Source organism: Bradyrhizobium cytisi (assembly GCF_008123515.1).
In the GTDB taxonomy this organism is placed as follows: Bacteria; Pseudomonadota; Alphaproteobacteria; order Rhizobiales; family Xanthobacteraceae; genus Bradyrhizobium; species Bradyrhizobium cytisi.
In genome coordinates, this window is record NZ_VSSR01000078.1 from 1 (window position 1) to 113316 (window position 113316).

Sequence of the window (113316 nt, forward strand, 5' to 3'; positions counted from 1 at the left end):
CTTTAGATTCACGTGACTAGGGTACCGGCTACTCCGGCACCGGCACGTCGAACGTATTCAGCGTGACCGAGACCATGCAATAGACCCCGACGAGATAGGACAGCTCGGCCGCGCCGTGCTCGCCGAATTCCTTCACCGCAGCCCGATAGGTCAGCTCGGGCAACACGCCGCCGCTGACCAGCGCAGACGCCATGTCGTAGGCAACCGCTTCCTGCTTGGTCAGATCGACCGGCCGCTGTCCCGCGACGATGGTCGCAAGCTTCTCGTCGGAGAGGCCGCGCTGCTCGGCGACCAGCACATGGGCATAGAGCTCGTAGCCGGAGCGGAAATGCGAACCGGTGACGAGGATCGCGACCTCGCGCACCGGCGCCGGCAGCAGCGGGTTCGACGCGATCGCCTTGACCAGCTCCCACACCGGCTTGCCGAAGCGCGGCTCGCGGACCCAGGGATTCCAGGGGCCGAGCAGCGCGCCGTCGTCGCGCATGTTCACAAAGCCCTTGAAGTGGTCCTTGATGCCGGCTTGCATGTCGGCATAAAGCGGCTTCTGTTCGTCGCTCAGCTCTTTCGGATCGAGAATGGGAAGGCGCACGGCAGGATCTCCTCGTTGAGAAGATGGAAAGCTCGCCCGCATGCGCGCGCAAGGCAAGTGAAGTTGCCGTGACGACCGTGCAATTTCGCAAATGGCAGAGAGGCGCCGATCTGAAGCCTTCGGGGCGTCATGGGCTCTGCGGATTGACGATATCGTCGACCACGAGCGCCAGTGGCTGCGCGGTGTCGAGGAACGACGACAAGGCCGCCTCGAACGGCGCCGGATCGAGACCGCGCGCGGCGAGCCAGGCGGGCTCATAATAGGTCTGCCGATAACGCTCGCCGGAATCGCAGATCAGCGTCACCAGCGATCCCGTCTGGCCTGCCTTGCGCATCTCCGAGGCGAGCCGGCACAGCGCCAGGAAATTGGTGCCGGTAGAGCCGCCGACCGCACGCCGCAGCCGGCGCGACAAAACGTTCATCGCGGCAATCGTGACCGCATCCGGAATCTTCATCATGCGGTCGACCACGCCCGGCACGAACGACGGCTCGCACCGGGGACGGCCGACGCCTTCGATCAGCGAGGGACGTTCGCAGAGATGGGAGCGGTCCTGCGAGCGGAAGCAGTCGAAGAACGCGGAATGCTGGACATCGGCGACGCACAGCCGCGTCGGATATTGGCGATAGCGCAAATAGCGGCCGATCGTGGCCGAGGTGCCGCCGGTGCCCGCCCCCATCACGATCCAGTCCGGCAGCGGGTGCGGCTCGCCCTTCAGCTGGGTGAAGATCGATTCGGCGATGTTGTTGTTGCCGCGCCAGTCGGTGGCGCGCTCGGCGAAGGTGAACTGGTCCATGTAATGGCCGCTCAGCCGGGTCGCGAGCGCGGCAGCCTCCGCATAGAGCGCGCGGCCGTCGTCGATCAGATGGCAATTGCCGCCATAATGCTCAATCGCGGCGATCTTTTCCGCCGAGGTCGTGCGCGGCATCACGGCGTAAAAGGGCACGCCGATCATCTGCGCGAAATACGCCTCCGACACCGCGGTCGAGCCCGATGACGCCTCCACAACGGGCGTACCTTCGTGGATATGGCCGTTGCAGAGGGCATAGAGGAACAGCGAGCGCGCCAGCCGGTGCTTCAGGCTGCCGGTCGGATGCGTGGACTCGTCTTTCAGATAGAGGTCGATGCCCGCCAGCGCCGGCACGATCAGCCGGATCAGGTGGGTGTCGGCCGTGCGGCACTGGTCGGCTTCGATCGCAGCTATGGCCTCGTCGACCCAGCCGCGCCGGTAGGCCGGGGCGACAGGTTCATGCGGGCGAAAGGGAAGCGGCTGCATCGGACGAATCTCTCACGATGCGTATCGCGCATCAATAGCCCTGCATTATTGTTTGACGCGTTTTCATGCCGCGAACCGGTTTCCACTTCGCTGGAAAACGCTCTGGCTCAAAACTCCAGTGGCGCGTTGTCGACGACCTCCTTCATCACGAAGAAAGTGCGGGTCTGGCGAACGCCGGGAAGCGCGATGAGCTGCTCGCCATGGATGCGGTTGAAGTCCTCCATGTCGCCGACACGGATTTTCAGGAAGTAGTCGAAGTCGCCGGCGACGAGGTGGCAGTCGAGCACGAATTTCAGCCTCGCGATCGCCTGCTCGAAGGTCGCAAAGCTCTCCGGGGTCGAGCGGTCGAGCACGACGCCAACCATCACCAGCGTGCCCTTGGCCACCTTCTTCGGCGCCACCATGGCGCGGACCGCGGCAATAAAGCCGTCCTCGAACAGGCGCTGGGTGCGACGGTGGCAGGTGGCGGGGCTGATCGCGACGGTTTCGGCCAGCTCGGCGTTGCTTAGCCGGCCATTATTCTGCAGCAATCTCAACATCTTGAGGTCGATACGGTCGAGACGGGCGGACATGGAAGAAGCTTCCGTAAATTGATGCCAGTACGGAAGGAATATTAGCTCTCGAGATAATATTTGCAAGATTATGTGCAACATGGGCGCAATATTCGAGAGCACCTTCTTGCTGTGCAATGCTAGCCACATCCCAGACACCAACGCCAATCGGGATGATCCAATGAGACTGGACAAATTCGCGCGCTATCCGCTGACCTTCGGCCCGACGCCCATCGAGAAGCTGGAACGGCTCTCGAAGCACCTCGGCGGCAATGTCGAGATCTACGCCAAGCGTGAGGACTGCAATTCCGGTCTCGCCTATGGCGGCAACAAGCTGCGCAAGCTCGAATACATCATCCCCGACGCGATCGCGTCGAACGCCGACACGCTGGTCTCGATCGGCGGCGTGCAGTCGAACCACACCCGCATGATCGCGGCGGTCGCCGCCAAGATCGGCATGAAGTGCCGCCTGGTGCAGGAAGCCTGGGTGCCGCACGAGGACGCCGTCTATGACCGCGTCGGCAACATCATGCTCTCGCGCATCATGGGCGCTGACGTGCGCCTGGTCGACGATGGTTTCGACATCGGCATCCGCAAGAGCTGGGAGCAGGCGATCGAGGACGTGAAAGCCGCGGGCGGCAAGCCCTACGCGATCCCGGCCGGCGCCTCCGTGCATAAATTTGGCGGGCTCGGCTATGTCGGCTTCGCCGAGGAAGTGCGCAACCAGGAGAAAGAGCTCGGCTTCAAGTTCGACTACATCATCGTCTGCACCGTGACCGGTTCGACCCATGCCGGCATGCTGGTCGGCTTTGCCGCCGACGGCCGCGCGCGAAAAGTGATCGGCATCGATGGGTCGTTCACGCCGGCGCAGACCAAGGCACAGGTGCTCGAGATCGCGCAGAACACGGCAAAGCTCGTCGAGCTTGGCAAGGACATCGTGGCAGACGACGTCGTGCTGATCGAGGACTACGCCTATCCCGCTTATGGCGTGCCGTCGGAGGAGACCAAGGAGGCAATCCGCCTCACCGCGCGGTTAGAGGCGATGATCACCGACCCCGTCTATGAAGGCAAATCGATGCAGGGCCTGATCGACCTGACCCGGAAGGGCCATTTCGAGAAGGGCGCAAAGATACTCTACGCCCATCTCGGCGGCGCGCCGGCGCTGAACGGCTATGGGTATGCGTTCCGGAACGGGTGAGGTAGGCAGCACCTCGCGCCTCCACTCCGATGTCGTCCCGGGCAAGCGTAAGCGCAGACCCGGGACCCATAACCCCAGGGACATGTTTGGCGAAGAGCCTCTCCGCGCGTGCCCCAAGATAGATCACGCGGTATGGATCCCGGATCTGCGCTCCGCTTCGCTGCGCTTGTCCGGGATGACGTATGGAGGGAGTTGAGCGCGCCGACAACCGCTGCGCTACTTCCTACCGCGTCCTGACGATCTGCAGAAGCTCGTCGCCGTAGTGCTCGAGCTTCTTGTCGCCGATCCCCGGCACATTGCGCAGCTCGTCCAGCGTGGTCGGCCAGGCCCGGACGATGCCGTCGATGGTGGCATCGTGCAGCACGACATAGGCCGGCACGCCGCGTTCGCGCGCGATATCCGAGCGCCAGGAGCGCAGCCGCGCGCGCAATTCGGGATCGACGTCGCCCTTCGGTGCGCTGGCCGCCGGCGCGAGGTCGCCGCGGCGGGATTTTGCGCGGCTTGACCGGACCCGGGTGCCCGGCGCCTCCTCGCGCAGCCAGACTTCTGTCTCCCCGCGCAGCACGCCGCGCGCGGTCTCCGTCAGCTTCAGCGCGCCAAAGGCTTCGCTGTCGCTCTGCAAATGGCCCATGGCCACCAGCTGCCGCAGCACGGTGCGCCATTGCTTCTCGTTGAGCTCGCGCCCAATGCCGAACACCGACAGTTTGTCGTGGCCGAACTGCGTCACCTTCTCGGTCAGACGTCCGATCAGCACGTCGATCAGATGCATCGCACCGAAACGTTGTCCGGTGCGATAGGCGCAGGATAGCAGCTTCTGCGCCAACACCTTGCCGTCGCGCATTTGCGGCGGGGTCAGGCAATTGTCGCAATTGCCGCAAGTCTCGCCATGCGAGGTCTCGCCGAAATAGGCGAGCAGCCGCCGGCGCCGGCACTGCGCGGTCTCGGCGAGCCCGACCAGCGCATCGAGCTTGCCAATCGACACGCGCTTGAAGTCATCGGACCCACTGGACTCGTCGATCATGCGGCGCTGCTGCACGATGTCGGATAGGCCGTAGGCCATCCACGCCGCCGACGGCTTGCCGTCGCGCCCCGCCCGCCCGGTTTCCTGGTAATAGGCCTCGATGCTCTTGGGCAGATCGAGATGGGCGACGAAGCGCACGTCGGGCTTGTCGATACCCATGCCGAAGGCGATGGTCGCGACGATGACGATGCCGTCCTCATTGAGGAAGCGATCTTGATTGCGCGAGCGCACCTGGCCATCGAGCCCGGCGTGATAGGGCAGCGCCGCAATGCCGGCCTCGGCGAGTGCGGCAGCAACCTCCTCGACGCGGTTGCGGGACAGGCAATAGACCACGCCGGCGTCTCCGGCATGGCGTTCCCGGATGAACTCCTTCAGCTGCGACACCGCATTGCGCTTGTCGACGATCTCGTAGCGGATGTTGGGCCGGTCGAAGCTCGATACGAATTGCGGGCTGTCTGTCAGCTGGAGTCGCTGGACGATCTCCTTCCGCGTCAGGTCGTCGGCGGTCGCGGTCAGCGCGATGCGCGGCACGTCGGGGAAGCGCTCGGCGATGATGGACAGGCCGACATATTCGGGCCGGAAGTCATGCCCCCATTGCGAGACGCAATGCGCTTCGTCGATCGCGAACAGCGCCACCTTGGCCTGCGCCAGCATCGACAGGCAGCGTGGCGTCACCAGGCGTTCCGGCGCGACATAGAGCAGATCGAGATCACCTGCGATCAGGCGCCGCTCGATGTCGGAGGCCTCCTGCGATGTCAGCGACGAGTTGAGCGCGGCAGCATTGACGCCGGCCTCGATCAAACCTGCGACCTGGTCGCGCATCAGCGCGATCAGCGGCGAGACAACGATACCGCAGCCCTCACGCAACAGCGACGGCAATTGATAGCACAACGACTTGCCGCCGCCGGTCGGCATCAGCACCAGACAATTGCCGCCGTCGGTCACGTGCCGGATGATTTCGCCTTGCGCGCCTCGGAACCCCGGCAGGCCGAACACCGAATGCAGCACCGACAGCGCACCGCGGCCATCGGCCGGCGCTGGCAGCGGAGCGGTGGAAGGGGCGGACATGAGCGTGGCGTGTCGGGGGTTTGCGAGATTCGTCATAACGCCAGTCGCATGACGGCGCGGGCGTTGCAAGACTGTTTGCGCGGCGGGCGCGGCTCTTTCCCTCTCCCCTTGTGGGTCCTTGTGGGAGAGGGTGGCTCGCGAAGCGGCGAGACGGGTGAGGGGTATCTAGCCCCGGTTCCTGTTCGGCATTGGAGTTCGCGGAGAGATACCCCTCATCCGGCGCTTCGCGCCACCTTCTCCCACAAGGGGAGAAGGGAAGAGTCTGCTACGCCCCGATCCGGCGCAGGGCCTCGGCGACCGTCACGATCGGCATGTTGCGCTTTTCCGCAGCCTTCAGCGCGTGGCGCAACAAGGCCGGGGTGCAGCCATAGGGGCTCGGCGCGTCGACGACATCGTGGCCATAGAAGATCAGCCAGCCGCCGCTTGCGACCGCCTCGTCGAAATAACGGTCCACGCCCGCCATATCGATCTCGTAATTGACCAACGGCGAAGCGCGCAGGAACTGGAGATCGATGACATCGCTGTTGACACCCGGAAGGATGCCTCGCGCAGAGCGGAAGTTCTGGGCGAGCTGCGGTTTGCGCCAGACCGAGGCAAGACCATACGGATAGGCGAAATTCTCGAGCCGGATCGAGGAATCGATGCCGAGAAAATAACTGCGGTTCCGTTCGATCTCGCGCGCCATCGCGCTCTCGTCGAGATCGACCGCGCGCGAATGCGAGAAAGTGTGGCAGCCGATCTCGTGGCCGCCGCGATGCAGCCGGACGATCGCATCGTTCGACAGGCCATGCCAATGATCCGAGGGCCGATCGATCAGGCTGCCGGCGAGATAGAACGTACCGCGCCCGCCATGCGCTTCCAGCAGCGAGGCCCCCTCGCCTGCGGCGCTATCGGGGGCGTCATCGAAGGTGAAGCTCACCATCGGCGCGTGCGCCGGCAAGCGATGCGGCGCGGCGCGGAAATGCCGGGCCAGCCGATTGCTCAAGCGTCCGTTGAGGGTCGACAGCACGGGTGCATTCCCTGTGATTCTATATGTCTCGACTGAAACATTTGCGCGCGGCCTGAGGCAAGCTTAACGCCTGGGTAATCCTAACGCGTGACCTACAGCCTTGGGTTAACGCGCCAGCAGCGGAGCTTCCGCGTCCGTGTCGAGATATTGCAGCCAATTGCGGAAAAGCGCGGCCGCGGCGCTGCCGGCCGCAATATCGGCGCGCAAAGTCAGCGCCGGCAATTCATTGGTCAGTGCCGGATGCCGCTGGTGCCTCGCCCGCTTTTCGAAGCGCGCAAGTTTTTCCTCCGTCGCTGCGTCAAAATAACTCACGGGGAACGCCGGATAGGCCTCCCGCTCGCGCGCGAGGAAGCGGCCGACGTCGCGCAAATATTCGCGCTGCAGCGACAGCGCGTCATATTCGGGATGACCCTGGAAGAACACGAATCGGCTGTCATACTGCCGGACGAAGACGTCGACGCCGGCCTGCGCCGACCGGGTCAGCACCTGATAGCCGGCCTGAGTGAGATCTCCCTCAGTGACTTCGTTGAGACGGGAATGCGAGACCTTGAGCGGCGCCGGCGCATCACGCGTCAGCGGATCGCCGGTCACAGTCGCGCAGTCGAAGATGCCATGACATTTGGCCGGCAGCCGCTGCCGTTCGATGCGATCGAGATGCAGCACCGCCGCATGTGCGGCAAGGCATGACCAGATCGTCGAGCGGGTATTGGTCCTGGCCCAGTCGACCAGCTCGGTGAGATCGCGCCAGTACGGCTCCTGATCGAGCTCGGGCGCGGCCGGCTCGGCACCGGTCACGATCAGCCCGTCGAACCTCTCGCGCTTGAGATCGGAGAGATCGGAATATTCGCTCTCGACATGCCACTTCGCTTCCGGCGAGCGCGTCACCGACGGCAGCGAGAAGCAATGGAAGCGGATGCGGCGTGGTCCTGCGGCGGCCTGGAGCAGCTTCATGAACTGCCGCTCGGTCGCCTTCAGCGCCGTATCCGGCATGTTGTTGATCAGCCCGATGTTGAGCTCGGCACCGGCATGATCGCGCGCGAGATCGCCGTCGGCCGGCACCAGTGCCGGGCTTGCGATACCTTGATCCCTGTCGATCAAGACGCTCATCGGCCGGATTGCCTACTCCGCGGCCTGAAGACGCGCGGCCGGACAGGCCTTCTCCAGCGCCTGGTCGACGTCCTCGATGATATCAGCGGCATGCTCGATACCGATCGAGAGGCGGATCGTCTCCGGCAGCACACCGGCTGTGCGCTGCTGCTCCGGCGACATTTGCCGGTGCGTGGTCGAGGCCGGATGGCAGGCCAGCGACTTGGCATCGCCGATATTGACGAGGCGGGTGATCAGCTTCAGCGCATCATAGAAGTTCTTGCCGGCTTCCATGCCGCCCTTGATGCCGAAGGTGAACAGCGAGGAGGCGTTGCCGTCGAGATACTTCTGGACCAGCGGATAATAGGGGCTATCCGGGAAGCCGGTGTAGTTGACCCAGGCGACGCGCGGATCGTTGCGCAGGAATTCAGCGACCTTGCGGGCGTTCTCGCAATGGCGCTCCATGCGCAGCGCCACCGTCTCGATGCCCTGGAGCAGCAGGAAGGCGTTGAACGGCGACAGCACCGAACCCATGGTGCGCTGATAGACGCTGCGCGCGCGCTCGATATAGGCGGTCTTGCCGAAGCGCTCGGCATAGACGAGGCCATGGTAGGAGGCGTCCGGCTTGTTGTAGGCCGGGAAGCGATCGGCGTGCCTGGCCCAGGGGAAATTTCCGGAATCGACGATGGCGCCGCCGAGCGTGGTGCCATGACCGCCCAGGAATTTGGTCAGCGAATGCACGGCGATGTCGGCGCCGTAGTCGAACGGCTTGAGCAGGATGGGCGTGGCGACGGTGTTGTCGACGATCAGTGGCACGCCGTGGGCATGCGCGATCCTGGCCAGCGCCTCGATGTCGCAGACATTGCCGGCGGGATTGCCGATGGTCTCGGCGAACACCGCCCGGGTGTTCTCGTCGATCAGCTTCTCGATTGCATCAAGCTTGTCGCTCTCGGCGAAGCGGCCGGTGATGCCCTGCCGCGGCAGGATGTGCGAGAGCAGCGTGTGGGTGGTGCCGTAGAGCTGCGGCACGGACACGATGTTGCCGCCATGGTCGGCGACGTTGACGAAGGCGAAATGCAACGCAGCCTGGCCGGTCGCGACCGCGAGCGCGCCGACGCCACCTTCGAGCTGGGCGATGCGCTTCTCCAGCACCGCGCTGGTCGGATTGGCGATGCGGCTGTAACGGAAACCTTCGGCCTCGAGATTGAAGAGGGCCGCGCCATGATCGGCGCTGTCGAAGGCGTACGCCGCGGTCTGGTAGATCGGCACGGCAACCGCGTGCGTGGTGGCTTCGGGCTCGTAGCCGGCGTGAATAGCAATCGTCTCGTTGCGCATCGTACCACCTCCGCGTGGAGCGGGCTGCACTTATTGGCCTGTATGAGGCATGTGCGTTGTCCGCCGTCCCTCTGTTAGAGGCGGGTGGTAAAGCGGACAATAATTCGCCTAGAGATAGAGGAAGTAACCCTAATATTTGTTGGTGAATTGGCTAAAATTTGAATGATGCCCTCTCGCGGGGCTTCGCACGTACCGCGCGAAGCCCCGCGAGCAAGTTCAGGCCATCGTCTCCCAGAGCCGGTGGGTCAGCACGCCGGCGCGCTTCTCGATCGCGGCGGCAGCGTCCAGCGCGAGATCCTCGCGGTAGCGGCCCGCGATGAGCTGCACGCCGATCGGTCTGCCATCGTGCACGGCCACCGGCACCACGGCGCCGGGCAGCCCCAGCACGTTGATCGCGGAGATGAAGCGGATCTCGCCCCAAAAGATTTCTTGCACGCGTTCGGCACTGACGGTGTCGTCGCGCGGACCCGGCGTCGGCTTCACCGTGGTCGGCGCCAGCACCACCGGATACTCCTCGAAGAACAATTGCCAGGCACGAATATGGCCGTTGCGGGCGGCTGTCGCCTGCATCCAGGCCTTGAGATCGAGCGCGTTGGCTTTGGTCTTCATGCCGCCCCACGCCTTGTGGAAGTCCTCCGACGTAACCTTCAGCATGCCGGCCTCCTGCATCACCACCGTCTCGTTGGTGATGATGTCGCACCAGGTCTGCCAGACGCCGTTGATGTCGGGCACCTCGACCTCGCTGACGCGATAGCCGGAGCGCTCCAGGTGATCGGCGGCCTGGCGCAGCGCCGCGCTGACCGCCGGATCGACCGCCATGTCTTCCGGGATCTTGGCCAGCGCGACCTTGATCGGGCCCTTCGGCTTCGGTCCGGTCAGCGGCGCCGGCACCCACCAGGGATCGCGCGGATCGCGCTGGCTCATCACCTCCAGCGCGAGACGGACGTCGCCGACGTGGCGGGCGAGCGGCCCCTGTGCCGACATCAGATGTGCCAGCATCGGCCGCTCCGCCGTCGCGCTTGCGTTGAAGGCGGGAATGCGGCCCTGCGTCGGCTTGATGGTAGCAACACCGTTGCAATGCGCCGGCCAGCGCAGCGAGCCGCCGATGTCGTTGCCATGCGCGATGGTGCCGATGCCGGCGGCAACCGCCGACCGCGCGCCGCCCGAGGAGCCGCCGCAGGTGATGTTCGGGTCCCAGGGATTGAGGGTCAATCCGTGCAGCGGATTGTCGGTGAAGCCGCGGAACGAGAATTCCGGCGTATTGGTGAGGCCGATGACGATTGCCCCGGCCTTCTTCAGGTTACGCACCACAGGCGAATCCGATGGCGCAACGAGATCCTTGTTGGCGGGGACGCCGTTGAAATTGGGTCGGCCTTCGTAGTCGACGTTTTCCTTGATGGTGATGGGCACGCCGTGCAGGAGGCCGAGCTCGCCGCCCTTGGCGCGCCGCCTGTCGGCCGCATGCCCGGCCCTCAGCGCGTCCTCGCCGAGATCGACGACGACCGCGTTCAGCCGCGGATTGACCGCATGCATCCGCTCCAGATGCGCCTCGACGGTTTCCACCGCGGAGATTGCGCCGGCGCGGATCGCCGCCGCGGTCTCTACCGCCGACCATTGCCAGGCTGGCCCCTTGGGGGGGCGCGCAGTGGCCGATTTGCGCGCCGGCGCCACGGTCCTCTTTGTCGTCTTCTTTATCGTCTTGGCGACGGCCCCTTTGCGGACCGGACTCTTCTTGCCAGAGGTTTTCGCTGCCTTCTTGGAAGCGTTTTTCTTCATCGCCGTCTTCTTCGCCACGCCGCATCTCCTGAAATTGCGCGGCGAACGCTACGGACGGCATGCGCGGCTGTACAGGTGCGATTCTGCATGGCGCGCTGGCGCGACGCACCTTCGCGTGCCCGGCGAAGGCCCCTTAGGTCCGCGCTCATGGCCTACAAAGTGGTTGAACGGCGCGGTGAACTAGCGTTAAGATTGCCGGGTTGCGACCGAGTTATTTTGACGCAGTTCTTTTGCATCGACAGATTGGAGCATTGCCATGCTCGTTGACTTCGACAGCGGATACGGCCAGCAGCCATTTCACGATCTATGCGCCGACTACCCCGGCCCTGAGGCCTATGATCCACACGATTTCCGGGTCGAATGGGGTCCGATCTTTCACCGCGGCCGGCTCGACGGATCAGCGCGCGTGCTCGTAATCGGTCAGGATCCCGCCCAGCACGAAACGATCGTGCGCCGGATCCTGATTGGCACTGCGGGCCGGCGGACCCAGGGCTTTCTGGCGAAGCTCGGCATCACGCAGAGCTATGTGATGGTGAACACCTTCCTGTACAGCGTCTACGGACAGAGCGGCGGCAACAAGCACAAGAACGAGCCGGGCATCGTCCTCTATCGCAACAAATGGTTCAAGGCCGTCCTGGGGCTCGGCAGCATCGAAGCCGTTGTCTCGCTTGGCAGTCTTGCGGACGACGCCTGGCACGCCTGGCTCATGACCGCCGATGGCGCCGCCTACAAGGCCCTTGCATATCAGCACATTCCTCATCCGACCTGGCCGGAGAGCTCCGCACCCGATGCCGCGACGCAGGCGGCGAATACCAAGGTCATGCTGACCAAGTGGAATGCCGCGCTGACAGCTCTCGGACCGCAGATCAAGCATCCCGACGCAGCAGCCGCACTTGTGCCGTATGGCGACGCCTTCAAGCTTTCCGAGCTGGTCGACATCATCGCAAAGGATATTCCGGCGGGCCTGCCGGTCTGGATGCGCGGAGACGCACCATGGGCGACACGCCAGGGCGCTGACGCGGCGGCCAAGCGGCGCACGATCGCGATCACCGTCCCCGATGGAGTGATCCCATGAGCCCGGCCCCAATCGCGCCGAAACGATGGGCCCTGTCCGGGCGGATCGTGACCATGGCCGCCGAAGGCGACATCATCGACAGCGGAACGATCTTCATTGAGGATCACCGAATCGCTGCCGTGACGCCGAAGGGACAGTCCGCGCCGGCAGGCTTCGAGACCGTCGATCCGATCGACACCGGCGGCACCATCTACCCTGGCCTGATCGAGCTGCATAATCACCTGAGCTACAACATCCTGCCGCTCTGGCACGTGCCGCAGCTGTACCAGAACCGCGACCAGTGGCAGAACGCGGCATCGTACAAGACCTCGGTGACCGGCCCGATGAGCGCGATTGCGCTTGCCGACGACGGCTCGCTGCTGCCGGCGTTGGTTCGCTACGTCGAAGCCAAATGTCTGGTCGCCGGCACGACGACGAGCCAGGGGATCACGCTGTCGAACTGGAGCGGGACGATCCACAAATACTACAAGGGAGCGCTGCGCGCCGTCGAGATCGGCAGCCCTCCCGATCTGCCGCGGGCACACTCGAAGATCCCCGATGTGGACGCCCAGGATTGGGCGAAGTTCGACAACGAGCTCAAGTCGTCGGCATGCTTTCTGCTTCATCTCAGCGAGGGCATCGATGCCAAGGCGCATAGTCATTTTCTTGCGCTGAAGAATGCCGCGGGAACGTGGGCGATCGAGCCGTCGCTGGCCGGCATCCATTGCACGGCGCTCGACGCGACCGACTTCTCCACGATGGCCGAGCACAAGGCCAAGGTCGTGTGGTCTCCCCTGAGCAATCTGCTGCTGTACGGGAAGACGACGGATGTCGTCGCCGCACGTGCGGCCGGCCTCACCATCGCGCTCGGCTCGGACTGGTCGCCGTCGGGCAGCAAGAATCTGCTGGGCGAGCTGAAGGCTGCGAAGGTCGTATCAGCGCATTTCGGGCTCGGATTCAGCGCCTACGACATCGTCTCGATGGCGACGCGCAATCCGGCTGAGATCCTGAAATGGGATGGAAAGCTGGGAACGATCGCGAATGGCAAGTTTGCCGATCTCCTCGTCGTCAACGGCCGGGATGGCGATCCTTATGATCATCTGATCAACTCGCGCGAGCAGGATATCGCTTTGGTGACGATCGGTGGGCAACCGCATTACGGATCGAAGAAGGCCATGCAACAGGCCGGAGGGAGCGGCGAGGACCTCGTGATCGGAGGGACGGCGCGGCTGATCGACTTCACCTCGCCCGATCAGGATCCCGGCATCGAGAAAATCACGCTGGCGGAGGCGACCAGCCGGTTGGGCGCCGCGCTCGGCAATCTCGGCACGCTGCAGCACCATAGCCTCGCCATGAGTGCGGCGATCGCCAGCGGAAAGGTGTCGCGTCATGGTTGGCGCCTCGCGCTCGACGAGCAGTTCGGCAACAATGTCCAGTTGCGACCGCGGCTCGAATATAACGGCATTCGGACCGGTCCCGATTTGCATGCCGTCACCGCCGCGGCGGCGCCGCTGCATCCGATCAAGCTGGACGGTCTCGCTGTGGTCGATGATCCCGTCTTCATCACCACGTTGACGGGCGAGACCAATCTTCCAGCGGGGATCAGCGCCGCGATCGCTGCTTTCTATTAGTTATAGCAGACCATTAAACCTCAGAATCTCTGCTTGCAGGGCCGTGCCATTTCAAGCCGACACACGAGGCCAAAAATCCCGACCTCAAGCGATTGCACTCCATACAACCATAGATTACAGTGACTCATGTTAATTGATTTTTATTCTTCGCATTGAAACCTCTTCAAACCGTTAGGTTAAGGGCCTTGTTCTTATGGCTTTAAAAAAGATTTATTTGCCGCACCTCAATCGAACCGTAAAAATGGGGCGACGCAGACCGGTCGCCCGGGGGCCCCGGCTCTTCCTCAAGAACTACCTGCTGCCGAAGCTTCCCAAGCCACCTCCCGCCGTCGATTACAGTGCGCCGGCTAAGCCGGTTCTCGATAACGACTATCTCAATTCCCAGTTGGGTGACTGCGTTATAGCGAGCGGCTATCACGTGGTCGGCGTGGAGACAGGCAACGCCAATGACCTGTTTACGGCTTCCTCGCAGCAGATTATCGCAGACTACAGCGCGATCGGCGGATATGTTCCGGGGGACGACAGCACCGACAATGGTTGCGATGAGTCGACAGCCCTCAACTACTGGTTCGAACACGGCTTCGCTAACGGGACCAAGCTTCTCGGATCACTAGCGGTGGATCCGACGAACAGGAACGAGTTGGCCGCGGCGCTTTATCTGTTCGAGAACCTGTTTCTCGGGCTGGAGCTTCCTAACAAATGGATAAGTCCGGCACCTTCTGCGCCTAATTTTGTCTGGGACGCAGCTGGGCCGCCCGTCGAGAAAAATGGGCATTGCGTTGCTGGCGTCGGATACACCGCGGATGGTGTGATCATCGACAGCTGGGGTCTTCTCGGCACCATGACGTGGAAGGCGATCAAGAAGTACTGCTCCGCCGCGAACCATGGTGATGCTTACGTATTGTTCACGCCCGATCAGCTCGAAAAGGGGAAGGACAAAGCTCCGAACGGCGTCGATTGGGCTCAGCTGATCAAGGATTTCAACTCGCTGGGCGGCAAGATTCCTGTTCCCCCGCCGAAGCCACCCAAGCCCCCTAAACCGCCCAAGCCTCCAAAGCCACCCAAGCCTCCCCCAAAGCCTCCTAAACCTCCGAAACCACCCAAGCCGCCAAGTCCACCGCCCAATGGTAGCGGCACCACGGGCATTGCAAGATCGGCGTGGGTGCCGCCGGCGTCACCAGCCTATCCGGCATACGCGACTCCCCCGGATGCGCCGTCCCCTCCGCCGCCCCCGTTGTCCGACTTCGGTCAGCGTGCAGTCAGCAAGTTGATCCGATCGTCCGCCCTCGGTGTGGTGGGTGTTGTTGGACTGGTCGTCGTCGGCGTGGTTGCAGTCGTCGCGCTCGGCGATGGCGTGATGCGCGAGTCGAAGGAGGAATAAGGTTCGCGTCACGGTCGAACCGCTTGAAGGCGCTCCTCGATAGCGGAATGCTCGTCGTTACAAAGACCGGAATGAGCAGCCAAAACATGCGAATCACGCCGGTGAGTGTCATTATTCCAGTCAGGAATGAGGGCGACCGGATCGTACAAACGGTGGAGTCGATTCTGTCGGGACGATCGCGCTCGTTTCCGGTGGAGATCGTCGTCGTTGACGACGGATCAACGGACAATTCATGTGACGGCCTAATGCCGGTCGCGGATTGCTACGGCGAGGCCAGCCTCGTCGTGATACGTCTCGAAAGCTGGTCGGGAATCCCCTTCGCCCGCAATCGCGGAGCGCGCGTGGCGCGCTATCCCATCTATGTCATCACCGATGGCAATACCCGTTTCCCCCCGAACTGGGACTTGCCCATCTGGCAGAACCTCGCGAGCCGACGAATCCTCGCTGCAACCGTCGGCGACATGGCGTCCTCGTTCCGCGGCTATGGTTGTCAGCTGCTGCTACCGTCGATGGGCGTCACCTGGATACCCAAAGCCGACGGATATGGCGGCTTCGCACCGATAGCCGCGTGTACCGGCACGGTGATCGAACAATCGACATTTTGGCGGCTCGGCGGTTATGACGAGTCATTGCCGCTCTACGGCGCGGCCGAGCCCGAATTCAGCCTCCGCGCGTGGTTGAGCGGCTGTGAGATCAGAACTGTTCCGGAGCTACTGATAAGTCATCGCTTCCGGCCGCGGTCCGATGTTGGCTCGTTCCTTCAAGACAACAGCGCGGTGCTTCACCGCAACTATCTACGCTTTGCCTGCTGCTATCTGCCGAAAGAACTGCTCGTTCAGACATACGACTATTATGCGACGCTTGCACCTGCTGCTCTCGCGAGCTGGCTGGCCGAAGTCGCCAGCAATGGAATTTGGAATCACCGTGCTCGATTGCACCAGTCCTTCTCGCGGGATTTCCGCTGGTTTGCCGACAAATTTTCCCTGCTCAAGGAGCGATGCGATGGCGACTAGCCCAGCCGAACAAGCGTGTCCCTGCCGAACCCGCATCAGCGCGGACGCAAAACGTCCGCCTCCGGATGCCGGCAGCTTTCAGATGATCCAGCGATGACGGATCGCGCCATTCGCGACCTCTGGATAACTGCCTGCATCCCGACTTACCGGTGCAACTCGTATCTCTATCACTCGGTCACGAGCCTCCTTGAACAATCGCACCGGAAAATCCGGGTGATCGTCGTTAGCGATGGCGATCCCACCAACCCGTGGCCTATTTTGTCCCAGATCGACGATCCAAGGCTGATTCGATTTGACCTGGGAGAAAACCGGGGGCCCTACTTCTGTCGGGCTGTAGCCGCCGCAGCAACGGAGGATCCGTTCCTGCTAGTGCAGGATGCCGACGATTGGAGCGTTCCCACCCGCGTCGAGACCTTGTTGAATAAGCTCTGCACAAACCGATCCGATTATGCTTTTTCGACGTTGCGCCGGTTTCACGATCGTCATGACCGAATTGAAGCCGGCGAACGAATTTTTTCGGCCGGACCGCAAGGATTGCTAGACCAACGGCTGCAGTATCGAGCGCCTCATCATGGATTGTTTCGGCGGTCGTCGCTCGCCGCTCTCGGAGGGTTCTATGGTGGCTTCAAATTCGGCTACGATGTTCTCCTGACCAATCTCTTTCTGCTTGCCGGATCGGTGTCCTGGACGAGCGAGGTCCTGTATTGGCGCAGGATGAGACCAGACTCCCTGACTTCGGCGGCGACTACGGGCCTTGGGTCGCATGCCAGACTGCGCGTCAATGCCGACCTGAAGGAGATGTACCGGCATTGTCACGACGCTTACGCCAATTATCTGCACGGAAAGATCGACGGCAAAACCCTCCTTCGGTTCATCCGCGCGAGGATAGAGGCCAAGCGGGGTGCTTCGTGCGAACACCAGATAAGATACCATGCCGCACGTCTGCGTAGCATCATGCACGATCAGCGCTACAGCAATTCTCGGATCAGGACGGTTTGACTGCTCCCATGCCATATACCGTCGTGACAGTTTCACATGCGCTGGATCAACCGCTCCTAGAGCTCCAGGCTTGTTCGCTGCACCGGTTTCTCGATGATCGTGACGGCTTCGTTAGCAGCATCGTCGTCATCGACAACTCCGATGAGGGAGAGCTCGATCGGACCCGGCTCTTCAACTGCTACGGCCGGCTGGCGCCGCGGGTGCGCTTCATGCAAGCCTGTGCATTTGGTGCATTTCCGCATACGGCGGGCTGGTATCGCCAGCAGGCTCTGAAGCTGATGGTTGCCCGCACGATCGAGACGCCTCGCTACATTGTGCTGGATGCGAAGAACCATTTGGTCAATCCGTTGTCGCGAGCCTATCTCGAGACGGTCGACGGGCAATTCATGCGTTCATATGTCCGGAATTTCCAGCAGCATCCTTTGCGCGCCTACTTCGAGAGCACGTGCCGGTATTTTCGGATCGACGAGGCCGCAATTAGGAAATTCATGCCACCCATCACTCCGTTTGTTCTCTCGGCCTCCGTCGTCCGTGAGTTGATCGAATACGTTGAAGCTCGCGAGAAGACGATATTCTCATATGCGTTTCTCGAGCGCGCGAGAAGCAAGCAGATGACTGAGTTTGCGCTGTATGCCGGCTACCTGCTGCATACTTATGGCGACTTTTCGGATTTATACAGATTCGATGGCCAGGAATGTCCCGTCATTTGGCAGTTCAGCGACAAGTCGGAAGCAGCGAGAAGGCTGGCCGAAGCGCGGGAATCGCCGTTTCTGGCCGTTCATAGAAATGCTTTCGCGACCTTCGACAGAGATACTACACACGCAGTTGCGCGGCTTTGGCAGACCCGTGGACTGTTCCAATCGAAAGAGCAGGCCTGCTCGTTCATAGAGGCGTGCGCCCAGCGATTTGGCTGACATCCTTCGAACCAAGCTTTTCCATGCTCGATGATGCCGCTATTCCGCCGGGCACGCCGCAACTGCGGCCTGCCTGCGGTCGAGCTGAAGGCTCCACAGCGCCAGCACGAGTCCAATTGCGGTGATCCCGGCCGCAACCAGCGGCAGCGCGGAAAGGCCGAACCCGCGATCGATGGTGATGCCGCCGGCCCAGGCGCCGAGCGCGTTGCCGAGATTGAACGCGGCGATGTTGAGGCTCGATGCGAGCGTGCGGCCGCTCGAGCCGGCCGCCTCCAGCACGCGCAACTGCAACGGCGCGACGGTCGCAAACGACGCGATGCCAAGCAACAGGATCAGCGCAATGGTGGGGATCTTGACCGACAGCACGGCGGAGAGGCCAAGCAACACGATGGCGAGCGCGGCCAGCGTGCCGGTCAGCGCACGCGCGAGACCACGATCGGCGAGCTTGCCGCCGGCGACGTTGCCGATCGCAAGCCCGACACCGAACACCAGCAGGATCGGCGAAACCGAGGCTTCCGAAAAGCCGGTGAAGCGCGTCAGGATCGGCTGGATATAGGTGAAGACGACGAACAGGCCGGCAAAGCCGAACACGGTCATGGCGAGGCCGAGCAGCACCTGTCCTCGCCCGAGCACGGCAATCTCCTCGGCCAGCGAGATCGGCTTGTCGCCGTTACCGACGTGACCTGGCACCAGCGCCGCCACCACCGCAAAGACGATCACGCCGATCACGGTCACCGCCCAGAATGCCGCGCGCCAGCCGAGCATCAGGCCGAACCAGGCGCCGAAGGGCACGCCGAGCAGTGTCGCGACCGTGAGGCCGATGAACATGGTCGAGATCGCGGAGGCGCGCTTGTCCTCGGCGACGAGGCTGGTCGCCACCACCGAGCCGACGCCGAAGAAGGTACCGTGGGCCAGCGAGGTCAGCACCCGCGCGGCCATCAACAATCCGTAGTTCGGCGCGAGCGCACAGGCTGCATTGCCGAGCGTAAAGATCGCCATCAGCGCCAGCAGCACGGTCTTTCGCGGCAGCCGCCGGGTCGCTAGCGTCAGCACAGGAGCGCCGACGAACACGCCGAGCGCATAGCCGGAGATGAGCAGGCCCGCGACCGGCACCGACACATGCATGTCGGCTGCGACCTGGAGCAGCAGGCCCATGATGATGAATTCGGTGGTGCCGATGCCGAAGGCACCGGCGGTGAGCGCGAGAACGGCGGGAGGCATGCGTGACTCCGATGGGTGAAGACGAGCCACGCAGATAGCCGCGCCGCAGCAAAACCATTAGAATGTCCACAATCCAATCATTTGTGACGTGAATTCAATATGGCCCGTTTCGACACCAACCGCTCCGCCGAGATGGAGGTTTTCGTCCGCGTTATCGACCTCGGCGGCTTCACCCAGGCCGCGCGAAAACTGCGGCTGACTCCATCAGGTGTCAGCAAGCTGATCTCTCGGCTTGAGGCGCGGCTCGGCTCGCGGCTGATCAACCGAACCACGCGCAAGCTCACGCTGACGGAGGAAGGCCAGGCCTTCTACCAACGCGCCGTGCGCATCCTCGGCGAGATGGAGGAAGCCGAACGTGAAGCCGCATCCGGCGCCACGCCCCGCGGCCGCCTCACGGTCAACAGCAACATCCCCTTCGGCATGCTGCACGTGATGCCGCTGATTCCGCGCTTTCTCGCCAAACATCCCGACGTCACGCTCGACCTCGTGCTGACCGACACCCTGATCGACCTGATGCAGGAGCGCGCCGATGTCGCCATCCGCGCAGGTCCCCTGCGCACGTCACGTCTCGTCGCGCGAAAACTTGGCTCCAGCCGCATGGTCGTGGTCGGCGCCCCGGATTACCTTGCCCGCGCGGGCATACCGAAGTCGCCGGCGGATCTCGCCGAGCACCGTGGCATCGGCTGGACCTTTCCGCGCTCGATCCGCGGCTGGCCGTTCAAGCGCGGCGAGCACACCGAGGAAGCCGTGCCGCCGCCGGCCGCCCGCGCCAGCGATGGCGAGATAGCCCGCCGCCTTGCGCTCGGCGGCGTCGGGCTTGCCCGCCTTGCCCTCTTCCACATTGGCCCCGACATCGAAGCCGGCCGCCTCGTGCCGGTGCTGCAAAACTATAATCCCGGCGACCGCGAAGACATCCACGCCGTCTATGTCGGCCATACGGCGCCGCTGCCGGCGCGGGTGCGCGCATTCATCGATTTCCTCGCGGAGCATGTGCGGGTGAGCGATCCCGCGCTGAAGCGCGCAGGGGACGGGCGGTGGAAGTTGGCGTGATAAGTCCGGTTGGCGGAGAGAGGGGAACCGGGCTCGGACCTTCGCGGGGCCACGACACGACGATGGAACTTTCCATACCCCACCATGTGCCGCAAAAGTTTCGCGCAGACACTCGAGAACGGGTGGCCGCCGCAATTTTCGTCATGCTGTCGATAAACTGATCCAGCAATATGCACGCATATGCAGGTCACGATTTCGGCAGCAGAAATCGTGCGAGCATCCGTTCAACATTTCGTTCAGAGACAGCAACCGCTTGACAGACATTTTCAGCCATCGCAGTTTTAGGTTGAATAGCCCTCGCATGATTTTGCTTTGCTCGTTTGATTTTCCAAGCACCGAACGTGGAGCATTCATATGACGGTTATTCCTCCCGCCAGTGGCATTACCATCCACAATGGCGACACGATGGATGTCAGTGGCGGCGCTTCCGTCGATAACACGACGATCCAAACTGGCGGCTTGCAGACGGTCGGCGGATCTTTCTCAACGAGCACGGCAACCCACACTGTCATCGATGGCGGAGAACAGGACGTTATCTTCGACGGCGTCGCCAGCTACACGACCATCAACCAGGGCGGAATCCAGCGCGTCACTGGCGAATTTGTCCATGAAGGTCCAACTCCCGGCGAGGTTGATCACACCACGATCAATGACGGCGGCGAGCAGGACATCGACACGGGCAGCGCAACCGCGACGAGCGTCAATTCCGGCGGCGTCCAGAACGTGACGAACGGCGGCAGCGCCAGCGGCACGATCGTCAATTCCGGCGGCGTTCTCAAAGTTTCAGGTGAAACCGTGGAAACGGCGCCGGTGTATCCGCCGCCGGTTATCCAAAGCGTGGCGACCGCGGCAACCATCAACTATCAGGGTGAATTCGACGTCACTGGCGGCGGGACTGCAGTGAACACCATCGTCAACGGCGGCGCCATGACCGTCTCGGGATCGATACCGGATCCGTTCGCCAACGTCCCGGGCCAGCCCGCCGTCGACGCTAGCATGGCGACCGGCACCACCGTCGAAAGTTTTGGAATCCTGACGGTATCGAACGGAGCGTTGGTATCCGGGACCACCCTCCAAAACTTCGGCAGGCTGAATGTGGATGCTGGTGGCACAGCGACCGGCACGATAATCAATTACGGAACGATGCAACTGTCCGCTGGCGCAACCGCGACCAACACGACCGTCAATCAGTACGGCGCTTTAATCGTGCTTGGTAACGCCAATTTTTCGGGGACAGTCTTCAACGCCGGCAGCACTCTCGAGATCGGCGACGGCACGATCGAGAACGGATTTACGGTCGCGAAGAGCGTGACGCTAGCGGTTTTGGACGGCGGTGTCCTCAATAACAGTAGTATCTCCGCAGGCGGAACGCTTATCGCTGAAGCCGGCGCGACGCTGTCCAATACCACCTTCCAGAGTGGCGCAACGTTTATTATCGACTATGGCTACACGGAAAACGGCTTCACCGTGTCGAACGGCATACTCTTTGAGGTGTTCGGCACAGCCACGAACACGACGATATCAGCGGGCGGCGAGGAAATCTTAGGTAACTACGGCGAAGGAGGCACCGCCAGCAACACCGTTATCAATGGCGGCGAACAGGATGTTGGACTTATCTCCACCGCGAGTTACACCACGATCAACATGGGCGGCATTCAGCGTGTAACCGGCCTCTATATACACGATGAGCCGGGTCCAGGGCGGGCCGATCATACGACCGTCAACAATGGCGGCGCGCAAGATGTCGATACTGGCATCGTTACGTCAACGACCGTCAATGCCGGCGGCGTCCAGAATCTCACCAATGGGGGCATTGCCAGCGGCACAATTGTCAAATCAGGCGGCATCGTCAATGCTTCGGGAGAAACCGTCTATCATTCTCCCGGGGGCCAATACGCCTTCGTCATCAGAAGTGAAGTCGATTCAGCTGTCGTCGGCAGCGGCGGCCAATTGCACCTGTCCGGGGCGGGGATCGCCAAGAACGCCACTATCAATGGCGGTGTGATGACGGTTTCGGGGTCGATTGCAGACCCCACGAGCGACCCAAGCGCACCGGCGGTCGACGCCAGCACAGCGAGCGGAACGATGCTCAATTCAGGAAGCATCTCCGTCTCGGACGGCGGCATCGTCACTTCCACGACTTTGAACGGCGGCATGCTTGATGTGCTGGATCAAGGCACTGCGAACGCGTCGACAATTTATCGTGGCGCCGCGGAACTCGTCGAATCGGGTGGCGTTGTCGGCGCGACCACGATCGCCGGCGGCACGCTCGATCTCAAGGCGGGCGCGATGTCGGACGACGCGATCACCTTCTCCGGCCAAGGCACATTCAAGATTGAGCAGAAGCTGGTTTCGGGCCCATCGACCTTTGCAAGCCAGATCAAGGGCATCTCGCTTGGTGACCAGATCGATCTTTCTGGGCTGTCCTATGCCAGCGTCGCGACGGCGACTGTATCTGGCTCGAAGCTCACGGTCAGCAACGGTGCGGCCAGCGAGACCTTCTCACTGGCGGATACGTCGGTTACGCGTTTCGGCATCACGAAAGACGGCTCCGGCGGCATTCTGCTGACGGCCGCAGCGCTGCCCTCCATCGCTGGAGTCGTATCGGGACAAGCGACCAGCAACGAAGCTGCGATCAATCCATTCGCGACCGTAACGATCACAGATCCAAACGCGGGAGCAACGGATAGCCTCCTCATCACCCTCGCGGGCGCGGCCGGCATTCTGTCCGGGACAGGATTGACCTCGCTTGGAAATGGAATCTACGAGCTTGCAGCGACCAGCGCTGACAAGCTGACCGCCGAACTGCACGCGCTCACCTTTGTGTCCTCGCCGCACGGAGACGGCAGCGCAACGACCATATTCACGCTGAGCGACACAAGCAGCGTGGGCTTGACCGTCAGCGACGCCCACACCTCTGTCATAGACACACATCAAGCCGGTCCCACGACGATCGACGGCCCCGCATCCGGTTATGCGACCATTCAGGGCACGACGGGCAACGACATCATCCACGCCTATGGTATGTTCAATATTATCCACGGCAATGGCGGGAACGACACGATCTACGCCGGACTATACGGCACGGTTGACGTGCCGAGCGGCGACAGCACCGTCCACCTGGAGGGGTTCGGCAACCGCGTAACCGGTGGCGACGGCAATATCACGGTGACGGGATCGACAGGCGCCACCATGATTACGCTCGGTCATGGCAACGACACCATCGACGCCAGCGGCTACGGGAACATCATCGCGCTGGGCAACGGCGATAATCTTGTCCATCCCGGTGACGGCACCAGCCTAACGACGGCTGGCAACGGCAACGACCAAGTGACGCTCTCCGGATTTGGCAACACGGTCATGCTTGGAAATGGCAACGATCTCGTCACGGGCGGAGGCGGCGCCAACAGCGTCACGCTCGGTGATGGCGACAACACCGTGAATCTCGGCGGGATGGTCAACCAGATCACCGTCGGTTCCGGAACGAACACGATCATAGCCGGCAACGGAGCGGATAACGTCGTTGCTGGCGCGGGCCACGATACAATCGAACTTGGCGGAGTCGCCAATCACGTGGCGCTCAACGGGTCCACGGCAAGTGTGACAAACCAGATTGGCCTGGACGTCATTACCGTCAATGGCGGATCAGACCAGTTCAACTTTGTCGGGTTCGGCAATCAGGCGATCATCAATGGCCCGGCCCATGTCAACATCAACGATCACGGCACGGGTCTGACCGTCTCTGTCAACTCCAGCAGCCAAATCGATACGATGTCCGGATTCGGTAATGACCCGCTCGGCGTCATCGACCTTGGAAACGGCGCAGGCAATTACCACTCCGTCGCCGACATCATGAGCGCGCTAAAGAGCGACGGACATGGCGGGACCCAGCTTGCCCTGGGCAGTGCTCCTAACGCAGGGTCTCTCGATTTCATCGACACCGCGATCAGCCAGTTGCACGCATCGAACTTTGTGATCGTGTAAAGAGAGTGGCAGTCGATCCGCGTCGATGTACGGGCTGTTTGTTATCTCGGCGCGTGGGCACCTACGGTCCTCGCTACCACTAACCAGCTGCCCGCTGCACCTCAGGCCTCGGTGTAGGCTGGAAATAGGAAACTGGCTAACCGGTCTTGCCGAGAGCTTTCAGGATAAAGCGTATCTGGTCGCGCAGACGTGCTTCGGTTCCGTCGTGCTGAACGCAGTGCTCGATCAGAATTGGATGAAAGAATGGCGTGAACGCGGATCTAACCGCCCGCGCCGCTTGCACGGCATCCTCGACGTCGAACTCGCCCGCTTCGGTGCCTTCGCGTATGATCGCCTCAGAAATCGTCAGCATCCGCTCGATATGCGCCTTGATGATCGGCCAGTTTCCCTGCGTGGCAGCGACGATCAACTCGTGCATGGGCCGTGCCCCGACCAGCATCATCTTGTTGTGGTGGTGAACGGCGGTCAGAAGCTGGTCGAGTTTCTCCCCGGCCGGCGCGTTGGTGCGTGCGATCGCGAAAGCGATGTCGGCAACCTCGTTCATGAGACGCCCGCAGACGGACTCGTTGATTGCATTCCTGGAAGGAAAGAAACGGTAGATATTGGCCGGGCTCATGCCGAGTTCAGCGGCGATGTCGGCCACCGACGTCCTGTGATGACCGACGCGGCGAAAGCGCTCCTCCGCCGCTCCCAGTATCCGCGCGCGGGCCTCGTCGGACTCTTTTCCCGTTCGGACCGGACGATCCATTGGAGTAACGGAGCCTTATTCGGCAGCCATTGCTGGTCGCAATTCCGGCTCCTCGCGCGAGACCTCGTGCATATCATCTGCGGTGGGCTTGATCCGAAACCAGGCAGCGTAAAGCGCGGGGAGGAACAGCAGGATCAACACCGTTCCGACTGCGGTGCCGCCGATCAGCGTATAGGCCATCGACCCCCAGAAAACGGAATGCGTGAGGGGGATGAACGCTAGCACGGCAGCAAGTGCGGTCAGGATCACAGGCCTCGTGCGCTGCACCGTTGCCTCGATAACGGCGTGATAGTCATCAAGTCCGGCGGCAAGGTTCTCCTTGATCTGTTCGGTCAAGATCAGGGTGTTGCGCATCAGGATGCCCGCCAGTCCAATCAGGCCCAGAATCGCATTGAATCCGAAGGGCTGGTGAAAGGTCAGCAGCATCGGCACGACACCAACGAGGCCAAGCGGTCCCGTCAGCACGACCATGGCCATCGTCGAGAAGGATCGCACCTGCAGCATGATGACGATCAGCATGGCAGCGATCATGGCGGGAAAGATCGTCGCCAGCGCGTCGTTGGCCTTGGTTGCCTCCTCGATCGATCCGCCCAACTCGATACGATAGCCGGCCGGCAGGGATGCGATCAGCGGCTGAAGGGCGATCTTGATCTCCTTAGAGACCTCCGGAGGTTGGGTCGCCTCATTGATGTCCGAGCGTATCGTGACGACAGGGATGCGATCGCGGCGCTTCAGAATCGGCTCTTCAAATCGGACTTCCGAATGGCCGACCTGATCGAGCGGAATTGATCGGCCGTCCCGGCTCGTCAACGAAAAATCCGCCAGGCGCGCCGGATCCAGTCGCTCACCGCCGGCGCTGCGCGCCACGATGGGGACATTGCGGATGTCCTCGCGGACCTGCGTAACCGTGATGCCGGTGAGGAGGAACTGGAGCTGCCGGCCCACTTCGGCTGGCGAAAGGCCGATGAGGTTCAATCGATCCTGATCCGGGATGAAACGGAGCACGGGCGTACGATCACCCCAGTCGCGATTCGCCTGCCGCACGTCGGGAACGCCGCGCATGACCTCGAGGGCCCTTTGAGAAACCGCGTATAATTGGGCGGGGTCGGGACCCATGACCCGAAACTCCACAGGGAAAGGCGTATAGGGTCCGAACACGAGCTGGGTGACGCGTACATTGGCCTCAGGTGCAAGGCCCTGTGACACCGCCTGTCGGAGCCGATGCTTCAAAGCCTCGCGCGCCTCCGCGTCCGGCGTCAGCACGACGATCTTGGCGAAGGCCGGATCAGGCAGCTCCGGCGCCATCGCGAAGAAGAAGCGGGGAGCGCCCTGACCGACATAGCTCGTGACGATCTTGGCCGCCGGTTGGTCCTGCAGCCAGTGTTCGACTTTCTCGACCGTGGCGGTTGTCGTCTCGATGCTGGTGCCTTCCGGCAGGCGAACCTCCACCAGCACTTCGGGGCGGTCGGACGTCGGGAAGAACTGCTGCTTGACTCCACCCATGCCGACGACGGAAAGCGCGAAAGCGATGGCGACGATGCCGCAGGTAACGAACTTGTGGCGCACGGCGAAGGTAATGAGCGCGCGCAGGCGCCGATAGTTCGGCGTACCGTAGATCGCGTGGTGACCACCTTCGATCGGTTTGATCGCGGGCAACATCTTGACGCCCAGATAGGGCGTGAAGACCACCGCGACGATCCAGGAGACGACGAGAGCGAACCCCACGACCCAGAAGATGTTGCCGGCGTATTCGCCGGCCGTCGAGCGGGCGAAGCCCACGGGCAGGAAGCCGGCGATCGTCACGAGTGTGCCCGACAGCATCGGCGCCGCAGTGTGGCTCCACGCATAGGCCGCCGCCGAGATGCGGTCCATGCCCTCTTCCATTTTCACCACCATCACCTCGATTGCGATGATGGCATCGTCGACGAGAAGACCAAGCGCCAGGATCAGGGCGCCGAGCGTGATGCGGTCGAAGAACCGGCCGGTCTCCAGCATGATGAGGAACACGACGGCGAGCGTCAGGGGGACGGCAGCCGCGACAACGATGCCGACGCGCCAGCCGAGGCTGAGCAGGCTGACCAGCAGCACCACGCCGAGTGCCATCGCGAACTTCATCATGAACTCGTCAACCGCCGAGGTGATGTTGACGGCCTGATCGCTGACCTTGGCCAGGCTCATCCCGAGTGGCAGTGTCCGAGCGATAGCTGCGGACCGCTCCTCTAGTGCCGTGCCGAGCGCGAGACCATTCCAGCCCTCCTGCATAACGGCCGCGAGCATGATTGTGGGCTCACCCTGGTGTCGGATGATGTAGGTGGGTGGATCCTCGTAGCCGCGGCGGACCTCGGCAATGTCGGAAAGCTTCAGCGTTCGCCCGGCAGCGACGATCGGCGTGTCGGCGATCGCCTGAACGCTGTCGTAAGCACCATCGACCCGGATGAAGACCTGCGGCCCCTTGGTGTCGATCGAGCCTGCCGGTGTGACCGTGTTCTGCCGCTGCAAGGCGGCAACAATGTCCGGTGCCGATACGCCGAGGGTTGTCAGTTTGGCATAGGAAAACTCGATGAATATCTGCTCGGGGCGTTCCCCGAGGATGTTGATCTTCTTGACGCCGGGTACATGCAGGAGATCCTGGCGAATGGTCTCGGCTTGCCTGGCGAGTTCGCGCATCGGCATGCCGTTGGCCTTGAGGGCATAGAGGGCGAAGCTCACGTCCGAATATTCGTCGTTGACGAAGGGGCCGAGCACGCCAGGGGGCAGCTTGCGCGCTTCGTCCCCAAGCTTCTTGCGGGCCTGGTAGAATTCCTCCTGCACGCTCGATGGCGGCGTGCTGTCCTTCAGCGTAACCGTCATGTACGCATAGCCGGGCCGCGTCGTCGTCTCCACCCGGTCGTACCAGGTCAGTTCCTGAATCCGCTTCTCCAAGGGTTCGGCGACCTGGTCCTGCATCTCGCGTGCTGTCGCGCCCGGCCACACGGTGGTGACCGTCAGGGTCTTGATGGTGAAGGAGGGGTCCTCCGCCCGCCCGAGCATGAAGAAGGCGTAGGCGCCCGCGGCCGCCAGCAGGAGGATGAAGAACAGGGTGACGGCCCGTTCGCGAACAGCGATCGCGGAAAGATTGAGGTTCATCTGCTAACTCACAATTGGTTCGGCGACAGCCTCTGTGAGGCCAGCTGCCGCTTGGACGCCAAGCCCACGAGCGGCTTGCTGTGAATCTTGAAATTCCTCGAGTGCATGGACTCTGCCCCACCGCAGAGTGAATACGTGGAGACCGCGGTTGACGTACGAGGCGTCGCCGTCGAGCAGCGTTGCGGTGCCGTCCCACTCGACAAAGACAGTGGTGTTCCAGGGCCAGCCCTTCACCCAGACATTGTTGACCGTGAGATGGAGAGTGGGCAGGACGCGTCCGAGCCGCTCAAACCAGCGGCGCACAGCCTGTTTGTCGTGGCGCTCGCCGCCAAGGGCGTGGGCGCCGGAAACGCGGTGATGGACATGCGGCGCGACTGCTTTCACCGCTTCATCCCAGCGATGGTTGTTGACGTGGTCGAAGGTCTTTCGGATTTCTTGCTCGACGATGTAGCTGTACAGCATGTGGCTTCTCCAACGGCCAGCGCGGAAAGATTGAGACGCTTCAGTTGCTCCGGCTTTCAGAGGCAGTCCTGACGTGAGCGCCGTCCTGCAGGAGATGAGCGCCCAGCGAAACAATGGGATCACCAGAGCTCAGCCCGGAGATCACGGCGGCTTCGCTGGTCACACGCACAAGCTTGATGGACCGAAAGTGAACGGTCGAGGTAGCGTTGTCGAAGACCCAGACGCCGGTCTTTCTGCCGTCATCGAGCAGGGCTCCCAGCGGCACCTGGACTTCCGGCTGACTCTCCTGGCTTGCGAGCCGAATGGTGACCGTCGCGCCAAGCGGTGCCGCCGCGGCCTCACCATCAAGCACGTAGCGGGCCTCATAGGTGCGGGTCTGGGGATCGGCGGAATCCGACAACTGCCGGAGATGCGCGGTATAGCGGCGTCCATCGCTCCCATACAGGCTCGCCTCGGCGAGCGAGCCGATCGCGGGTCGGATCGTTTCGGGAAGCGCCACCACAGCTTCGCGAGGACCGGACTGTGCCAGCCGAACGACCGCTTGGCCGGCGGAGACCACTTGTCCCGGCTCGCCAAGCGTTTGGGTAACCGTTCCGTCCGCATCGGCCAGCAGGACGGAATAGGTCGCCTGGTTCTCGGCGACGCGAGCGTCGGCTTCGGCCGCGGCGAGTTGCGCACTGGCAGTATCCGACGCGGCCTTCGCCTGCTCATAGCGCTGTTTGGAAGTCCATCCGTCGTTCACCAGGTTGGCGTATCGCCGCTCATCGGCTTCGGTCTGAACGACACTTGCACGCGCGGCGGCGACGGCGTTGCGCTTCGCTGCGACCGCGAGGCGCAGGTCGGTTTCGTCGATCCGCATCAGCGACTGCCCGGCTTTGACCTGCTCACCGACATTCACCAGCCGCTCGACGATCTTGCCTGCGACGCGAAAGCCGAGATTGCTTTCCACTCTCGCGCCGATAGTGCCCGTAAACCCGCGCTCGGATCCGCTCACCCGTGCGGCCGTGACCAAGCTGACCATCGGCGGTTCCTGCCTCGGGTCGCCCACGGCGGAGGCTTCTGGGGCGAAAATGCCAAGACTAACGAACGTGGCCACCCCCGCCGGGATCAAAATACCGGCCAAGACCGCAAAACCCCGCATCTTCATCTCAGTCTCCCAAATTTAGATTTCGGTTGAACTCTATATCTCGCTTAGAGTTCGAATGCAATCTAAAAGAAGAAGGGGGAGATGATTCTTGTTAGATTGCGTTCGGCCGCTATTTAGCCTATTAGAGTTCGAGCGCAATCTAACTTCGGAGGATGCCGATGCGAGTAAGTCGCGTTCAGGCCGCGGAGAACCGCCAAACCGTGATCAATGTGGCAAGTCGCCTCTTCAGGGAGCGCGGATTCGATGGCATCGGGCTCAAGGATCTGATGGAGGGGGCCGGGCTGACCCAAGGCGCCTTCTACAAGCAGTTCGCGTCGAAAGAGGATCTGGCGGTCGAGGCGTCCAGGCGGGCATTGGAGAGCGCGACCGGCCGATGGTCGGACGCAGCCGCCCAAAATCCTGATGATCCGCTTAGCGCAGTGATCGGGTTTTACCTCAGTGGCGACCATCGCGAAGAAAAGATGGACGGCTGCCCGATCGTGGCACTCGGCTCAGATGCCGCCCGACAGGGCCCCGACGTCAAGGCGGCATTCGAGGCCGGGATCAAGGCCCATCTCGACGTGCTCAGCCGTTTCGTCGCCGGGACCGGCGACGAGACCTCCCGCGGCAAAGCGATGGCCATTCTCGCGACGATGGTTGGCGCGGTGACGCTCTCGCGCGTCGTCAACGACCCTGATCTGGCTCAGGCGCTTCTGGATGCCGCGGCCGAACAGGTTCGCGACGCCGCTGCCGCCTGAAAGCACGCTCCTCGAAACACGGAGAGATCGAATGCTCAGCCCGACCGAAGCCAAGCCAAGCTTGCTGAAGATATCGGACAAGCTAAGCGTACGTTTCCAAAAGACCGGCAGCGGGCCTCCGCTGCTTCTCATACATACGGTGTACTCTATTGACCTCCCGGGCCACGGCCACTCACCAAATTGATCCGAGCGCGAGCTTCGACGCGGGATACAAGCGGGTCGCACGCAAGGTGCTGGCGGGTTGGCGCTCCTGGAGCAAGGCCCGCGACTACTATCGGCACATCTCGGCACCCGTGACGCTCGTTTATGGCGATAGCGATTGGTCTCGGCCCAATGAACGCCAACGCACCCGGTCGCCGATTCCAGCCTCGCAGATGGTGACGCCCAAGAACACCGGCCATTTCTCCGCGGTCGAGAATCCGTCGGAGCTGGCTCGCGCTGTATTGGCGACAGAATGAGCGCATGATCGAAAGCAACCATGTGAGCGCCACCAAATCGGCAACCGGTCATCTGCTCGGCGCGGCCGGAAGAGCGGAAGCGATCCCGGCGATGCCAGGCGCATGACGATGGAGCATGCGGTCTCCAACGGATTCGGCTTCGGGGGCATCAACGCCAGCGTGATCTTTCCGCGCTGGCAATGAGGGGTTCGACCGCACCCGTTAGCAGCCACAGGAAGCCTATCGCGGGGGGAGCGATCCAGGAGATCGCCGACACGGCCTGATAGGCGCTCAACCGCGCTGTTAGGATCGTAGAAGATCGTAGCTTGGCTTACAGAATCGTGGAATGGCGGAGGGAGAGAATCTACAAAAAAACTTGCTCTACCGGTGTACGCTAGAACCTCTCGGCTGGCAAAAAGGACCCTCCTCCAAGATGCTCCTGGTGGTAGCGCAACCGGGCCGGTAACAAGGGACAAGCGCAGGAAGCCCGTCCAGTGGCGGGCCGAAATTTGGGCAGAAACGCTTATGGATGGCTTGGAGCAAACGAACGGTCGAGCTGGTTCCGACACCTCCGTCGCGCACTTTCCTGAAGAAGCGAGGATACCCGCTTGGGCGGCTAAAGAGGCGCAAACCTGAATTGCTGCGTGGCCCGCTCGTTCGGATCGGGCCCTCGATCGGCGACCCTGTAGCCTTCATGAGCCTGGATGAACGCTTGCCCGGATAGCCAATTCCGCTCGTATCTCACAAGCTTTTCCTTAGACGCAGGTGACGAACCTGGTCCGTTGTCGCTCAGATAGGATGTCTGAATCTCTCGCTTAGGCTCGCCCTCGCTGATTGGGACGCGGTGCCAAGCCAACTTTGCCGGTCGGATGGAGCAAAGAGCTTTAATGGTCTCTATCGCGTCGGGTACGTACTGGATGGCCCCATTTGAGTGGACCAGATCGACGCTTCCGAGCCAACCTGCGGCGTGCTCAATGCGCTCGAAGAACATAAGTCGGTCCGTCGCAAGCTCCTTGGCGCGCCGCACCATCGCCGGCGTTTCAACCACAGCCCAGCGAATGTCCGGAGACTGCTGGCACGCAGTCTTGTAATGTAACCCGGCTCCGCCCCCGAAATCGAGAACCGTGCGTACACCCACGACCAGCGGCCAGTTGCCGCCAGGCTTGTAGTTGATTGTTTTGAGGAAAATCGTTTCGACCAACTCAGGGTTCTCGTACCCCTCAAGGACTTCCCGTGGTTGGAATACCTTACGCTTTACTCTTTGAACCAAATTCATAACGGGTGAGCCCGGCACACTTTTTGATATGTGCAACTCCCCTAACACAATCAGCAACATTTGGAAACGATTCATGGCTGGCCAGCGGGCGCACTTGCTGTGAGATCGATGGCGGCGCTTTATCGCAGGTGGGGCGTGGTCTTAGGAGATGGCCAATGGGCAATGACCTCATTGTGCGCAAGTCTCTCGTCCCGACAGCGCAAAAGACATGTCGGGCGGCCCAATACGTTCGCATGTCAACGGACCGACAGCAGTACTCTATACAGAATCAGGCTGCCGTAATCGCGGCGCACGCGCACGCCCACAATCTAACGATTGTTCGCACCTACCGAGACGAGGGAGAAAGCGGCCTCCTCATAAAGAACCGAGCCGGCCTCATTCAACTCCTCGACGATGTTCAGACGGGAGAAGCGGATTTTGGCCACGTCCTAGTTTATGACGTGAGCCGCTGGGGTCGTTTTCAGGACGTGGACGAAAGCGCGCATTACGAATTTGTCTGCAAGCGCGCTGGCATCAAAGTGGTCTACTGCGCCGAGCAATTTGACAACGATGGCAGCATGCTGGCCAGCATCGTCAAGAACATCAAGAGAGTGATGGCGGCCGAGTACAGTCGAGAGCTTTCAGCGAAGGTCTACGCCGGTCAATGCCGGTTTGCTCGCCTCGGCTACAAGCCCTGCGGCAAAGTCGGTTACGGCTTGGTTCGAGAGCTTGTTGACGAAAAGGAGCTGTCAAAGGGTGTGCTAAAAACGGGAGAACGCAAGTATCTCACCACCGACCACATTCGGGTACGGCCCGGCGACAGATGATGTCGCGCGGCCGCGATCTTGCGCGGGCACCTTGCCTTGAGGCGGAGCGGCCTACGATATTCCATAACGCCTCAATGCACGTAGCAACGTTGCGTCGAGCTTCCCGATCACATGGTTAGGGTTCGGTCGTTGGCTGAGTGGTTCCATAACAACGCATACGCGAGCGACTAGAATTTGACTCAAAAGGTCGAAGCGTCCAACTCTTTGTATCGGCTATCCTGCTGCAATCTCGATATCGCCGTCGTTCAGGTTCAAAACGATAGTCCGCGCGCCAGCCTCGATATACGCTTTTAGGTCGTGGGCCCACGGCAAAACGAGACTAAGATCGTCGTCTCCAACCAATTCGCGCGATATGCGGCGCCAGTCACTATCCTGGAATGGATTGCAGCCTTGGGCATAGGCCGCGAATGAGAGTTCGTCGCGGACGATATCGCGAGGCAGCCCATTCGACATCAGATAGAGACCGTAATCGCGCGCAAGGATGATCGCAGGACGGGAGACCCCCTTGGTCTCAAACGCACCAGTTTGTGCGTTCCGAACCGTCATTGAATTCTGTGTTGCTGCAGTAATCGAATGATCGACGACGCGACGAACGCTGGTGGCGTCAAAGATCAGACTTTGCATGGGGGCAACCTCTGCTGCCATTCGCAACTGCGAACTCAGATCGATCAACCAGACGATCTTAACCCGGGTTGCGGTTCCAGGGAAGCGGTCCGGCGCCTGCCGTTTAACATTGTGCCGACCAGCCAGTTCACGCCGCCACGTTCTCACTCTCGCTGATTTTCTGAAATTCGAACAGCAGCTCCTGGAAATGCTTGACGAGATAACCGACCACCTTGCCGTTGCGTAACAGCTTGGAGAGGTAACCGACAGCCAGCACCAGGTCGAGATGATCAGTGCCATAGGTTTGCTCGGCAACCTTGAACTCGCGTGCGAGCGAGGCTGATTCCCGTTCCATCAGCGCGAGCTGTTCGTCAGATAGCCCCTTTGGCGCGCGCGGCGTGTACTCGTGTGTATAAGCACGAGTCCCACCTGGAATTTCTTCAAAAGCTAGATAGCTGGTTCCGGCCTTCAACTTCAAAAACGCTTTAGCTTCGTCCGTCAGGGCCCGCGCCAAGACGGTGATTGGAACATTCGTCTGACGGCAACGTTCGACGAGCTTGGGTTCGATATGGGTATCTCGAAACCCAAAGCCGACGCAGACATATCCTTCTGCATGCTCCAAAGCACGGTCGGCGCCCTGGATTGCCGATCGGAACGGCTCATCGTGTGTGCGCTGGAATTTGCTCACTCCGGGTGAGACAATCAGTGGAGTCAGCGAAGCAGGAGGCACTTCAAACAAGGGCGCGCAGACTGTTGTCCCGTCTTCCCTTTCAAACCAATCCAACGATCCGTGCACTTTCCAGATGCGAACAGTCCGAGCCAGCTTTGCGCCCCGAAAGAGCGCTACACGGTCACCACCTTCCCTCATCTGGATATATCCCGGCACGAATCCGGTGGAGTGAACCAAGCCGACATTGTTGCTCGCGTATTCGGCGACACGATCATAGTTGGTCGTGACGATGTTGATCGTTGTGTTGCTGCTTTGAAATAATTTCTGGAAGAGCTTGCTAACTGGAAAAGTTTCAGTGCCCGCCAATGCGCGAAGATAAACATCTCGATCCTTTAGATTGATGCATCTCCATGTCGCCTGGATAATCTTGATAACGAGAGAGGTGGGCAGGTTTGTATTTGTCAGCGCCTTTTCGAGGTGATCGCCGTGGTTAAGAGCATCCTGAACCGCCCGCCAAGCGCTTCCCTCTTCCAAGTTGTCAGTATGAATGTTGGCGACAAGGGCCGCCTGAAGTTCGGACATGCCCGGCAGGCCATGAAGGAGCGACGCGCCGCTTCCCAGAATAACGACCGGATTGCGGGCAAAACACTTTTGCGCAAGTCTGGCTACCATTTCCGCTGCAGTTATATCTTCCACCGCTCACCGCTCAACTTAAGGGTTGTATCAATCGTTACCGCACGCACGATGATTCGGGCAATGGAATGCGCACGTCGGAGGCTCACGACCTAAGTGGATGGTTAGCTGGCTGCGATGCGCTAAAATGTCATCGCGCTGGCGCGCGGTGGCGTGGCGATTCTCGAAGAGAAAAAAGCTACCCAGAAAGGCGACTTCTAGAATCTATAATCAACGTCAGTAGCTTAACTTGGTCGTGGCGAGGACTTTGAACCTGTGCCCTCAGCTTATGAGCCTGAACGAGGCGCTGCGCCGTTTCATCTCGGTTGAGCGAGAGAGATCCAAACCGCTTCCCCCATAAACGCTTGGTCTGCGGGAAAATGCCGTACCAGACCGGGTCCGGGGGTACTAAGATTTGGAGAAAATTCGGTTCTCCGGGCATATCGAGCGCCCAATTGGGTCGACGATCGGAATTCTCTAGCGGGAAAAATGCAGGAAAACGGCCGGATTTTCAGCCTGTCTCCAAATCGAAGTACGATGTGACTTTGGCCGGCTGGCGGAGAGAGTGGGATTCGAACCCACGGTACGGTTTCCCGCACACACGCTTTCCAAGCGTGCGCCTTAAGCCACTCGGCCATCTCTCCGAAGCGCCCTCTCTTGAAGGGACGCCGGTGATTTTGCAAGGGATCGCAGGTAAAACGGGCGGATTTTCCGCAACATATTGTATTTACAGCGGAATATCTCGCGCCACGAGACCGCCGGAACTTGCCTATGGCTGAACCAGTCGCGGGTTTGGCGCGACGATTCATTCAACGACGCCAAACACGACCGGGGACGCCATGACCATCTGCAAAACCATCACCGCGCCAAGCCTGATTTTGGCCCTTGTTTTGGCCCTTGGCGCCGCCTTTACCGCGTCAGCCAACGCGCAGGCCTGCATCCGGCAGGGCGTCGATGTGACCTGCGACGATGGGCGGCGCGGGGTGCTTTCGGGCGATGCCATCCTCTGGCCGGACGGGACCCGCTCCAGCTCGACCCCGCACCAGAGCGTGATCATCGGCAACAAAAGCTCGGTGCATGTCGGACCCGGCGTGTTCGTCGGCCAGGGCAAGGGCGTGGTGCCAATGGACGATCCGAACGCGCCGAACAAGCGGCAGTGTGCGATTCTGGATGGCGTGTCGTATTGCTATTGACGCTCGCCTCTCCCCATAAGAATGGGGCGCGAGTTAGATCAACCGCACACCCGATATCGCCGACTTCAACCAGCGAAGCGCCTGCGGCGGTTGCGCGGCGAGCGGGGCGGCCGCGACCTTCTCGGTACGGCACTTCTCCAGCTCGGCGACGAAATCCGACGACCATTGCTGGATGGTGTGGCCGCGCAACGTCTTCATCATCGCGTCCCAGCGCATCTTGCGCTCGGTGAGCGGCATCGCGGCAGCGACCGCGATGGCACGGGCCATGCCGTCGATGTCGTGCGGGTTGACCAGCAGCGCCGTCTCCAGCTCGTTGGCAGCACCGGCGAACTTTGACAGCACCAGCACGCCGGGATCGGCCGGGTTTTGCGCGGCGACATATTCCTTGGCGACAAGGTTCATGCCGTCATGCAGCGGCGTCACCACGCCAACCTGCGCAGTGCGATAAAGGCCTGCCAGCACGGTCTGGCTAAAACCCTTGTTGAGATAGCGGATCGGCGTCCAGTCGACCTCGCCATGGCGGCCGTTGACGTCGGTGACGAGGCGCGCGACGTCGTTCTGCAGATTGCCATACGCTTCGATCGCGCCCCGCGACGGGTTGGCGATCTGCAGCAGCGAAATGCTGCGCGCGAACTGCGGATGCTCGGTCCAGAGCCGGTCGAACGCGGTGATGCGATTGACGAGGCCCTTGGAGTAATCGAGCCGGTCGACGCCGATCGCGAGCCGCTCGCCATTGAGGCTGCGGCGCAGCCGCGACACATCCGGATGAGACACCGACTTCGCGGCGTATTGCGCGAATTTTTCCGCATCGATGCCGATCGGAAACACTTCACAGCGCGTGCGACCGTGCTGGGAAATGACGACGCCATCATCGACCGTGAGGCCGAGCTCGCCGCCGACATAACCGAGAAAATTCTGACAATCCTCGTCGGTCTGGAAACCGAGCAGATCGTAAGCCAGCATCGCCGTGATCAGCTCGCGATGATTCGGCACGCCCTGCATCACCGCAGCCACCGGCCAGGGAGTGTGCAGGAAGAAGCCGATGGGGTCATCGACGCCGAGATCGCGCAGCTCCGCGCCGAGCGCGAGGAAATGATAATCCTGCACCCAGAACGCAGTCTGTGCCTTGCGGAAGCGCATCAAGGCACGCGCCATGAACGCGTTGACCTCGCGATAGCTGACATAGTCCTCGCGCGAGACGCGGATCAAATCGCTGCGCGAATGCAGCGCCGGCCACAGCGCCGAGTTGGCGAAGCCTTCATAGTAGCCGCCATAATGCGCTGCCGGCAGATCCAGCGTCGCAATCGCGCCAGAGCCCAGCGCCTCGATCTCGGCGAAAGGCTCCTTCTGATGGCCGTCACGTACGCGACCGGAGGAACCCACCCAGATGGCACCCGAATGCTCCACGACCGGAAGCAATGCCGCAGCGAGGCCGCCCGTCATGGGCTCGTTGGGTTTCCCGCGCGCAACTCGATTCGAAATGACGACTAAATTCACAGGTCGTCCCCTCCTGTTCATTCCACCCCGTTTAACTGCCGTTCATCAATATGGTTCCTGTCATCATTTCTGCGAAATGAAACCAAAGTCAGGCGCGCGCGTTGGAACCAGTTTCCTTGAGGGAACCCGGGGATTTCGTTCGGGAAAGAGAGCCTTGGCGTGAAATTCACGCAACATAAGTTAGGCGCGCGAAGGAACTGCGCGTTACAATGTGGCTCTGCGATGACCGTGCCTTATTCCAACCTTGTGTCGTCGAGCAGGTGCGCGAGGAACGCACGCACATCGTTCGGCGCATCGAAGTGACCGTTGACGCCGATGGCGCGGCGGCCGACCGAGAAGGAGAGCCCGTTCATGTCGGGCATGATCGCGAACACGGTTTCATCGGTGACGTCGTCGCCGATGAAGATCGGGCGGCGTCCGTTGAAGGGCTCGTGCTTCATCAGCTCGCGCACGCCGGTTGCCTTGGTGAAACCGGGATGCTTGATCTCGCAAACGAACTTGCCGGGCAGCACCTCGATCGGCGCATTGGGCAGATCGGCCCGGATCAGCGAGACGGCTTCATAGATCGCCTTCTCGGCATGCGGCGCAAGCCGGTAATGCAGCGCCAGCGAATAGCCCTTGTCCTCGAGCAGAATGCCGGGACTGAGCTTTGCGATCGCGGCCAGCCGCCGCTTCAGCTCCTTGTCCATCGGGGGCGCGTGCACGTCGTCGGCTTCATTGTCCACCGACAGCCGCATCTCCGCACCGTGACCGGCGACGGCGCGAAACACATCGGGCGCAAAGATCAGGTCGATGTCGTTGAGCGAGCGGCCGCTCACCATGGCCAGCGCGCCCGAGGTGCGCTCCGTCAGCCGGTTCAGCGTCTCCGAGAGGCCCGGCGGCACCCACACCTCGCGCGGCGTCGGCATCAAATCGAGCAGCGTGCCGTCGATGTCGAGCAGGATCGCGGTCTCGTTGAGATGCGGGACGAGTGCATGCGGCACCGGGACGGCGTCGGGCGCTTCTTCGTCGGGCATGGCGTGCTTCTGATCCAATTCAGCAAGTTCCGATGTCATAAGTCTACTCCATAAAGGCAAGCGGCCGCGCGATTTGTTCGAGCGATTTGCGCTCCGCGGAGACGGCGTAGCGCCATGCCACGATCGCAGCCGCGATCATCAGGGCAGCCCCCAGCAAATAGCCGGCGAACACGCTGTTGCGTGATCCCGTGTCGATCAGGGCGCCGAACAGCGCCGGGCCTACGACGCCGCCGATGCCCGTGCCCACCGCATAGAACACTGCAATCGCCAGCGCGCGAACTTCGAGCGGAAAAGTCTCGCTCACAGTGAGATAGGCGGCGCTCGCCGCAGGCGAGGCAAAGAAGAAGATCACCATCCAGGCAATGGTCTGCCCCTGCGCGCTCAGCGCACCGATCGAGAACAGATAACCTGACACCGCCAGCAGCAGGCCCGAGACGCCATAGGTGAACATGATCATGGTGCGGCGGCCTAGCGTATCGAACAGGCGGCCGAGCATCAGCGGACCAAGGAAGTTTCCGGCCGCGAACGGCAGCAGGTACCAGCCGACATGATCGGCGCTGATGCCGTAGAAATCGGTCAGCACCAGCGCAAAGGTGAAGAAGATCGCGTTGTAGAAGAAAGCCTGCGCGACCATCAGCACGAGGCCGACCAACGCGCGCTGGCGATAGACAGAGAACAGCGTGTGCACGACTTCCCTGATCGGGGTGTGATCGCGCATCTTCAGGCGCACCTTGGCGAAGCGTCGACCGCTTGGATCCTGATCATGCCCGGTCACCGAACGCTCGATGCCGTCGACGATCTTGTGGGCCTGATCCGGGCGGCCATGGATCATCAGCCAGCGCGGGCTTTCCGGGATCCACATCCGCATCAACAGCACGACGAGACCGATGGTCGCGCCGATGAGATAGGCAAGACGCCAGCCGAGATCGGGCCCGACCAGCGCGGGGTCGAGCAGCACGATGGCTGCAACCGCGCCCATCGCCGCGCCGATCCAGAAGCTGCCGTTGATGACCAAATCAGTCCAGCCGCGGTAGCGCGCCGGCACCAGCTCCTGGATGGTCGAGTTGATCGCCGTATATTCGCCGCCGATGCCGGCGCCGGTCAGGAAGCGGAATAGCGCATAGCTCGCGATATCCCACGACAGCGCGGTCGCGGCCGTCGCGGAGAGGTAGAGCGCAAGCGTGATGAAGAACAGTTTTTTACGGCCGATGCGGTCGGTCAGCCAGCCGAAGCCGATCGCACCGAGCACAGCGCCTGCAAGATAAGCCGAGTTGGCAAAACCAAGATCGAGGTTGGAGAAGTGCAGCGTCGGGCTCTGCTTCAGCGCACCTGAGAGCGCGCCGGCCAACGTCACCTCGAGCCCGTCTAGAATCCAGGTGATCCCGAGCGCCAGCACCACACGGGTGTGAAAGCCGCTCCAGGGCAGCGCATCGAGCCGCGCGGGAATGCTGGTCTCGACAATGCGATCGGTAACGGCCGCCGTCGAGACTGCAGGTCCATCATTCGGCGCTGGGCTCTGCTGCAATTCCATCGGGTTGCTGGGTCACGGGAGGTGCGGCATTCCGCCTGCCACCTGCGACAACGTCTGCGGCAAGAGCAGGTTCCCTTAGGAACGTCGCCCGATGCCGGCCGTTTCTGCTGGAGCCGCAAGGAGTTGACGCATGGCTCATGTCAGAAAGACGACACATTCGCGCAAAACTGCAGCACACAGGAAGACCAGCGCGAGGCGCAACACCGCACGCAAGGGCACAAAGCGTGCCGCGCCAAAACGCTGGTCGCAGCGCGTCACAAGGGAGAGCGACGCACTCGACCTCAAGCGCGGCGTGTTCACGCTCACGAGCCCGAAGCGGATCGCGGCCTCACTGAAGCGCTCTGCCGAACACAGCGCCCGTCGCAAGACCGGTGCCTATCGCTCTGCGCTGTCGATGCTGACGTTCTATATCAACCGCGCCGGCAAGACGTTGCCAAAGACGCAGCGCGAGCGGTTGGAGAAAGCGAAGGTGGAGCTGAAGCGGGCGTTTGGGAAGGAGTGATCCTTACGCCGCCCGGATATTCGCCATGAACCGGTCGAGCTCGGCGCGCAGCCGGGTGCTTTCGCTCGACAGCGTCTTGGCCGAGTTCAGCACCTCTTCCGAGGCCGAGCCGGTTTCGGCGGCGCCGCGATTGACCTGGCCGATATCGGTCGCGGCGGTCTGGGTGCCCTGGGCGACGGTCTGGACACTGCGGGCGATCTCCTGGGTCGCGGCGCCCTGCTCTTCCACGGCGCTGGCAATCGAGGTCGAGATCGACGAGATCTTGCCGATGGTCGCGCCGATCTCCTTGATCGCGGCAACCGATTCGGCGGTGGCGCCCTGCATGCCCGTGATGTGCGAGGAAATCTCGTCGGTAGCCTTGGCGGTTTGACTCGCCAAGGACTTTACTTCGCTTGCGACCACCGCGAAGCCGCGGCCGGCTTCACCGGCGCGGGCCGCCTCGATGGTGGCGTTGAGCGCGAGAAGATTGGTCTGTTCGGCAATCGCCGTGATGAGCTTGACGACCTCGCCGATCTGCTGGGCCGCATGCGAGAGTTTTCCGATGCGGCCGTCGGTCTCCTTGGCCTGCACCACGGCGGCCTCGGCAATCCGGCTGGAGTCGCGGACCTGGCGGCCGATCTCCTCGACCGAGGCCGAGAGTTCTTCCGTCGCGGTCGCGACCGACTGCATGTTGCTCGAGGCCTGCTCGGAGACACCGGCGACCTGGCTCGACAGCGTCTGCGTGGTCTCGGCCGTGCGGGTCAGCGTGGAAGCCGAAGATTCGAGCTGCACGGCGGAGGCCGAGACGTTCGACACGATGGCGCCGACGGCGCTCTCGAAATCATCGGCAAAGCGGATCAGCTCGCCGCGGCGGCTTGCTGCCTGCTCCCTGTTCTGGGCTTCGCTGGCGGCGGCATCGCGCTCGGCCTTGGCGACCGCCTGAACCTTGAACTCTTCGACGGCGCCGGCCATCTCGCCGATCTCGTCCTTGCGGCCGAGGCCCGGCAGCACGACGTCGAAATTGCCAGAAGCAAGCTCGCGCATCGCCTTGCACATCGCAATCATCGGCCGCGAGATGCCATTGCCGAGCATCAGGGCCAGCACAGCACCGATGGCAAGACCACCCAGCGCCAGCATCAGCATCAGCCGCTCGGTTTCCCCGATCGTCAGATTGGCGCTCGCCTCGATGCGCTGCTGATCGGCCGACAGGTCCGACCGCAACTCGCCCGAGAGCTTGAGGATGGACGCGGCCGTCTTGGTCATCTCGCCGTTCGACTTGACGATGATTTTCACGTTGTCGGAAAGCTTTGCAAACGACGCGCGGTACTGCTTCAGCAGGCCACCGATCTCGGTGACTCGGTCGGTGATCTTCTGGTCGTTGGCGTAGATCGAGACCAGCAGCGTCTCCAGAAACTTGATCCGGGCGACCACGCCGTCGGCGGCCTTCGGCTCTGGCTTGGCGACAAAGGCGCTGACCGAGGTGGAGACCGCTAGATATTGCGAGGTGATGTCCTTGGCCGTGGTCTGGACCGATGCGAGCCCGGCAAGCGCCGCAGTGTCGGCGAGGTCGTCGAACTTGAAGCGGATCTTGTTGCCGACGCTGTTCAACTCGTCGGTCGCAATCTTGTTGTTCTCACGCGTCAGCGTGATGATCTCGCCGAATATCTTTGCGAAGCGCTGGAACTCGGCCTCGAGCTTGCCGACTTGCTCGCGACGTGCTGCACCCGTTGTGGCCGACATCGACCTGGCGATCGCCGCCTTCAGACTCTCTTCGGCCGCCTTGGCCGCCGTTTCGTCGTCCGGGGCACCGGTCAGCGTGTAGGCCCGGGTCAGTCCCTGATAGCTGATTAATTCGCGATCGATGGTCCGCGCCAGGTCCGCTTCCGCCACGCTGGTCCGGTAGGACGCGACGGCACCCGCGATCCGCTCGAAGCCGAAATAGGCAAATGCCATGCTGACGGCGAGGATGGCCAGCACCGCCACGAAGCCGAGAATGATTTTTGCACGAAAACGCAAGGTGAAGAGCTTCGATGAGCTCGGCTTCGACTTCACGGACATTCCCCCACCCCATTCCATTCGCGGAAAACCAGGCGCAGCCCGGGAGCAGCCCGCTCCCCGACTCAAATGCACGGTAAATGGCAAAGGATAAGCCGCGGTAAACTTGGCGCGTCGCAACCCGCGGTTAGGTGACGCGGGGACGGACCGTCGCCACGGGAAAGACCGAGGCGAAATCGGAGCAAGTGCCCTACGCCGCCCGGATATTGGCCATGAACCGGTCGAGCTCGGCGCGCAGCCTGGTGCTTTCGCTCGACAGCGTCTTGGCCGAGTTCAGCACCTCTTCCGAGGCCGAGCCGGTTTCGGCGGCGCCGCGATTGACCTGGCCGATATCGATCGCGGCGGTCTGGGTGCCCTGGGCGACGGTCTGGACGCTGCGGGCGATCTCCTGGGTCGCGGCGCCCTGCTCTTCCACGGCGCTGGCAATCGAGGTCGAGATCGACGAGATCTTGCCGATGGTCGCGCCGATCTCCTTGATCGCGGCAACCGATTCGGCGGTCGCGCCCTGCATGCCCGTGATGTGCGAGGAAATCTCGTCGGTAGCCTTGGCGGTTTGACTCGCCAAGGACTTCACTTCGCTTGCGACCACCGCGAAGCCGCGACCGGCTTCACCGGCGCGGGCCGCCTCGATGGTGGCGTTGAGCGCGAGAAGATTGGTCTGTTCGGCAATCGCCGTGATGAGCTTGACGACCTCGCCGATCTGCTGGGCCGCATGCGAGAGTTTTCCGATGCGGCTATCGGTCTCCTTGGCCTGCACCACGGCGGCCTCGGCAATCCGGCTGGAGTCGCGGACCTGGCGGCCGATCTCCTCGACCGAGGCCGAGAGTTCTTCCGTCGCGGTCGCGACCGACTGCATGTTGCTCGAGGCCTGCTCGGAGACACCGGCGACCTGGCTCGACAGCGTCTGCGTGGTCTCAGCCGTGCGGGTCAGCGTGGAGGCCGAGGATTCGAGCTGCACGGCGGAGGCCGAGACGTTCGACACGATGGCGCCGACGGCGCTCTCGAAATCATCGGCAAAGCGGATCAGCTCGCCGCGGCGGCTTGCTGCCTGCTCCCTGTTCTGGGCTTCGCTGGCGGCGGCATCGCGCTCGGCCTTGGCGACCGCCTGAACCTTGAACTCTTCGACCGCGCCGGCCATCTCGCCGATCTCGTCCTTGCGGCCGAGGCCCGGCAGCACGACGTCGAAATTGCCAGAAGCAAGCTCGCGCATCGCCTTGCACATCGCGATCATCGGCCGCGAGATGCCGGTGCCGAGCAGGAAGGCGAGGACCGCGCCGAGCAGCGTGCCGCCGACGGCCAGCATCAGCACCAGTTGCTCGGTCTTCCCGATGGTCGCTTCCGATTCCGAATCCAGCCGCTGCTGTTCGGCGACCAGATCCGCCTTCATGGCAGAGGCGCCCCGAAGGATCGCGCCCGCCGAGCCGCTCATCTCGGTGACGAGCTCGTCGACCATCCTGGCGTTGGCGATCAGCTTCTCAAGCGCTTCGCGATAGGCGACAAGAATGGTCTTGGCGTCCTTCAGGCCGGCGACGATCTTGTCGTCCATGGAATAGACCGCGCCGAGCGAGTTCTCGACGAATTTCAAGCGGGCCAGCGCACTGGTCGCGATCGCCTGGTCGGACGTCAGCACGAAATTGGTCGCCGCCGCGCTTGCGGTCTGAAACTGGGCGTTGACCTGCTTGGTGCCGAACTCGATCGCCTGCGCCTCGGAATCGGAGGCATTGTTGCCGATATCGTCGAGCTTGTACTTCAGCAGATTGGCTTGGCGCGAGAGCTGGTTCTGCACCAGCAGCGTGCTGTCGCGCTTGGCCTGGAGGACCTTGGCGAAGGTGGCGGAGAAATTCGAGAACTCCTTGGCGAGCTTGTCGAGACTGTCCTGCCGCGCCGGCGTCTTGGCGCTCTTGACGGCCTGGTCGATGGCACTCCTCAGGCTGGCCTCGGCGTCGAGCGCCGCCTTGGCATCATCCTCCTTGCCGGTGACGACGAAATATTTGACGGCCGAACGGTAGCCGAGCAGCTCGCGGTCGATATTGCGGGCGAGATCGGCCTCCGAGACGCTGCTGCGATAGGACCCGACGCCGGACGAGACCCGTTCGAAGCCGAAATAGGCAAAGGCCATGCTGCCGGCGGAGATCACCAGCACCGCGGCAAAGCCGAGGATGATCTTGGCGCGGAACCGGAGGGTCGGAAATATGCTGCGCTTGGATGGCGACGCGGTACGCCCGGACATTCCCAACCCCCATTTTCTATTCAGCCATCGTCCGGAGGCGCCCCGCCCCCAAGACCCGGATGCGCAAAACTAGGGCAGAATCGATAAAGGCCGGTAAATTCGTCACGTTGGCGCAATCAAAGGCCCTATCGGCCAAAGGCCGACCGGACGGACCGGGGCGATCAAAATCCTAGTTGCCAAGCCTGGGGGCCGCGGTCTCTAATTAGAAACAATCAAAATCAATCCCGGGAGGTATGTTCCGTGTCTACAGTCAAACTGACGGTGAACGGCAAGGCCGTTGCTGTCGACGTCGAGGACCGCACGCTGCTGGTCCAGCTCCTGCGCGACCATCTCAACCTCACCGGAACCCATGTCGGCTGCGACACCAGCCAGTGCGGCGCCTGCGTCGTGCACATGGACGGCAAGGCGGTGAAGTCCTGCACCATGCTGGCGGGCCAGGCCGACGGCGCCAATGTCACCACCATCGAAGGCATCGCCAAGGGCGACGAGCTGCACCCGATGCAGGCCGCCTTCCGCGACAACCACGGCCTGCAGTGCGGCTATTGCACCCCGGGCATGATCATGTCGGCGATCGACATCGTGCACCGCCATGGTGGCCAGCTCGACGAGCCCACCGTCCGCCAAGAGCTCGAAGGCAATATCTGCCGCTGCACCGGTTACCACAACATCGTCAAAGCCGTGCTGGATGCAGCCGGGCGCATGAAGGTCTCGCAGGCGGCCGAGTAGAGCGGCCCGCCTCGAAAAAAGAACCACCGCTGCGGCTTTCGAGGGAAAGCGCAGTCAAGATAATTCCGGTCGGGAGGACCAGACATGGGTGTTGAAGGCATCGGCGCGCGCGTCGTGCGCAAGGAAGACAAGCGTTTCATTACCGGCAAGGGCCGGTACGTCGACGACATCAAATTGCTGGGCATGACCCATGCCCATTTCATCCGCAGCCCGCACGCACACGCCAAGGTGAAGAACATCGACTCTTCCGCCGCGCTGAAGATGCCGGGCGTGGTCGCGGTCCTCACCGGACAGGAGCTGGTCGACGACAAGGTCGGCAACCTCATCTGCGGCTGGGCCATCACCTCCAAGGACGGCAGCCCGATGAAGATGGGGGCATGGCCGGCGATGGCGCCGGAGACGGTGCGCTTCGTCGGACAGGCCGTGGCGGTCGTCATCGCCGACACGAAGAATCTGGCGCGCGACGCGGCCGAGGCCGTGGTCGTGGATTATGAAGAGCTGCCGGCCGTCGCCGACATCCAGGCCGCGATCAAGTCCGGCGCACCGCAGCTTCACCCTGAGGCTCCCGGCAACCAGGTCTATGACTGGGTGATCGGCGACGAGGGCGCGACGGATGCCGCCTTCGCCAAGGCCGCCAACGTCGTCAAGCTCGACGTCACCAACAACCGCCTCGCCCCGAACGCGATGGAGCCGCGCGCGGCGATCGCCGATTACGATGCGGCGGAAGAGCACTTCACTCTCTATACGACCTCGCAGAACCCGCACGTCGCTCGCCTCGTGCTGTCGGCGTTCTACAACATTGCCCCCGAGCACAAGCTGCGCGTGATCGCCCCCGACGTCGGCGGCGGCTTCGGCTCGAAAATCTTCATCTACCCGGAAGAGATGGTGGCGTTGTGGGCCTCGAAGAAGGTCGGCCGTCCCGTGAAATGGACCGGCGACCGCACCGAAGCCTTCCTCACCGACGCGCATGGCCGCGACCATATCACCCATGCCGAGATGGCGCTCGACGCCAACAACAAGATCATCGGCTTGAAGGTGAAGACCTACGCCAATTTCGGCGCGTATATGTCGCTGTTCTCGTCGTCGGTGCCGACCTATCTCTACGCGACGCTGCTGTCGGGCCAGTACAACATCCCGGCGATCCATGCCGAGGTGGTCGGGGTCTACACCAACACCACGCCGGTCGATGCCTATCGCGGCGCGGGCCGCCCCGAGGCGAGCTACCTGATCGAACGTCTCATGGAGACGGCGGCGCGGCAGCTCAAGGTCGATCCGGCCCAGTTGCGCCGCACCAACTTCATCACCCAGTTCCCGCACCAGACGCCTGTGATCATGGCCTATGACACCGGCGACTTTAATGCCTCGCTCGACGCCGCGATGAAGGCGATCGACTATGCCGGCTTCGCCGCCCGCAAGGCGCAAGCCAAGTCGCAAGGCAAGCTGCGCGGCATCGGCGTCTCCTGCTACATCGAGGCCTGCGGCATTGCACCGTCGAAGGCTGTCGGCAGCCTGGGCGCCGGCGTCGGTCTCTGGGAATCGGCCGAAGTGCGCGTCAACCCGGTCGGCACCATCGAGATCCTCACGGGCTCGCATAGCCACGGACAGGGGCACGAAACCACGTTCTGCCAGCTCGTCGCAGAGCGCTTGGGTGTTCCCATCAGCCAGGTCTCGATCGTCCATGGCGACACCGACAAGGTGCAGTTCGGCATGGGCACCTACGGCTCGCGGTCGGCGGCTGTCGGTCTCACTGCGATCCTGAAGGCGATGGAGAAGATGGAATCCAAGGCCAAGAAGATCGCAGCGCATGCGCTCGAAGCGTCGGAAGCCGACATCGTCATCGAGAACGGCGAGTTCAAGGTGACCGGTACCGACAAGGCGATTGCGCTGCCGATGGTTGCGCTCGCGGCCTACACCGCACACAATCTGCCTGACGGGATGGAGCCGGGCCTGAAGGAAAGCGCCTTCTACGACCCGACCAACTTCACCTTCCCGGCCGGCGCTTACATCTGCGAGCTCGAGGTCGATCCCGGCACGGGCAAGACCTCCTTCGTCAACTTCGTCGCGGCCGACGATTTCGGCCGGCTGATCAACCCGATGATCGTCGAGGGCCAGGTCCATGGCGGCCTTGCCCAGGGCATCGGACAAGCGCTGCTCGAGCACGCCATCTACGATGCCAACGGCCAGCCGGTCACGGCCTCGTTCATGGATTATTCCATGCCGCGCGCCGACGATCTGCCCTCGTTCAATCTCTCCCACACCACGACGCTGTGCCCGGGCAATCCGCTCGGCATCAAGGGTTGCGGTGAAGCCGGCGCGATCGGCGCCTCTGCGGCCGTGATCAATGCGATCACGGATGCGATCGGCAAGAACAACCTGGAAATGCCCGCAACCCCGGACCGGGTGTGGCGCACGATCCACGCGGCTTAAGAGGGAGCATCAAAGATGTATCAGACCACTTATCATCGCGCCTCCTCGGTCGACGAGGCCGCCGCTCTCTTCGCCAAGGGCAGTGAGGCGAAATTTCTCGCAGGCGGCCAGACGCTGCTGCCGGTGATGAAGCAGCGGCTCGCCAGCCCCTCCGACGTGATCGATCTCGGCAGGATCAAGGAGCTGATCGGCATCGAGGCCTCCGGCGACACGCTGAGCGTCAAGGCCGCCACGCCGCATTACGAGGTCGCGACCAGCGATGCTGTGAAGAAAGCGATACCCGCGCTCGCCTATCTCGCCTCGCTGATCGGCGACCCCGCCGTGCGCTACCGCGGCACGATCGGTGGCTCGCTCGCCAACAACGATCCGGCCGCGGATTATCCGGCCGCGACGCTGGCACTCGGCGCAACGATCAAGACCAACAAGCGCTCGATTGCGGCGGACGACTATTTCAAGGGCCTGTTCACGACAGCCCTTGAAGACGGCGAGATTATCACCGCCGTCTCGTTCCCGGTTCCTGCGAAAGCCGGTTATGCGAAATTCCCGCATCCAGCCTCGCGCTTTGCGCTGACCGCAGTCTTCGTCGCGCAAATGAAGTCGGGCGAGATCCGCGCCGCCGCGACCGGCGCTTCGCAGAGCGGCGTGATGCGGGTGCCTGCAATCGAGGCAGCGCTGAAGGCGAACTGGTCGCCGACAGCAATCGATGGCGTGAACATTTCGGCGAGCAATCTGCTGGCCGACATTCACGGCAGTGCAGAGTACCGCGCCAACCTCATCAAAGTGATGGCGCAGCGCGCCGTAACTGCCGCTGGCTGATAGCGCCTCAACACAAATCTTCTGCGGCGCGCAGCAATGCGCGCCGCTTTTATGATGCGCCCATGCGTGAAAAGCGCTTGCCTCGTTGGCGTGAAGGCGAGAAAAGTTAATCAGCCAATTAACTCGCCCCAGAGAGGAACGTCCGGCGCGGCTGCCGACCAATCGGCATCCGCCGCCCGCGACCCAAGGAAAACAAAACCCGTGCTCGACAAACCCGCCAAGAACACATCCGTCGGCACTTCAGGCCCGCTCGCGGGCTTCCGCGTCGTCGAATTCGCCGGCATCGGACCCGGCCCGTTCGCCTGCATGATGCTGGCCGACATGGGCGCCGATGTCGTCACGCTCGACCGCGTCGGCGCCAAGAAGAGCCTGAAGTCGGTGGCGGGCCGCGGTCGCACGGTGATCGAGCTCGACCTCAAGGACAAGGAGTCCATCGCACAGGTGCTCGACCTGCTCGCCAGCGCCGACGCGCTGGTCGAAGGTTTTCGCCCCGGCGTGATGGAACGGCTCGGCCTTGGCCCCGATATCGTGCTCGCGCGCAATCCAAAGCTCGTCTACGGCCGCATGACCGGTTGGGGCCAGGAAGGCCCGCTTGCGAATGCAGCCGGCCATGACATCAACTACATCTCGATCACCGGTGCGCTCGCCGCGATCGGACCTGAGGAAGCGCCGGTGCCGCCGCTCAACCTGGTTGGCGATTTCGGCGGCGGGGCGCTCTATCTGGTCGTCGGCGTGCTCGCCGCACTGCTGGAAGCCTCGAGGTCCGGCAAGGGCCAGGTGGTCGACGCCGCGATGTGCGACGGCGCGGCATCGCTGATGTCGTTCTTCTTCGACATGAAAACGCTCGGCCGCTGGACCGAAGGTCGCAACCGGAACTTCCTCGACGGCGGCGCCCACTTTTACGGCGTCTATGAATGCGCCTGCGGCCATTTCGTTTCGATCGGCTCGATCGAGCCGCAGTTCTACGCGCTGCTGCGCGAGCACGCAGGCCTGCTAGATGCCGATTTCGACGCGCAGATGGATCCCAAGGCCTGGCCCGCGCTGAAGGAGAAGCTGAAGGCCGTGTTCAAGAGCAAGACGCGCGAGGACTGGTGCAAGATCATGGAAGGCAGCGACATCTGCTTCGCGCCGGTGCTGACCATGTCGGAAGCGACGCAGCATCCACACATGGTCGCGCGAAACGTGTTCGTCGAACGCCACGGCGTGAAGCAGCCCGCACCGGCGCCGCGCTTCTCGCGCACGCCGTCCGTGGTGCGCGAGCCGGAGGGCGCTGAGATCGCGGCGGTGATGCAGGCGTGGAAAGCGGCGAAGTAACCCCCGTCGCACGATCCTGTAGGGTGGGCAAAGGCGCTCTTGCGCCGTGCCCACCATCTCTCCACGAATCCGGTAGAGGTGGTGGGCACGCTCACGCTTTGCCCACCCTACAGCAGCGCGGCTGACGGCCTAAGCCGCATCCTCCACCTTCAACACCCCGCGCCGGATCTGATCCTCCTCGATCGACTCGAACAGGGCTTTGAAATTGCCCTCGCCAAAGCCGTCGTCGCCCTTGCGCTCGATGAACTCGAAGAAGATCGGGCCGATCGCATTGGCCGAGAATATCTGCAGCAGCACCTTGGTCTGGCCACCGTCGACCACGCCCTCGCCGTCGATGAGAATGCCGTTCTTCTGCAAGCGTGCGACGTCCTCGCCATGCTTGGGCAGGCGCGCATCGATGCGTTCGAAATAGGTCTCGGGCGGCGCCGGCATGAACGGCAGGCCTGCTTCGCGCAGGCCTTCGATGGCGCGGTAGATGTCGCGGCAGCCGCAGGCGATGTGCTGGATGCCTTCGCCGCGATAGATTTTCAGATACTCCTCGATCTGGCCGGAGTCGCCGGCGTCCTCGTTGATCGGAATCCGGATCTTGCCGTCCGGGCTGGTCAGCGCGCGCGAGAACAGGCCCGAGGCGCGGCCCTCGATGTCGAAGAAGCGGATCTGACGGAAGTTGAACAACTTTTCATAGAAGCCGGTCCAGACGTCCATACGGCCGCGATGGACGTTGTGGGTGAGGTGATCGAGATAGAACAGGCCCGCACCGACCGGCCGCGGATCGCGTGCGCCTAGCCACTCGAACTCGGCATCATAGGCCGAGCCGTTGGCACCGTAGCGGTCGACGAAATAGAGCAGGCTGCCGCCGATGCCCTTGATCGCGGGCACGTTGAGCGTCTTCTGCGCGGACGGCACATCGGCTGGCTCCGCACCGAGCGCAATCGCCCGGTCATACGCGACCTTCGCATCGACCACGCGGAACGCCATCGACGGCGCGCAGGGGCCGTGTGCGGCGACGAACTCGTAACCGTGGGTGCCGGGCTCCTCGTTGACGAGATAGTTGATGTCGCCCTGGCGATAGACCGTGATTGTCTTGGTCTTGTGCCGCGCGACGGGCGCATAGCCCATCAGCTTGAACAGGTCATGCAGCTCTTGCGGATTGGGATGCGCATATTCGACGAACTCGAAGCCGTCGGTGCCCATCGGATTGTCGGCTGTGATCGTGGCCGGCGGTGCATCGTGCGGAAACGGACCCATGCTGCTCTCCCAATCTGCTGCTGGGATGAACTATCCTTCACGGGACGCGCAATGAGCGTGCAAATGGACCGCGTTTTGGCTATCGTACGCACGATCCGTGCACAAAATGGACAAATGACGCATGATTCCGCTGGATGCCTTCGACCTCAAGATCCTGGGCGCACTCCAGGATGACGGCCGCCTCACCAACCAGGAGCTTGCCGAGCAAGCCGGCCTCTCGGCTTCGCAATGCTCGCGCCGGCGAATGCGGCTGGAGGAAGAGAAGATTATCGCTGGCTATCACGCCGACCTCTCCAGCGAGGCGCTAGGCTTCGGCGTGATCGCCTTCATCCAGGTGGGACTTGCGACCCACTCGCCGGACAATTCAAAACGCTTCCGGGCGCTGGTCAACCGCATCGACGAGATCCAGGAGGCCTATTCGCTCACGGGCGACGCCGACTATGTGCTGAAAGCCGTGCTGCGCGATCTCAAAGGGCTCTCCAACCTCGTCAACGACGTGCTGATGCCGCACCAGAGCGTGGCGCATGTGCGCTCCTCGATCGTGCTGGACCGGCTGAAGGAAAGCTCCAAGCTGCCGCTGAAAGATTTGAAGGCTGGCTGAAATCGAGGGAACTACGCCATTCGCGCCGCGCGCGCGATCTGCGATGATCCCGGCCAGCTCTCGGAGATTGACCCATGGCGCTCCAGCTTCGACCGAACTGCGAATATTGCGATCGCGACCTGCCGCCTGATGCAACGGATGCGCGGATCTGCTCCTATGAATGCACGTTCTGTGCGGATTGCGTGGAGACAAAGCTCTCCAACGTCTGCCCGAACTGCGGCGGCGGCTTTGCCCCGCGCCCGATCAGGCCGACGCAGGAGTGGCGCCCGGGCGTATGCACGAGCAAGCAGGCGCCGTCCGACAAGCGGGTGCATTTGAAGTACAGCCTCGACGACGTCGCAGCACACTGCGCGAGGGTCAAGGGCGTGCCGCCGGAGAAGCGCTGAGCTCTCTCCACGTCATTGCGAGGAGCTCGCGACAAAATTGCGAAGCAATTTTGCGCTGATGCGACGAAGCAATCCAGACTGCCGCTGCGGAGAGATTCTGGATTGCTTCGCTGCGCTCGCAATGACGGAGTTTGTCGCGATAACGGAATTCACTCCGCCGGCACAATCGTCCCCTCGACCTCGCCGAACCCGACGCGATAACCATTCCCCTGGCACCAGCCGCGCATGACAATGCTGTCGCCGTCTTCCAGGAACGAGCGTTTGACGCCGCCGGGCAATTCCACTGGCTCAGTGCCGTTCCAGCTGATCTCCAGCAAGCTGCCGCGCTGGTTCTTCTCAGGGCCGGAAATGGTGCCGCTGCCGAGGAGATCGCCGACATTCATCGCGCAGCCAGAGGAGGCGTGATGCATCAGCTGCTGCACCGAGGACCAGTACATATACTTGAAGTTTGTCCGGCTGATGCCGGCAGGCGCATTGGCGCCGGCGCCATGCAAGGAGACGTCGAGCTCCAGATCGTAATTCTGCGGCTTTGCCTGCTTGAGATAATCGAGCGGCTCCGGCTCCTGCGTCGGCCCCTTCAGGCGGAACGGCTCCAGTGCTTCGCGCGTCACCACCCACGGGCTGATCGAGGTCGCGAACGCTTTCGCCAGGAACGGGCCGAGCGGCACATATTCCCATTGCTGGATGTCGCGCGCGCTCCAGTCGTTGAGCAGCACGAAGCCGAAGATCATCTCTTCGGCCTGTTGCTCGGTGAGCATACCGCCCATGGCTGAGGGCTGGCCGACCACGACGCCCATCTCCAGCTCGAAATCGAGCCGCTTGCACGGGCCAAAACTCGGCACTTCCGCATTCGGCGGCTTCAACTGCCCGCGCGGCCGCTTCACCTTGGTGCCCGAGACCACGACGGTGGACGCGCGGCCGTTATAGCCGATCGGCATGTGCAGCCAGTTCGGCTGCAGCGCATTATCCTTGCCGCGGAACATCACGCCGACATTGGTGGCGTGCTCTTTCGACGAATAGAAGTCGGTATAGCCGGAGACCGCGAACGGCAGATGCAGTATCACCTCGCGCATCGGCACCAGCGCCTGCTTGCGCAGCTCCTCATTGTCGCGCAGCTCCGGATGATCGTGGCGCAGCAGCTCGCTGATGCGCGCCCGCGTCCCGGTCCAGACTTTTGGCCCGAGCGCCATGAAGGGATTGAGCGAAGGGCCGGAGAACACGCCGAGCGGACCGACATCGAGCCGCGAGTCCTGCTCGAGCTCCCAGAGATCGAGCACATAGTTGCCGATCGCAACGCCACCGCGCGGCGTCGGATTACGCGCGGTCGAGAACACGCCATAGGGCAGGTTCTGGATCGGGAAGTCGGAGGCGGGGTCGACCTCGATGAAGGAACGGAGGCTGGGATCGTTGGGGTGGGGCACATGAATCTCCGGACTTGAGACCGTCATGGCCGGGCTTGTCCCGGCCATCCACGATCTTTCCTCTGCGCATCAAGACGTGGATGCCCGGGACAAGCCCGGGCATGACGGCGACATAGTTGGACGGTCACGGCCGGTTCGGATCGAACCGCTTCTCCAGGCCCTTCCAGCAATCCGCGTAATCGTCCTGCAGCGTCGACGCATTCGCGGCATGCGCTGTCACGCGCTGCGGGTAGCGGGTCTCGAACATGAAGGCCATGGTGCCCGTGAGCTTGACCGGCTCCAGCTCGCCATTGCTGGCGTGCTCGAAGGCGTCGCGATCGGGGCCGTGCGGTAGCATGCAATTGTGCAGGCTGATGCCGCCTGGGACGAAGCCCTGCGGCTTGGCGTCGTAGACGCCGTAGATCAGACCCATGAACTCGCTCATGATGTTCATGTGATACCAGGGCGGACGGAAGGTGTTTTCTGCGACCAGCCAGCGCTCGGGGAAGATGACGAAGTCGATATTCGCGGTGCCCGCGGTCTCCGAGGGCGACGTCAGCACCGTGAAGATCGAGGGATCGGGGTGGTCGAAACCAATCGCGCCGACCGGCGAGAAGGTGCGCAGATCGTATTTGTAGGGCGCGTAATTGCCGTGCCAGGCGACGACGTCGATCGGCGAATGGGCGAGCTGCGTCTTGAACAGCGAGCCGCCCCATTTCACGAACAGCTCTGTCGGCCTGTCCATGTCCTCATAGTGCGCGACCGGCGTCAGGAAGTCCCGCGCGTTCGCAAGACAGTTGGCGCCGATCGGCCCGCGCTCCGGCAGCGTGAAGGCGCCGCCATAGTTTTCGCAGAGATAGCCGCGCGCCGGACCATTTGGAATCTCGACACGGAATTTCACGCCGCGCGGGATCACGACGATCTCGCCGGGCTCAGCGTCGATGCGGCCGAATTCCGTGACGACGCGAAGATTGCCCTGCTGGAGCACGAACATCAACTCGCCGTCGGCATTGTAGAAATGCTGGTCCACCATCGACTTGGTGATGAGATAGACATGCGCGGCCATGCCGGCCTGCGTATTGACGTCACCGGCGGTCGTCATGGTCTGCACGCCCTGGAGGAAGGTCATGTCCTCCTTCGGCAGCGGCGCCGGATCCCAGCGCAGTTGCGCGATCGGCAAATCGTTCTCGTGGCACGGCGCCGAGCGCCACAGACCGGCATCGGCCTTCTCGAAGCGGCCGGAGTGCTTCACCGAGGGGCGGATGCGATAGAGCCAGGAGCGCTCGTTGGTGCCGCGCGGCGCGGTGAAGGGCGAGCCCGAGAGCTGTTCGGCATAGAGGCCGTAGGCGCAACGCTGCGGCGAGTTGCGCCCGATCGGCAGCGCGCCAGGCAGCGCTTCGGTCTCAAAACTGTTGCCGAATCCGGACATGTAGCCCGGCGTCACCTGCGCCGAGCTGCGGATGATCTGATCGGGTGAGGTATTGACGTTCATGACTATCCTCCTCCTTGCAGGGCCGCCCACATTTCCTGGTCTCGCTTGTCGGTCCAGATCACGGGGTCGTCGATTCCCGATGCTTCGTCATAGGCGCGCGACACATTGAATGGCAGGCAGTGCTCGTAGATGGCAAAACTGTGAAATTTCGGGTCCATCACTTCGCGCGTCGCGGCCATCGATTCCTTCAGCGTGCGCCCCTTGGCGACCGAGACTTCGGCCGCGCCATAGAGCGAGGTGACGAAGTCGCGTGTCATGGCGATGGCCTCGCGCACGGTGGCTGTGCCCTTGAGCGCATCGCCGCGGCCCGGCGCGATCGCCTTGGGATTGAAATTGCGGATCTCGTTCAGCGTCAGCGGCCATTCGCGCAGATGCGCATCACCGCAATAGCAGGCCGAGTGATATTCGATGAGATCGCCGGAGAACATCACCTCGGCATCCGGCACCCAGGCGACGATGTCGCCGGAGGTGTGGCCGGCACCGAGCTGCATCAGCCGCACCTCGCGCTTGCCGAGATAGATCGACATCTCGCCTTCGAAGGTCAGCGTCGGCCAGGTCAGGCCGGGAATGCTTTGGGCATCCTGGAACAGGCGGGGAAAACGGCCATACTCGGAATCCCAATCCTGCTGACCACGTTCCTCGATCAGACGATAAGTCTCCTGCGAGGCGACGATTCCCTGCGCCTTGTAGGCGGAGGCGCCGAGCACGCGCACGGCGTGATAATGCGACAGCACGACATATTTGATCGGCTTGTCGGTGACGGTGCGCACACGCTCGATCACCTTGTTGGCCATTGCGGGCGTCGACTGCGCGTCGAACACGAGGCAGCCGTCGTCGCCGACGATGATCGCCGTGTTCGGATCGCCTTCGGCGGTGAACGCGTAGAGATCGGCGCCGATCTCGGAGAAGGTGATCTTCTTCTCGGAGAGATCGCCGGTGGATGCGAAATTCTTCGCCATCAGTTCATCCTCAAGTCTTGGGTTACTGTTGCTGCTGTTGTTGCTGCTGGCCGTCGATCATGCGGCGTTTCGCCAGCACGAGCGCTTCCCGCAGCACGTCGATATCGCCGATATGGTTGGCGAGGATCAGCACCAGCGCCGCGTCGAAATCCGCGCTCTGCTCGTCGGTGAGGCCGCGATGAGCCTCGACGATGGCGCGAAAGGCATCGTCGGGCAGCGCAAAATTGGAGCTGGTGGAAAGCGGCATATCAACCTCAATTCAGACCTGCTGCTCGCGATAGCGCGGCCGTGATCGCCTCACGCGTCGGATGGCGGAAGCGCGCTGCGACGTAGCCGTCGGGCCTGAGCAGATAAGCGGAGCCCGGCTCGGCATCATAGCGCTTGGCGACGAGGCCCGAGGGATCGGCAAGTCCGCTCTCGCCGCCGATAAGAATATCCTTCACGCCATCGGGTGCATCAATCGCTGCGCCATTGCTGAACGACAGCAAAGTGAAATCAGTTCCATCCTGGCGGAACGCATCGGTCAGATAGGCTTGGCCCGCCACAGGGGCGTCGAGCATGGAACAGCCGGGCCGCGGGCCAGCATCCCACGCGTCGGCATCGGGTGACGACAGCGGCGAGTCATAGCTGCATGGCACCGACAGCCGGCCGCCATTGACCATGCGCTTGCCGAACTCGGTTTCCTTGGCGAGCGACAGCACCGCCTGGCGCAGCCGGGCTTCCTGATGCGAGTTCGGCGCCATGAAATCGGTCGAGCGGGTGGATTCGCGGATATTCTCGTCGGCAGCCCCGCTGCGCTCGACATGGTAGCTTTCGAGCAGGCTTGCGGGCGAGGTGCCGCGCAGCACGCGGTCGAGCTTCCAGGACAGGTTTTCGGCGTCCTCGAGTCCCGAGTTCGCCCCACGCGCGCCGAAGGGCGAGACCTGGTGTGCAGAATCGCCCGCAAAAATCACGCGGCCGTGGATGAAGCGATCCATGCGTCGGCACTGGAATTTGTAGAGCGAGATCCACTCGAACTCGAACTTGTCGTGGCCGAGCATCCGCGCGAGCCGTGGCCGCACGTTCTCAGGCTTCTTCTCGACGACGGGATCGGCATCACGGCTGAGCTGGAGATCGATGCGCCAGACATCGTCGGGCTGCCGGTGCAGCAACGCCGAACGTCCGGCATGAAACGGCGGATCGAACCAGAACCAGCGCTCCGTCGGAAACTCCGCCGTCATCTTGACGTCGGCGATCAGGAACTGATCCTCGAACACCTGTCCGGCGAACTCGGCGCCGACCATCTGCCGCAGCGAGGACCGCGCACCGTCGCAGGCGACGACATATTGCCCATGCAGGCGATGGGCGCCTTCGGGCGTCTCGATCGTCAGCGCAACGGAATCGTTGCGTTGCTCGACCGCCGTCACCTTGTTGCGCCAGCGCAGGTCGATCCCTGGCAGATCGCCGATGCGATCGACCAGATAGGCCTCGGCGTAATATTGCTGGAGATTGATGAAGGCCGGCCGCTTGTGACCGTCCTCGGGCAGCAGGTTGAACTGATAGAGCTGAGACTCGCCGTGAAAGATACGGCCGACGCTCCACACGACGCCCTTGTCGACCATGCGGTCGGCAACGCCGAGCCGGTCCCAATATTCCAGCGAGCGCTTCGAGAAGCAGATCGCGCGCGAGCCCTCGCCGATGCGGTCGGCATCATCCAGAAGGACGACGCGCTGGCCGCGCTGGGCGAGATCGATCGCCAGCGACAGCCCGACGGGCCCTGCGCCGACGACCACGACCGGATGCTCGGCCGGATTTTGGCCGGGGCGGTCCTGGTCGGAGTGGCGGCGATAGCCGAACTGGGTTTTGGCCTGATGCGTATTGGCGCCTGCCATACACTAACCTCGGCTCTGGTCAGGAGAGGACCGACCTGCTAGATAGTCTCACGTGCAACTATTTTGGACCGGAGCCGGCCGGCCGTCAACTGGAATTCGGAGCGCTCTTCTTGGCGAGGACATCCAGCGACATCGCGTTGAAGACACGGCAAGCCGACGAGGCTTCATCGCGGCCCAAGGCGCGACCCAAGTCGCGGCTCGATCTGTTCAGATTCGTGCCGTTCCGCCTCAACCGGCTGGCAGCGGAGGTCAGTTCCGCGCTCGCGGTCGAATATCAGGAACGTCACGGCCTCGACATTCCGGCCTGGCGCGTGATGGCCACGCTCGGCTTCCGCAACGATGCCTGTAGCGCGCAATACATCTCCCAATGCACCCGCACGCACAAATCCACCATCAGCCGCGCGGTGACGGCGCTGCTGCATGACGACCTGATCGAGCGGGTCGAGAACGAAGCCGACCGCCGCGAATTCCGCCTGCAGCTGACGAAGAAGGGCCGCGCGCTTTACGAGGAGCTGTTCCCGCAATTGCTGCTGCGGGAAGACGAGATCCTCGCCTGCCTCTCCGCACAGGAACGCAAGCAGCTCTCCACGCTGCTCGGCAAGATCGAGGATAGCCTCGACCTGATCCAGACCAGCGAAGAGGCCGACGCCAAGCAGGCGTATTAATCACTTCGCAAACGACCGCGTCGGCGGCAAATGCAGCGCCCAGGCGTCGACCTTGTCGCTCGCTCGCGGATAGATCTCAGTCACGATCGGATCGTGGCCGGGAATATAGCGGTCGGGATCGCCGGCGAGACGTTCGATCGTCTCCCAGCCCACGGCCATGTCGCCGACATTGTAGACGATCGGGAACGGGCTACGGCGCTGCAGATTGGCGTAGTAATGCGCAGCGTCGGACGCCAGCACCACCGGACCGCGCGCGGTCTCGGCCTTGACCACCTGCAAGCCGTCGGAATGGCCGCCGACACGGTGCACGGTGACACCAGGCGCGACCTCGCCGTCGCCGGAATAGAAATGGACGCGCTCGCGATAGACATGGCGCACCATCTGGGTGACGTGCTCGACCGAGAATGGATGTCGCAGCAGTCCGTTGCACATGCAGCGGCCGGTGGCGTAAGCCATCTCGCGCTCCTGGAGATGGAAGCGCGCGTTCGGGAAGCGGTCGAGATTGCCGGCGTGATCGTAATGCAGATGCGTCACAATAATGTCGCGAATGCTCGATGCGGCAACGCCAAAACGCTCCAGCGCATCGACCGGATTGAGCGTCAGCTTGCGCGCGCGCGAGGTCGCCTCCTCGGCATTGAAGCCGGTATCGACCAGAATATCGCGGCCCTGCCCTCGGATCAGCCAAACGAAGTAGTCGAGATCCTGCGCGGCGCTATCATGCGGGTCGGGCGCCAGAAAATTCATGCTGGGGGTGCGCGGCGACATGGTCGCATAACGCAGAGCATAGATCTCGTAGGCGTTTCCCATGACTTTGATCCCGGCTTTTGCTTTTTCTGAATGGACCTGCCGCGCACCAAGCCATTGCCCGCAGCAAAGGTCAAACGCCTGCGGCGGACGCAGGGCGCAATGTGAGACCAATCACATTTTGGTCGCGAGTACCGGCCTAACGTGACAGCAGGAACCCTGAACGAGAATGCGTCGAGTAGAGCCGTGACCGCCGACTTATTCCCCTCGCCGCCGGCCCGTACATCGCGGTCAATTGTCGCGATAGTGCCGAATCTCCAAGCGGTTGACGCCCCGACTCCCCGGTTTGATAATGCACATTGCGTAAGTTAAGGTCGCCGCGGCGCAAGCTGGTAACGGCGCCTTTTTGGCTGGACCGCGCTGATTATGAAAATTCGCCTGCTTTTTCTTCTGCCATTGCTTGTCTCGCTCATCCCGACCGCCCCGTCGCACGCGGCCGGCGACCGCTACGGTCTGGTCATCGGCAATGCCAAATATCCGGACGCGGACACTCCGCTGAAGGAGCCGATCAACGACAGCCGCGATGTCGCCGACGAGCTCAAGCGCGACGGCTTTTCGGTCGAGGTCGGCGAAAACCTGACCGGCGATGGCATGCGCCGCGCCTTCGACAAGCTCTATGGCAAGATCAAGCCGGGCTCGGTGGCGCTGATCTTCTACAGCGGGTTCGGCATCCAGTCGGCACGCCAGAGCTACATGATCCCGGTCGACGCACAGATCTGGACCGAGTCCGACGTCCGTCGCGACGGTTTCAGCATCGAAGCGATCCTGGGCGAGCTCAACACCCGTGGCGCCGGCGTCAAGATCGCGCTGATCGATGCCAGCAGGCGCAACCCGTTCGAACGGCGGTTCCGCAGCTTTTCGGCGGGTCTGACCCCGGTCATCGCGCCGAACGGCACGCTGGTGATGTATTCGGCGGCGCTGGCGTCCGTGGTGTCGGACGCCGGAGGCGACCACAGCCTCTTTGTTCAGGAACTGCTCAAGGAAATCCGCGTCCCCGACCTGATGGCGGAGGAGACGCTGAACCGCACCAAGATGGGCGTCACCCGCGCCTCGCGCGGCGAGCAGGTGCCGTGGATCTCGTCCTCGCTCGCCGAGGATTTCTCGTTCATTCCGGGGGCCGCGGGATCGCGCCCGACAGCGGCGACCCCGCCACCGGCGCCTCCCGCACCGCCGCCGGCTGCGGTCGCCAACAACCCGCCTCCGGCTCCGCCCGCCCCGCCAGCACCACCTGTGGCTGCGAACAATCCGCCGGCGCCGCCTGCATCTCCGTCACCGCCGCCGGCACCGAAGCCGCAGGTTGAGGCCGCGCTGCCTCCGCCGCAAGCGCCGGTCAAACCGGCCGAGCCAGCTCCGGCGCCGAACGCGGATGGCGGGCCGAGCGCGGCCGTGCTGGCTGAGGATCCCACCATCAAGGGCCTGACGGCCAAGATCGCCACCAATCCGGACGACGTGAATGCGCTGTACCGGCGCGGCCAGGTCTATGCCAGCAAAGGGGCCTACAGCCTCGCCATCAGGGATTTTGACGACACGCTCCGGATCAATGCGAAGGACGTCGAGGCGCTGAACAACCGCTGCTGGACCCGTGCCGTGGTCGGCGACCTCCAGGCCGCGCTGAAGGATTGCAACGAGGCGCTGCGGCTACGGCCGAATTTCGTCGATGCGCTGGACAGCCGGGGGCTGGTGAACCTCAAATCCGGAGCGGTGAAGAATGCCATCGCCGATTTCGACGCCGCACTGAAGATCAACCCGCGGCTGACCTCCTCACTCTTTGGACGGGGGATCGCCAAGCAGCGCAACGGCTCGGCCCAGGAAGGCGCGCTCGACCTCGCCAATGCCAAGGCGATGGATCCGAACATCGCGCAGGAATTCGCAAGTTACGGAGTGCGTTGATATTTTTTGATTTGAGGCCAGCGGCGCCTCGAACCCGTGGCGGCCCGGCAAAGACTAACCGAACGGACGCCGCAGGCGGCCTTGCCGTGGGGGCCATTTGCAGGAATTTTGGAACCGCGCGGGCTCGCGCTGGAGGGACTGGCAATGAGATTGGCTGCAAAGGGACTGACCGCAATCCTCTCCGTCATTACCATCGGCGCCGCGCTGTCGCTGACACTCCCGCCCGCCTTCGCCGGCGACGACGGCAACAGCAAGAACGTTACCGAGGACGAGATCGTCCGCGCGCTGGCGCCGCCGCCGAAGAAGCCCCTGACCCGCGGCCTCTCGATTGCCCCGCAGGCCGATCCGGCGCCGAACCCGGCGGAAACCAAGCTGATCCAGTCCGTCCGCGGCCGCGCCACGCGCTCGCTGTCGTCGACCGAGCGTGAGGAAATCGCCTCCGCCGCCAAGGACAAGCCGAATATCGATCTCGAAATCACCTTCGACTACAACTCGGCCGACATCAGCACCAAGTCGCTGCCTTCGGTGCAGGCGCTGGGCCGCGCGCTGACCAGCCCCGACCTGAAGGGCTCGACCTTCGTAGTCGCCGGCCACACCGACGCCGCCGGCGGCGAGGGCTACAATCAGGAGCTGTCGGAACGCCGCGCGGATTCGATCAAGCGCTACCTTGTCGAGAAGTACAGCATCGCAGCAGCCGACCTCGTCACCGTCGGCTACGGCAAGAGCAAGCTGAAGGATCCGAGCCAGCCGATGGCCGAGGTGAACCGCCGCGTGCAGGTCGTGAACATGGAAAACAAGACTACCGCATCGAAGTGACCACGACGTAATCCGTTGAAGTGACAAGTCGTGATGTGGTGTAACGTCTTGCTCCCGGCGCGCGTCCCGCAGCCCTGCGGGACGCCGCTTCGTTTAAGGGAAACGTTCCCAGCAACCCCGAGCCAGGCCAGGATGATCCGGCGATGAACATCTCCGAATATATCAAGCCTGCGGGAACCGTGGCGTTTATCCTTGCGCTCGGCGTCGGCTATTACTGGTTCGAGCATCGGCATCGCCCCGAGGCGAAGGAGACGCCGGGCGAGGCGCTCGTCATCGTGACGAAGTCGACCAATGCCTGCTTCTCCGATCTGGTACGCGTCACCGGCTTCTTCGTGCCGAGGCGCGAGGCCGTGGTCATGGCCGACCAGGAAGGATCGAAGGTCACCGACCTCTTCGTCACTGAAGGCGCTGTCGTCACCGACAACCAGGAGCTGGCACGCCTGACAGCGCCGCCGCAGATCCCGGGCCAGCCGCAAAGGCCGGGCCCGCAGGGTCCGATCTCGCTGAAGGCGCCCGCGCCGGGTCTCATCACGGAAGTGCGGACCATTGTCGGCGCGCCGGCCTCGCCTCAGGCGGGACCGATGTTCCGCATCGCCGTGAACAACGAGATCGAGCTGGATGCACAGGTTCCGGCCGTGCACATGCCAAAACTCAGCCCCGGTGCGACGGTGCGGATCAGCCGGGACGACGCCGCCGATCTGATCGGCCGGGTCCGGCTGGTTGCTCCCGAGATCGACCGCGCCACGCAGCTCGGCCGCGTCCGCATCAGCGTCACCAACAATCCGTCGCTGAAGGTCGGCGTGTTTGCCCGTGCCTCGATCGACGCCAAGCGAAGCTGCGGCGTCGCGGTTCCCAAGACGGCGATCGACCATCTCACCGTGCAGGTGGTCAAAGGCAACACCATCGAGACACGCCGGGTGCGCGTCGGGCTAACATCCGACAGCCAAACCGAAATCCTTGAAGGGGTCGACGTCGGCGAAATCGTCGTGGCCGATGCCGGCTCTTCGCTCCATGACGGCGACCAGATCAAGACCATGTTCGCCGATGAACTCGATCGCACGCGGGTACGCTGATGGCTCTCAATATCTCGGCATGGTCGATCCGCAATCCGCTGCCGTCGGTGGTCTTCTCGATCATCCTGCTGATCCTCGGCTGGACGTCCTTCACCAAGCTCGCGATCACGCGACTGCCCTCTGCCGACATTCCCGTGATCTCGGTCGCGGTGGCGCAGTTCGGCGCCGCGCCCGCGGAGCTCGAATCCCAGGTCACCAAGACGGTTGAAGACGCCGTCTCCGGCGTCGAGGGCGTGCGGCACATCACCTCCTCGATCACCGACGGCGTGTCGGTCACCACCATCCAGTTCGCGCTTGAGACCAATACCGACCGCGCACTCAATGACGTCAAGGACGCGGTGACGCGCGTGCGCTCGAACCTGCCGCAGAACGTCACCGAGCCGCTGATCCAGCGCGTCGACGTGATCGGCCTGCCGATCGTCACCTATGCCGCGATCTCGCCCGGCAAGACGCCCGAGCAGCTCTCCTATTTCGTCGACGACGTGGTCAAGCGCGCGCTACAAGGCGTGCGCGGCGTCGCCCAGGTCGAGCGCATCGGCGGCGTCGAGCGCGAGATCCTGGTCTCGCTCGATCCCGATCGCCTGCAGGCGATGGGGCTGACCGCCGTCAATGTCAGCCAGAGCCTGCGCGGTACCAATGTCGACGTCGCCGGCGGCCGCGCCGAAATCGGCAAGAACGACCAGGCGATCCGGACCCTGGCCGGCGCCAAGACGCTCAGCGACCTTGCCGGCACCATGGTCCCGCTGTTCGGCGGCGGCGAGGTCCGGTTGGACGATCTCGGCACCGTCACCGATACCATCGCCGACCGCCGCACCTTCGCCCGCTTCAACGGCGAGCCGGTGGTCGCGCTCGGCATCAAGCGTTCCAAGGGTGCTAGCGACGTGAAGGTCGCCGAAGCCGTGCAGAAGCGCATCGACGCGCTCAAGGCGGCTTATCCCGATGTCGACCTCAAGCTGATCGACACCTCCGTCGAATACACCAACGGCAACTACGAGGCGGCGATCTCGACCCTGTTCGAGGGCGCCATCCTCGCCGTGGTCATCGTGCTGTTGTTCCTGCGCGACCTGCGCGCCACCATCATTGCCGCAGTCTCGCTGCCGCTGTCGATCTTCCCAGCGTTCTGGGCGATGGACATCCTCGGCTTCTCCCTCAACCTCGTCAGCTTCCTCGCCATCACGCTATCGACAGGTATTCTGGTCGACGATGCCATCGTCGAGATCGAGAACATCGTACGGCACATGAACATGGGCAAATCGCCCTATCGAGCAGCACTGGAAGCCGCCGACGAGATCGGCCTCGCCGTGATCGCGATCTCGCTGACCATCATCGCGATCTTCGCGCCCGCGAGCTTCATGTCGGGCATCGCCGGACAGTTCTTCAAGCAGTTCGGCATCACGGTCTCGGTACAGGTGTTCTTCTCGCTGCTCGCGGCGCGCTTCGTGACGCCCATGCTGGCGGCCTACTTCCTCAAGCATGGCAATCATGAAGAGCCGCCGCCCGGCCGCATCCTGCGGACCTATCACGGCCTCGTATCGTGGTCGGTGAAGCACTATTTCATCACGGTGCTGATCGGCTTCGGCATCTTCGCGGCCTCGATCTGGAGCATCACGCTGCTGCCGCAGGGCTTCCTGCCGGCGCAAGACAGCGCCCGCTCGCTGCTCGCCCTCGAACTGCCGCCGGGCACGCAGCTCGCCTACACCGAAAAGGTCACCGAGGACATCGTCGCACGCCTGCGCAAGCGGGCCGAGGTGAAGAGCATCTTCGTCGACGGCGGGCGCGTCCCGCCGGGCACCCAGGAAGTTCGCCGCGCCGCCCTGATCATCAATTACACGCCCAAGAACGACCGCAACATCACCCAGCGCGAGCTTGAATTCTCGATCAGCCAGGAGCTGGAGAACGTTCCCGATATCCGTTTCTGGTTCCTGGACGAGAACGGCCTGCGCGCAATCTCGCTGGTCGTGACCGGCGTCGATGCCAACATCGTCAACAACGTCGCCAGCGAGCTCGCGACGCAAATGAAGCGGATTCCGACCATCGCCAACGTGATCTCGGAGACCTCGCTGGAGCGTCCCGAGCTGCGCATCGAGCCGCGCGCCGATCTCGCCGCAAGGCTCGGCGTCTCGACCGAAAGCCTGTCGCAGACCATCCGTGTCGCAACCATTGGCGACGTCGGCCCGGCGCTTGCCAAGTTCGACGTCGGCGACCGCCTGGTCCCGATCCGGGTGCAGCTCGAGGACGCCGCGCGCGGCAATCTCAAGACACTGGAGCAGCTGCGCGTGCCGCTCGGCGAGCACGGCGAGAAGGGTGGCGTTCCGCTCTCGGTCATCGCCGACGTCAAGCTCGACCAGGGTCCGACCAGCATCAACCGCTACGACCGCGAGCGGCAGGCCACCGTCGCCGCCGACCTCGTCGGCTCCGCGGCGCTCGGCGATGCCACCAAGAAGATCTACGACCTGCCTGTCATGAAGAGCCTCCCGAAGGGCGTGAAGGTCTCACCCTCCGGCGACGCCGAAAGCCTCAACGAACTGTCCGACGGCTTTGCCACCGCGATCACGGCCGGCCTGATGATGGTCTATGCGGTGCTGGTGCTGCTGTTCGGCACCTTCCTGCAGCCGATCACCATCCTGTTCTCGCTACCACTCTCGATCGGCGGCGCGATTGCGGCACTGCTCGTCACCGGCAAGCAGCTCACCACGCCGGTGTGGATCGGCATCCTGATGCTGATGGGCATCGTCACCAAGAACGCGATCATGCTGGTGGAGTTCGCGATCGAGGCGATCCGCGACGGCAAGCCGCGCGACGAGGCGATGATCGACGCCGGCATGAAGCGCGCCCGCCCGATCGTGATGACCACGATCGCGATGGCCGCCGGCATGATGCCGAGCGCGCTCGCGGTCGGCGCCGGCGGCGAGTTCCGCTCACCGATGGCGCTCGCGGTGATCGGCGGTCTGATCTTCTCCACCATCCTGTCGCTGGTGTTCGTGCCCGCGATGTTCATGGTGATGGACGATCTCGGCGCCCTGATCTGGCGCTTCGGCAAGCGGCTGATCGTGCACAGCGAGGACGCGGAGACCGTCGATCATCATGCGGTCCCGCCCTCCGGCGCGGCGCCCGGAGAGGCGGCATCGGCGCCGAAGGGCGTCGTGCATCCTGCGGCGGAGTGAGATTGAACGGGAGCGAGATGAAGTTGCCATGACGTTGCGCATTCCGAATGGCAAGAACGCTACTATCGACATTCGGAAGATCGACGGTTACTGCCTAAATCCCTTGCATCCGCGCGGCCGACATAAAGCGAGGGTTTTCAGCGACGCGCTCGGTCTCCAACAGGAAGATGCACCCTGGCTTCGCGATGCGCTGCTTGATGCTGCACTTTCGGGCGATGCGTCCCAGATTGCGACAGATCGTTGGGGCAGTCACTGGCGCATGGACGTGCTACTCAGGCGACATCGGAAGCAGGCTGTGGTAAGAACGGCTTAGATCATACGGGCCGGTGACGACCGGCCGACATTCGTCACCTGTTGGGTGCTATGATGAGCGCAGTAAGCGGTAGGAAAAATCGAACGCCGACGGTGCTGGACGTCGTTGCATTGCTGACTAACCTCCCGGAGAACCGGTTGGCGCGAGGAAACGTCGGCACAATCGTCGAAGAGCTCGACAACGAGACGGTGCTCGTCGAATTCAGCGGCGATGATGGACGACCATACGCGGTCGCTCCTTGCCAGCGATCAGAGCTTCTAACTTTACATTATGTGCCGGAAGCAGCCTAGCTGCGCTCCCTACTCGTTCCGCGCGATCGCCGTCAGCTTGGTCATGTTCCGCAGCAGGATGCGGCCGCGCTGGAGGTCCAGGATCGCTTCCTTGCGCCAAGCCTGAAGCTGGCGGTTGACGCTCTCGCGGGCGGCGCCGACGAAGACGCCGAGCTGCTCCTGCGAGATGTGCACCTCTGAACCGAAATCCGCGGCGAGCGCGCAGAGCCGCCGCGCCAGCCGCACCGGCAGCGGCTGCAACATGGATTCCTCCATTCGCTCGCTCTGCCAGCGGATGCGCTGGCACAACAGCGCGATGATCTTGATCGCGACCTTCGGCTCGCGCTCGAGGAAGGCGAGGAAGTCTTCGCGCCGCAGCACGAACAATTCGCTCACCTCGCCGGCGGCCGCGTCCGCGGTGCGGCTCTGGCCGTCGAGCACCGCGACCTCGCCGAACAGGTCGCCCGGGCCCATGAAATTCAGCGTCAGCCGGCTGCCGTCGGAGGCGCCGGTCTCGATGCGGACCTGGCCGCGGCGCACCCCGAACAGCGCGTCACCGGGGTCGCCCTTCTGGAACAGCACCTCGCCATTCGCCAGATGCTGAGTGTGGCAGAGATGGGACAACCGCTGGAGTTCGTCCGTCCCGAGATCGGCGAACATGGCATTCATTTTCAGAATGACCGCAAATTCGGCCTGCTTGCTCATTTCAACGTCCTTGTGAATTTCTTTGGCAAATCGCTTGGAAGCATCGGCGTCAGAATCGCGTAAAACCGCGTTGGGCAAGTGTGTCATAAGTCACATAACTTTGCAGCACCTCCCGATTATTTTTAGCCGCTTGGAGCGGCTTCCCGTCCCGGGATAAACTCAGGCGGAAAGGGCGGGCAAACTGCCGGTTTCGGCGCCACTCGTCCGTCGTTGGAAAGTCGACATGAGAGTAGTGAAATTCGCCGGCGCAGCGTTGGCCGCAATCGTCATCGTGATCGCACTCCTGCTGGTGATCGGGATCCCCTCGGGCTTCCTGACCGCGACGATTGCCTCGCGCGTCGAGCAGGCGAGCGGCTATCGCCTGTCGATCGACGGCACCACCAGGATCAGCCTGTGGCCGACGCTGAACGTCACCCTGAACGACCTCACGCTCCAGGACCCCAAGGACCGCAGCGGCATCACGCGCGCGACGATCGACAGCGTGCAGGCCGACATGTCGCTCGCAAGCGTGTGGTCGGGTCGCCCTGACATCAGCGAGATCGTCATCACCCATCCGGTGCTGTACCAGCCGCTGCTGCGCGAGCGCCTGCCAAATGCCGATGCGTCGCAAAAGCCGCTTGCGCTCGACATGGACGGCGCGAGCATCGACCGTGTCAGGATCGTCGACGGCGAAGTCGCATTCTCGCGCGCGCGCGATCGGGTCGACGGCCGTATCAGCGCGATCAATGCCGACGCCGTCATGGGCCGCGACCGCAAGGTCGATGTCGCCGGCACCGCGCGCGTCGGCGAGCACCCGACCAAGTTCGACATCAAGGCCACCACACCGGCACCGCCGATCGAGCGGCAGACCATGCCGGTGGATTTCGCCATCGATATGCCCGACGTGCTGAAGTCCCAGCTCGCCGGCCATGCCGAGCTGCGGCTCAACGGCGCGCTCGTGATGGTCAACGCCGTCAATGGCACGTTCGGCGATGGCGCCTTCAACGGCTGGGCCTCGGTCGACATCGCCAGCAAGCCGCTGGTGAAGGTCGATCTCGACTTCCAGCGGCTGGCGATCCCGCTGTCGAAATCGCCTGATGGCGCGGCCGGGCAGCCCTGGAGCGATGCGCCGATCGACGTGTCCGGGCTCAACTATGTCGACGCGCAGATCAGGATCTCGGCCAACGAAGCCGTCATCGGCGACGCCCATCTTGCGCCCCTGGCGCTCGATGCAAAGCTCGCCGGCGGCATCTTGAAGCTCGGCACTGCCAATCTCGGCGCCTATGGCGGCCAGGTTTCGGGCGAGGTAATCCTCGATGCGACCAGCGGCGCGCCGAGTTTTGCGATGCATTCCGACCTCGTCGGCGTGCGCGCGCCGCCGCTGCTGCAGGGCCTCGCTGAGTTCGACCGGATCGACGGCAAGATGCAAGCCAAGCTGGCTCTGCGCAGCGCCGGCACCAGCCAGCACGCGCTGATGGCGAACATGCAGGGCACGGCCTTCGTCAGTTTCCAGGACGGCGCCATCCGCGGCATCAATGTCGCGCAGATGATCCGTTCGCTGACGTCGGGCACGCTCTCGGGCTGGCAGGACAGTGAGGCACAGAGCACCGACCTGTCGCAGCTCTCTGCCTCGTTCCGCATCGACAAGGGCCAGGCGGTGACGACCGACCTCAACCTGATCGGGCCACTGGTGCGCGTCACCGGCACCGGCACCATTGCGCTCGACACCAAGATGATGGGTTTTCGCGTCGAACCGAAACTGGTGATGACGACCGAAGGCCAGGGCCGCGCCTCCGATCCCGTCGGCTTCGGCATTCCCGTGATGATCACCGGCGCGTGGTCGCAGCCGCGGATCTATCCTGACATGGCGGGCGTGCTCGACAATCCGGATGCCGCTTACGCGAAGCTGCGCGAGATGGGCAAGGGCCTGTTCGGACCCGATGGCGCCGGGCTCGGCAATATCCTGAACAGTTTCGGTCTCGGCGGCGCCGCTGCGCCCGGTGGCGGCAATACGGCCGGCAATGCCAACCCGCAGACGCAGCAGCAAGGGCAAGGACAAGGACAGAACAATCTGCTCGGCGGCCAGCTCGGAGAGGCGATCGGCAATCTGATCCAGCAGGGGCTGTCGAGCGGCGCCGGAAACGGCGCCGGCCGAAGCCGCAGCCTGCCCGGCGGATCGGCCACACCGGCACCCCAGGCTTCGCCGGCCCCTCCGACCCAGGACCCGCCCGAGGCGCAGCAGGACAGCCAGCCGATGAACGACGTGATGCGGCAGCTGTTTAATCGGTGATTGCGCCACACCCGCCCTTGACCGCCCCCTTGCCGGTCCCAAGGCCCAAATTGTGGTAGAAGGATCCATAGCGCCGGCGTCGGTCGCGGCGCGAGAGGATCCGGATGGCGGGAGCGAACAACAAGACCTGGTTTCTGCGCGAGGGCCTGTTCGCCAAATATGTCATCTCCCTCGTCGGCCTCGTCGTGTTCGTGCTCGCCGTCAACGGCGCGATGGAGACCTGGATCTCCTATCGCGCCATCAACACCTCGCTGATCGACGGGCTCGAGGACAAGGCGCAGGCCGCCGCAAGGCGCATCGAGCAATCGGTGTCCGAGCTCGAGCGCCAGATCAGCTGGGTGACGACGGCCAGCCGGGACACGCTGGAGAAGCGCCGCGCCGACTACGCCCAGCTGCTGCAGCAGGTCGCAGTCGTCTCCGAGCTGCTCCAGCTCAACGGCGACGGCCGCGAGGTGCTGCGCGTCTCGCGCCAGTCGACCACGACAAACGGCAATGCGGACCTCGTCCGCGACATGCGCTTCACCGATGCGGTGGCGCGCGGGGTGAGCTACTCGGCGCCCAGCTTCGTCGACCAGAAACCGGTGATGTCGATCTCGGTGGCGCATTCCGGCTTCAATGCCGGCGTCACCGTGGCCGAGGTCGATCTCGGCTTCCTCGCCGATTACCTCACCGACGCCCAGGTCGGCAAGGCCGCGTTCGCCTATGTGGTCGACGCACGCGGCCGCGTGCTGGCGGCCTCGTCGAAGGGGCCCGACGTCGGCAAGGACCTGTCGAAGCTGCCGCAGGTCGCGGCTGCGATCGCGCCCGGCCGCGCGCCCGATACGTCGGGCACCGACTTCAACGGCCATTCGGTGTTGACCGCCGCGAGCACCGTGCCGAAGCTCGGCTGGAGCGTGCTGTTCGAGCAGCCGACCGCGCAGGCGCTGACGCCGATCCGCGACCAGCTCGTGCGCATCGCGCTTCTGATCGGCATGGGCCTGCTGGTCGCGATCCTCGCCGGCACGCTGCTAGCGCGCCGCATGATCATCCCGATCACGGCGCTGCGCGACGGCGCACACAAGCTCGGCGAGGGCGATTTCAGCCACCGCATCGACGTCCACACCTCCGACGAGCTGGAAGAGCTCGCCGGCCAGTTCAACCGCATGGCCGGCCAGCTCCAGGAGACCTACACCGACCTCGAAACAAAAGTCGAAGAGCGCACCCGCGACCTCGCGCAGTCGATCAACGAGCTGAAGGTGCTGGAGGAGGTCGGACGCGCCGTCGCATCCTCGCTCGACCTCAACGCCGTGCTGCCGACCATCGCCGCCCGCGCGCTGGAGATCAGCCATGCCGATGCGGTGCTGATCTACGGCTATAATGCCGAACAGCATCGCTTCAACCTGGTCGAGGCCGACGGCATCGACAAATCGGCCGAAGGCGACCACGTCACGATCGAGGAAGGCGAGAACATCTTGAGCGAGGCCGCCGCGCGCGGCGAGCCGATCGCGATTGCCGCTCTCGACCACGCCGCCGGGCAGCCGCTGCGCGACGTCGCGGTCAATGCCGGCTTCCATTCGGTGCTCGTGGTGCCTCTGGTCGACCAGCAGGGCACGCTCGGCTCACTCGTTGTGCTGCGCCGCGCCAGCGGCGCGTTCGAAGGCAGCCTCACCGGCCTGATGCGCACCTTCGCCAACCAGGCGGTGCTGGCGATGCGCAATGCGCGCCTGTTCACCGAGGTCGACCACAAGAGCCACGCGCTGGAGACGGCGCACGAGACCGTGCGCGCCCAGGCCGACAAGCTGCGCGAGCAGACCGAGCAGCTGAAGAACTGGAACAAGTCGCTGGAAGAGCGCGTCGCGACCCAGCTCGGCGAGATCGAGCGCATCCGCAAGCTCGAGCGCTTCCTGGCGCCGCAGGTGGCGCAGCTGATCGCCTCCTCCGACAGCCCCGAGGGGCTGCTCACCAGCCAGCGTCGCGAGGTGACGGTGGTGTTCTGCGACCTGCGCGGCTTCACCGCCTTCACGGAAGCGACCGAGCCCGAAGAGGCGATGAACGTGCTGCGCGAATATCACGCCGCACTCGGCAAGCTGATCTTCAAATATGAGGGCACGCTCGACAAATATGCCGGCGACGGCGTGATGATCCTGTTCAACGCGCCGATCCAGTTCGAGGACCACACCACACGCGCCGTGAAGATGGCGGTGGAGATGCGCGACACCATCGGTCCGCTGACCGAGCGCTGGCGCAACCGCGGGCATAGCTTGGGCTTCGGCATAGGCATCGCGCTCGGCTATGCCACGCTCGGCCAGGTCGGCTTCGAGCAGCGGCTGGAATACGCCGCGATCGGCAGCGTCACCAACCTCGCCTCCCGCCTCTGCGGCGAGGCCCTCGCTAACCAGATCGTGGTGAGCCGCCGCGTCTACGGCATGGTCGAGCAATCCGTCGAAGCCCGCGCGCTGGACGATCTCCAGCTCAAGGGCTTTAACCACCCGGTGCTCGCGATGGAGATCTTGTCCTGGCGCGAGGAGGTGGAGACGGTGGTGGATGCGTCCGCGGCGCGGCGGAGAGGGTGACACCTCCAACACAAAAGTCGAAAACAACCCCATGCACAGTAGCCATAGCCTTGAGCTGCATGGCGAATTTCACGCAGTTTACGGATTTGGCGAAATTCTCTTTGACACGTCGGGCAAAACACCGGCATGATGGCATCATCGGGCGTTTGCGCGTGACATCACCAGGCTCTGATCTGCTTGCCCGTCGAGTCACGGCCGTCCCCCTCAAGCAACTGCGCTGTCGTTGATCTCGCGAATCGTGCTGACGAGACGGACGACCTTGGCCTCGTCGAACAGATGCTCCGGCCCCGACCTGAAGGCACGGCTGTTTCGCATGATCCAGTTGATCGATGACGCGACGTTGCAGGTGACCCATGCCGATGACGAAGCGCGAGCCGGCCTCGGTCGGCGAAATCCTCACCGAGGAATTCTTGAAGCCGATGGACCTAACGCAGGGCGCGCTGGCCGACGCCATGGGCGTACAGCGCAAGCACGTCAACGAACTCTGCAACGACCGTCGCAACGTCACCGCAGCCACGGCGCTGATCCTCGCCCGCGTGTTCGGCAATAGCCGGACTTCTGGCTGAACGTGCAGCGGCGAACCGATTTGTGGGAGGCGATGCATTCGGCCCGCGACCGCAAGCGGATCGAACGGGCGCGACCGTTGACGTCGGCGGCGTGACGAAGCACGCGCGGACGGGCCGGAGGCTGCAATAGCAAATGCGACGGGGGAAGCGAAGGGTGGCTTTGGTGGGAATGGCAGGGGCTGTGGAGGACTGGGAAGGCGAGCCAGCGTGTCGGTGGTGATGCGGCTGGCAGCTTCCTTGCTGCCATCCTTCGAGACGCCTGCTAACCGACAGGAAAGCTGTGGGTCGAGCCATCGCTCGGCACCCGAACAGAATGCTCAGGATGACGCAACAGCGCACCTGTATCGCCCCACCAAGACCGAGAGCACGTCGATTTCACTGAGCAAGCGAGATGAACCTTAACTGGCTCTCAGATTGGCCCAGTCACTTCTCTTGAGACTCTTGAGGCCGTTTCTCAAGCTTAGGATCGTCGATGCGAGTTCTGTCGCCGGGACCGGACGGCTGAACAAGTATCCCTGCGCCTCGTTGCATCCTTCGGCCTTCATCTGGTTCAACTGCTCAATTGTCTCAACGCCCTCCGCCGTCGTCGTCATGCCGAGGCTCTTCCCGAGGCTAGTGATCGCCCGAACAATCAATTTCGATCCCTTTGTGGCCGTCACGTCGCGGACGAACGATTGGTCGATCTTGAGTTTGTCAAAGGGGAAACTGCGCAGATAGCTGAGCGAAGAGTAGCCGGTACCAAAATCATCCAAAGCGATGCGCAGCCCACGCGCCTTCAGCTCATGCAGCGTCGCAATGGTTTCGGCGCTGTTGCCAAGGAGAACCGATTCAGTGATTTCGAGCTCAAGTCGATGTGGCGCCAACGCCGAAGTATCGAGTGCTTTCGCGATGACGGCCGCGAGCCGTGGGTCACGAAACTGAGTGGCCGAAACATTGACCGCAATCTTGAGCTCGTTCGGCCAACTCGCCGCCTGGGCGCAGGCACGATTGAGCACCCATTCCCCAAGCGGAGTAATGAGGCCAATCTCTTCGGCGACAGGGATGAACTGGTCCGGCGGCACCATTCCCCTCTCCGGATGTCGCCAGCGCAACAATGCCTCAAAGCCGCTGATCCGGTCCATGCGCAAATCATAGATGGGCTGATAGAACAAATCGAATTCGTCCTTGTCCATGGCTTCGCGCAGGTCGATTTCGAGCGCTCTTCGGGTTTGAAGACTCGTGTCCATTGCCGGCTCGAAAAACCGCCATGTTCCCCTGCCGTCCATTTTGGACCGGTACAACGCCATGTCCGCATTTTTCAGCAGTTTCTCGCGCGTCGTGCCGTCACCCGGTGCCAGGGAAATTCCGGCGCTGCAGCCGACGATGACCCGATGTCCGTTCAGCTCATAAGGCGCTCCGACATGCTCGACGACACACCGGGCGAGGTGCGCAGCATCGTCAGCGTTTCGGACTTCAGATTGGATGAGCGCAAACTCGTCGCCCCCCAGCCGCGCAACCGTATCACCCTCTCGGACGCACGCACTTAATCGGGCCGCAACCGCGCAAAGCAGCGCATCACCCACCGGATGTCCCAAGGTGTCATTGACCTGTTTGAAATTATCCAAATCAATACAGAACACGGCAAACCCCGCACCTCGGCCCGCCTCTGCAACAGCTTGTTCGATCCGCTCGGCGAACAAAGACCGGTTTGGCAATCCCGTCAGAGCGTCATGCCGCGCCATGAACGCGATCTGAGATTGCGCCCTTTGTTGTTCGGTCACATCTTCACAGCTGATGAGCCAGCCGCCGTCGGATGTGGAGCGATAGGCGATCGAGACAACGCGGTTGCCGCTGAGCTGCTGAAGGTAGGAGCCGTGTTTCCCGCGCGCCAACAACTCCTCGCTTTCCGCGCGAAGGTCAGCCACCGTCTGGCTGCCATGATTGCCGGCGGCAACACTCAGGCGGAGGACATCCTCGAATGTCATCCCTGGAAGCACGAGCTCCGGCGAAATATCGAAGATCTCGCAGAAGCGCCGGTTGACGACCTGCAGCCGTCCTTCTCCGTCATAGAGACAGAGGCCTTGCGACATGTGCGAGAGCGCCGCATCCAATCTCAGATTGGTCGCGTGCAGCTCGGCTTTCTGCTGTCTCGAACCGGTAATGTCGCTGAAGACGAGGATGACGCCGCCCTCCTGGGTCGGGCTGCGGCTGACCCGCAGCCATCTTCCATCCGGGAGTTGGGCCTCGCTCTCCACCCCTTCGACCTCGTTAGCGTCCTCTTGCAGCATGAGGTCCGTTGAGCGCTGGGTGCCGGGCGCATGGGCCGTCCGCAACGGATGGACCAGCTGCGGAGAGCAGCGAATGAATTCGCTCGCTCTGGAATTGGCCAACGCGATCTGGCCGCTTTGGTCGAGGAGGACGACGCCCTCGCGGGAGTGCTCGAGCGCATCGGAAAGCCGCGCCTGCGCCGAACGCCGCTGCGCCACCTCCCGCTCGACCATCGCCCTGATATTGTCCCGCATTCGGCCCATGGCGGTTAACAGCGTACCCAACTCGTCGCCGCTGCCTTCCGGAATGCCCGTGTTCAAATCGCCATCTGCGATGCTCTGGGCCGCTTTGGATGCGATGGCGACGGGACCAATGATCCGCCGTGCCAACAGCCAGGAAAAAAGACCGGACAGAAGAAGGGCGACGGTCAGTCCTGCGACGTTGAGTTGTATATCCCGCTTGATCGCAGCAAGCGCTCGCTGACGAAATAGAAAGCCATCGCCGGCAGTATAGTTCACCAGCAATTCGATCTGCTGATTCACAGTGCTCGAATACTGATCAACACCATTGACCTCATGACCGCTCGCTTCCTGAAATTGACCTCGACGAAGCGCGATCCAGGCATTTGCCGCCTCCTGGACCTTGGCGGCTGCTTGTGCGGCGCGCGCGGACTGTGACCGCTCGGCCGCGATGGTGACGTCTTCCGAAAGCGACTTGGCCAGCTCCTCGATTTCGGCATCGAGCCGCGCCTGGACCGCTAGGTCTTTTGTGAGCAGCCGTTGTGCAGATGCCACGCGCATTCCGGCGAAATCGGCGCCAGCCGCCCGCGCGTAGTTGATCGACATCAATGACTCGTCGAAGGTTTTCGCAACCAGGTCACCGGCGTGCCGGATACCGAGTGTGGCATACCCTCCCAAAGCTGCCGCAATCGCGCTCATTGCAAGACAGAAGATCAAGATTCCGGTTCTGATCGAACCGCGCGCGACAAGCCGCGACACCCGAGCGATTATCGACCGAAAGGTCTCGATAACCGCGTTCGGTTGACGCGCAACGCTGCCGACGAAAGGACCCATCACAGTGTCTTTCGCTGTAAACACCTAATCGCAAACATATCGCGCGGAGGCAGCAGCGGCTCCGCCTAAAATTTCCCTAGCAATGACTGCAAGGGATGCGGAAATCGTTAAGATCAACCTGTGATAAGTATGGGGGTACTCACGCGGCTCGAAAGATTCGAGCCCGGACGGATTCTTGGTAAAGTTGAAGTTTCAGCGGGGTTGAAATAATGGCGAGGTTTTTGCCTTTGCGCGCAGGCGGGCTCGGTTTTCAGATCACGGCCGCAATTGTAGGGGGTCTCTTCGCGGGAGCCGCTTTGGGCGCGGCTCCTTACACGATCTCGCAAAAGGATCGGGAGTTTAGGCCGAGAGAGATCATCATCAAGCGCGGCGAGACTTTACGGTTCGTTAACGACGACGGCGAGCTCCTCCACCACGCCTATTTGAGCGCGGACAGCTTTGATTTCGATACCGGGGATCAGCAGCCGGGCAGCCAGTTCGACGTCGTTTTTTCCGTGCCTGGTGACTACACCGTGCTGTGCGGCATTCATCCCAAGATGAAGCTTGGCGTGCACGTCACCAAGTAAAGACCCTAGAGAATCGTCGTGTTGAAGGCCGCGGCGTGGCCAACATAATAGGCGAACAGCGTGACCGTCAGCGCCGCGCATAGTCCTGCCGGGGCGAGCCACGGCGAGCGATAGTCTGACGCGGCCTGCCGGGTATCGCAAACGATCGCGACCAGGACGACGATGATCGCCGAGTGGCCGATGACATCAAGCTTGCCGAATTCGAAGCATGCGCTGATAAACATGCCGAGCAACATGGCCGCCGCAATGCGCCGGACTAGCGGTGTCCAAGCCAAGGCAAAAGCGAGGGTGAACTCGACCATTCCCGCGGCCCGCATGTAGAACTCGCTTTCGAACCCAAGCGTGATGCCGGGATGCTCGATCAGGAGCGGAAAACTCCATTCCGGATAGGCCCACTTCTCGATCGACGCCCACATCAACGTGACGGCGGTCGCATAGCGCACCACGTCGAGCGGCGAAACGCCGAAGAGGTCCTTTTGCAGCCCGGTGAGGGCGAGGTAGGCCGCAAACCCGAGAAAGATCGGATAATCGGCCAAATGAAAGGTGCCGTAGTCCCGTACCGCGAGCGCGAACAACACCGCGATTCCGGCCGCAGATAGCGGCATCGTGCGACGCGACAGCAGGCCGGCGGCGATGGCAACCTGCAAAGGCCCGACCAGCGCCGACGTCGTTTTCAGTTCGGGGGTCAGGATGATACCTCCGACCGCCCAGAGCGAGACGAAGAAAAACCCGCAGACTGCGCGCATCATGAGTTCGGTGTGCAGCTCCAGATTCTCCGTGAAGCGGTTCAGTGAGCGCGCCATCAGCTCGCCCAAAGACGTCCGCTCCACCACACAGCCGGAAAAGAACCAGAGCAAGGCAACGCCCAGGAGGAGCTCAAAATCCTGGCACAGAACGTTCTCAAGGCCGCGCGGCTGGCCGGCAGCGTCGTAGGCGCAAAACCATTTGACATGGGCGGCTGCCTCTTCCGTCCCCAGGATCCAGACGCAGAATCCGGCGATTGACGTGGCAAACAGGTAGATTGCTCGGGAGGCCGAAACGGCATCTCGTCCCAGAGACCTGAACATTTCAAAAAACCGCCCGTCTTAAACGCACATCCTTAACGATCTATTCACCCTAGCATAAATTTTAAGGTTTGTGGCGCCTGTCGCATCCGCTGGTTGTTTGGTGGTTAATGGGGGCGGCACCGGGGCTTATTTGAACGGCCAACCCACCGCAAATCCCTTCAAACTTTACGGATCTTGAGGACGGGCCTTCAACCCAGGGGGGCGTACTAAACGGCGGACAAGCGGATGATTGGAGCAGTCCATGTTCGGAGCGTTAAGTGCGGCAGGTGTGGCGGTGGGCTCGGTCCTGGCCCGCGGCGCAAAGCGGTACGCAGTGCGAGCCGAAACCCTGGAGGCCTGGACAGGCGCCCTTCTTATCTTCGGTTTTGGCCTGTTGGGGTCGGCATTGCCGCACCTTCATTGAGCCCCTTCTCGGCCGGCCCGATCAGGGAGCTCGTTGTCCGGGCACCTCGGGGAAAGGCACTGCCGGGGACGAGGCGGTAAGGGTTTGAAGAAAGGCGATCAGATCGCTCTTTTCGTCCGCCGTAAGGAACAGTGGCCGGATCGAAGGCGATCGGCTAGGTCGATCGATCCCACCCTTGTTATAGAGCTCGATCACCTGTTCGAGCGTTGCCACAGAGCCATCGTGCATGTAGGGCGCGCGGCGCGTGACATCGCGCAAGGTCGGCGTCTTGAACGCGTATCGCAGCTTTTGCGATGTCGGAAACAGTCGGCCGCGCCCAATATTATCCCCTGTTGCAGTGCCGATATCCTGGAACGATCCATCTGTAAAAGACGGCCCGCTGTGGCAGCTTGAGCATCGTGCTTTGCCGTTGAAAATCTCGAAGCCGCGTTTCGCCGGCGCGCTGATCGCGGCGTCATCGCCCGTGATCCACCTATCGAACGGCGACTCGCCAGCGACAATGGTGCGTTCAAAGGTCGCCAGGGCGGCTTCGATCCTGGGCCGCGTGATTGCACGATCTCCGAACGCGTTTGCGAATGCATCACCATAGGCCGGTGCGGTGGAGAGACGCTCGATCAGCTCCGATTCCGTCAGATTCATATTCGCCCGGCCAGTGATCGGACCAAACGTCACGGCCTCGATATCCCTGAATTTCCCGTCCCAGCCCAACGGTTCACTGAACGCCACATCGATCAGAGTGGGCGAACGCAACGGCAGACCCCTCGGGTCCTCCCCGATCGCATGCGCGAGGCCATCACCCCACGAAAGTGACGGGTTGTGGCAAGTCGCACAGGAAACGGTACGGGATCTCGATAGCAGTGGGTCGAAGAACAACATCTGCCCAAGACCCGCTTTCGCCGCGGAGTAGGGATTGTCATCCGGAAAAAGAATGGTTGCGGGCCGACGGTAGCTGGCACGGATCTCCGTAGCCTCGCCTGGTTTCTCGGCGGACATCAAGGCAAAACGCTGGCCCAGCGGCAAAAGCGCCGCAAGTAAAGCCAGGCTGACCCAGACCTTCATCGGCTCCTCGGACGGAAATACCGGATCTGTATATGAAGTGTTAGTCAACGAAGCTTTAATGGATGACGGCAGATCCGAACGAACGCGCCGACAGTGGATCGAAGACGATGACCGCATAGGCGCTCAACAGGTAATATGATCATGGTCCGGTCAGTCCGCGCGACTGCCAATAGGCAATGGCGCACCCAGGACGCAGTTAGGTCGGGAGGCTGTTAGTTAGCGCCGCATGCGGCCCGCTTATTGCGGGCTCCACAAGGATGAGGATCTGTTTCGCGTAGGTGTTGGATGATGCCGCGCAGACGGACGTCTTGCAACTCTCACATCCCCCGCTTCGGCCCGATTGCCTCAAACGCGGCCTTCTGCTCGTCGCTCAGGCCGAACTCGAAATCATCGAGCGCATCGCCGACGCCGCCCACCGCCTGCTGCATCCTCTCGAGCCGCGTCTTCACGGCGGCGAGGCGGGCCTGTGGTGTTGATGCAGCCTTTGTCGGACAGGGACTAAGCGTCTCCATGGTGCGCAGCGTGGTGTCCTGGAGCACGTCGAGGCGGGCGCGTCCGGTGTCGTCGAGCTTCAGCGTGGATGCGATCTCGGCGGCGGGCCATTGCTGCTGCACGAGCTGCTCGTATTGACGCTGCGCCTGGATATCGTAGCGGGGATCGCTGTTCGGATCGCAGGCTGCGGCGGCTTGCGCGTCCTTGTGCTGGGCGGATGCAAGCGCAGCGCGACGTTCGTTGGTGAGCTTCTCGAGCTTTGCTTTCTGGCTGTCATCGAGGAGATCGACGAATTTTGCCAGCGGCGCCGCGAGCGCGTCCGTGGCCTTGATCATGGCATCGAGCCGGGCTTGCATCACGCCGAGGCGCTCCGGCGTGGTCATCGGCGCCTGCGCCGGGCACGAGGCGCGGATGGTTTCGCGCGCGGAGGCCCAGGCGGCGCCGAGATCGTCGAGCGCGGTGCGCTGCATCTCGTTCGGCTGCACCGCGGCTGCGATGCGGTCGACCGGCAGGCCGCCGGTGTCGCTGGCGTCGCAGACCGCCTCCACCGGCGGCACTCGTCGCGCACGACGTCCTTGCGGCGCGGTGTAGGCGGCGAGCTCCGGAGCCGCATAGGGCGCGAAGATCGCGGCATAGATATCGCCATAGCCATAGAGCGACAGGCTGGTGGCATCGCCGAAGATTACCGCATTGGTGAGATCGTCATGCGCGAACGGCCAGAACACGGGACCGACCCAGCCGTAGCTACCGTCGGGATGGCGCCACCAGCCCTGCGGACGGCGGCCGCCGTGCCAGCCCGACAGCGCGGCCTGCGCCGTGAGCGCCGCGCGCATGATGTAGGGATTGGCGGGCTGACCGCGCTCGGCTCCGTTTGGAATCTGGCGCGGATCCTGCGACCTCAGCGCAGCGGAGCGATAGCGGCTGCCGCGCACCGCCATGCGGGCGTGGCGCAGCCGCGACAGGCCGATGACGTGGCCGACGGCGAAGCGCGCGATACCGAGCGGCCCGCCGCGGAGTCCGAACTGCGCCTGGGCTTGATTTGGCAACAGCACTGTCAGAATCGCGAGGACCGCGCCGGCCAGCGCCAAACGCAGGCGGAATCTCGACCTGACCACCAAGCCGACCACCGAAATGATCACTTCTTGGCCCTCCTCCAGCGCCAAGCCCAGATCGCGTCGCATCGAGAAACTCGCCGGGGAACCAAATGTTCCGCGGCGAGACGGGCAAAGCGTCGCCGTCGTCTTACCTCGCCCCGCTTGCGGGGAGAGGTCGGATGACATCGCAGATGTCATCCGGGTGAGCGGGTACAGGTCTCTCGACGATTCCGCCCGTGGAGAGAGCCCCTCACCCCGCCCTCTCCCCGTAAGAACGGGGCGAGGGAGAAGGAGAAGCCGCCTCACTGCGCCCTTTGCGGAACCAAGACGGTCTGGCCGGGGTAGATCAGATTGGGATTGTGGATCTTTGCGCGGTTGGCGTTGAAGATCACCGCGTAGCGCGCGCCGTCGCCGTAAGCGAGACGGCTCAGCGCCCAGAGGCTGTCGCCGCGGGAGACCACCCGGCTGCCGCCGGCTTCCGCCGTTGCAGTGTTGAGGACGTCCGCGGGCGAGGCGGACGCGACCGTGGTACCGGCCGCCGGCATCCTCGCCATCGCCTTTGGCTTGGGCGTGCCCATCATGCGCGGCCGAGCCGCGGACCGGTCCAAAGCCGAGGCCAGGCGCGGCGCCGGCAGGGACGCGACGATGTCCGATTTGTCGTTTTCAGCCGGCTTCGCTGCCGCTGCGACGCGCGCGGGCGGCGGCGCGGCTTCGGCAATCGTCACCGGCATGGTGCGGCTGGACTGCATGACGGAGCCGTCGGGCGCCCTGGCGCGCAGCGTCAACTCGTAGCTGCCGGCGGGAAGCTTTGGCGGGGTCATCACGAACTGGCCCGACGCATCGGCCACCACGCTGTCGAGCGGCTGGCCGTCACGCATCAGCTCGACCTTCGAACCCGGCGCGGCCCGGCCCGCGATCACCGCGGCCTCGCCTTGATCGTCGACGCGCGCGACGTCGAAACGGGGACCGGCATCCGCAACTGATGGCTGCGGCTTGGCCGGCGCGATATCGGCCAGCGCCGCGACCTGCTTCTCGGTCTCGGCCAGCGCCCCCGCCTTCGCGGTGCCGGACGGTGCCGGCGAGGCGGACGGCGCGGGCGGTGCAACCGCGGCGAGTTTCGGTTGTTCGGAGTTCAGCTCAGTCTTGGGCTCAGTCTTGGGCTCAGTCTTGGGCTCAGTCTTGGGCTCAGTCTTGGGCTCAATCTTGGCCTCAGGCTTGACCTCAGGCTTGGCGACGACCGCGAGCTCGGTGCCCGCCCCGCCCGGCAGCAGACGGCGCAGCTCGGTCGGGCCGATCACCAAGACGGTGCCGGCCACCGCGAGCAGACAGAATGCAATGAAGGCCTTGGATGCGGTGATCATCAGTCCTCAAACCTTAATCGAAATCTTGGGTCGCAAATCGGCTCCGGCAAAGTGCGCCGATTTGGCTGCGGCAGCAAGACGGTCAATGGGATGAACCGAGGTAGCCCCGTCGGCGTCAAATGGGCGAAGCCGCACTGCGGCATATTTTTTGAGGATTTTTCCCGTGAACGGATTTTGCCGCTTCGCATCATTCCTGGCGCTTGCCCTGACGCTCGCCGCCGCGTCCGCGCTCGCCGCCTCCGGCCCGCCGCCGGGGTTCGTCCTCACAGACAATGCCGATCTCGCCTTCACCTCGCCCGACGGCGCCACAGGGATCGAGCAGTACATGAAGGACGCCGGGGATTTCGACGTCAAATGGCAGGTCTGGGCCCGGCGAGGAGCGCAGATGACCGAGCTGAAGCCCGAGCAGGGCTATGGCGCCGGCTTCCGCTTCAGCAGCGACTCGCAATGGCTGGTGCGGATGCAGAAGACCGGCTCGGGCGAGCAGGATCTGTTTCTCTACCATGTCGAGAACGGCGCCTTCGTAAGCGCCACCAAGAAGTCGCTGAGCGATCTCGCCTGGGATTATTTTCACAGCCGGCGCGACACGAAGAACTTGAAGCTCGACTACCACATCTCGGCCAATCTCATGAAAGGCAGCGAGGATGCCTATCGCTGGCTCGGCGTCGACTGGCCCAACAACCGCTACCTCCTGATCTCGCTGTCGGGCGAGATGGACAAGCATCCGAAGAACGTCGCCGTGAAGGGACTGGCCGACTGGAAATGCCGCTATGACCTCAAGACCGGCAAGTTCGACGTGCCGGCGATGTTCGCCAAAGGCAACGCGGAAGCGCTGCACTGGGAGATCAAGCGGTGAGGGCGTTATGGTCCCTTGCGCGAACGGAACCAACCCCCTGATTCCGCTCCGATTCACATCTCACTAACCTTCGCTGGTAACGGGGTCTTGGAGGTTTTGCGGCATCCTGCATCCCACGGGAGGGCTGGATGGGCGCATCAATTCGATGGACCGCGCGACTGCGCGCGCTGCTTCGCCAATGGCGGGGCGCGCCGCTGACGTGGCTGATCGTCGGCGGCTTCGTGCTGATGGCGGCGATGGCCATCGGCACTGGGCTCACCGTCGACCGGTTCCGGCAGAACGCCATCGAGGGCGGCCGCGACAGCCTGGAAAGCTCCGTCCGTCTGCTCGCCCGCCATTTCGACCGCGAGTTCGAGGACTTTGCGGTGCTGCAGAAGAGCATCATCGCGGAACTCGAGAGCCATGGCATCGAATCCGCCGACATGTTCCGCAGCGAGATGGCGACGCTCGCCGTGCACGAGGTGCTGCGCACCAAGGCCAGCGGCTGGTCCGACGTCGCCGGCGCCAATGTGTTCGATGCCAACGGCGTGCTGATCAACTCGTCGAAGCGCTGGCCGGTCGCCGACATCTCGGTGTCCGATCGCCGCTATTTCAACCGGCTCAAGAACGATCCGGCTTCGCAGGAAGAGATCGAGGTCGTACCCGGCCGGCTCGGCAAGGGCCCGGCGATCGTGTTCGCGCGGCGGGTGTCGGGCCCCCACGGTGAATTCTTCGGGCTGGTGTCGCGGGCGATTGCGCCGGAGCAGCTCGAATCCTTCTTCGCCTCGACCGGCCTCGGCGAGGAATCCTCGATCGCGATGCACCACCAGAACGGCCAGCTGCTGGCGCGCGTTCCGCATGTCGACACCATGATCGGGCAGAACTACCGCACCGGCTCGCCGGAGCAGATGGCCGTGTTCGAGCGCAGCTTCGTCACCACGGAGCTCGCCAGCCCGATCGACGGCAAGGACCGGATCGTCGCCTCGCGCATGCTGACCGGCGAGCCGCTGGTCGTGGTCGCCACCAAATCGCTGGATGCGACGCTCGCCACCTGGCGCACGCAAACCAAGTTCTTCGTCACTGTCGCCGTGCTGTCGATCGGCCTGCTCGTGCTCACGCTGTTCCTGATCTTCCGCCAGGTGACGAGGCGCGTCTCGCTGGAGAAGCAGCGGCTCGACACCGCGATGAACACGATGACGCAGGGCCTGCTCATGTTCGACCAGGACGAGCGGCTCATCGTCTGCAACCGCCGCTACATCGAGATGTATCGGCTCTCGACCGCATTGGTGAAACCCGGCGCCCATTTCCGCGACGTGATCCAGCATCGCGCCGACACCGGCTCGTTCGACGGCGACGTCAATTCCTATTGCGACGACATCCTGAACAGCGTCGGACGCATCCAGAGCAACGTCGTCGAGACCTCCGACGGCCGCCTGATCGAGATCAAGAACCAGCCGGGTGCGGCCGGCGGCTGGCTCGCCACGCATGACGACGTCACCGAGCGCATCCGCGCCGACGAGCGCATCGCCCATATGGCGCATTACGACGCGCTGACCGACCTGCCCAACCGCGTGCTGATGCGTGGCCATCTGGAACGGCGGGTGGCGGAGCTTGCCCAAGGCAAGCCGTTTGCAATCCTCTATATCGACGTCGACGAGTTCAAGGGCGTCAACGATTCGCTCGGCCACGAGGTCGGCGACGAATTGCTGCGCCAGGTCGCCAACCGCTTGCGCGCCTGCGCCAGCGGCAACGATCTCGTGGCACGCCTCGGCGGCGACGAGTTCGCCATCGTCAGAGCCGGGAGCTGCGACCAGGCCGGGCTGACCGCGCTCGCCGAACAGATCCTGGCGTCGCTGCGCATGCCGGTGGATTGCAAGGGCCAGGAGATCGCGACCGATGCCAGCATCGGCGTCGCGATCGCGCCCGACCACGGCGACAATCTCGACGATTTGCTCAAGCGCGCCGATCTCGCAATGTATGCAGCGAAAAGCGAAGGCCGCGGCACCTTCCGCATCTTCGTGCCCGAATACGACGCCAAGGCCGGGCTGCGCCGCCAGCTCGAGCTCGATCTGCGCCAGGCGCTCGGGCGCGGCGAGTTCGAGGTGCACTACCAGCCGCTGGTCGATCTCTCCGCCAATGTCGTCACCGGCTGCGAGGCGCTGCTGCGCTGGCGCCATCCCGAGCGCGGCATGGTCTCGCCCGCCGACTTCATTCCGGTCGCGGAAGACACCGGCCTGATCGGCGAGATCGGCGAATGGGTCTTGAGGCAGGCCTGCACCGAGGCCGCATCCTGGCCCGGCGACATCCACATCGCTGTCAACGTCTCGCCGGTGCAATTCCGATCCAGGACACTGGCGCTGAAGGTTGCCGCAGCGCTCGCCGAGTCAGGCCTTGCGCCGGGGCGCCTCGAGCTCGAGATCACCGAAACCGTGCTGATCCGCGACGACGAGGAAGCGCTCACGGTCCTCCAGCAGCTCCGCGAGCTCGGCGTGCGCATCGCGCTCGACGATTTCGGCACCGGCTATTCGTCGCTGAGCTATCTGCACCGCTTCCCCTTCGACAAGATCAAGATCGATCGCAGCTTCATCAGCGACATCGGCGAGCCCGAGGATTCCTCGCCGATCGTGCAGGCCGTGGTGCAAATGGCCGCCGCGCGCCACATGGCGACGACCGCGGAAGGCGTCGAGACCGAAGCCCAGCGCGAAGTGCTGCGGCAGCTCGGCTGCAGCCAGATGCAGGGCTGGCTGTTCAGCCCGGCGGTGCCGGCGGCGAAGCTGAAGCAATTGCTGTCGAAGCAGGCGGCCGCGGCCTGACCTCGGCTGCTTCGCCTGCATTGATCTGTCCGCGGCCTCCCCGAAAATAGGATCAAACGCGCCGGCTCGCGGTTATGGCCTTGCTGAGACGGCCGGAAGCCCCGGCCGGCGGGCGGTCGGCCAATCGCATCGCGCGCATCGCGGACGCTTGCGTCTCGCGCTTTGCGCAGGTGCGCAGATCGAGCGAGGCGACATGGCAATGTTGGTTTTGCGAATGGTTCTTCTTGCTGCGGCGATCGCCCTGATCGGCGCGCCCGCGGACGCGCGCGATGACGGGCGCTACGCGAACTCTCCGCTCAAGGGCTGGTTCGAGAGCTTGCACAGCAGGGGCGGCGGGCCCTGCTGCGCGGACGCCGATGGCACGGCGCTCGACGACGTCGATTGGGATACAAGCAACGGACATTACCGGGTCAGGATCCAGGGTGAGTGGATCCAGGTGCCTGACGACACCGTGATCACCGAGCCGAACCGCATCGGCCGCACCATCGTCCGGCCCTACTACGTCAACGGTCGCGCCTTGATCCGCTGCTTCATGCCGGGAAGCATGACGTGAGGCCGCAAGCCACCTTGCATTCGCGCAACCGTTTCATATCTCATCGGCATGATGAAGCTCACACTCGTCCAGGACCAGGCTATACAGGCACTGACGGCGGGCGCCGTCGGCGCCGAGACGTTCGATCGCCTGTTTGCAGGCATCCGTTTCGACAAGCTCGACGGCACGATGCTCTACGCCTTCGCCAAGGACGAGGAGATCGCGTCCGACATCGAGGACGGCTATTCGATCTATATCGCCACTGTCGCATCGCGTGTGCTGAAGCGACAGGTCGATGTCGTCGTCGTGATGCCGAAGGTTCTGCAATAGACCGCACCGACGTCGCTCACAGACCGGCCGGCGCAGGCGTGACCTCGCGATAAATCCACGCTACCCTCTTGGGACAAGAACAAGAGGAAACGCCAATCGTGTACGACTACATTATCGTGGGCGGCGGCTCGGCGGGGTCCGTGCTGGCCCACCGGCTCTCCGCCAGGAGCGCCAACAAGGTCCTGCTGTGCGAAGCCGGACAGGACACGCCTCCCGGCAGCGAGCCGGCCGAAATCAGGGACAGCTATCCCGGCACCGCCTATTTCGATCCGCGCTTCCACTGGACGGAATTGAAGGTCACGACCCAGGTCGTCAGCCACAACAATCCGAACGAAGCGCGCCCGCCCTTGCGCAAATACGAGCAGGCGCGCGTGCTCGGCGGCGGCTCCTCGATCAACGGTCAGATGGCCAATCGCGGCGCACCGACCGATTACGACGAATGGGACGCGCGGGGGGCCTCGGGCTGGACATGGGCCGACGTGCTGCCGTTCTTCAAGAAGGTCGAGCGCGACCTCGATTTCGATGGACCGTATCACGGCAAGGACGGCCGAATTCCCGTGCGCCGAATTCCGCGCGAGCACTGGACCCGGCATTCCCAGGCATTCGCCGACGCCTTCGAGCAGGCCGGCCATCAATATCTGCCCGACCAGAACGGCGAGTTCGTCGACGGCTATTTCCCGGTGACGCATTCCAACCAGGCCGAGCAACGCGTCTCGGCCGCAATGGGCTATCTCGATCGCGACACCCGCAAGCGTACGAACCTGACGATCTCCACCAACACGCAGGTGAACGAGCTGCTGTTTGAAGGCACGCAATGCGTCGGCGTGAAGGCTGTCGTCGACGGACGCGAGCAGGAATTCCGGGGACGCGAGATCATTCTCTCCAGCGGCGCGATCCATTCGCCGGCGCATCTGTTGCGCGCCGGCATCGGCCCGGTGGGTCACCTCAAGGATATGGGCATTCCGGTCCTGATGGGGCTCGCAGGCGTCGGCCAGCGCCTGATGGATCATCCCTCGATCTCGCTGTCTTCCTTCGTCCGCCGCGGCGCCCGCATGAACGAGCATACCAGGCGACACATGCAGCTCGGCCTGCGTTATTCGTCGGGGCTGCCAGGCGTTCCGAAGGGCGACATGTCCGTGGTCCTGCTCAGCAAGTCGGCCTGGCACGCGGTCGGCGCGCAGATCGGCTCGGCGCTGACCTTCGTCAACAAGACCTATTCCGAGACTGGACAGGTCAAGCTTGCCTCGCGCGATCCTTCCGCCGAGCCGATCGTCGAGTTCAATCTGCTGTCCGACCGACGCGACCTCGAGCGCCTGATGAGTGGCTTCCGCAAGATGGCGGCCATTCAGATGAGCGACGCCGTGAAGGCGGTGACCGACAAGCCGTTTCCGGCCGCCTATACCGACAAGGTCCGCAAGATCGGCGTGGTCAACACCAGGAACAGGATTTTGACCGGGATCGCCGCGACCCTGATGGATGGACCCGCGGCGCTGCGCCACTATCTGATCGACAATTTCGTGGTCGAAGGCTTTACCTTCGATGACGTGATCAACGACGACGAGGCGCTCGAAGCCTTCGTGCGCAAGGCCACCATCGGCGTCTGGCACGCCTCCTGCTCATGCCGCATGGGACGGGCCGACGATCCCATGGCGGTGGTCGATGCCCAAGGCCGGGTCAAAGGGATCCAGGGCCTGCGCGTTGTCGACGCCTCGATCTTCCCGGTGGTGCCGTGCGCCAACACCAATTTTCCGGTGCTGATGTCGGCGGAGAAGATCGCAGCCGCGATGATGCAGTGATGGGCTGGGCTCTCGTGTCCCGGATGCAGCGCGCCGTGCAACGGTGCGTTGCTGAACCGGACCCAGAATGCCTCGGCATGGGCCCCGGCTCTGCAGCGCATCACTTCGTGCTGCGCAGCGTCCGGGGCACGAAACCGGAGCGTAGACTTTACGCCGCCCGGAGATCGCCGACGAAGCGGTCGACGTCGCGCTTGAGATCGTCCGACAGGCGCGCCAGCATCTTGGCCGAATCCAGCACTTCGCCTGCGGCGGCACCGGTCTGCCCGGCGGCTTGCGACACGCCGGAGATGTGACGCGAGACCTCGTTGGTGCCCTGCGAGGCCTGCTGCACATTGCGGGCGATCTCGCGCGTTGCGGCGCCCTGCTCCTCGACGGCGGCCGCGATCTCGTTGACGCGCTGGATGGTGGTGCCGATCGACTGGATCGCGGTCACCGACGACTTGGTCGCGCCCTGGATCGCGGCGACCTGACCCGTGATCTCCTCGGTCGCCTTCGCGGTCTGCGTGGCGAGGTTCTTCACCTCGGATGCGACCACCGCAAAGCCACGGCCGGCGTCGCCCGCGCGCGCCGCCTCGATGGTGGCGTTGAGCGCAAGCAGGTTGGTCTGCTCGGCAATGCCGGTGATCAGCGCGACGACGTCGCCGATGCGCTGGGCGGCATCGGCCAGCGCCTGCACCTCGGTATTGGTGCGATCGGCTTCGCTGGCGGCGGCACCGGCAATGCTGGAGGATTCCGCGACCTGACGGCTGATCTCGCCGATCGAGGCCGACAGTTCTTCCGTCGCAGCCGCGACCGTCTGAACGTTGGAGGAGGCATCGCCCGACAGGCTCGCGACCGAGGCCGCCTGGGACGAGCCCTGCTCGGCGGTCGACGACATCGACTGCGCGGTGGCGTTGAGCTCGCCGGAGGCAGAGGCCAGCGTGTGCAGCGATTCCGTGACGGTCTTCTCGAACTGCTCGATCAGGCCGTCGACCGCAAGCTGGCGCCGCTCTTTCCGGCCCTGCTCCGTCGATTGCTCCTGGGCGAGGCGATCGCCGGCGATCATGTTCTCCCTGAACACCGACACCGCACGCGACATTTCTCCGATCTCGTCGCCGCGCTCGATGCCCGCGAGCGCGATCGCATAGTCACGCTCGGCAAGCGAGCGCATCGCCTGCGTCAGCGTGCGGATTGGCGCGCTGACGCGGCGGTTCACCAGGATGAAGCCGAAAGCCGTAATGGCGAGCGCAACCAGCATCATCCCGCCATTGAGCGCGAGGCTCCATGTCGCCGATGTCATCTGTTGACGGGCGCGGGCGACCATTTCGGCAAGCGCGGCCTGGCCGGCCTCGACGCTATAGTTGAGAATCGCGGTATTGAGCTTGGACAGATCCTCGACCTTGATGTCGATGGTCTGGTTGTTGCTCAGCGCCTTGATGAAGCCCTGCTGGCGCTCGGTCATGGCGGCAGCCTCGCCCTGCTTCGAGCGCGCGATCACGTCGGTGAGGCTTGCCGGCGCGTCAGGGCGCGCGGCGACTTCCAGCACCTGGCTCCAGGCCTGCTTGGAGCGGCCGGTATCCTCGGCAGCGCCGACCATGTCGGCGGCACTCCAGGGCTTGCCGGCCGCAGCCGCAGCTTCAAGACGGATTGCGACGGAGCCACCGTTTGCACGCGCCGACCAGGCCGACTGCTTGATTCCCAGGAGATGATCGACCACGGGATCGGTGAGCTTGAGCGCGTTCTCGAGCTCGGCCGTCAGCGCCAGAATGGCATCGAGATAATCTTGCGCGGCTTTGCGGAACTCGTCGCCGACCCTGGCGTCACGCGTGGCCTTCGGCTGATGGATGGCGCCTTCCGCCTTGGTTCGCAACGGCACGAGTGCGTCGTGGATCGCGACCAGCTTGCTCGTGGCGGCGGCCAGGCGAGAATCGCTCACACCCGTGAGACGCTCGAGCACGTTCTTGTAGGCCGTTTCCGACAATCCCCGGTTGGTGGCGATGCGGTCATCGGCATTGGCATTGGCCGGGGCGTCCGCGACCAGACCCGACAGGAACGTTCCGCGCTCGAGCCGGAAGCCGAGCAGGGTCGCGAACAGCTGCTGGTCGGTGCTGGCGAAGCGCTCGACCTTCTGCGCCGCGCTGTTGCGCGCGATGGCGCCAAGCAGCCCGGTCGAGAGCTGCCCGACCAGGAACAGGCCGAGGACGCCGATGATGGCGCCGAGAACCGAACGAATGGAGGGATTGCCGAACAATGCCATGGGGAGCGCCGGGTCTCTGAATCTGAAAAAGATGCAGAAAAATACCGGCATGCTCCTAAGATTTGGTTCACCAGATGCGCCTACCCCGCTGGCCAGGCGCGAGCCAGGCTCAATTTACCCCTGTTGGAGGCGGCGACCTCAGGTCCCGTAAAAGTTCACATTCGTCGCTTTGCGGCGTGCACTTCGACGAGCTCGGCGTCCGGATGCGTGACGATGGTGGTGAACATGATGCCGCTGATGATAAGCGACCAGGCGGTGTCCCAATAAATCCAAAACACGTGCCAGCCTCCGTTTCGGTGTCCTCCACCGGCGAGACCGGGGTAACGGCGGGGCGCGGCCGCCGTTCCCACGCGATCATGCGGCGGGGATGCCTGCGACTTGAGCAGGCGAAGCGCAACCTCTCCTGAGTTTGTCAGCGAGACCTTGCGATCGGTTTAACCGGTGTGGCGCTTTGCCACGACATCGCCATACCGAAGGCCCCTGTGAACGAGTTCATAGGGTCGTCGCCGTTTGCAGTGCACGATGGCCGAACCTTCGACGGACGGATTTGGCCTGATGCGCAAGCAACTCGTCGCCTGGACCATCCTGACCTCGGCCTTGGTGGCCGTTGCCGTGTGGACCGTGCTCGGGCCACCCGACCATCCGGCCGGCCCGCATCTGCCCTCACGCGACCTGACGGCGTCGGTGCGGTAGACACGAACCAGCATCCCACGTCGCTCGAAAACGCCTTGTCTCTCGAAAGCGCCTTGCAACCGATACCATTTCGGCATCGATCAATCCCAATTGGAATTTGGTGCAACGGAACCCCAGCCGCTATCCTCTGCCGCAAAACGACAAGCCATACCGGCTCAGGAGGACGGCCCATGATCAAACCGACACGCCCCGCATCCCGCGCGGCGATCGCCACCACGCTCTTCACCGCTCTTGTCAGCGCTCTTGCCCTCGTTTCCGGAGTCCGTGCCGGCATGGCCGAAACCTTCGCCTATGTCGGCAATGCCGACAGCAACGACATCAGCGTGTTCAAGATCGCCGAGAACGGCGAGATGACGCCGGTGCAGACGGCCGCCTTCACCGGCGTCGAAAAGCCGGGATCCTCGACCCCGCTCGCGATCACGCCCGACCACCGCGTGCTGATCGCCGGCGTCCGCTCGCAGCCCTTCCTCGCGGAGAGCTTTGCGATCGATCCCAAGACGGGCCTCCTCAGCCATATCGGCAACGGGCCGCTCGCCGACAGCATGGCCAACATTGCCACCGACCGCGGCGGCAAGGTGCTGTTCAGCGCCTCCTATGGCGGCAACAAGGTCGCGCTAAATCCGCTTCAAGCCAACGGCGTCGTCGGCGAGCCGAAGCAGGTGATCCCGACCGGGCTGAACGCACACGCCTTGCTGCCCTCGCCCGACAACCGTTTTGTGTTCGCGACCAATCTCGGCTCCGATCAGGTGTTGAGCTTTGCGTTCGATGCCGCCGCGGGCACGCTGACGCCGAGCGATCCGCCGGCGATCAAGACGCCGGAGAAATCCGGGCCGCGGCACTTCGTGTTTCATCCCAACGGCAAGTACGTCTATCTCATCCACGAGCTGAACGGCGACGTCGCAGCATACAGCTATGAGGCCAGGAGCGGCGCGTGGAGCGAGATCCAGCGCACGACTGCGTTGCCTGAGGGCTTCAACGGAAAACCCTGGGCCGCCGACATCCATATCACCCCGGACGGCCGCTTCCTCTACGCCTCCGAGCGCACCACCAACACGCTCACCGCCTACAAGGTCGATGCCGCCAGCGGCAAGCTGACCACGATCGGCAGCGTGCCGACCGAGAAGCAGCCGCGCGGCTTCAACATCGATCCGACCGGCCGCTACCTCGCCGCGGTCGGCGAGCTGTCCGACGGCATGACGGTCTACGCCATCGACCAGACCAGCGGCGCGCTCGGCAAGCTGAAATCCTACGCCACCGGCAAGAAGCCGAACTGGGTGGAGTTTTTGGCGCTGAAGTGAGGTGGCGCTGCCCCTCCTCTCCTAGAGGTAGCTTCTACAAGAGGCCGTCATGCCCGGGCTTGTCCCGGGCATCCACGTTCTTCGTTCCACGTGGCCAAGACGTGGATGGCCGGGACAAGCCCGGCCATGACGAGTCCGGGATGCGCGACCACCGGCGAACTTCTTTGCTTTCGCAGCGACTAAATCAACAGGCGGCTCCCCGCCGCCTGCGCTGCGGCATTTCTCATTCGGTCAGCCCATGGCCCGCCGCAATCGCTTCTGCTATCGATTGAAGCCTTCTTGGCGGCCAACTGGAATGACCGATGCGTTCATTGCCTGCGCGTTCCTTTTCCCGGACCTTCGCTGCCCTCGCCGGACTGGCGCTGGTCTCCGCCCAGCCCGTGCTCGCTGCCGATGACGACGCGCCCAAGGGGCCGGCGGTCACGGTGCTGAAGGCGGCAAAGTCCTGCTTCTCCGACATCGTCGAGGCCACCGGCTCGATCATCGCGCGCGAGGAGACCTCGGTGCGGCCCGAGCGTCCCGGGCTCAAGGTGACCGAGGTGCTGGCCGAAGCCGGCGAGACCACGACGGCCGGCCAGGTGCTGGCACGGCTGGCGCTGCCCGAAGGCGGCACGCTGCAGGTCACCGCCCCGGTCGCCGGCGTCATCGCCACCTCGACCGCGCAGATCGGCAATCCCGCCTCGGCGAAGGGCGAGGCGCTGTTCACCATCGTGGCGCGCAGCGAATATGATCTCGTCGGCCTGGTTGCGACCAACGATGTCAGGAAGCTCGCGGTCAATCAGCCGACCACCGTGCGCATTGCCGGCGCCGGCGATATCGAGGGCAAGGTGCGCCGCATCGGACCGACCGTCGAGCCGAACATCCAGCAGGGCATGGTTTATATCGGCATCTCTTCGCAAAAGCGGCTGCTGCTCAATGCGAGCGGCCGCGCGCTGATCAAGACCGGGCAGAGCTGCAACGTCGCGGTGCCGCTGACGTCGGTGCAATATTCATCCGCCGGCACCGTGGTGCAGGTGATCCGCCGCAATCGCGTCGAGACCAAGCGCGTCGAGACCGGCTTGATGTCGGGCGGCAATATCGAGGTCCGCGACGGCCTCGCCGAAGGCGATATCGTCGTCGCCCGTGCCGGCGCGCTGCTGCGCGAAGGCGATCCCGTGCGCCCGGTGATGGCGAGCGCGGACGCGGCGAAGTAGAGATGCTCGTATCCCGGACGCGCTGCAGCGTGCAGCGCTGCTGCGCAGAGCCGGGACCCACAATGCTGCTCAGCCTGGGGCCCAAAACTGGGCCCCGGCTCAGCGTCGCATCACTGCATGATGCGCCGCGTCCGGGGCACGAGACATTGCCGAATGAGGAGAACTAACCGCCGGCTTCGTTGAACTGCACGTCCTCGAGCAGCGAGGACGAGACCGTCGGGACCTGGTCGCCTTCGGAGGCGCGGGAGATGGCGACGCGGGTCTTGTTGAAGACGCTTTCGGCGCTGCTACCTTGCGCATTGAGATTGTTGAGGAGCTCGCTGACCAGCGTGCTGTGCTCGCCCTTGCCGTCGTCGACGACCTTGCCGGGCGAGGCCGAGGAGAGGATCAGCGCATTGTCGGGCGTGCCGATCGGCGCGAGGCCATGCGAATAGGAGCGGAAGCGGCGCTCATAGGGATTGCGGCGGGACGCATCGACGACGACGAGCTTGGCCTTGGCGCCCTGCTCCTTCATCATGTTGAGCACGCCCTCGATCGAGACGCCCTGGCGGCGGACGTCGCTTTCCTTCCAGATCACGGCATCGACCGGCAGCATGTAGCTCTCGCGGCCGGCCTGCACGCCGTAGCCGCCGAAGAACAGCATGACGACGGTGTCGTGCCTGATGCGGGACTTGAGGCGGTTGACGGCGCGGACCATGTCGTCCTTGCTCGCGTCCTCCACCATGTCGACGTCAAAACCGTTCTTGCGCAGCGACGAGGACAGCGCGCGCGCGTCGTTGATCGACTGCGTCAGCGGCGCGGTCGCGTCGGGATAATGACCATTGCCGATGACGAGCGCGAGACGCGAGGTCTGGCCCAGCGAGCCCGTGACCTGGTCGGTCGAGACGGCCTTGGCGGCATCGAGCGAACGCATGTTCAGCGCAGCATGAGCGCCGATCGCCAGCGACACCGTGCCGATAAGGGCCGCGGCCACCGCAATCGTGCGTCGGGAAATGTCGAGCTGCCTTACATTCATCTCGGTTCATTCCTGTCAGTGCCAAAGACCGTCCATGCGCGCGCACACGGATTGAGTAGCGCGATAGCGTCTTTAGGTTTGAGGGATTGGCCGGGGGAGTGCCCCCGAATTGCGCGCAATTTGCGGCGCCGCACCAAACAAACCCTTAACCGGATATCACCGGCCCGGCAATAGATCGCCCAAAATTTGATATAAGCCATTGAATATATTGGTTAATTACCCAACTCAGATTTCTCCATTTTTGGCTCCCCGTAGCCTTCCGGGGATTGATTATGCAGCTCCCGTGCCGGGCTTTTCCGTGACGTCAGTCACATTTGTATTTCCCGCGAATCCGGGTAGCTTTTCAAATCCGGGTAGCTTTTCAAAAGACTTGTGGGGGACGGGTCATCGACCTGGCTCCCGTGAAAGTCCCCCGCGACCAGGTATTTCATGAGCTTTCATTATTTTGCAGGTGCCGCGTGCCGGGTGCTGACGGCGCGGAAAGACGGCCCCTCCCTTTATGACGTCTGCGATCCCGTCTTGTCGGGCCAAGCCAGCGGCGATCCGCATCTGGCGAAATTTTACAAGACCGCGCTCGGCAACCCGGCGCTGCGGGTGCTGCTGCGCCGCGCCGGCCTGAGCGATCTGCGTGACGAGGCCAAGCTGACCCGGCTGCGCGAGGCTTTGGCCCGCGCCCGCGACGATGCCGAACCCGACTGGGCGGCGGTCGGCCAGCCCATCGCCGATCTCGTCGACACCATCGCGCTCGACCATCCAAAACCGCCGCCGGTCAATTTCGTCGGCGCGATGCCGGCACAATCGCAGATCGACGGCGTGATCCGCGACTGCGCGCAGCATCTGCTCGGCTCGTACCGCAACAACGGTTTCCTGCCGACCTATGCCGCCTTCAACCTGATCGGCGATCCCGATTTTCGCGGCCGCGAGCTGATCATGGCGCTCAGCGGGCTGAACGCGCGTGGCTACAAGAATTCATCGCTGCTGTTCAACCTCGCCCGAGTCTTCATCGCGCGCTCGCCCGCGCGCGCCGTGGTCAATCCACCCTGGCGAGGAATCGCCGAGCCGATGTGGGAGCCGGTGCAGATCCGCCACCGCTCGGCCTATTACGATGCGTTCTTCATCGAGGCGCTGCTCGGCTATGTCGAAACGGGGCTCGCCTCGCCGGCCGACAAGACTGCAGCCGAGCGCGCCATCGCCGACATGGTCGATTTCTGCGTCAACATCAGCCGCGAGCAGGTCGAGGGCAGCGGCGGCCAGCGCTTCAACGTCATCACGGCGCTGGCACCGGCGCCGCATCCGCGCTTTTCGCGCTATTTCGCCCAGATCAAGCAGGACCTTGGCTTCGGCGTCTATGTGCCGGATTGCGACACCACGGCGTGCTCGATTTCCGCGGCGACGCAGGCCGGCTGCACCGATCCGATCATCGACCAGCCACTGCTGGATTTCTACGCGGGCTATCAGGTGCATGCCGGTGTCAACGAGCCGCGCGTGACGGTGCCGCTCAACGACAATATCGACTACGAAGGCGGCGTTGCGACCTGGATCGACAACCTCAAGGGCGAGCGTCCTTACGGCAACGATCTCGATCCGACGCTCAATCTCGACATTCTCGAGGTGAGCTTTCGCAACCTGGCGCGCTGGAGGATTCTGGAGACACCGGCGCGGCTCGCGACCGTGCATCGCATCATCGGCTTCCAGAAGCGGCTGGCGGCGAGCGGTGCCTTCGCCAATCCACGCTCGCACATCTATTATCTGCCGGAGCTCTACAGCGCCTATTTCGGCCGCTGCTATGCGGCCTTCCTGGCGCTGCCGCTGGCAGCCCAGGCTGCGATCGATCCCGACGGCGATTTCGATTTCATCCGCCATCGCGTGCTTTCCTACGTCAAGGGCGAGCTGATAGCGGCCGAGATGAACGTGTTCGACGCGGCGCTGGCGCTGATCGCGCTCGGCCATCTCGGCGCCGACCCGCGCGCGTTCGCGCCGGCTCTGAACGTGATCGTCAATGCCATCGGCGAAGGCGGCCGCCGCGGCCCGTTCCGCGCCTATGAATGGAACAAGATGAAGACCCCGACGCGGATTTTGGTCGGCGGCCCGGAGGTGACGTCGGCGTTTGTGTTGATGGGGCTGGCGGTGGCGAGGCGGCGAATGGTGCGGGGATGAGGCCTCAGGACCCGGGACCCGATCTTGTAGGGTGGGCAAAGACGCGCCCTTCGCGCGCCGTGCCCACCATTTCTGTGCGGTGCCGGACATGGTGGGCACGCTTCGCTTTGCCCACCCTACGAGACCATCGACCAATGACGGGAAGTTGAAAGCCTAACCGTTAGGCATGTGCTGGCCGGGCGGCCCAAAGCCGACCACAATTGCGGGGCTTATCGAGATTTTCCCGAACCTTCGGACCGGCATGTTGCGAAAAGTCCTGATTGCGCTGTCTCTGCTCGCTGTGCCGTCGCTGGCGCAGGCGGCTGACGTCACCGGCACCGCCAAGGTCCGTGATGGCGATTCCGTCCTGATCGGCAGCACGCGGGTCCGGCTTGGCGGCATCGACGCGCCGTCGGCCGACCAGCTTTGCCTCAACAACAAATCCGAGCGCTGGACTTGCGGCGCGGCAGCGCGCGACGAGCTCGCCAAATACACCGAGGGCAAGAACTGGGTCTGCCATGCCCGCTCGATCGACCGGCGCGGCCGCACCGTGGCGCGCTGCGAGGTCGGCGGCGAGGACATCCAGAAATGGCTGGTGCGCAGCGGCTGGGCGCTGTCCTACGCCCGCGTCTCCCACGATTACGACGCGGACGAGGCTGCCGCACGTGAGGCAAAAGCCGGGATGTGGCAGGGCGCCTTCATCGCCCCCTGGGACTGGCGCGTGCGCAACAAGAAGACGACGATTTTGGGCGCCACCAAGCCGCCCGAAGGCGCCCATGCGGTGCTGCTCGCCTCGGCCTCGGGGCCGGTCGCGCCCTCGCCGGACTGCACCATCAAGGGCAACGTCAACACCGCCGGCGAGTGCATCTATCACACCCCGAACAGCCGCTGGTACACCCAGATCAAGATGAAGATCAGCAAGGGCACACGCTGGTTCTGCTCGGTCGAGGAGGCCGAGGCCGCCGGCTGCCGCGAGACGAAGCGATAACCCACCTCAGACCTGCATTTTACGTGCTTTTCTCAGGCTGCGCCGCCGCGTAGAAGAGTGAATCAGCGACCCACCAGACAGTCTTCACGACACAAGGAAGATAGCAATGACCGTTCGCGCGGGCCGGGAATTTCTGGCCATCCCCGGGCCCACCACGATGCCCGACGCGGTGCTGCAGGCGATGCATCGTCCGGCGATCGACATCTACTCCAGGGAGATGCTCGACCTGACTGAAAGCCTGCTCCGCGACATCTCGAATCTGTTCGCGACCAAGGGCAAGTCCTACATCTACATCGCCAACGGCCACGGCGCCTGGGAAGCCGCGCTGAGCAACGTGCTGTCGCGCGGCGACAAGGTGCTGGTGCTGGAGAGCGGACGGTTTGCGATCGGCTGGGGCAATGCGGCAGCGCTGATGGGCGCCGAGGTCGAGGTGCTCAAGGGCGACTGGCGCCGTGCGGTGCGGCCACACGAAGTCGAGGAGCGGCTGCGCCGCGACACCGAGCACAAGATCAAGGCCGTCGTCGTCGTCCAGATCGATACGGCCTCAGGCGTGCAGAACGACATCGAGGCGATCGGCAAGGCGATCAAGGCGGCCGGCCATCCCGCGCTGTACATGGTCGACACCGTCGCCTCGCTCGGCTGCATGCCGTTCGAGATGGACAAATGGGGCGTCGACGTCGCGATGTCCGGCTCGCAGAAGGGCCTGATGACGCCGCCCGGCCTCGGCTTCGTCTCCGCGAACGCGCGTGCGCTGGAAGCCCACAAGAAGGCGAACATGGCAACGCCCTATTGGAGCTGGAGCGAGCGCGAGGGCACCGAGAACTATCGCAAATATGCCGGCACCGCGCCGGTGCATCTGTTGTTCGCGCTGCGCCAGGCGATCGACCTTATTCACGAGGAAGGCCTGGAGAACGCGTTCCGCCGCCACGCCCTGCTCGGCGAAGCCGCGCGGCGGGCGGTCGGCGCATGGACTGAGGGCCAGGTGCTCGGCTTCAACGTCGCCGAACCGCATGAGCGCTCCAACACCGTGACCACGGTGACCATGACCACCGGCCACGATCCCGCGGTGCTGCAGCGCTATTGCAAGGAGAAGTGCGGCGTCGTGCTCGGCACCGGCATCGGCGATCTCTCGGGACAAGCTTTCCGCATCGCCCATATGGGCCATGTTAACGCGCCGATGCTGCTCGGCACGCTCGGGGTCATCGAGGTCGGCCTCAACGCGCTGAAGATCCCGCACGGCAAAGGCGGGCTCGAGGCGGCGGTGGCGTATCTCGGCGAGCAGGTGGCGGTGTAGCTTCTTCGCCTCTCCCCGCGTGCGGGGAGAGGCCGGAATGGGCGCGCTTCCGCGCGCATTCCGGGTGAGGGGGACTCTCCGCGAACTCAACTCTCACCTCCCTCGCGGAGACTCCCCCTCACCCCACCCTCTCCCCGCAAGCGGGGCGAGGGAGCCGACCGCCGGTGCAAGCGGCCTTCTTTAAATCCCCCACATTCGATCTGATATAGAGGCCAGACACGCCCCTATATCGAGGATCGATTTGCCCAACACCAGCAAAACCAGCGCAGCTCCGGTCGCCCCGCGCCGGCCGCATTCCTTCACCCGTCACGGCATCACCGTGACCGACGACTATGCCTGGCTGAAGGACGCAAAATGGCAGGAGGTGCTGCGCGAGCCCAAAGTGCTCGATCCCGACATCCGCAAATATCTGGATGAAGAGAACGGCTACACCGAGAGCCTGCTCGGCCACACCGCGAGCTTGCAAAAGACGCTGGTGCGCGAGATGCGCGCCCGCATCAAGGAAGACGATTCCAGCGTGCCGTCGCCGGACGGACCGTTCGCGTATTTCCGCAAATTCCGCGAGGGCGGCCAGCACGAGCTGTTCGGCCGCATGCCGCGCGAGGGCGGCGAGGGCGATATCGTGCTCGACGGCGATGCGCTGGCAAAAGACCACAAATACTTCAAGTTCGGCGGCAGCCGCCACTCGGACGATCACAAGCTGCAGGCCTGGAGCGCCGACACCAAAGGCTCGGAATATTTTACGATCCGCGTCCGCGACTGGGCTACGGCCAAGGACCTCGACGACGTCATCGAGGAGACCGACGGCGGCGTCGTCTGGAGCAAGGACGCGAAGTCCTTCTTCTATGTGAAGCTCGACGACAATCACCGCCCGATGCAGGTGTGGCGGCACAGGCTCGGCACCAGGCAGGCGGACGACACGCTGGTCTATGAGGAACAGGATTCCGGCTGGTTCACCCATCTGCATGAGAGCACCAGCGGCCGCTTCTGCGTGATCGCCGGTGGCGACCACGAGACGAGCGAGCAGCGGCTGATCGATCTCACCCATCCAGAAGCGCCGCCGCGCCTTGTCGCAGTGCGCCAAGAGGGCGTGCAATATTCGCTGGCCGATCGCGGCGACGAGCTCTTCATCCTCACCAATGTCGACGACGCCATCGACTTCAAGATCGTCACGGCACCGCTCGCCTCGCCCGAGCGGAACAACTGGCGCGACCTGATCCCCTATCGTCCCGGCATCTACATCATCGATCTCGATCTCTATGCCGGCCATCTGGTGCGGCTGGAGCGCGCCAACGCGCTGCCCGCGATCGTGATCCGCGACCTCAAGACGACGGAGGAGCACGCCATCGCGTTCGACGAGGCCGCCTATTCGCTCGACACGATGGGCTCCTACGAATTCGACACGACAAATTTGCGCTTTGCCTATTCGTCGATGACGACGCCGTCGGAGGTCTACGACTACGACATGGCCAAGCGCACGCGCACCTTGCGCAAGCGCCAGGAGATTCCGTCCGGGCACGTTGCGAGCGACTACGTCACCACCCGCATCATGGCAAGGGCGCAGGACGGCGCCGAGGTGCCGGTCTCGATACTCTATCGCCGCGGGCTCAAGCTCGACGGCGCGGCGCCGCTGCTGCTCTATGGCTACGGCTCCTACGGCATGGCGATGCCGGCCTCGTTCAGCGCCAACCGGCTGTCGCTGGCCGACCGCGGTTTCGTCTACGCCATCGCCCATATCCGCGGCGGCGCCGACAAGGGCTGGGGCTGGTATCTCGACGGCAAGCGCGAGAAGAAGACCAATTCGTTCGATGATTTCGCCGCCAGCGCCCGCGCGCTGATCGACGCGAAATATACCAGCGCCAAGCATATCGTCGGCCATGGCGGCTCGGCCGGCGGCATGCTGATGGGCGCGGTCGCCAACCGTGCCGGCGAACTATTCGCGGGCATCGTCGCCGAAGTGCCGTTCGTCGACGTGCTCAACACAATGCTCGACGACACGCTGCCGCTGACGCCGCCCGAATGGCCGGAATGGGGCAACCCGATCGAGAGCGAAACGGATTTTCGCACCATCCTGTCCTACTCGCCCTACGACAACGTCGCGGCAAAAGACTATCCGGCGATCCTGGCGATGGGCGGCTTGACCGATCCGCGTGTCACCTACTGGGAGCCCGCCAAATGGATCGCCCGCCTGCGCGCGACCATGACCGGCGGCGGTCCGGTCCTGCTCCGCACCAACATGGGCGCCGGCCATGGCGGCGCCTCGGGACGCTTTGACCGGCTCGATGAAGTCGCGATCGTGTATGCGTTCGCGCTGTGGGCCGCGGGAATGGCGGAGGCGGAGGGCTGACCTCTCCCTCTCCCCGTTCTTACGGGGAGAGGCGAAGGGCACCGTCGCTTCGTGCCTCACACCGCTCCATGCGCCTCCACATAAAGCGCGTAGATCGAGTGGCAGCTCGCCATGTAGAGGCGGTTGTTCTTCGGCCCGCCGAAGCACAGATTTTCGCAGCGCTCGGGCAACTTGATGAAGGCGAGCGGCTTGCCCTCGGAGCTGAACACCATGACGCCATCGAGATCCTCCGACTTGCCCTTGAGCTGGTAGACCTTGCGGCCACCGACGTCGCTCGGCTCGGACTGCAGTGCGCCGTTGGAGCCCCAGCCGCACCAGAGATTGCCGTCGCGGTCGACGCGAAAACCGTCGAGCGAGCCCTGGTCGGCGGCGTCGATCAGCTTGGTCTTGCCGCTGAGGCTACCGTCGTCGCCGACATTGTAGCTCCAGATGCTGCGATTGGGCGTACCCTTCCACTCGACGACATAGAGTTTCTTCTCATCCGGCGAGAAGGCGATGCCGTTCGGATTGACGAGGTCGGTGAGCACGGCGGTGAGCTTGCCGTCCCTGGCGATGCGGTAGACGTTGGTGGTGGCCTGCTCCGGCTTCTCCTTCTTGCCCTCCCACTCGCCGGCAATGCCGAAGATCGGATCGGTGAACCAGATGCTGTCGTCGGACTTCACCACGATGTCGTTCGGCGCGTTCAGCCGCTTGCCCTCGAACTTGTCGGCGAGCACTGTGATCTTGCCGTCCTTCTCGGTGCGGGTGATACGGCGCGTGACGGAGTGCTCACAGGTGACAAGCCGGCCCTGCCGGTCGCGCGTATTGCCGTTGGCGTAATTGGCGTTGGCGCGGAACACGCTGGTCTGCCCGGTCTTCTCGTCGAACTTCATGATCCGGTTGTTGGGAATGTCGGAGAACAGGAGATAACCGCCTTCCGGGAAATAAACCGGACCTTCGGCCCAGCGCAGGCCAGTCGCGACCTGCTCGAGCGTCGAGGAATAGAGCCGGTATTTTGCAAAACTCGGGTCGAGGATCTGGACGGCAGGGTCCGGATAGCGCTGAGCGGGCGTGAACGGAAACGATTGCGCACCGGCCGCGCGGGCCAGCAGCGTCGAAGCCGCCGCCGCGCCGGCGCCGGACAAGAGATTGCGTCGCGTGAAAGTCATAAGAGTTCTCCCTGCTTGATAAAAGGCCGGCACTTGATGTGGCCGGCCTGTTTCTTGACGTGATCGGTTTTGGCGCGAACGGCCTTACCGGCTGTTCTTCTTCCGCCATTCCGCGAAGTCGGTGAGCGTCTGCGGATCGGTCGCGGGATAAAGGCCGAAAATGCCGCGGCCCTTGCCGACCTCCTCGGTGACGAAATCCTCGAACGCCGTCATCTCGAAGGTTTCATTGGCGATCTCATCGGCGAGATGCGCGGGGATGACGATGACGCCGTCGGCATCGCCGAGGACGACGTCGCCGGGAAACACCGGCGCATCGCCGCAGCCGATGGGAACGTTGATCTCGATCGCCTGATGCAGAGTCAAATTGGTCGGCGCGGAGGGGCGATGATGGTAGGCGGGAATGCCGAGCTTGGCGATCTCGGCGGAATCACGAAAACCGCCGTCGGTGACGACACCGGAGACGCCACGCTTCATCAATCGCGTCACCAGGATCGCGCCGGCGGAAGCCGCGCGCGCGTCCTTGCGGCTGTCCATCACCAGCACGCTGCCTGCCGGGCAATCCTCGACCGCCTTGCGCTGCGGATGGGAGTGATCCCTGAAGACGTCGATGGTGTTGAGATCCTCGCGCGCCGGCATGTAGCGCAGCGTGAAGGCCTCGCCGACCATGGTCGGCTGGTCGCGGCCTAAGGGATGCACATCCTGGATCATCTGGATGCGCAGGCCGCGCTTGAACAACGCAGTGGCGACAGTGGCGGTGGAGACGGTCTTGAGCTTGTTGCGGGTGGCTTCGCTAAGTTTGGGCATGATGTGCTCTCTCTGATCGTCATTCCGGGGCGCGCCACTTGGCGCGAGCCCGGAATCCATTTGGCCTCACATGTTGCGGCTCAATGGATTCCGGGGCTCATCGCTTCGCGATGCCCCGGAATGACGGGGGTTAGTAAATCGACGGCTCGCCGACCGGCGCGCCGAAATCAGTCTCGAGGAAGTCGAAGTCGCAGCCGTCGTTGGCTTGCTTGATGTGCTTGGTGAACATCCAGCCGTAGCCGCGCTCGAAGCGGCGCTCGGGCTGCTTCCAGGCGGCGCGGCGCTTGTCGAGCTCGGCCTCGGGCACATCGAGATTGATGGTGCGCGCGGCGACGTCGAGCGTGATACGATCGCCGTTCTGCACCAGCGCCAGCGGGCCGCCGATGTAGGCCTCCGGTGAAACGTGCAGGATGCAGGCGCCATAGCTGGTGCCGCTCATGCGCGCATCCGAGATGCGCACCATGTCGCGCACGCCCTGCTTCACGAGTTTTGTCGGGATCGGCAGCATGCCCCATTCCGGCATTCCCGGTCCGCCCTGCGGGCCCGCATTGCGTAAGATGAGGATGTGATCCTCGGTGACATCCAGATTGGGATCGTCGATCGCCTTCTTCATCGACGGATAGTCGTCGAACACCAGCGCGGGACCCGTGTGCTTGAGGAAGCGCGGCGCGCAGGCAGAGGGCTTGATGACGCAGCCGTCGGGCGCGAGATTGCCCTTGAGCACGGCGAGCGCGCCTTCCTTGTAGATGGGATTGTCCACGCTGCGAATGACATCGGCACTATGCACCTCGGCGCCGTCGATGTTCTCGCCAAGCGTCTTGCCGCTCACCGTGATGCAGTCGAGATGCAGATGGTCCTTGATCTGGCCCATCAGTGCCGGCAGGCCGCCGGCATAGAAGAAATCTTCCATCAGATAGGCATCTCCGCTCGGGCGGACGTTGGCGATGACGGGCACCTTGCGGCTCGCGATCTCGAAATCGTCGAGGCCGATGTCCTGGCCGGCGCGGCGGGCCTGTGCGATCAGATGGATGATCGCGTTGGTCGAGCAACCCATCGCCATCGCGACCGCGATTGCGTTCTCGAAGGCCTTGCGGGTCTGGATCGTCTTCGGCGTCAGATCCTCCCACACCATCTCGACGATGCGGCGGCCGCATTCAGAGGCCATGCGGATGTGGTTGGCATCCGCGGCGGGAATCGAGGAGGCGCCGGGCAGCGTCATGCCAATGGCTTCGGCAATCGCGGTCATGGTCGAGGCCGTGCCCATGGTCATGCAGGTGCCGTAGCTCCGCGCAATGCCGGCTTCGATGTCGAGCCAGTCCTTGTCGGAAATCTTGCCGGCGCGCCGCTCGTCCCAGTATTTCCAGCCGTCCGAGCCGGAGCCGAGCGTCTTGCCCTTCCAGTTGCCGCGGAGCATCGGGCCTGCCGGCAGATAGATCGCCGGAATGTTCATCGAGGTCGCACCCAAGAGCAGCGCCGGCGTGGTCTTGTCGCAGCCGCCCATCAGCACCACGCCGTCAACCGGATGGCTGCGCAACAGCTCCTCGGCTTCCATCGCCAGGAGATTACGATAGAGCATGGTGGTCGGCTTCAGCAGCGACTCCGACAGCGACAGCGCCGGCAATTCCACCGGCAGGCCGCCGGCCATCAGGATGCCGCGCTTGACGTCGTCGACGCGCGACTTGAAGTGCATGTGGCAGGGCTGCGCGTCCGACCAGGTGTTGATGATCGCGATGCACGGCCGGTCCTTCCACTCCTCCGGGGCGTAGCCCATCTGCATGGCGCGGGAGCGGTGGCCGAACGAGCGGAGATCATCGGGCGCGAACCAGCGCGCGCTGCGGAGCTGGTCGGGTGCTTTCTTCTTGGTCATGATTGGGTGCCCCATTTCTGGACGGTGTTCCGCTCGATGGCGCGGAAGATCAGGTTCTCGACAAAGAGCCCGATGATAATCACCGTCAAGAGGCCCGCGAACACTGCGGGTATGTCGAGCAGGTTGCGGTTCTCGAAGATAAACCAGCCGAGCCCGCCCTGGCCCGAGGACACTCCGAACACCAGCTCGGCGGCGATGAGCGTGCGCCAGGCAAAGGCCCAGCCGATCTTCAGACCCGTGAGGATCGAGCCGAAGGCCGCGGGAATCAGGATCTTTGCGACATAGGGCAGCCCGCGCAGGCCGTAATTGCGGCCGACCATGCGCAGCGTGTTGGACACGCTCTTGAAGCCGGAATGGGTGTTGAGCGCGACCGGCCACAGCACCGAATGGATCAGCACGAAGACGAGACTGCCATTGCCGAGGCCGAACCAGATCAGCGCCAACGGCAGCAGCGCGATCGCCGGCAACGGGTTGAACATCGCCGTCACCGTTTCCAGGAAGTCGGTGCCGATGCGGGTCGAGATCGCGAGCACGGTGAAGATCGCAGCCAGCGCGATGCCGGCCGAATAGCCCATGAACAGCACCTTCAGCGAGGTCCAGGCCCGCATTGGAATAGTGCCGTCCTTCACGCGGTCGGACAGCGTCGCGATGGTGTCGTGCAGCGTGGGAAACAGCAGGGGGTTGTCGAGGTAAACACCATAAGCTTCCCAGATCGCGGCCAGAAACAGGATGATGACGGCCTTGCGAACAAAGCCGTCGTTCCACAGCAGCTCGGCCACACTCAGCTTGCGCTCGACCTCACCCGTGCCACTGACGGCAGCGACCGGCGCATGACGCAGCAAAATCTTCACTTCGCCCATGAGCGGCTCCCCTAGTGCGCGGTGGCTTCTCCGGCGAACAGGAGATCGTGAATCTCCTTTTCGAGCCGGCCGGCGCTGCCGTCGTCATTGCCGACCTTGTCGACGTCGACCACCTCGGCCTTGACACGGCCGGGATGCGGCGACAGCAGCAGGATGCGGTTGCCGATGCGGATCGCTTCCGCGATCGAATGCGTCACGAACAGCACGGTGAACCTGGTTTCGCTCCAGAGCTGAAGCAGCTCGTCCTGGCAGGTCCGGCGCGTCAGTGCGTCGAGCGCTGCGAAAGGCTCGTCCATCAGCAGGATGTCCGGCTCCATCGCCATGCCGCGCGCGATCGCGACGCGCTGCTTCATGCCGCCGGAGAGCGTGTGCGGATAGGCGTCGACCACGCGGGTGAGGCCGACCTTCTCGATATAGGCCCGCGCCCGCGCTTCAGCGTCCTTGCGCGACAGCTTTCGCGCGGTCAGCAGCGGGAACATCACATTGGCGAGAACGCTCTTCCAGGGCAGGAGCTGGTCGAATTCCTGAAAGATCATCATGCGGTCGGCGCCGGGGCCGCGGATCTCGCGATCGCCGATCGTCATGCGGCCCTCGCTCGGTGACATGTAGCCGCCGACGGCCTTGAGCAGGGTCGACTTGCCGCAGCCGGACGGTCCGAGCAGCACGAAGCGGTCGGACTTGTCGACGGTGAAGCTCACCCTCTCCGTGGCGGTGACGACGGCGCTGGAGGTCTTGTAGCGCAGCGTCACCCCACTGACGTCGAGCAGTGCCATCAGTTGCCCTTCAGGTCGTGCGCGACGGGGAGATAGTAATCGGTCCAGGCCTTGGGCTGGGTCCTCAGCGTGCCGGTCTTGTAGAGGTGGGCCGCGAACTTCATCGTGCCCTGCGGCTCGAGATTCCATTCCATCATGCCGGGTTCTTTCAGGAGATCGAGCAGCTCCTCCACCGAGGTCTTGTCGCCGGTGATCTCCTTGTAGATCTCGACCGCCTGCTTGGTATCGCTGCGGATCAGGTCCTGCGCTTCCTTGGTCGCGTCGCGCACGGCCTGGATGATTTTTGGATTGGCGTCGGCGAATTTGGTGGTGGTGAAGAACTGCGCCTGGCTGAGCGGCCCGCCCATCACGTCAGGCGAGTTCAGCACGATATGCGCGCCCGGCACGTTCTTCAGCTCGAGGAACGTGAAAGGCGGGATCGAGAAATGGGTGTGCACCTCGTGCTTGGGATTCGACAGCGCCGCATAAGCATCGGGATGGCCAAGCTGCACGGTATTGGCATCGAGCTTCGACCATTGGTCGGCGCCGAAGGCCTCTGCCGCCGCAATCTGAAGCACGATCGCCTGCGTCGAAACTTTCACGGTCGGCACCGCGATCTTGTCGCTCGGGCCAAAATCCTTGATCGACTTGATGTTGGCGTCACGGCTGATCAGCGTCATCGGCTGCGCCGAGGTCGCGACGATGCCCTTCACGCCGCCGCGAGTGCGATCCCACAGCAGCAGCAGATTGCCGGTGCCGGTGTTGAGAATGTCGACGCCACCTGCGAGCAGCGCATCGGTCTGCGCGCCGCCGCCGGAGAAGGTCACCCATTTGGTGGTGACGCCGGGCACGCCGAGCAAAGCCGCGTGCTTCTCGATCAGCTTCTGCTTCTCCATGATGTGGCTCGGCATGTAGAAAATGCCAGGCTGCCGCGACAGGGAGATCTCGGATTTCTGCTGCGCCTGCGCGGGCGAGGTCGACAGGACTGCCGCGGCGATCAGGGCGATGACTGCACTGCCACGCTGGAATTGCTTGATCATTGTTGTTCGTTTCCTCCGGCCGGCATTGACGCGCAACCGGGTTGATGCACTAATGCATTAGTGCATCAAAGGCAAGTCCGCCGGAGCCGCAGCCATGGAATCAGCCCATCCCGTGCCGCGCGCGGCCGCCCGGCTCGACCGAGCCCGGCAGGCCGCGCCGCAGGTGTTCGAGCGGCTGCGCAATGCGATCATTGCGCTGGAATTGCCGCCCGGCGCGCCGCTGTCGCGTGCAGAGCTGGCCGGCCAGTTTGGCGTCAGCTCAACGCCGGTGCGCGACGCGCTGATGCGGCTCGAGGAAGAAGGCCTGGTCGACGTATTTCCGCAGCACGCGACCGTCGTCAGCCAGATCGACGTCGACCGCGCGCAACAGGCGCATTTCCTGCGCCAGGCGCTGGAGCTGGAGATCGTCCGGCTCCTTGCCGACAAACCTGATCCTGCCCTGATCATTCGGCTGGATCACGCCATTGCGTTGCAACAGCAATTCGCGAAGGCCGGCGACTTCGAGGCCTTCATTGCCGGCGATAATGATTTCCACGCCCAGCTCTATGCCGCCGCCCGGAAGCAGGACCTTTGGATGCTGGTGCGAAGCCGCAGCGGACATATTGACCGGCTGCGCCGGCTGCATCTGCCCTCGCCCGGCAAGGCCCAGAACATCGTACGCCACCACAAGCTAATCACGCGTGCAATCGAGGCGAAAGATGCCCAGGCTGCGCAGCAGAATCTGCGCAAGCATCTATCAGGCACGCTGAGCGAGCTGGATAGGATCCGCGAGCGCTATCCCGAATATCTCTCCGACTAGGCGGGCACCGAGGACCAGGCGGGCACCGGGTCATTTGCACGCAGACATGCATATGACTTGCACTCAACCCCCGGCGATCACACGTCGCAATGGGCGCGAAGCGCTTGCAGGCCAGGCACGATCCGCGCAACAGTCCCGTATTTGATGCTTTGATTTGGGTCGCAGGGAACTTCCCCCGCCCGATCCGGAGGTTTTTGACGTGGCCAACATCCTGATCGTGGATGACGACCCGGCCGTCCAGCTTACGATACGCCTGCTGTTGGAGCGGGCTGGTCATCACGTGACGGTCGCCGGCGACGGCCGCAAGGGGCTCGTCCTGTTCGAGGGCGGCCAGTTCGACCTGCTGTTCCTCGACATCTTCATGCCCGGCATGGACGGGCTGGAGACGATGCGTCACGTGCGGGCGCTCCAGCCTGCTATACCGATCATCGTGATTTCCGGCCGCTCGATCACGCCGGACGCCTATGCGGAGCCCGACTTCCTGAAGATGGCGATCAAGCTCGGCGCGGTCGCCAGCCTGCAGAAGCCGTTCCGGGCGGATGTGCTGCTGACGATGGCCGACCGTTGCCTGAAGTCGGGCGAGCCGGCGGGGCCCAATGTCAGCACCAGCCGCCAATGACAAGGGCCTTCGTTCCGTTCCAGGCCCGAACAGGCGCGGCCATGCGGGAAGCGGAGCGAATATTCCCATGAGGCTCGCAACGCGGCTCACGATCGCGATGATCCTGCTGGTGGCGGTGACCGTGGCCGCAGTGGGGTGGCTGGGCTATCGCAACACGACCCAAGCCGTCATTCCGCGGGTCCTGGAACGCGTCGAAGCCCAGTCACGCCTCCTGGCGACCAATCTTGAATCCTACGTTGCCGGAGCCCGCGGCGATCTCCTCGGCTATCGCTCCGCCGCAGCCATCAATGGCCTGATCCGCGCCCATATCGCAGGCGGCATCGACACTCTCGACGGCGTTTCCGAGCAAACCTGGCGCGAGCGCATCGCGGCGCGCCTCGCGGCCGAGATCGACGCCAAGCCCAGCTATGGGCAGTTTCGAATTATCGGCCTTGATGACGATCAGCGCGAGCTGGTCCGCGTCGATCGCTCCGGCCCGAACGGAACGGCGCGGATCGTCCCCAATAGCGAACTGGAGCGCAAGACCGAGCGAACCTATTTTCAGGACACAATGCGACTGGCGCCGGGCGAGGTCTATGTTTCTCCGGTCGATCTCGCCAGCCGCCACGGGGGAACCGCGGACCTTCACATTCCGACGTTGCGGGTCGCGACGCCGCTGTTCACGCCGGACGGCAAGCCGTTCGGCATCATCATCGCCAATATCGACATGCGCCGGGCACTGGACAGTGTCCGCGCGACCACGAGCACAGGGGGAGAAATCTACGTCGTAAGCTGGCGCGGCGATTATCTCGTCCACCCCGATCGTGCGCGGGAATTCGGCTCAATGCGCGGCCATCCCACCGACTGGCGCCAAGACTTTCCATTTTTTGCCACGCTGGCCGGCAAGCTCGACGGATCCACCCATCTGACGACCGACGAGTCGGGCCGGCCGAGCGGCGCGGCGATCGCGCCAGCACTGCTTGCAGGCAAGGAATGGATCGCGGTGGTCGAAACGATCCCCCCGCCCGTGTTCGGCCGGGTGCCGGCGGCCATTCAAAAGACCTCCTTGCTCGTCGGCGTACTTGCCGTGCTCGCCGCGGCTGCGCTCGCGGTGCTCCTGGCGCGCTCCTTGACGCGCCCGATCGGGCGTCTCACCGAAGCTGTGGAGGCCATCGGCAGCGGACGGCCAGCAGACATCCCCGTCGATGCCGGCGGCGAGACGGGCGTGCTGGCGCGGGCCTTTGCCCAGATGGTCGAAGAGACCCGGGTGAAAACCGCCGCGCTCGAACGCGAGATCGAGGAGCATCGCCGCACCGAGGCTGCGCGAATCCATCATGAAGCGCGTGAGCGCCTGTTCAGTGCCGCGGTCGAGTCATCCGACGATGCGATCGTGATGCAATCGCTCGACGCCGTCATCACCGGCTGGAATCCTGCCGCCGAACGTCTCTACTTCTATTCGGCGGACGAGGCGATCGGGAAGTCCACCTCGATCATCGTCCCGACCGACCGCCGCGAGCAGGGCAAGGATATTTTGCAGCGTATCGCCCGGGGCGAGCCGATCGAGCGCTTCGAGACGGTGCGCCTGCGCAAGGACGGCACGCCGGTCGAGATCTCGCTCAGCCTGTCGCCGATCAGAGGGCCGTTGGGCGAGATCATGGGTGCCTCCGGGTCCGCGCGCAGCCTGACCGAAGCGCGGCGCGCGGAGCGGGCGCTACAGCAGCAACTGGAGGAGCGGCGGCAGCTTTTTGACACCTCGCAGGATCTGATCATGATCATGAACTCGCGGGGCCACATCGCGCAGATCAGCCCGAGCTGTGAGACCGTGCTCGGCTACAAGCCCGACGAGATGATCGGCCGAAGCGGCGTCGATTTCATCCATCCCGGCCATCTCGACCAATCCCGCGAGGAGATGCGCGCACTCCGGCGCGGCGGACATCCGACGCTCGCCGACACGCGGTGCATTCACAAGGACGGCCACGAGGTCTGGCTGTCCTGGCTCGGCAATTGGTCGGATCAGGCCAAGCGTTTCTTCTTCGTCGGGCGCGACATGACCGAGGCGAGGCACGCCGCCGAATCCTTGCGTGACAGCGAGCAGCTTGCGCGCAACATCGTCGAGACCGCGCTCGACGCCTTCGTCCAGACCGACGATCGCAGCACCATCCAGAACTGGAGCTCGCGGGCCGAGGAGCTGTTCGGCTGGCGGCGCGACGAGGCGCTGGGCAAGAACGCGGTCGACCTGATCGTTGCGGAAAGCGAGCGCGAGAGGGTCAAGGCCGGCCTCGCCCGCTTCCTCGAATCCGCGGATGGCCAGACCCTCAACCGCCGCCGCGAGCTCATGGTCCGACGCCGCGACGGCAAGGAGTTCAAGGCGGAGCTGAGCGTCACGGCGCTGCGGCGCCGCGAGGGCGTCTTGTTCAACGTGTTTTACCGCGACCTCACCGACAAGATCGCCTCCGAGGAGCGTATTCGCCATGCCGAGAAGATGGAGGCGGTCGGCCAGCTCACCGGCGGCGTGGCGCACGATTTCAACAATATCCTCACCGTGATCACCGGGACGATCGAGATCCTGGCCGATGCCGTGGCCAAGGATCCGGGGCTCGCCGCGATCACGAAGATGATCGACGAGGCCGCCGGCCGCGGCGCCGAGCTGACCCAGCATCTGCTGGCCTTCGCGCGCAAGCAGCCGCTGCAGCCGCGCGAGATCGACATCAATTCGCTGATCATCGACACCGCAAAGCTGCTGCGGCCGACACTGGGCGAGCAGATCCAGATCGAATCCGTGTTCGAGGACGAGAGCTGCGTCGCCGTGGTCGACCCGAACCAGCTCACCACGGCGATCCTCAACCTCGCGCTCAACGCGCGCGACGCGATGCCCGGCGGCGGCAAGCTGATCGTGGAGACGGGCGCCGCCTATCTCGACGAGGTCTATGCCAGCGTCAACGACGTCAGGCCCGGGCACTACGTGCTGATCGCGGTGAGCGACACCGGCACCGGCATTCCTTCCCATATGCTGGCGCGCGTGTTCGACCCCTTCTTCACCTCGAAGGGCCCGGGTAAGGGCACCGGGCTCGGGCTCTCCATGGTCTACGGCTTCATCAAGCAGTCTGCGGGCCACATCAAGATCTACAGCGAAGAAGGCCACGGCACCACGATCAAGATGTATCTGCCGCCGGGCAAGACACCGACGCCGGTCGCCGATGGCGTGATGCCAGCCTCAAGCGAGGGCGGTCACGAGACTATCCTCGTCGTCGAGGACGACCGGCTGGTGCGTGACTACGTGCTGGCCCAGCTGCATTCGCTCGGCTACGTCACCCTGCAGGCCGCCAATGCCGCGGAGGCGCTCACCATCGTCGCGAGCGGCAAGCCGTTCGACCTGCTGTTCACCGACGTGATCATGCCCGGCAAGATGAACGG

Annotated in this window: 88 protein-coding genes, 1 tRNA gene and 2 pseudogenes; 47 read left to right on the forward strand and 44 right to left on the reverse strand. The window is 63.4% G+C overall.

Features of this window, described 5'->3' with window-relative positions:
* Nucleotides 1–28: 28 nt before the first annotated feature.
* From FXB38_RS36755 to FXB38_RS36765, 3 genes are all read right to left on the reverse strand, one after another.
* Complete coding sequence (locus FXB38_RS36755) at nucleotides 29–589, reverse strand: carboxymuconolactone decarboxylase family protein (protein WP_187435405.1); 561 nt, start codon at nucleotides 587–589, stop codon at nucleotides 29–31.
* Nucleotides 590–716: 127 nt separating this feature from the next.
* A complete protein-coding gene (locus FXB38_RS36760) occupies nucleotides 717–1862 on the reverse strand; it encodes a PLP-dependent cysteine synthase family protein (RefSeq protein WP_148755821.1) in 1146 nt (381 codons plus the stop codon).
* A 107-nt stretch (nucleotides 1863–1969) separates the two neighbouring features.
* Entirely contained in the window at nucleotides 1970–2434 is a 465-nt protein-coding gene (locus FXB38_RS36765) for an Lrp/AsnC family transcriptional regulator (protein WP_148755822.1), read from the reverse strand.
* Between the two features lie 160 nt (nucleotides 2435–2594).
* On the opposite strand from FXB38_RS36765, the gene FXB38_RS36770 reads away from it, so the two are divergent.
* The gene (locus FXB38_RS36770) at nucleotides 2595–3611 is read left to right on the forward strand and encodes a 1-aminocyclopropane-1-carboxylate deaminase (protein WP_148755823.1); all 1017 of its coding nucleotides are present in this window, start codon (nucleotides 2595–2597) and stop codon (nucleotides 3609–3611) included.
* Between the two features lie 223 nt (nucleotides 3612–3834).
* On the opposite strand, the gene recQ is transcribed toward FXB38_RS36770, so the two are convergent.
* The 5 genes from recQ to FXB38_RS36795 form a co-directional block, all read right to left on the reverse strand.
* Complete coding sequence (gene recQ / locus FXB38_RS36775; RefSeq protein ID WP_148755824.1) at nucleotides 3835–5700, reverse strand: DNA helicase RecQ; 1866 nt, start codon at nucleotides 5698–5700, stop codon at nucleotides 3835–3837.
* A 265-nt stretch (nucleotides 5701–5965) separates the two neighbouring features.
* Complete coding sequence (locus FXB38_RS36780) at nucleotides 5966–6709, reverse strand: polysaccharide deacetylase family protein (protein ID WP_148755825.1); 744 nt, start codon at nucleotides 6707–6709, stop codon at nucleotides 5966–5968.
* A gap of 105 nt (nucleotides 6710–6814) precedes the next feature.
* Nucleotides 6815–7816, reverse strand: a complete 1002-nt coding sequence (metA, locus tag FXB38_RS36785; RefSeq protein WP_148755826.1) for a homoserine O-succinyltransferase MetA — start codon at nucleotides 7814–7816, stop codon at nucleotides 6815–6817.
* A 12-nt stretch (nucleotides 7817–7828) separates the two neighbouring features.
* Nucleotides 7829–9130: an O-acetylhomoserine aminocarboxypropyltransferase/cysteine synthase family protein gene (locus FXB38_RS36790; protein WP_148755827.1), complete on the reverse strand. Its 1302-nt coding sequence runs from the start codon at nucleotides 9128–9130 to the stop codon at nucleotides 7829–7831.
* Between the two features lie 216 nt (nucleotides 9131–9346).
* Entirely contained in the window at nucleotides 9347–10924 is a 1578-nt protein-coding gene (locus FXB38_RS36795; RefSeq protein ID WP_148755828.1) for an amidase family protein, read from the reverse strand.
* A gap of 238 nt (nucleotides 10925–11162) precedes the next feature.
* Here FXB38_RS36795 and FXB38_RS36800 point away from each other — a divergent pair, with 238 nt between their 5' ends.
* From FXB38_RS36800 to FXB38_RS36825, 6 genes are all read left to right on the forward strand, one after another.
* Nucleotides 11163–11981: a uracil-DNA glycosylase family protein gene (locus FXB38_RS36800; protein ID WP_148755829.1), complete on the forward strand. Its 819-nt coding sequence runs from the start codon at nucleotides 11163–11165 to the stop codon at nucleotides 11979–11981.
* Nucleotides 11978–13591 carry an amidohydrolase family protein gene (locus FXB38_RS36805; protein ID WP_148755830.1) on the forward strand — a complete coding sequence of 538 codons (1614 nt, stop codon included), beginning with the start codon at nucleotides 11978–11980 and terminating at the stop codon, nucleotides 13589–13591. The genes FXB38_RS36800 and FXB38_RS36805 overlap by 4 nt, the downstream gene beginning before the upstream one ends.
* Before the next feature lie 193 nt (nucleotides 13592–13784).
* Nucleotides 13785–14972: a hypothetical protein gene (locus FXB38_RS43250; RefSeq protein WP_187435415.1), complete on the forward strand. Its 1188-nt coding sequence runs from the start codon at nucleotides 13785–13787 to the stop codon at nucleotides 14970–14972.
* 23 nt (nucleotides 14973–14995) lie between these two features.
* Complete coding sequence (locus FXB38_RS36815; protein WP_148755832.1) at nucleotides 14996–15985, forward strand: glycosyltransferase family 2 protein; 990 nt, start codon at nucleotides 14996–14998, stop codon at nucleotides 15983–15985.
* Nucleotides 15986–16078: 93 nt separating this feature from the next.
* Nucleotides 16079–16984: a glycosyltransferase family 2 protein gene (locus FXB38_RS36820; RefSeq protein WP_148755833.1), complete on the forward strand. Its 906-nt coding sequence runs from the start codon at nucleotides 16079–16081 to the stop codon at nucleotides 16982–16984.
* Nucleotides 16985–16992: 8 nt separating this feature from the next.
* Entirely contained in the window at nucleotides 16993–17898 is a 906-nt protein-coding gene (locus FXB38_RS36825; protein WP_148755834.1) for a DUF6492 family protein, read from the forward strand.
* A gap of 39 nt (nucleotides 17899–17937) precedes the next feature.
* Here the strand turns inward: FXB38_RS36825 and FXB38_RS36830 are convergent, their stop codons facing one another.
* Nucleotides 17938–19119 carry an MFS transporter gene (locus FXB38_RS36830; RefSeq protein WP_148755835.1) on the reverse strand — a complete coding sequence of 394 codons (1182 nt, stop codon included), beginning with the start codon at nucleotides 19117–19119 and terminating at the stop codon, nucleotides 17938–17940.
* A gap of 99 nt (nucleotides 19120–19218) precedes the next feature.
* Between FXB38_RS36830 and FXB38_RS36835 the strand changes: the two genes are divergently transcribed.
* Both FXB38_RS36835 and FXB38_RS36840 read left to right on the forward strand, forming a co-directional pair.
* Entirely contained in the window at nucleotides 19219–20169 is a 951-nt protein-coding gene (locus tag FXB38_RS36835) for a LysR family transcriptional regulator (protein WP_148755836.1), read from the forward strand.
* 354 nt (nucleotides 20170–20523) lie between these two features.
* On the forward strand, nucleotides 20524–24153 hold the full coding sequence (locus FXB38_RS36840; RefSeq protein ID WP_148755837.1) for a hypothetical protein: 3630 nt from the start codon (nucleotides 20524–20526) through the stop codon (nucleotides 24151–24153).
* Nucleotides 24154–24289: 136 nt separating this feature from the next.
* Here FXB38_RS36840 and FXB38_RS36845 read toward each other — a convergent pair whose 3' ends face one another.
* From FXB38_RS36845 to FXB38_RS36860, 4 genes are read right to left on the reverse strand one after another with little or no spacing between them, the layout of a single operon-like run.
* Entirely contained in the window at nucleotides 24290–24901 is a 612-nt protein-coding gene (locus FXB38_RS36845; protein WP_148755838.1) for a TetR/AcrR family transcriptional regulator, read from the reverse strand.
* A gap of 15 nt (nucleotides 24902–24916) precedes the next feature.
* Nucleotides 24917–28027 (reverse strand): efflux RND transporter permease subunit, encoded by a 3111-nt coding sequence (locus tag FXB38_RS36850; RefSeq protein WP_148755839.1) that lies wholly within the window; start codon nucleotides 28025–28027, stop codon nucleotides 24917–24919.
* Nucleotides 28028–28030: 3 nt separating this feature from the next.
* Nucleotides 28031–28489, reverse strand: coding sequence for a nuclear transport factor 2 family protein (locus tag FXB38_RS36855; protein WP_148741716.1), 459 nt, complete (start codon nucleotides 28487–28489; stop codon nucleotides 28031–28033).
* Nucleotides 28490–28529: 40 nt separating this feature from the next.
* Nucleotides 28530–29636: an efflux RND transporter periplasmic adaptor subunit gene (locus FXB38_RS36860; protein ID WP_148755840.1), complete on the reverse strand. Its 1107-nt coding sequence runs from the start codon at nucleotides 29634–29636 to the stop codon at nucleotides 28530–28532.
* A 158-nt stretch (nucleotides 29637–29794) separates the two neighbouring features.
* On the opposite strand from FXB38_RS36860, the gene FXB38_RS36865 reads away from it, so the two are divergent.
* The 3 genes and pseudogenes from FXB38_RS36865 to FXB38_RS36875 form a co-directional block, all read left to right on the forward strand.
* Entirely contained in the window at nucleotides 29795–30373 is a 579-nt protein-coding gene (locus tag FXB38_RS36865) for a TetR/AcrR family transcriptional regulator (RefSeq protein ID WP_148755841.1), read from the forward strand.
* 149 nt (nucleotides 30374–30522) lie between these two features.
* Nucleotides 30523–30831: an alpha/beta fold hydrolase gene (locus tag FXB38_RS36870; protein WP_246230415.1), complete on the forward strand. Its 309-nt coding sequence runs from the start codon at nucleotides 30523–30525 to the stop codon at nucleotides 30829–30831.
* Between the two features lie 22 nt (nucleotides 30832–30853).
* Nucleotides 30854–31014: pseudogene (locus tag FXB38_RS36875) on the forward strand (beta-ketoacyl-ACP synthase II); the annotation flags it as partial.
* Nucleotides 31015–31426: 412 nt separating this feature from the next.
* Here the strand turns inward: FXB38_RS36875 and FXB38_RS36880 are convergent.
* Nucleotides 31427–32146, reverse strand: coding sequence for a class I SAM-dependent methyltransferase (locus tag FXB38_RS36880; protein ID WP_148755842.1), 720 nt, complete (start codon nucleotides 32144–32146; stop codon nucleotides 31427–31429).
* A 95-nt stretch (nucleotides 32147–32241) separates the two neighbouring features.
* Here FXB38_RS36880 and FXB38_RS36885 point away from each other — a divergent pair, with 95 nt between their 5' ends.
* A complete protein-coding gene (locus FXB38_RS36885; RefSeq protein WP_148755843.1) occupies nucleotides 32242–32892 on the forward strand; it encodes a recombinase family protein in 651 nt (216 codons plus the stop codon).
* A gap of 213 nt (nucleotides 32893–33105) precedes the next feature.
* Here FXB38_RS36885 and FXB38_RS36890 read toward each other — a convergent pair whose 3' ends face one another.
* From FXB38_RS36890 to FXB38_RS36900, 3 genes are all read right to left on the reverse strand, one after another.
* On the reverse strand, nucleotides 33106–33564 hold the full coding sequence (locus FXB38_RS36890; RefSeq protein ID WP_148755844.1) for a DUF3085 domain-containing protein: 459 nt from the start codon (nucleotides 33562–33564) through the stop codon (nucleotides 33106–33108).
* A 79-nt stretch (nucleotides 33565–33643) separates the two neighbouring features.
* Nucleotides 33644–34861, reverse strand: a complete 1218-nt coding sequence (locus tag FXB38_RS36895) for a plasmid partitioning protein RepB C-terminal domain-containing protein (protein ID WP_148755845.1) — start codon at nucleotides 34859–34861, stop codon at nucleotides 33644–33646.
* Nucleotides 34862–35391: 530 nt separating this feature from the next.
* Nucleotides 35392–35481, reverse strand: a tRNA-Ser gene (locus FXB38_RS36900).
* 195 nt (nucleotides 35482–35676) lie between these two features.
* Here FXB38_RS36900 and FXB38_RS36905 point away from each other — a divergent pair.
* Entirely contained in the window at nucleotides 35677–36030 is a 354-nt protein-coding gene (locus FXB38_RS36905; protein ID WP_148755846.1) for a hypothetical protein, read from the forward strand.
* 33 nt (nucleotides 36031–36063) lie between these two features.
* On the opposite strand, the gene FXB38_RS36910 is transcribed toward FXB38_RS36905, so the two are convergent.
* The 3 genes from FXB38_RS36910 to FXB38_RS36920 all read right to left on the reverse strand — a co-directional run bounded on the left by FXB38_RS36910 (nucleotide 36064) and on the right by FXB38_RS36920 (nucleotide 40074).
* The gene (locus FXB38_RS36910) at nucleotides 36064–37527 is read right to left on the reverse strand and encodes a trehalose-6-phosphate synthase (protein WP_187435406.1); all 1464 of its coding nucleotides are present in this window, start codon (nucleotides 37525–37527) and stop codon (nucleotides 36064–36066) included.
* Between the two features lie 233 nt (nucleotides 37528–37760).
* Complete coding sequence (gene otsB / locus FXB38_RS36915) at nucleotides 37761–38582, reverse strand: trehalose-phosphatase (protein ID WP_148755848.1); 822 nt, start codon at nucleotides 38580–38582, stop codon at nucleotides 37761–37763.
* A gap of 4 nt (nucleotides 38583–38586) precedes the next feature.
* A complete protein-coding gene (locus tag FXB38_RS36920; RefSeq protein WP_148755849.1) occupies nucleotides 38587–40074 on the reverse strand; it encodes an MFS transporter in 1488 nt (495 codons plus the stop codon).
* A 130-nt stretch (nucleotides 40075–40204) separates the two neighbouring features.
* On the opposite strand from FXB38_RS36920, the gene FXB38_RS36925 reads away from it, so the two are divergent.
* Nucleotides 40205–40576, forward strand: a complete 372-nt coding sequence (locus tag FXB38_RS36925; RefSeq protein WP_148755850.1) for a DUF3175 domain-containing protein — start codon at nucleotides 40205–40207, stop codon at nucleotides 40574–40576.
* 3 nt (nucleotides 40577–40579) lie between these two features.
* Here FXB38_RS36925 and FXB38_RS36930 read toward each other — a convergent pair whose 3' ends face one another.
* Both FXB38_RS36930 and FXB38_RS36935 read right to left on the reverse strand, forming a co-directional pair.
* Complete coding sequence (locus FXB38_RS36930) at nucleotides 40580–42613, reverse strand: methyl-accepting chemotaxis protein (RefSeq protein WP_187435407.1); 2034 nt, start codon at nucleotides 42611–42613, stop codon at nucleotides 40580–40582.
* Nucleotides 42614–42800: 187 nt separating this feature from the next.
* The gene (locus tag FXB38_RS36935) at nucleotides 42801–44840 is read right to left on the reverse strand and encodes a methyl-accepting chemotaxis protein (RefSeq protein ID WP_148755852.1); all 2040 of its coding nucleotides are present in this window, start codon (nucleotides 44838–44840) and stop codon (nucleotides 42801–42803) included.
* A 240-nt stretch (nucleotides 44841–45080) separates the two neighbouring features.
* Between FXB38_RS36935 and FXB38_RS36940 the strand changes: the two genes are divergently transcribed.
* The 4 genes from FXB38_RS36940 (at nucleotide 45081) to FXB38_RS36955 (ending at nucleotide 50123) form a co-directional block, all read left to right on the forward strand.
* A complete protein-coding gene (locus FXB38_RS36940; RefSeq protein ID WP_148755853.1) occupies nucleotides 45081–45566 on the forward strand; it encodes a (2Fe-2S)-binding protein in 486 nt (161 codons plus the stop codon).
* 84 nt (nucleotides 45567–45650) lie between these two features.
* The gene (locus tag FXB38_RS36945) at nucleotides 45651–47993 is read left to right on the forward strand and encodes a xanthine dehydrogenase family protein molybdopterin-binding subunit (protein WP_148755854.1); all 2343 of its coding nucleotides are present in this window, start codon (nucleotides 45651–45653) and stop codon (nucleotides 47991–47993) included.
* A 15-nt stretch (nucleotides 47994–48008) separates the two neighbouring features.
* Nucleotides 48009–48809 carry an FAD binding domain-containing protein gene (locus FXB38_RS36950; protein ID WP_148755855.1) on the forward strand — a complete coding sequence of 267 codons (801 nt, stop codon included), beginning with the start codon at nucleotides 48009–48011 and terminating at the stop codon, nucleotides 48807–48809.
* 201 nt (nucleotides 48810–49010) lie between these two features.
* A complete protein-coding gene (locus tag FXB38_RS36955; RefSeq protein WP_148755856.1) occupies nucleotides 49011–50123 on the forward strand; it encodes a CaiB/BaiF CoA transferase family protein in 1113 nt (370 codons plus the stop codon).
* 129 nt (nucleotides 50124–50252) lie between these two features.
* Here FXB38_RS36955 and hppD read toward each other — a convergent pair whose 3' ends face one another.
* Entirely contained in the window at nucleotides 50253–51371 is a 1119-nt protein-coding gene (hppD, locus tag FXB38_RS36960; RefSeq protein WP_148755857.1) for a 4-hydroxyphenylpyruvate dioxygenase, read from the reverse strand.
* A gap of 121 nt (nucleotides 51372–51492) precedes the next feature.
* On the opposite strand from hppD, the gene FXB38_RS36965 reads away from it, so the two are divergent.
* Both FXB38_RS36965 and FXB38_RS36970 read left to right on the forward strand, forming a co-directional pair.
* Nucleotides 51493–51972, forward strand: coding sequence for an Lrp/AsnC family transcriptional regulator (locus tag FXB38_RS36965; RefSeq protein ID WP_148755858.1), 480 nt, complete (start codon nucleotides 51493–51495; stop codon nucleotides 51970–51972).
* A 74-nt stretch (nucleotides 51973–52046) separates the two neighbouring features.
* Nucleotides 52047–52358 (forward strand): DUF1272 domain-containing protein, encoded by a 312-nt coding sequence (locus FXB38_RS36970; RefSeq protein ID WP_148755859.1) that lies wholly within the window; start codon nucleotides 52047–52049, stop codon nucleotides 52356–52358.
* Between the two features lie 149 nt (nucleotides 52359–52507).
* Here the strand turns inward: FXB38_RS36970 and fahA are convergent, their stop codons facing one another.
* The 5 genes from fahA to FXB38_RS36995 form a co-directional block, all read right to left on the reverse strand.
* The gene (gene fahA / locus FXB38_RS36975) at nucleotides 52508–53779 is read right to left on the reverse strand and encodes a fumarylacetoacetase (protein WP_148755860.1); all 1272 of its coding nucleotides are present in this window, start codon (nucleotides 53777–53779) and stop codon (nucleotides 52508–52510) included.
* Nucleotides 53780–53903: 124 nt separating this feature from the next.
* Nucleotides 53904–55250 (reverse strand): homogentisate 1,2-dioxygenase, encoded by a 1347-nt coding sequence (gene hmgA, locus FXB38_RS36980; protein WP_187435408.1) that lies wholly within the window; start codon nucleotides 55248–55250, stop codon nucleotides 53904–53906.
* Nucleotides 55251–55252: 2 nt separating this feature from the next.
* The gene (locus FXB38_RS36985; protein ID WP_148755862.1) at nucleotides 55253–56209 is read right to left on the reverse strand and encodes an MBL fold metallo-hydrolase; all 957 of its coding nucleotides are present in this window, start codon (nucleotides 56207–56209) and stop codon (nucleotides 55253–55255) included.
* 22 nt (nucleotides 56210–56231) lie between these two features.
* The gene (locus FXB38_RS36990) at nucleotides 56232–56456 is read right to left on the reverse strand and encodes a DUF2783 domain-containing protein (protein WP_148755863.1); all 225 of its coding nucleotides are present in this window, start codon (nucleotides 56454–56456) and stop codon (nucleotides 56232–56234) included.
* Nucleotides 56457–56463: 7 nt separating this feature from the next.
* Nucleotides 56464–58080 (reverse strand): FAD-dependent oxidoreductase, encoded by a 1617-nt coding sequence (locus FXB38_RS36995; protein WP_148755864.1) that lies wholly within the window; start codon nucleotides 58078–58080, stop codon nucleotides 56464–56466.
* A 110-nt stretch (nucleotides 58081–58190) separates the two neighbouring features.
* Here FXB38_RS36995 and FXB38_RS37000 point away from each other — a divergent pair, with 110 nt between their 5' ends.
* On the forward strand, nucleotides 58191–58745 hold the full coding sequence (locus tag FXB38_RS37000) for a MarR family winged helix-turn-helix transcriptional regulator (RefSeq protein ID WP_148755865.1): 555 nt from the start codon (nucleotides 58191–58193) through the stop codon (nucleotides 58743–58745).
* On the opposite strand, the gene FXB38_RS37005 is transcribed toward FXB38_RS37000, so the two are convergent.
* The gene (locus FXB38_RS37005; protein ID WP_148755866.1) at nucleotides 58746–59552 is read right to left on the reverse strand and encodes an N-acyl homoserine lactonase family protein; all 807 of its coding nucleotides are present in this window, start codon (nucleotides 59550–59552) and stop codon (nucleotides 58746–58748) included.
* Between the two features lie 363 nt (nucleotides 59553–59915).
* Between FXB38_RS37005 and FXB38_RS37010 the strand changes: the two genes are divergently transcribed.
* From FXB38_RS37010 to FXB38_RS45180, 6 genes are all read left to right on the forward strand, one after another.
* The gene (locus FXB38_RS37010) at nucleotides 59916–61439 is read left to right on the forward strand and encodes a caspase family protein (RefSeq protein WP_148755867.1); all 1524 of its coding nucleotides are present in this window, start codon (nucleotides 59916–59918) and stop codon (nucleotides 61437–61439) included.
* 144 nt (nucleotides 61440–61583) lie between these two features.
* Entirely contained in the window at nucleotides 61584–62255 is a 672-nt protein-coding gene (locus FXB38_RS37015) for an OmpA family protein (protein WP_187435409.1), read from the forward strand.
* Between the two features lie 143 nt (nucleotides 62256–62398).
* On the forward strand, nucleotides 62399–63328 hold the full coding sequence (locus FXB38_RS37020) for an RND family efflux transporter (protein WP_148755869.1): 930 nt from the start codon (nucleotides 62399–62401) through the stop codon (nucleotides 63326–63328).
* A complete protein-coding gene (locus tag FXB38_RS37025; RefSeq protein WP_148755870.1) occupies nucleotides 63328–66492 on the forward strand; it encodes an efflux RND transporter permease subunit in 3165 nt (1054 codons plus the stop codon). The genes FXB38_RS37020 and FXB38_RS37025 overlap by 1 nt, the downstream gene beginning before the upstream one ends.
* A 28-nt stretch (nucleotides 66493–66520) precedes the next feature.
* Nucleotides 66521–66805, forward strand: coding sequence for a DUF6883 domain-containing protein (locus FXB38_RS45175; protein ID WP_354036260.1), 285 nt, complete (start codon nucleotides 66521–66523; stop codon nucleotides 66803–66805).
* 53 nt (nucleotides 66806–66858) lie between these two features.
* Entirely contained in the window at nucleotides 66859–67095 is a 237-nt protein-coding gene (locus FXB38_RS45180) for a DUF4926 domain-containing protein (RefSeq protein ID WP_148755871.1), read from the forward strand.
* 9 nt (nucleotides 67096–67104) lie between these two features.
* On the opposite strand, the gene FXB38_RS37035 is transcribed toward FXB38_RS45180, so the two are convergent.
* Nucleotides 67105–67779: a Crp/Fnr family transcriptional regulator gene (locus tag FXB38_RS37035; protein ID WP_148755872.1), complete on the reverse strand. Its 675-nt coding sequence runs from the start codon at nucleotides 67777–67779 to the stop codon at nucleotides 67105–67107.
* A gap of 223 nt (nucleotides 67780–68002) precedes the next feature.
* Between FXB38_RS37035 and FXB38_RS37040 the strand changes: the two genes are divergently transcribed.
* The 3 genes and pseudogenes from FXB38_RS37040 to FXB38_RS37050 all read left to right on the forward strand — a co-directional run bounded on the left by FXB38_RS37040 (nucleotide 68003) and on the right by FXB38_RS37050 (nucleotide 73261).
* A complete protein-coding gene (locus FXB38_RS37040) occupies nucleotides 68003–70048 on the forward strand; it encodes an AsmA family protein (protein WP_148755873.1) in 2046 nt (681 codons plus the stop codon).
* A gap of 104 nt (nucleotides 70049–70152) precedes the next feature.
* Complete coding sequence (locus FXB38_RS37045; RefSeq protein ID WP_148755874.1) at nucleotides 70153–72600, forward strand: adenylate/guanylate cyclase domain-containing protein; 2448 nt, start codon at nucleotides 70153–70155, stop codon at nucleotides 72598–72600.
* Nucleotides 72601–72953: 353 nt separating this feature from the next.
* Nucleotides 72954–73261: pseudogene (locus tag FXB38_RS37050) on the forward strand (HigA family addiction module antitoxin).
* A gap of 303 nt (nucleotides 73262–73564) precedes the next feature.
* Here the strand turns inward: FXB38_RS37050 and FXB38_RS37055 are convergent.
* Entirely contained in the window at nucleotides 73565–76486 is a 2922-nt protein-coding gene (locus FXB38_RS37055) for an EAL domain-containing protein (RefSeq protein ID WP_148755875.1), read from the reverse strand.
* 296 nt (nucleotides 76487–76782) lie between these two features.
* Between FXB38_RS37055 and FXB38_RS37060 the strand changes: the two genes are divergently transcribed.
* Nucleotides 76783–77052 carry a methylamine utilization protein gene (locus FXB38_RS37060; protein WP_246230417.1) on the forward strand — a complete coding sequence of 90 codons (270 nt, stop codon included), beginning with the start codon at nucleotides 76783–76785 and terminating at the stop codon, nucleotides 77050–77052.
* 5 nt (nucleotides 77053–77057) lie between these two features.
* Here FXB38_RS37060 and FXB38_RS37065 read toward each other — a convergent pair whose 3' ends face one another.
* The 4 genes from FXB38_RS37065 to FXB38_RS37080 all read right to left on the reverse strand — a co-directional run bounded on the left by FXB38_RS37065 (nucleotide 77058) and on the right by FXB38_RS37080 (nucleotide 82528).
* On the reverse strand, nucleotides 77058–78119 hold the full coding sequence (locus FXB38_RS37065) for a hypothetical protein (protein WP_148755877.1): 1062 nt from the start codon (nucleotides 78117–78119) through the stop codon (nucleotides 77058–77060).
* 424 nt (nucleotides 78120–78543) lie between these two features.
* The gene (locus FXB38_RS37070; RefSeq protein WP_148755878.1) at nucleotides 78544–79581 is read right to left on the reverse strand and encodes a cytochrome-c peroxidase; all 1038 of its coding nucleotides are present in this window, start codon (nucleotides 79579–79581) and stop codon (nucleotides 78544–78546) included.
* 317 nt (nucleotides 79582–79898) lie between these two features.
* A complete protein-coding gene (locus tag FXB38_RS37075) occupies nucleotides 79899–81254 on the reverse strand; it encodes a Spy/CpxP family protein refolding chaperone (RefSeq protein ID WP_148755879.1) in 1356 nt (451 codons plus the stop codon).
* A gap of 215 nt (nucleotides 81255–81469) precedes the next feature.
* Nucleotides 81470–82528: a LysM peptidoglycan-binding domain-containing protein gene (locus FXB38_RS37080; RefSeq protein WP_148755880.1), complete on the reverse strand. Its 1059-nt coding sequence runs from the start codon at nucleotides 82526–82528 to the stop codon at nucleotides 81470–81472.
* Between the two features lie 163 nt (nucleotides 82529–82691).
* Between FXB38_RS37080 and FXB38_RS43255 the strand changes: the two genes are divergently transcribed.
* From FXB38_RS43255 to FXB38_RS37105, 5 genes are all read left to right on the forward strand, one after another.
* Nucleotides 82692–83384 carry a hypothetical protein gene (locus tag FXB38_RS43255; protein WP_187435410.1) on the forward strand — a complete coding sequence of 231 codons (693 nt, stop codon included), beginning with the start codon at nucleotides 82692–82694 and terminating at the stop codon, nucleotides 83382–83384.
* Between the two features lie 128 nt (nucleotides 83385–83512).
* Nucleotides 83513–86176 (forward strand): bifunctional diguanylate cyclase/phosphodiesterase, encoded by a 2664-nt coding sequence (locus tag FXB38_RS37090; RefSeq protein ID WP_148755881.1) that lies wholly within the window; start codon nucleotides 83513–83515, stop codon nucleotides 86174–86176.
* A gap of 214 nt (nucleotides 86177–86390) precedes the next feature.
* Nucleotides 86391–86729, forward strand: a complete 339-nt coding sequence (locus FXB38_RS37095) for a hypothetical protein (RefSeq protein WP_430640210.1) — start codon at nucleotides 86391–86393, stop codon at nucleotides 86727–86729.
* Between the two features lie 48 nt (nucleotides 86730–86777).
* Nucleotides 86778–87038, forward strand: a complete 261-nt coding sequence (locus FXB38_RS37100; RefSeq protein ID WP_187435411.1) for a hypothetical protein — start codon at nucleotides 86778–86780, stop codon at nucleotides 87036–87038.
* 98 nt (nucleotides 87039–87136) lie between these two features.
* Nucleotides 87137–88834, forward strand: coding sequence for a GMC family oxidoreductase (locus tag FXB38_RS37105; protein ID WP_148755884.1), 1698 nt, complete (start codon nucleotides 87137–87139; stop codon nucleotides 88832–88834).
* A 148-nt stretch (nucleotides 88835–88982) separates the two neighbouring features.
* Here the strand turns inward: FXB38_RS37105 and FXB38_RS37110 are convergent, their stop codons facing one another.
* Nucleotides 88983–91070 (reverse strand): methyl-accepting chemotaxis protein, encoded by a 2088-nt coding sequence (locus FXB38_RS37110; RefSeq protein ID WP_148755885.1) that lies wholly within the window; start codon nucleotides 91068–91070, stop codon nucleotides 88983–88985.
* Nucleotides 91071–91225: 155 nt separating this feature from the next.
* Nucleotides 91226–91348, reverse strand: a complete 123-nt coding sequence (locus tag FXB38_RS44715; protein WP_283812804.1) for a hypothetical protein — start codon at nucleotides 91346–91348, stop codon at nucleotides 91226–91228.
* A gap of 244 nt (nucleotides 91349–91592) precedes the next feature.
* Between FXB38_RS44715 and FXB38_RS43260 the strand changes: the two genes are divergently transcribed.
* The 3 genes from FXB38_RS43260 (at nucleotide 91593) to FXB38_RS37130 (ending at nucleotide 94254) form a co-directional block, all read left to right on the forward strand.
* Nucleotides 91593–91763, forward strand: a complete 171-nt coding sequence (locus FXB38_RS43260) for a hypothetical protein (RefSeq protein ID WP_187435412.1) — start codon at nucleotides 91593–91595, stop codon at nucleotides 91761–91763.
* A gap of 170 nt (nucleotides 91764–91933) precedes the next feature.
* Nucleotides 91934–93061: a lactonase family protein gene (locus FXB38_RS37120; RefSeq protein WP_148755887.1), complete on the forward strand. Its 1128-nt coding sequence runs from the start codon at nucleotides 91934–91936 to the stop codon at nucleotides 93059–93061.
* A gap of 302 nt (nucleotides 93062–93363) precedes the next feature.
* Nucleotides 93364–94254 (forward strand): efflux RND transporter periplasmic adaptor subunit, encoded by an 891-nt coding sequence (locus tag FXB38_RS37130; protein ID WP_148755889.1) that lies wholly within the window; start codon nucleotides 93364–93366, stop codon nucleotides 94252–94254.
* Nucleotides 94255–94417: 163 nt separating this feature from the next.
* Here FXB38_RS37130 and FXB38_RS37135 read toward each other — a convergent pair whose 3' ends face one another.
* A complete protein-coding gene (locus tag FXB38_RS37135; protein WP_148755890.1) occupies nucleotides 94418–95269 on the reverse strand; it encodes a caspase family protein in 852 nt (283 codons plus the stop codon).
* Nucleotides 95270–95698: 429 nt separating this feature from the next.
* Here FXB38_RS37135 and FXB38_RS37140 point away from each other — a divergent pair, with 429 nt between their 5' ends.
* From FXB38_RS37140 to FXB38_RS37155, 4 genes are all read left to right on the forward strand, one after another.
* A complete protein-coding gene (locus FXB38_RS37140; RefSeq protein ID WP_148755891.1) occupies nucleotides 95699–97426 on the forward strand; it encodes a hypothetical protein in 1728 nt (575 codons plus the stop codon).
* A gap of 241 nt (nucleotides 97427–97667) precedes the next feature.
* Nucleotides 97668–98393: a thermonuclease family protein gene (locus tag FXB38_RS37145; protein ID WP_148755892.1), complete on the forward strand. Its 726-nt coding sequence runs from the start codon at nucleotides 97668–97670 to the stop codon at nucleotides 98391–98393.
* Nucleotides 98394–98499: 106 nt separating this feature from the next.
* Nucleotides 98500–99687 carry a pyridoxal-phosphate-dependent aminotransferase family protein gene (locus FXB38_RS37150; RefSeq protein ID WP_148755893.1) on the forward strand — a complete coding sequence of 396 codons (1188 nt, stop codon included), beginning with the start codon at nucleotides 98500–98502 and terminating at the stop codon, nucleotides 99685–99687.
* A gap of 241 nt (nucleotides 99688–99928) precedes the next feature.
* Nucleotides 99929–102034: a S9 family peptidase gene (locus tag FXB38_RS37155; protein ID WP_148755894.1), complete on the forward strand. Its 2106-nt coding sequence runs from the start codon at nucleotides 99929–99931 to the stop codon at nucleotides 102032–102034.
* A gap of 56 nt (nucleotides 102035–102090) precedes the next feature.
* Here the strand turns inward: FXB38_RS37155 and FXB38_RS37160 are convergent, their stop codons facing one another.
* The 6 genes from FXB38_RS37160 to FXB38_RS37185 form a co-directional block, all read right to left on the reverse strand.
* Nucleotides 102091–103182, reverse strand: a complete 1092-nt coding sequence (locus FXB38_RS37160; RefSeq protein ID WP_148755895.1) for an SMP-30/gluconolactonase/LRE family protein — start codon at nucleotides 103180–103182, stop codon at nucleotides 102091–102093.
* 84 nt (nucleotides 103183–103266) lie between these two features.
* A complete protein-coding gene (locus tag FXB38_RS37165; protein WP_148755896.1) occupies nucleotides 103267–103986 on the reverse strand; it encodes a ribonuclease activity regulator RraA in 720 nt (239 codons plus the stop codon).
* Between the two features lie 130 nt (nucleotides 103987–104116).
* Nucleotides 104117–105853: an L-arabinonate dehydratase gene (gene araD / locus FXB38_RS37170; RefSeq protein ID WP_187435413.1), complete on the reverse strand. Its 1737-nt coding sequence runs from the start codon at nucleotides 105851–105853 to the stop codon at nucleotides 104117–104119.
* Nucleotides 105850–106713, reverse strand: coding sequence for an ABC transporter permease (locus FXB38_RS37175; protein WP_148755897.1), 864 nt, complete (start codon nucleotides 106711–106713; stop codon nucleotides 105850–105852). The genes araD and FXB38_RS37175 overlap by 4 nt, the downstream gene beginning before the upstream one ends.
* Nucleotides 106714–106724: 11 nt before the next feature.
* Entirely contained in the window at nucleotides 106725–107486 is a 762-nt protein-coding gene (locus tag FXB38_RS37180; protein ID WP_148755898.1) for an ABC transporter ATP-binding protein, read from the reverse strand.
* Nucleotides 107486–108505, reverse strand: coding sequence for an ABC transporter substrate-binding protein (locus tag FXB38_RS37185; RefSeq protein ID WP_148755899.1), 1020 nt, complete (start codon nucleotides 108503–108505; stop codon nucleotides 107486–107488). Before FXB38_RS37185 ends, FXB38_RS37180 begins: the two co-directional genes overlap by 1 nt.
* 94 nt (nucleotides 108506–108599) lie before the next feature.
* On the opposite strand from FXB38_RS37185, the gene FXB38_RS37190 reads away from it, so the two are divergent.
* The 3 genes from FXB38_RS37190 to FXB38_RS37200 form a co-directional block, all read left to right on the forward strand.
* Nucleotides 108600–109304 (forward strand): GntR family transcriptional regulator, encoded by a 705-nt coding sequence (locus tag FXB38_RS37190; protein ID WP_148755900.1) that lies wholly within the window; start codon nucleotides 108600–108602, stop codon nucleotides 109302–109304.
* 199 nt (nucleotides 109305–109503) lie between these two features.
* Nucleotides 109504–109923, forward strand: a complete 420-nt coding sequence (locus FXB38_RS37195; RefSeq protein WP_148755901.1) for a response regulator — start codon at nucleotides 109504–109506, stop codon at nucleotides 109921–109923.
* The coding region (locus tag FXB38_RS37200) for a PAS domain S-box protein (RefSeq protein ID WP_148755902.1) at nucleotides 109901–113316 on the forward strand (3416 nt) is incomplete at its 3' end. The genes FXB38_RS37195 and FXB38_RS37200, both read left to right, overlap by 23 nt.

What these genes read in the sequence shown, in the direction of transcription:
- FXB38_RS36760 (WP_148755821.1), bottom strand. Translation starts at nt 1,862, where the DNA reads ATGCAGCCGCTTCCCTTTCGCCCGCATGAACCTGTCGCCCCGGCCTAC.
- FXB38_RS36765 (WP_148755822.1), bottom strand. Translation starts at nt 2,434, where the DNA reads ATGTCCGCCCGTCTCGACCGTATCGACCTCAAGATGTTGAGATTGCTG.
- FXB38_RS36770 (WP_148755823.1), top strand. Translation starts at nt 2,595, where the DNA reads ATGAGACTGGACAAATTCGCGCGCTATCCGCTGACCTTCGGCCCGACG.
- recQ (WP_148755824.1), bottom strand. Translation starts at nt 5,700, where the DNA reads ATGTCCGCCCCTTCCACCGCTCCGCTGCCAGCGCCGGCCGATGGCCGC.
- metA (WP_148755826.1), bottom strand. Translation starts at nt 7,816, where the DNA reads ATGAGCGTCTTGATCGACAGGGATCAAGGTATCGCAAGCCCGGCACTG.
- FXB38_RS36790 (WP_148755827.1), bottom strand. Translation starts at nt 9,130, where the DNA reads ATGCGCAACGAGACGATTGCTATTCACGCCGGCTACGAGCCCGAAGCC.
- FXB38_RS36800 (WP_148755829.1), top strand. Translation starts at nt 11,163, where the DNA reads ATGCTCGTTGACTTCGACAGCGGATACGGCCAGCAGCCATTTCACGAT.
- FXB38_RS36805 (WP_148755830.1), top strand. Translation starts at nt 11,978, where the DNA reads ATGAGCCCGGCCCCAATCGCGCCGAAACGATGGGCCCTGTCCGGGCGG.
- FXB38_RS43250 (WP_187435415.1), top strand. Translation starts at nt 13,785, where the DNA reads ATGGCTTTAAAAAAGATTTATTTGCCGCACCTCAATCGAACCGTAAAA.
- FXB38_RS36820 (WP_148755833.1), top strand. Translation starts at nt 16,079, where the DNA reads ATGACGGATCGCGCCATTCGCGACCTCTGGATAACTGCCTGCATCCCG.
- FXB38_RS36825 (WP_148755834.1), top strand. Translation starts at nt 16,993, where the DNA reads ATGCCATATACCGTCGTGACAGTTTCACATGCGCTGGATCAACCGCTC.
- FXB38_RS36830 (WP_148755835.1), bottom strand. Translation starts at nt 19,119, where the DNA reads ATGCCTCCCGCCGTTCTCGCGCTCACCGCCGGTGCCTTCGGCATCGGC.
- FXB38_RS36835 (WP_148755836.1), top strand. Translation starts at nt 19,219, where the DNA reads ATGGCCCGTTTCGACACCAACCGCTCCGCCGAGATGGAGGTTTTCGTC.
- FXB38_RS36840 (WP_148755837.1), top strand. Translation starts at nt 20,524, where the DNA reads ATGACGGTTATTCCTCCCGCCAGTGGCATTACCATCCACAATGGCGAC.
- FXB38_RS36845 (WP_148755838.1), bottom strand. Translation starts at nt 24,901, where the DNA reads ATGGATCGTCCGGTCCGAACGGGAAAAGAGTCCGACGAGGCCCGCGCG.
- FXB38_RS36850 (WP_148755839.1), bottom strand. Translation starts at nt 28,027, where the DNA reads ATGAACCTCAATCTTTCCGCGATCGCTGTTCGCGAACGGGCCGTCACC.
- FXB38_RS36855 (WP_148741716.1), bottom strand. Translation starts at nt 28,489, where the DNA reads ATGCTGTACAGCTACATCGTCGAGCAAGAAATCCGAAAGACCTTCGAC.
- FXB38_RS36860 (WP_148755840.1), bottom strand. Translation starts at nt 29,636, where the DNA reads ATGAAGATGCGGGGTTTTGCGGTCTTGGCCGGTATTTTGATCCCGGCG.
- FXB38_RS36865 (WP_148755841.1), top strand. Translation starts at nt 29,795, where the DNA reads ATGCGAGTAAGTCGCGTTCAGGCCGCGGAGAACCGCCAAACCGTGATC.
- FXB38_RS36880 (WP_148755842.1), bottom strand. Translation starts at nt 32,146, where the DNA reads ATGTTGCTGATTGTGTTAGGGGAGTTGCACATATCAAAAAGTGTGCCG.
- FXB38_RS36885 (WP_148755843.1), top strand. Translation starts at nt 32,242, where the DNA reads ATGGGCAATGACCTCATTGTGCGCAAGTCTCTCGTCCCGACAGCGCAA.
- FXB38_RS36905 (WP_148755846.1), top strand. Translation starts at nt 35,677, where the DNA reads ATGACCATCTGCAAAACCATCACCGCGCCAAGCCTGATTTTGGCCCTT.
- otsB (WP_148755848.1), bottom strand. Translation starts at nt 38,582, where the DNA reads ATGACATCGGAACTTGCTGAATTGGATCAGAAGCACGCCATGCCCGAC.
- FXB38_RS36920 (WP_148755849.1), bottom strand. Translation starts at nt 40,074, where the DNA reads ATGGAATTGCAGCAGAGCCCAGCGCCGAATGATGGACCTGCAGTCTCG.
- FXB38_RS36925 (WP_148755850.1), top strand. Translation starts at nt 40,205, where the DNA reads ATGGCTCATGTCAGAAAGACGACACATTCGCGCAAAACTGCAGCACAC.
- FXB38_RS36930 (WP_187435407.1), bottom strand. Translation starts at nt 42,613, where the DNA reads ATGTCCGTGAAGTCGAAGCCGAGCTCATCGAAGCTCTTCACCTTGCGT.
- FXB38_RS36935 (WP_148755852.1), bottom strand. Translation starts at nt 44,840, where the DNA reads ATGTCCGGGCGTACCGCGTCGCCATCCAAGCGCAGCATATTTCCGACC.
- FXB38_RS36945 (WP_148755854.1), top strand. Translation starts at nt 45,651, where the DNA reads ATGGGTGTTGAAGGCATCGGCGCGCGCGTCGTGCGCAAGGAAGACAAG.
- FXB38_RS36950 (WP_148755855.1), top strand. Translation starts at nt 48,009, where the DNA reads ATGTATCAGACCACTTATCATCGCGCCTCCTCGGTCGACGAGGCCGCC.
- hppD (WP_148755857.1), bottom strand. Translation starts at nt 51,371, where the DNA reads ATGGGTCCGTTTCCGCACGATGCACCGCCGGCCACGATCACAGCCGAC.
- FXB38_RS36965 (WP_148755858.1), top strand. Translation starts at nt 51,493, where the DNA reads ATGATTCCGCTGGATGCCTTCGACCTCAAGATCCTGGGCGCACTCCAG.
- FXB38_RS36970 (WP_148755859.1), top strand. Translation starts at nt 52,047, where the DNA reads ATGGCGCTCCAGCTTCGACCGAACTGCGAATATTGCGATCGCGACCTG.
- hmgA (WP_187435408.1), bottom strand. Translation starts at nt 55,250, where the DNA reads ATGAACGTCAATACCTCACCCGATCAGATCATCCGCAGCTCGGCGCAG.
- FXB38_RS36985 (WP_148755862.1), bottom strand. Translation starts at nt 56,209, where the DNA reads ATGGCGAAGAATTTCGCATCCACCGGCGATCTCTCCGAGAAGAAGATC.
- FXB38_RS36990 (WP_148755863.1), bottom strand. Translation starts at nt 56,456, where the DNA reads ATGCCGCTTTCCACCAGCTCCAATTTTGCGCTGCCCGACGATGCCTTT.
- FXB38_RS36995 (WP_148755864.1), bottom strand. Translation starts at nt 58,080, where the DNA reads ATGGCAGGCGCCAATACGCATCAGGCCAAAACCCAGTTCGGCTATCGC.
- FXB38_RS37005 (WP_148755866.1), bottom strand. Translation starts at nt 59,552, where the DNA reads ATGGGAAACGCCTACGAGATCTATGCTCTGCGTTATGCGACCATGTCG.
- FXB38_RS37010 (WP_148755867.1), top strand. Translation starts at nt 59,916, where the DNA reads ATGAAAATTCGCCTGCTTTTTCTTCTGCCATTGCTTGTCTCGCTCATC.
- FXB38_RS37015 (WP_187435409.1), top strand. Translation starts at nt 61,584, where the DNA reads ATGAGATTGGCTGCAAAGGGACTGACCGCAATCCTCTCCGTCATTACC.
- FXB38_RS37020 (WP_148755869.1), top strand. Translation starts at nt 62,399, where the DNA reads ATGAACATCTCCGAATATATCAAGCCTGCGGGAACCGTGGCGTTTATC.
- FXB38_RS37025 (WP_148755870.1), top strand. Translation starts at nt 63,328, where the DNA reads ATGGCTCTCAATATCTCGGCATGGTCGATCCGCAATCCGCTGCCGTCG.
- FXB38_RS45175 (WP_354036260.1), top strand. Translation starts at nt 66,521, where the DNA reads ATGACGTTGCGCATTCCGAATGGCAAGAACGCTACTATCGACATTCGG.
- FXB38_RS45180 (WP_148755871.1), top strand. Translation starts at nt 66,859, where the DNA reads ATGAGCGCAGTAAGCGGTAGGAAAAATCGAACGCCGACGGTGCTGGAC.
- FXB38_RS37035 (WP_148755872.1), bottom strand. Translation starts at nt 67,779, where the DNA reads ATGAGCAAGCAGGCCGAATTTGCGGTCATTCTGAAAATGAATGCCATG.
- FXB38_RS37040 (WP_148755873.1), top strand. Translation starts at nt 68,003, where the DNA reads ATGAGAGTAGTGAAATTCGCCGGCGCAGCGTTGGCCGCAATCGTCATC.
- FXB38_RS37045 (WP_148755874.1), top strand. Translation starts at nt 70,153, where the DNA reads ATGGCGGGAGCGAACAACAAGACCTGGTTTCTGCGCGAGGGCCTGTTC.
- FXB38_RS37055 (WP_148755875.1), bottom strand. Translation starts at nt 76,486, where the DNA reads ATGGGTCCTTTCGTCGGCAGCGTTGCGCGTCAACCGAACGCGGTTATC.
- FXB38_RS37065 (WP_148755877.1), bottom strand. Translation starts at nt 78,119, where the DNA reads ATGTTCAGGTCTCTGGGACGAGATGCCGTTTCGGCCTCCCGAGCAATC.
- FXB38_RS37070 (WP_148755878.1), bottom strand. Translation starts at nt 79,581, where the DNA reads ATGAAGGTCTGGGTCAGCCTGGCTTTACTTGCGGCGCTTTTGCCGCTG.
- FXB38_RS37075 (WP_148755879.1), bottom strand. Translation starts at nt 81,254, where the DNA reads ATGCGACGCGATCTGGGCTTGGCGCTGGAGGAGGGCCAAGAAGTGATC.
- FXB38_RS37080 (WP_148755880.1), bottom strand. Translation starts at nt 82,528, where the DNA reads ATGATCACCGCATCCAAGGCCTTCATTGCATTCTGTCTGCTCGCGGTG.
- FXB38_RS37090 (WP_148755881.1), top strand. Translation starts at nt 83,513, where the DNA reads ATGGGCGCATCAATTCGATGGACCGCGCGACTGCGCGCGCTGCTTCGC.
- FXB38_RS37095 (WP_430640210.1), top strand. Translation starts at nt 86,391, where the DNA reads ATGGTTCTTCTTGCTGCGGCGATCGCCCTGATCGGCGCGCCCGCGGAC.
- FXB38_RS37100 (WP_187435411.1), top strand. Translation starts at nt 86,778, where the DNA reads ATGATGAAGCTCACACTCGTCCAGGACCAGGCTATACAGGCACTGACG.
- FXB38_RS37110 (WP_148755885.1), bottom strand. Translation starts at nt 91,070, where the DNA reads ATGGCATTGTTCGGCAATCCCTCCATTCGTTCGGTTCTCGGCGCCATC.
- FXB38_RS43260 (WP_187435412.1), top strand. Translation starts at nt 91,593, where the DNA reads ATGGCCGAACCTTCGACGGACGGATTTGGCCTGATGCGCAAGCAACTC.
- FXB38_RS37120 (WP_148755887.1), top strand. Translation starts at nt 91,934, where the DNA reads ATGATCAAACCGACACGCCCCGCATCCCGCGCGGCGATCGCCACCACG.
- FXB38_RS37130 (WP_148755889.1), top strand. Translation starts at nt 93,364, where the DNA reads ATGCGTTCATTGCCTGCGCGTTCCTTTTCCCGGACCTTCGCTGCCCTC.
- FXB38_RS37135 (WP_148755890.1), bottom strand. Translation starts at nt 95,269, where the DNA reads ATGAATGTAAGGCAGCTCGACATTTCCCGACGCACGATTGCGGTGGCC.
- FXB38_RS37140 (WP_148755891.1), top strand. Translation starts at nt 95,699, where the DNA reads ATGAGCTTTCATTATTTTGCAGGTGCCGCGTGCCGGGTGCTGACGGCG.
- FXB38_RS37145 (WP_148755892.1), top strand. Translation starts at nt 97,668, where the DNA reads ATGTTGCGAAAAGTCCTGATTGCGCTGTCTCTGCTCGCTGTGCCGTCG.
- FXB38_RS37150 (WP_148755893.1), top strand. Translation starts at nt 98,500, where the DNA reads ATGACCGTTCGCGCGGGCCGGGAATTTCTGGCCATCCCCGGGCCCACC.
- FXB38_RS37160 (WP_148755895.1), bottom strand. Translation starts at nt 103,182, where the DNA reads ATGACTTTCACGCGACGCAATCTCTTGTCCGGCGCCGGCGCGGCGGCG.
- FXB38_RS37165 (WP_148755896.1), bottom strand. Translation starts at nt 103,986, where the DNA reads ATGCCCAAACTTAGCGAAGCCACCCGCAACAAGCTCAAGACCGTCTCC.
- araD (WP_187435413.1), bottom strand. Translation starts at nt 105,853, where the DNA reads ATGACCAAGAAGAAAGCACCCGACCAGCTCCGCAGCGCGCGCTGGTTC.
- FXB38_RS37175 (WP_148755897.1), bottom strand. Translation starts at nt 106,713, where the DNA reads ATGGGCGAAGTGAAGATTTTGCTGCGTCATGCGCCGGTCGCTGCCGTC.
- FXB38_RS37180 (WP_148755898.1), bottom strand. Translation starts at nt 107,486, where the DNA reads ATGGCACTGCTCGACGTCAGTGGGGTGACGCTGCGCTACAAGACCTCC.
- FXB38_RS37185 (WP_148755899.1), bottom strand. Translation starts at nt 108,505, where the DNA reads ATGATCAAGCAATTCCAGCGTGGCAGTGCAGTCATCGCCCTGATCGCC.
- FXB38_RS37190 (WP_148755900.1), top strand. Translation starts at nt 108,600, where the DNA reads ATGGAATCAGCCCATCCCGTGCCGCGCGCGGCCGCCCGGCTCGACCGA.